The following is a 96,371-nucleotide window of genomic DNA, read 5'->3' on the forward strand; positions in this document are numbered from 1 at the left end:
GTTGACAAATACGGCCAGCAAAACCCCAGCCAGGCCAATGCCTGCCACAATCAGCCACTGAGATAGCTCTAGGTTGAGCCGTCGAGGCAGCACCGCCTTAAACATGCCAGTGGCTAGAAAGACATAGCTCAAAATGTAGAAAAAATCACCCAGCGACACCGATGGGTCTAGCCCCCAAATGGTGCCCCAGATAAAGAACAAAACATTGCCAAAGGTATAGCTCAACAGCCCCAGGCCAATCCAAAACCAGACATTGCGACCACTGACAATCTGGCTACTTCGCCAGTTGCGAAAGCACAACACCGACGCCAGGAAAAAAGCGCCGATCTCTAGCAGGTTAATGCCCACCAAAAACCAGCTCGGCTGGTTGCCCTCTGCATCAGGGGCGCTAAACAGGAGAAAGAACAGCAGCGTCACTACCCCCCAGGCGATGCAAGCCCCGATCAAAATCGGCGTAGATGTAGCCCCGGCAGAGGTCGAGTTTGATGATTTAGTCAAGGGTTTACTCCAAAAAAACTCCACGTCACCAAGGCTAGCTTCAGGGTTACGTTCACCCGCGAGGCGGGGTTTTGACCATCGCCCCACGGGCCGATCTGACCATGGGCCAGGCCAAGCCACAAGCCAAGCACAACGCCTGAATTGTACCGATTCCCTGGGAAGTTGTATCGACAGGGCAGCAGAATCGATTTAAATTGTGTCAATCAAGGCGATCGCCATGGTGTCCGCCTAGACCCAGACCTTTCCGGCTGGTGACTGTTGTAGCCAGCGCTGAAACTGACCCTGCTCAGCGGGGCTCAGATCTTCGATCGCCTCCAGCGCGCGCGCGGCAAAGTTGGCATTGCCAAAGTAGTCTTTGCCAATGCGGTAGATCTCTTCGAGCAGACGGTGCAGGTGGTGGTCTTGCCAAGGCGGTAGCTGGGGCATGGCTAGGGGGTCAACCGTCAACAGCGCCCTGACCGCATCGGGCTGGTGGGTCTGCGGAAACTTCCACGCGGCAAACACCTTGGCAACGTCGTCTTCAAACTGACGGGCCTGCTTGGCCCCGAGTAAATCTTCCACATCCATATAGAGCACCTGCACCATCAGCAGGCAGGCTTTGATCATAGTCGCGGCGGCTGATGGCAGGCTGGCGTCAGCATCGTTTGCCGGTATAAGTTGATCCAGCCGCACCTTGCCCCAGATGCTAAAGCGGTCGGGCTCTTCGAGGAGCACACAGGCTTTGCCTCGGTTGTCGGTGAGGTCGCGCCACAGCGACCGGGCATCTTCTTCTTGAGCAGCGGTAAACACACTCAGCAGACGAAAGGTTTGCCCCTGGTACGACAAAATTGGAATTTGCTGATCTTTTTGCGGATGATGCATCGTCTTGATGTCAACATCCTGCCGTTTGAGGATAAACATGTTATGGCCTGCTGACTCCTAGCTGAGGTATAGACCTGCAGTAGGCGGCTGCAACGGTAAACCGCACCCTTAGTACTGCCCTGTAGTCGTAAGAAAAAAGACTGACAACCTCTAGCAACATCAACCAATCTAGGCTGATAAGTGACTTATTCTAACGGCCCTGGGTGTAATCACAACACTGGGCTAAGGTTTCTCACTATTCTATTCGCCTTAGTCTGCCCCCAGTGCTACCCTCACCATCTAAAATAGGGTTAATTTGCAAGGGCCATTAGCTCAGCGGATAGAGCAACCGCCTTCTAAGCGGTCGGTCGCTGGTTCGATCCCAGCATGGCCCGTCACCTTAAAACCCTTGCAGCGCAAAGACCATAGCCTGCGAGGGTTTTCACTGGGGATTGCGATCGCCCCCCTCAGTCCCCGGATTATCCCCACTGAGCCATGGTGAATCATACTAAAGCCGAGAACGGTACGGGGAACAGCGGGGGCGATCGCCCCCCCGATCGCGTCTGGCCTCAGCCCTGGGCAGTAAGGGGGCGAAAAAGCTACGCTGGTGGAGGGTTAAACCCCATGCAAGCAACCCATTCAAGCAACTATCTTGGACGACGCAGATCTACAGGCTAGACTCAAACAGTTAGAGGCGGAGCTAAACACCGCCCAGCCGCCGGCCTCCCCCCGCTCACCATCTGGAAGGCCCGATTCTTCAACCCAGAGCCCAGCCCAGAGCTGGAGCGATCGCCTCAAGGGCAATGCTTTGCTGCCGATCTATCTGGTGGCGATTCCCTGGGCGCAGGAAATCATCGACCAGGTGGTATTTGGCGGTCGCTGGAACTTGCCCCTGCACCCCCGCAGCCTGGAGGGCATACCGGGCATTTTTCTCTCGGCCTTTTCCCACGCCAACTTTGCCCACTTGATCGGCAACACCATTGGCTTCTTGATCTTTAGCTGGCTGATTTTGGCCAAAAGCCGCCGCGACTACTGGGTCACCCTGCTGGTGGGCTGGCTGGGGGGCGGGGTAGTGGCCTGGCTGCTTGGCCCCAACAGCGTCCACGGGCTGAGCGGGGTGGTCTATACCCTGTTTGGCTACCTGCTGTGCATTGGCTGGCTAGAGCGGCGGGTAGTGCCCCTGCTGATCTCGGTGTTTGTCTTGGTCAACTACAGCACGTTTATTTTTGGCATCTTTCCTACCCAGCCAATGGTGGCCTGGTGGGGGCACCTGTTTGGCTTTGTGCTGGGCATTACTGCGGCTTACGGAGTGTATCGGGAGCCAGGGCAGGCGTAGGGGACGGGTGATGCCGCGATGCGCAGGGGCAGACCCACGTGTCTGCCCTCAAGAGTTTTGGGACACTAACCAGGATCGTGGCGAAATAGAGCCTGGCACATAGAGAGGATGGCGGGGCTGTCCGGTGAGGTTTTGACCCAGGCAGCGGCACTTGGGGTAGTGAGGTCTGAGAAGTTCTAGAACCGTGCGATCGCGCCCTCCCAGACTCCCCCCGTTGCCCCAGGCCAGCAAGATTTGATCGGCCTGGTGGGCCGCTTTGAGCAGCGCAGTATCATTCTCTGGGCCAATCGGGTCATTCACCTGGCGTAGCACCCGAGGGTGGGGGCTGCGGTAGGCAAACAGGTTGACCACAGCGATCGCCCCAAAGCCCCAGCCCTGGGCCAGCCCCATACAGCGACGAATGGTCGGGTCGTCTACGCTACCGTCAGCCCGGCTCGGATTCAGCATGATGATGGCCAGGGTAGAGCCGTCGCTCCACCGTCGCCCCAGACTGTAGCGATAGTGGCCCGTGGAGTCGAAGCTAGCCCAGCGATCCATGGCCGACGACTGCAACATTTGTTTACATTATGGGTAAGGCGTTTTCTTGGGCGGCGACACCGCCTGGGAAGGCACACAACCTACAGGATTATGACTTCATCTATTTTCTCAACCTTTAGTCCGCCGGTGCGTAACAATCTGGCGGTGCTGTTTGCTGCCGGGCTGTGTTTTTGGGCGGGGTTAGCCGGGCTGTTGCCAACCCTGCCGCTGTTTATTGAAAGCCTGGGGGGCAGTGGGCAGCAGATCGGCATTGTGATGGCGTCGTTTGCCATTGGCCTGCTGGTGGCGCGACCCTATCTGTCGCGGCTGTCTGACGAGCGGGGCCGCAAGCTGGTGCTGGTGGTGGGGCTGAGTGCGATCGCGATCGCCCCCTTTGGCTACCTGCTGGTGCAGTTTATTCCTCGCGCCATGCTCTCTCTGGCCTTCGCCGGTTACACCCTGACGCTCGATACCTCGATTCTGGCCATGATTGGCATTCGTGCCTTTCACGGGTTGAGCATAGCGGCTTTTGTGGTGGCCTACAGTGCCCTGGTGCTCGACCTGGCCCCCCCTGCTAACCGGGGTGAGCTGATTGGCTACATGACCCTGGTAAACCCCATTGGTCTGGCCCTCGGCCCAGCCCTGGGGGGCTTTCTCTACGAGGCCACGGGGTTTACCACCGCATTTTTGGTGATGGGGCTGCTGGGCATTGTCGGGCTGCTGCTGGTGGCGCGACTGCACGAGCCCTATCAACCCCGCAATGCCGCTGACCAAGGCTCTAAGGCATTTTGGGGCCAGCTGTGGAGTGGGCGGGTGCGCACCCCGGCGATCATTCTGCTGCTGGTGGGGTTGGCCTTTGGCACCCTCAGCACCTTTGTGCCGCTCTACGTGCGCGAGGCCGGTCTGGCGCTGAATGTGGGGCTGATCTACACCGCCTCCGCCATGGCTAGCTTTATGTCGCGGCTGGTGGCGGGGCGTGCCTCCGATCGCCACGGTCGGGGCCGGTTTATCACCGCCAGTCTGCTGATCTATAGCCTGGGTATGGGGCTGTTTTGGGTGGCCCGCAGCACGCCGATGTTTTTGCTGGCGGGTTTTTTGCAGGGGTTTGCTGGCGGCACTCTAATTCCCATGATTGCGGCACTGATGGGCGATCGCTCTAGCCCCAGCGATCGCGGCCGCACCTTTGGCCTGGCCATGGTCGGGTTTGATGTAGGCATTGCCCTGGCAGGGCCAGTGTTTGGCACCATCGCCGACCAGATCGGCTACCGGGGCATCTTTGGCCTCTCTGGGGTAATGACCCTGGTGGGCATGGTGATTTTTGCCACCGCTAACAGCAAAGATCTATCCCACTCTCTGCGGTTTGCCCTGGGGCAAGGCCAAGATGTCTACGCCATTGACCTGCCCCAACCGATAAAATCTCGCTAAATACAACAATCCCGCTAGACGAAGGCTCGTCTAGCGGGATTGTTGATAACGGGCGAGGAGGGATTCGAACCCCCGACACCGTGGTCCGTAGCCACGTGCTCTAGTCCACTGAGCTACACGCCCCTGTGCAGGCTTTTGATACTAGCACATTCTCCTGGACAATTTAAACCACCCCATCGCTAAAAATTGGCCAATTCTATGACCGATAGTTTTTCACCATCGCCCCTCACCCATCTCAACGACCAGGGCCAAGCTCATATGGTCGATGTAGCAGCTAAAGCTCAGACCGTTCGCGAAGCCGTAGCCATGGCCACCGTGGTCATGCAGCCCCAGACCCTGGCCGCCATTGAGGCAGGCAACGCCCCTAAGGGCGATGTCGTTGGCACCGCCCGCATCGCTGGCATTATGGCCGCCAAGCAGACCGCCAACCTGATTCCCCTCTGCCACCCTTTGCCGATTCAAAAGGTGGAGGTACAGATTACCCCCGATGCCTCGCTGCCGGGCTACACCATTCAGGCCACGGTCAAGATCAAGGCTGAAACCGGGGTCGAAATGGAAGCCCTCACCGCTGCCAGCGTCGCTGCCCTCACCCTCTACGATATGGCCAAGGGCTTGGAGAAATCTATCGAAATTCGCGGCATTCGCCTGCTGAAGAAGACTGGGGGAAAGTCGGGGGATTATGTGGCTGAGGCAAGGTAGATGGGAGACCCTGGAGCGTGGGTCAGCGCCAATACCCCGGCTCTAGCCACCGCCCGATCTCCAGACCCACGTTCTCTAAAAGAGAGAACTCTCGCCAGGTAAGAGTGAAGAGAAAAGGGAAATGCTGAATGTATCAATGCCTGTTGCGCTGATCACCGATTTTGGCACCCAGGATAGCTATGTGGGGGTGATGAAAGGCGTAATGATCTCCCTTTACCCAGGGATTCAATTCATCGATCTCACCCACGACTTGCCCCCGCAGGATCGCTACGCGGCTCGGTTTACTCTGCTCAGCGCCTATCCCTACTTGCCAACGGGGACGGTGTATCTGGTGGTGGTTGATCCGGGGGTGGGCACCAGCCGTCGGGCGATCGCCCTCCAGACCGCCCGAGGGTACCTAGTCGGGCCAGACAATGGCGTCTTCAGCGGCGTTCTCGACTACGACTCGGCTCTCAGCGCCGTAGAACTGACCAATCCTGACTACTGGCTGTCGCCCCAGCCCAGCGCCACCTTCCACGGGCGCGACATTTTTGCCCCGGTGGCGGCCCACCTGGCCAATGGCGTGGCGATAGAAAAGTTGGGGCGATCGCTCGATTCCCAATCTCTAGTGCGGCTGCCGGTGCCCCCTCCCGTGCAGACCACCGCTGGCTGGGAGGGAGTAGTGCAGTACATCGATCGCTTTGGCAACGCCGCTACCACCATCGCCGCCAGGGCCCTAGGCTCCGGCCCGTGGACTCTCAGTCTGGGAGAGATCATCCTGCCCAGTGCAACAACCTATGGCTCTGTTGCCCGCGAGGAGGGGCTAGCCTTGGTGGGCAGCCACGGATTTGTGGAAATTGCTGTGAATCACGGCAGTGCCCAGCAGCGCTATGGGCTGGGGGTGGGCGATCGCGTTGTAGTCAGCGGGTCTATGTAGCAGGGCCCCGGTGCCACTATCTATCACCGAGGAGATAAACCACTCACGATAGTAATAAACCGGCCCCAAGTACCGCAACTTAAGGCTGAAAATAGACTACGGCAAGACTTTAAGCCGATCATTCAAATAGTATTTATAATCATCAATGCTGAAAAAATTTCGGTTAAGAAGGTAATTTTTCCATGAATTTGTCTCGTTTTTGGGCTTCATCTGCCGTTGCTGCGGCTTATCTACTGGGTGCCGTAGCCTGCACCACCCCCGTCGAAGTGCTCGACCCCGAAGCGCCTGACGCTGAAGCCCCAGCCACCGATGAACCCGTTGCCAATATCGGTGTCTTTTGGGGCGATGTAGAAAGCCCCGTGGGTGGCACCGTCAAAGAGCTGCGCCTGCCCGGCCCCGAAACCGCCGCCATGGTGGCCTGCGACCAAGAAGGTTTTGTGCCCTTCGCCTACAGCGACATGGGTATGGATTGGGTCGGTTGCCAAGTGCCGAATGCGGGCGACGCCGTTGGCCCTGAGTCGGCCCTGACCGAGCCCGAACTGTCGGACGAGCCCAGCCCCGTCGGCGGCACCGTGTCGATGGTCACCATCCCCGGCCCCCAGAGCGCCATCTCGGTGGTGTGCAATACCGGCACCCCCTTCGTCTACGAAGACCAGGGCACCTGGATCGGCTGCCAGGGCAGCTAGGGGTAGCCATATAAGGCGAGACACTGTTGTGTCACCGAATTGAGCCAGGAGCCAGTTATGGCGGCACTCCTGGCTCTTTAGGCATTGGCGGCTAGCTCAACTGTCGATGCCGGATCAGGTAGCTAAACGCTTCCCCCTGCTCTGGGGTAATCAAAATCCCCGACTCTGGTATCGCAATCAACTGGCTCCAGGTCATCTGTTCTGCATAGTTGAGCACATGCAGGGTGTGGATGGTGGAGCGCACCCCGTCGGGCGAGCCAATCACCAGATGGCGCAACCGTTCGCGCTCCGGCTGGGCTTCTGGGTTCGCCAGCAGCAGGGGTTTTGTCGCCTCGCCCCGACGGGCCGACGACACTAAATAGGGCAAACACAACATGAGGAATTCCTCCAAAACAACGGTGGGTAGGAAATTCCCCAAAAACTTGGCCGCCCCAGACATGTGCAGTTCAGGGCGGCCAGGTAAAATCAACCTTAGCCTCCGAGACTGTGTACGCAGTCGACGGGGTTAGCCGCTGGTTGGTGTTGACAGCACCTTCCAGTGGCGTTAGACCAAATTTTTGGGAAGCTTAGACTGCACGCAGACAGCCATAGCTCAGTAAAGTACTCCTTTCGGCTACCGGAATCAAGTCAAAATCGCTACAGAGCCTAGCTGATGGCCTGTGTAGGTTGGGTGGAGCGCCAGCGTAACCCAACTCTCCTGATAGTTTGCCTGCCCAAAAACCTACCCTAAGCGCACGAATTCTCTCAACTACATCCATGCGCTACCGGCGCGCCCAAACCTCAGGGGCCACCTACTTCTTCACCGTCGTTACCTACAATCGGCAACCCCTATTTCATCACGACGAAACCATAGCCCTACTCCGCAAAGCCTTTCACATCGTCAAAACAGAGTCTCCCTTCACCATTGATGCCATCGTCATCCTGCCCGACCACATCCACAGCATTTGGACTTTGCCCGAGGGTGATGCCGATTTTTCCTCTCGATGGAAGCGCATCAAAGCCTGGTTTAGCCTGCGGTGCCCTAAAGCCTACAAGCAACAACAATCTATCTCCCGCCTTCGCAAAGGGGAGCAAGCCATTTGGCAGCGACGGTTTTGGGAACATCAGATTCGTAATGAAGCCGACTTTAGGCAGCATGTGGATTACATTCACTACAACCCGGTAAAGCATAATCTGGTGAATAGGCCGCTAGATTGGCCCTATTCGAGCTTTCATCGCTATGTTGCAGATAGGGCCTATCCGGCAGATTGGGGCGCGACAAGAGCGGTTGAGTTTGATGAAAAAATTGGTCGTGAGTAAGGGATTAGAGCTTGGTTTGAGGGTGTTGGGTTCCACTGCGTTTCACCCAACCTACGTCGTCTAGAGTTCACATTGCACAATTCGATAGAAAATGTCTTGAACAGAGATTCCTTGGCTTGCTCTTGGCAAAAAACTATTCGCCCTTACCCACAACTCATACTTGCTTATCACTTGATTTTCTTTCTCAAATGTCAACTCATTGGCCACTGCCGCTGGGAGTTGACCTGCTAAAGCCTTCAAAGAGAATGTTAAGCGCAAATAATCCCAATCCACCTGTTGCCAGCCAACCCGTTCAGCAAAAAGAATAAAAGTGTCATTGTTGTCTCCCTTGAGGCTAACACCGCACCGCAGTAGAAAACGCCTCACCGAAACAGGTATTCTCTCAATTACTGCACCGGCCCCATAAAAATGTTCACCTTCCAATTGCCCACCTACATCTAGCCAAATCTGCTTCTGAACACTAAAGCCAAATTGTCCTTGACTAAGCTTCACCCAGAGGTTGTCAATGGTCAATAAGTCATCACAGGGAAAGTTGCGAATATCATCAACGTTGAGATAGCCCTGTTCTTCCCGACCGGCCACCTGCAGCATCACTTGCAAGGTTTCTTGATCTGCTTTGCGCCATTGTTGAGCGGCCAGGTAAGTGGCCAGTCGAGCATACCGAGTCGGCACCCAAAACCGCACCAGTCGAATGCCGCTCTCCGCCAAGTGCCGGTCAGCTTCAATAGAGTGCTGTCTCAGTTCATGGTCTGTGGGCAAGCGATAGCAAGCGGTCGCTCCGCCAAGCGTAGTCAGGTTTAGATACGTGCCTAGCCAGGCACAAAAGCGATACGCCTCTTCTCGACTAATGCCGTTAACTGGTTGACTGGCTTGACCCGGTGGAGCCCTCCTGAAAGTCACGGGCAGAGATACTTTTGTTGATAAAAGTGCTTTTACCTCAGAATGCTCTAAAAAGCGCTGATACTCTGCCCAGGTCACGTAGCTATTGTCAATTTGAAGGGCATCGTCAACCCGAACAAACCGCCGCAAACGGCGAGTCAGCCTCACATCAACGGCTAGATTAAACTGTCCTGGGTCAGTCGATGTTAGTCCTGCCTCCAAAGCATTCAGCAGGGCCTGCCGCACATCGGGATCGACTTCAGCACCTTCCTCGACACAATCGTAGGCTAGGGCCAGAGCCGAGATCGATTCACGAGTTAGGGCCGCTTCAATCAGTTCTGTGGCATTACTCTGGGCGGCGTACAGCCGAATGGTTTCATCCCACCAGGCGTCTTCAAAATTAGCGACGAGCAAATGGCTACGGTGGGTGTCTTTAATTTCGGCTGCGGCCAGGTATTCTTGCAAACTCTTGTGGGCAAATTCATACTGTCCACGCTCGCGCTCGACCAGCAGACCACTCAGATCTTCCGCCTGTTTGATGAACGTAGCTCCGTCAGCGCCTTGCCCGGCTACAGCGGCTAGCTTTGCTTGAATAAGTTGGCTTCCAAATGGCAGCTTAAACTCACGGGTTTTTTGTTCCATGAGTCCCAGTGCTAGGGTTTGCAGTACCGACTTCTGCTGGTTCACGGTTAAGGTGGCGGTCAGCCCTTTGGCATCGGCCCTGCGCCCCAGCAGCACATCACAAATCTCGGCATATAGCTCTAGCCGACTGCCGGGCAAGGCTCCCCGAAACCGATGCACGGTGGCAATCATAGTCAACAGCAGCGGGTTCACGGCCATCGCCGACAGTGGGGCATTGTGGCTGATGCGACCAATCAAATCATTCGCTTTTTGGTTGGCCTCGGCCTGCACAGCGGGGGTATTGCGGCCCAGACGGCTCTTGATCTCATGCTGCCGATACCAGCTCTGCACAAACTTTTTGACATCAGCAAAGGTAAAGGGCTGTACCTCCACCATGGCCCTGATTCGCTCCACTGGAGCGCTACGGTAGCCAAAGGGGCGAGAGGTGACGATGAAGGGCGTCGGATAGATCTGCATCTGGCGATCGACCCAGTGGCTAACCTGCTGACGCTGGGCCTCATCTGCTACTTCATCTAGCCCATCGAGCATGACCAGACATCGCCCCTGTTTAAGCTTGCTGTCAAACCAGGACGATCTGGGCTGAAGCTCTTTAACCAGGGGCTGCTGGTGAATGAGTTCGGCCAGCGTAGGGGGCTGATCACTGGTAATTTTGTCTCGCACATCCCTGAGATAAATCAGCACAGGAATCAGTGCTGGTACCTGTCGGTGCTTCTGACGCTGGCGATTGTGAGCATAGGTGAGAGTCAGATATTCCAGTAAGGTAGTTTTGCCTGATCCCGGTGGGCCGAGAATTGCCAGCCGACAATCAGTACGGTCTTTACCTGCTTGAGCTAAGAAATCCCAGATGTCTAGACGGTTGACATTACTTCTTGGTAGCAGCATCCCGGCTGAAATTTGATTAAGGCTTTCAGGTGCCACCTGCAACGAGACAAAAACCTTATCGAGATCTAAAACAAAGTCACCCTGAGTCTTCAGCCCTTTGGTGCGATAGTCGCGGTAATGGTCAATCAAGCTGGTGTAGTAGTGCCCTTTGAATTGATCGGTCACACCCCACCAGAGGCGAGGCACCCAGCTAGCCAAGACCCAGTCCAAAAATTGGTCAAAGTAAGGCAGCACCTTACTACCGATTTTGACCAATAGCCAAACCCCAAAGGCAATGCCAAGGAAGATTCTAAATTCGGGCCAGCGCGAGTTTTTGGCGTGGTCGGCAGCGATGGCCACAAATATACCGGGCAGTCCCCAGCCCACCAGCTTGTTGTCTAAAAACTTTTGTACCGGTTCCCACCAGGCGGGCTGATTACTGGGAGCTTGTATAGTCATGGCAAGGAACTTAAAAGGGCTTGTGCCCAATTTTAGTTCTCGTAGGTTGGGTGAAACGCAGTGGAACCCAACGCCAGAGCTAGTGTCGTTGGGTTCTGCTATCGCGCCACCCAACCTACAGATTCAGGCGTGACAGAGCACTAGTGTGAGGCCGCAACGCTTTAGTGCGGCTGCGCAACATTCGACTGTCAGGCCGCAATGCTTTGGTGCGACAGCCCAACTTTCGATTGCGAGACCGCAACATCTTAAGTTGCGCCGCGACAATGCGGCTGTAACAGCACAACCCGTCAAGTAGTCAATACACAATGCTGCTGTCATAGAGCAACTTCGAGCAGTCGCCCGCTACAACCTTGCCGGGTCAATACATAGTGCCGCTGTCATTGCTGCAAATCAATCATTCCCGCCCTGCATCACGATTGTTGCGCCACACCTCGCTTCGACCCGCTGCAACATTCATCCAGGCTTCATCAAAACCGCTGGTGTCGGGTCACAATCTTTCAAATTGAGGCTGCAATATGCTTCCTGCACCGGGCAATCTTGACCATAGACAAGACAACGCCTCGCCCCAAGCGTCGTCTCCGATCGCCTGACCTGAAAGCCTTCGTCGCTGCCCCACCTATCCGTTATCACGCCTGAAATGTCTTCAGGCAAACTGATTCAACCTATCTGCTACAAACCCATCACTAAAGGTGTATCCATCGTGCCCATTGTTAACATCACCCGTCGCCTGCCCAGCAAAACGATCAGCAACGATATCGACTCCCTCAATGCCCTCGGCACCGTCGAAGGCTATACCCCTGTTCGCACCGATGCGTCGCCCGCAGCCCTCAAGGCCAATTTTGACGCCATGCTGGCCATGCAGCAAAAAGAAACCGAGCTGCAAGCCATGGTCAAAGCCGCTGCCGATGCCGCCCGCCAGGCCGAATGGGAGTTTCACAACTCAATTTTGAGCATGAAAGAAGCCGTGCGGGCTCAGTTTGGCCCCGACAGCAACGCCGCCCAGGCGATCGGTTACAAGAAAAAGTCAGAGCGCAAGCGCCCCCGCCGCCGCAGCGCCTAGCGACTCCTGATCCAGCAACTATAGCCAAAAGACCCGTCGGCTGAGCCGACGGATCTTTTTTTGGGCTTTTGCGAGACTGTAGGGGCGCACAGTGTGCGCCCTGATTTGGGCAAAGACCCCGTAGGGCGCACGCCGTGCGCCCCTACAATCCTGTTTTTTTATGCCCCCACTGCTTCCTTGGCGGCGTAGAGCACCTCAGCGGTGATGCTGGCCACGCCCTGCTCGCGGGCAAACGTTTCGGTGTTGCGCTTCACCTTGCCGCGCACAAAGCCGGGAATCTTTTGCAGCTCGGCTAGGCCGTCGGCGCTCCAGCCCAGACCCGCCTCAGCGGCGGCATCGGCGCTCATGGTTTTGGTGAGAATTTCTTTGGTGTCGTGGCCGCCAAAGAACTCCAGTAGGTGGTCTTCCATGCCCAGGGTGAAGGAGTTGTAGACCAGGTCAACGATCTGGTTGGCCCCTTCGTAGCCCATGAACGGGCGATAACCCACCGGGAAATTCTGGATGTGAATCGGGGCGGCAATCACACCGCAGGGGATGTCGAGCCGCTTGCCCACGTGGCGCTCCATCTGGGTGCCAAAGATGGCGGCGGGTTCGAGCTGGGCAATGCGATCGCCGATCGCCCCATTATCCTCACTCACCAAAATCTCGTCGCAGTATTCGCCCACCTCAGCGGCAAACCACTCGGCGTCGTACTTGCAGTAGGTGCCCGCCAGCACCACGTGAATGCCCATTTCCCGCGCCAAAATCTTGACCATAGCGGCGGCGTGGGTGCTGTCGCCAAATACCACAGCCTTCTTGCCGGTCAGGTTCTGACAGTCGATCGATCGCGAGAACCAGGCCGCCTGACTCACAAACCGAGTCTGCTCGTCGATAAAGGCGTCGTAGTTAACATCGGCCCCCTGCTCATTCAGCACCGTTTGAATGGCGCGAATGCAGCGGGCGGTTTCGACAATGCCCATGGGGGTAATGTCGACGTAGGGCATCCCCAGCTCGGTCTGGAGGTACTCTGCCGTCAGCGGGCCAACCTCGCGGTAGGGCACCAGGTTAAACCAGGCCCGGCCCATGTCTTTAATTTGGGTCACCAGTGCGCCCTCGGGCATCACCAGGTTGACCTCAATGCCGAGCTGGGCCATCAGGGTGCGCAGCTCGCGGCAGTCGTGGTTGTTGTGAAAGCCCAGGGTGGTCATGCCAATGATATTCACCGAGGGCTTTTCGGTTTTACCTTCGGGCAGGGTGCCCTGCTTGCGGGCCTTGTCGGTGTAGAACTGCACGATCTGCTGGAGGGTGCGATCGGCGGCTTGCAGCTCGTTAACCCGGTAGTGGTTGACATCGGCCAGCAGCACATCACCCTGAGAGTCGAGACTGGCCCGCTGCACAAAGTTGGCCAGATCCTCTTGCAAAATGCTGGAGGTGCAGGTGGGGGTGAGCACGATTAAATCGGGGTGCTCTTCTTGATCTTTGCGGACGATATTATCGACCACCTTTTCTTGGGAGCCGCGCGCGAGGACGTTGCGATCGACAATGCTGGCGGTGACGGGGGTAAAGTCACGCTCCCGCTCTAGCATCGATCGCATCACATTAAAATAGTCATCCCCTAGAGGCGCGTGCATGATTGCGTGCACGTTCTTAAACGAGCTCGCAATGCGCAGGGTGCCAATGTGCGCCGGGCCGGCATACATCCAGTAGGCCAGTTTCATCGGGTGAGTCTCCTTGGTGGCGGTGGTCAGCGTGAGTTTGCCGAAACACCCTGAGCCGCGCAGCCCTGGTAGACCCAACGGTTTTGATTGTCGCGAAGATAGGTCGCAGGCGGGGGCCTCTGAGAGAATTCTTTACCTGAGCGTTTGCCCCGTAGCTTACAGCCCTCGCCATCGGCAGGTTTGCTAAGCTGACAGCTAAAGGCCATTCAGCCGCAAAGCGCTATGGTGACGAACTCAGCTATCGACACACTACCCACTGCCCTCGGCGAAAACCGAGTGGCGCTGCGCGGGCTTGACTGGGTTGCCTATTGCCAAATGCGATCGCTGCTCAACGAGCGCACGCGGGCCAGGCTCACCTACGATCGCGGCACCCTTGAAATCACCACGCCTTCTGAAGCCCACGAGTTCTACGCCCGCTTGATCGAGCGTTTTATCATCATTCTGGTGGTTGAACTGGGTATGCGGGTGAAAACGTTGGGATCTACGACCCTCGATCGCGAAGATCTCGACCGAGGCGCTGAGCCAGACAACGGCTACTACATTCAAAACCAGCCCCAGGTTATGGGTAGGCCGATCGACCTGGCTACAGATCCACCCCCAGACCTGATCGTTGAGGTCGATATCAACCATACTGATATCGACAAAAATGCCCTGTATGCGGCGATGGGTGTGCCCGAGTTTTGGCGGTTCAACGGCAGAGTTTGGCGCATCTACCAACTGCAAGATAGCGAGTATGGGGAGTGCGAGCGATCGCCAACCTTTCCCGTAATCTCAAAAGCCGACCTCTACCAGTTTTTAACCGCCTGCCAAAGTGATGAAGTCGCAGCAGAGATTAACTTCCGCACCTGGCTTAGAACCCAGATTAATGAATCCTAGGCATGGGAGTTCTGCTGCAAGATGACTTTGGATTCAGGCGATCGCCATTCTCCTTAATCCCTAAAGCTCAGCTCCTGCCAGAGTACCTCTGCTTGCAGCAGAGCGGCCACTTGCACCGCAGGGCTAGGCTCCAAATCTGGATAATCTGTTTGCAGGTAGTCGATCACTGCATCGGCAGGCCAAGGCCCCAGGGAAGTTTTATAGTCGGCAAACTCTGCCTGAATCTCTCGCCACGACCCATAGGGCTTCTTCGACAGCAGCATTTGGGTTTCGGTATAAATAATGTGCAGATCCATCTACAGAACCGTTTCTAGGGCTTGGGCAAAAGCCTCGGGAGCATCGAGCATCAGCCAGTGGCTAGTGTTGGGGATCGCTGTCGTTGGCAGCGATGGCCGCAGCACGTGCAAGCTCAGGGGCATCGCATTGGATGCAGCCAAAATGGCGTGGGCCTGAGCACCGGGTGAGGCCAGGTAGGTGTCGAGGGCAGCGGCGGCGGCAAAGGTAAACAACTCACGCCCAGTACCAACTAAAGCTGCCTTGGGCGTGCGATGCAGGCGAGCCAGAATGTTGGCCTGGGTTTCAGGGGTGCCGCCAGTCAAGGCATTACGGAAGGATTGCTCAAGCACCGATCGCCAATTTTCCCCGGCCATGGTCTGCTGCATCGGTGCCATCTCTGCCTCATACACCTCCGGTGGGCACTGGGTGCAGTCAATGGGCGGATCCACCAAAATGAGCTTGGCAATGCGGCGCGGTTGAGCGGCGGCGGCAGCGAGGGCAACGCAGCTACCGTAGCTGTGGCCAACCAAAAGGATGCTGTCTAGCTGCAACGCATCCATCACTGCAAACAGGGCATCGGCACAGGCGGCAGGGGAATAGTCATCGTTGGCTGGCGGCGTGGATGCACCGTGACCTGGTAGAGAAAGTGCGATCGCGCTTCTCTGCTGGGCCGTTTGCTCTAGCTGTGGTCGCCACAGATCGGCAGCGCAGGCCATACCGTGGATAAACACCGCTGGCAGCGCTGACGTTTCAGTAGCGGCATCAGCCACCAACACCTCAATACTGCCGGTAGCACTGGCAATAGTGATGGAACGCATGTTTCATTCCTCGTCTAGAACAGGTGAAGGCTTGGGGCAAGACAACCCCAAATGCCACGATTCTAGGCGATCGAGCTTTTTTCCATGTTTTGCTCTTCCGTTTTCGTTATTTAGCGCGCACGCTCTAGCGCTATTCGGCGAACATTTCGGCCAGAATTTTTAGCAGCATTCTTTGCTCACTGGGGCTGATTTGACCTAGGTGTTTGACCAGCCGGGCCTGATCGACCGTGCGAATTGGGTCTCAAACAATTTGGCTATTCTTACCCTCAAAACGGTCGGCAATGCGGGTGGGGTAGATACTACTCACCAGCGCCATCAAGAGAAGAAACAGCTGCCATGGATAGCTCTGCCGATCACTGCGCTTTGGGGCATTTGAAAAACTGTCTCTACTGACGATGCTGTGACGACAGACTCGCCTAAGTTTGACGTAGTTATTCACACCGTTAAGGAGTCAGCCGATGAGTTCTGTACAGCCGCCCTCTAGTCATAGTCAAGCCTGGGTCGTACAAACCTGGCTCGCCTTTGTGCTGTCGGTGAGCAGCCTGTCGCTGGGCATTTTTTGCCTGCCGGTAGATGCTTGGGTCAAGGGCTACATGGGCATGGGCACCCTGTTTGCCCTGGGGTCTACCGCCAGCCTCTCTAAAACGGTGCGCGACCTGCACGAAGCCAAGCAGGTCACCGCCCGCATCGACGAAGCCAAGGTTGAGAAATTGCTGGCCGAACACCACCCGCTGCGCTAGGGCTGTCATCAATTAGTCGCGTATGGCCCAAGAATCGAAGGTTACAGCCCCTAGCCTGTTGTCTGGGGCGGGCGTGGCAGGGCTTATCCTTCAAGGGTTTTGGTCGTAATTGATAACACGCCCTAGGGCGATCGCTCGTCGCAGGCAGCAAAGTAAAACCCCAGCAAAACCTCTCTAGAGTGCCACCGCTTAAACGATACGGCGCGAATAAACGCAATGTAGGACAGCGCCAGAGTCCCGAAAAATAGCGTCACCTGCTCAAAAGATGCCGCTCCCGTGCGCAGAATGTTGACCAAAAACACTCCGCTGAGGATCAGCAATCCAAACGAGAGGTTGCGGTACATGATGTGGGTGGCCTGGTACAGATCGGCGGTGATTAATGAGGGCCGGTTATTCTCTTTTAGGTAGGAGCAGACCCTCGAATAGAGATGATTCATCTTGGTGGGCAGGCCGACTTTGTCGTACAGCAGCAGCACTAGGCGGCTCTCAAAATCGAGGGTTTTGGGGTCAACATCGTTGGCCAGCCCTTGCAGCCACTCGCCCCTATCTAACAGAACTTCGACCGGGAAATAATGCAGATCGCGATCGCCTAAGTTGCAGAGCGCCAGAAAAAACTTCCAGGTTATGCCCTGTGCTAAACCACCTAAAAGATAGCTGGTAAACGCTAGGGCAATCACCACCTGAAGCGAGAAACCGGTTTGAATTAAACCGGCAAAGTCTTGCACGCTAATGGCCGGGTTGTAGAGCAAAAAGATCGCCAGTACAAGGGGCACACCCCCAAGGATGGCAGCGAAAAACTCGTACGGCCCCAGCGCAAACTTGAATAGATCCATAACCCCAGGGTGGCCAAATCAATGGCAGGCAGGCTTAGAAAAATCCCTCAAACGCCTCCAGCGCCTCGTCTTCGAGTACAGGGCCAACCACTTCAACCGGGCGCTTGCCATGCTTGAGCACCTCGCGGCTGGCCAGCGGTAGCTGAAAGGGAGACTCGCCCTGGAGACTGTAGAGGCGATCGCTGCCCAAGGCATACACCAGCCGCCCAATCCCGCTCCAAAAGATCGCCCCGGCGCACATGGGGCAGGGTTCGGTGCTGGCGTAGAGGGTGCAGTCTTTGAGGGTGTCTGGGCTGAGGCTTTTATCCATTTGGCGCAGCAGCACGGTTTCGGCATGGCCGGTGCAGTCTTGCTCGGTGATCTGATTGTTCTCGGCCTCGGCCAGCACTTGGCCTGAGGCATCGGCCAGCACGGCACCAAAGGGACGGTTACCGGCCTCGCGGGCGCTGCGGGAGAGGACGATCGCCCGCCGCACATGGCCCAAATCTTGCTCACTCACATTGCTCATTTGCCACGCTCCGATTGATTGCTCACCCATCATGCCACTAGACCGGGGGCTGCTTTAGAAAGCCGTTGGAATCTCAAAGCGATTGAGCGGCCGCCACTGGGCCTACGGCCTCCTCTGGCCCCAGCAAGGAAATGTAGGGGGTTTGGAAAAACTCTTGGGCCACAGCCTCGGCGTCGAGCACTGTCACTGCGGCCACCATGTCTTGAAACTCCTGGTCATACTCGACCCCGAGGCCAAGGATTTCGTACCAGCCTAGCAGTTGGGCAATCTGGGCGTTGGTCTGCTTACCCAGGGCGTACTGGCCCAGCAGCTTGTTTTTGGCAGATTGTAGTTCGTCATCGGTAAGTACCGTGTCTCTCAGGCGCTCGACCTCAAAGCGCAGCCCCTCAAGAGCCGTGGCGGTGTTTTCTGGGGCGGTGCCAATGTAGGCAACAAACTGTGACAGCCCCAGACGGGTAGGGTAAAAAGCCGACACGTCGTAGGCCAGTCCCCGCTTTTCGCGCAGCTCAACAAATAGGCGGCTAGAGAGGCCGTTGCCTAAATAGGTGTTGATCAGCTTGAGGGCGGCGTAGGCGGGGTGCTTAACCGGGGCCGCAGGATAGCCCACCATGACGATCGCCTGGTTGGTGTCTTGGGCCACCATAGAACAGGTAGCGGCGGCGGTTACAGCGGGCAGGGTGAGCGCCAGAGGAGAATCAGCGGGAGCCTGCCAGTCGCCCAGGGCCTGCTCTACCTGAGCCTGGGCAACCTCGGGGGTGATGCGCCCCACAATGGTGACCACCACGTTATCGGGGCGCATGTGCTGGCGGTGAAAGGTTAGCAGGTCTTGCTGGGTGATAGCCGCTACGGTCACCTCGTTGCCCACGCCGGGGCGACCGTAGGGGTGGTCGGCGTACATATCTTCCCGCAGCTGGTTGAAGGCGAGGGTAAAGGGCTGCTCCTGCATAGAGCGAATTTGTTGCAGGGTGAGCTTGCGCTCTAGCTCAATTTCATCGGCGGGGAAGCTGGGCTGGCGCAGGAGAGTGGCCGCCAGAGCAAAGATTTCGGGAAAGTCGGCGGAGACGGTTTTGAGGGTGATGACGCTGTAGTCGGCGGCGGCATCGGTACCCAGGCTGGCCCCGACTGACTCGACGGTTTCTGCGATCGCCATCGACGACAGGCTCTCAGTGCCCTTAGTCAGCAGCCCCATCAAAAAGCTCATCAGCCCCGCCTGGGAGGGGGCTTCAAAGGCACTCCCGGCGCGGATAAACATGCGCGCTGAAACAATGTCAGCCACCGGGTTTTCTAAGACTAAGACCGTGAGACCGTTGGCTAGGGTGGTGCGATGCAGGCGGGGTGCTTGAAGCAGGGAGACAGTCACAGGCAAAGGATGGAAAGAATAGAGGGTGCTGCAAAAAACTCAGTGAGCCAGTTTAACTATAGACCGCTGGGGCCTTAGTCTGCCCAGGGGGCCGCGATCGCCACCTAGGCAGGGCGCAGACTGGTAGACACGTAGCGAAGAGGAGTGAGGTATTGGGCGGCGAGCTGCTGGAGGTGATCGGTGGTGTAGCCCTGGAGGGTGGGCACGTAGGCCAAGCAGCGATCGGCGGCGGTCAGGGTGCCGTAGTAGCCGTAGAGCCCCGCCAGCTGACCCGGTGCCTCGGTAGAAAAAGCATAGTCGTTGCACAGCAGGCGCTGGGCCCGGGCTAGCTCGGCCTCGGTGACGGGCTGGGCCGCCAGCTCATCGAGGCGATCGCACACGATCGCCTCCACCCGATCGACATTCTCACCGTCTAGCCAGGCTTGCACCGTAAACAGGCTGCAATCGCGCTGAAGCGAGAACCCCGCGCCAATGTCTTGCACGAGCTGGCGGTCTTCACGCAGCTCGCGCACCAGGCGAGAACTGCGCCCCTCAGCCAAAATCGCGGCCAGTAGATCGAGCCCGTAGGCTGTTTCGAGCTGGTCAATGCCGGGGCCAAGCCAGGCCAAGGTCAGACGCGACTGCTCTAGGCGGGGCAGTCGCAGGGTTTCGCGACGCACCCCGCTCATGGTGGGCACTGGGGCGATCGCCGCAGGGGGGCAGGGGGGCGGGGCGGCAAAGCCCCGAAAGGCATGCTTTACCATCTCTACCGTCGGCTCTAGGGCAATGCCGCCGGCAATCACCACGGTCATTTTGTCGGGCTGGTAGTGGGCCTGGTGAAAGCAGCGCATCTCTTCGGGCGATCGCTGCCGCAAAATCTCTGCGGTGCCCAGCACCGGGCGACCGTAGGGATGATCTTGGTACACCAGCTCAGCCATGGCCTGGTAGCCCAGCCAGTCGGGGTCATCCTGGGCCTGGAGAATTTCTTCGAGCACTACCTGGCGCTCGCGGCCAAACTCATCGGCGGGGATCGCCGCGTGCAGCAGCAGGTCTGCCAGGTAGGGCAGCGTCTGGGGCAGCATGTCGGCGGCAATGGTGACGTAGTAGTGGGCGTAGTCGTGGCTGGTGGCCGCGTTGGTCATACCGCCCTGGGTCTCGATGGCGTAGTCAAACACCCCTGGCGGCAGCTGGTCGGTGCCCTTAAAAATCATGTGCTCTAAAAAGTGAGCCATGCCCGACCATGCTGCCGGTTCGGTAATTGCCCCGGCCCTCACCCACACATCGGCCACTACCACGGGCGTAGCCGCAATCTCCTGGTGAATCAGGGTCAGCCCATTTTCTAAACGAATCACACTGGCGGGGAAATTAACCGAATTCAACCGCTCTAGCCCTTACACAGACAGCAATAAACCTTGAGTCAACAATCTCCCATCTCGCTGGAAGCGAGCCCTTACCTGAGGTTGTGTCAAGCCAAGCTCAGGATCTAGGGTTTTCCCGCAGGCAGAACTCCACGTTCTGACTTAAGTGAGGGTTAACTCTTTCGTCAATACTAGCGCCCCAGTAGGCTAAATCACATTTTCTCAATTTTGAGAGTCCCAGAGTCAAAGGGAGCGGTTGGAGCATAGATAAGTGCAAAAGAACGGCTCCCCCACCCTATTGGGATGGAGGAGCCGCTAGAAATGCTAAGGGTTCCACCGCAGCGCCGTCTTACCTCAGTTTCCGACCTGGGAAAACCAGGTGGGTGCCTTGGCATTTGGCTTAAAGTTTCCGAGTGCAAGCTCGGTATACTGCCGCCGATGCAGCTTGGCTCCCGTTCGGAACAAACATAGATCGACAAACATTATTGGCAGTCACCAACGCCGTAGTGGAACTGTACCCATCATAACCAACAGCCTGGGGCAAACCGCAAGGGGAAAACCGACCTTGATTGACCCGTTATCCCTCATCGCTGTGATTTACTATGGCAGCACTGGGCTTGGCCAATGCCCTCAGTTCGTGATTCCTTCCCGATTGCTCCTATGGTTCCTGACGACTCTGACCTCGCTGCGATGACAGACTCTACCGCTGACTTAGGTATGGTTGTGCCGCCTGTTTCCCCAGTGGATGCCTCTGCTGAGGGTGCGTCTACAGGGGAGGGCAATGCAACGGATAGTAATGCAGCGGATAGTTCAGAGGACTTGCCCGCCCCCGCCTTGCCTGCGCCGCCCATTGACCCCCGCACCCAGCTGCGACTGCGCAGTGAGGGCATTTACCTGACGCTGCTCATGCCCAACCCTGGGCAGGGCGAAGGCGAAGGCGGTGCCCTGGCCTGGGGTGAGCTATTGCAGCAGTTTAAGCAGCGGCTGACCGGGGGCGAACCCTTTTGGCAACCCAATACGGTGGTGCACCTGGCCGCAGGCGATCGCCTGCTCGATGCCCGCCAGCTCCAGGAGTTAGAAGACCTGCTCACCGCCGCCCAGCTCAAGCTCAAGCGGGTGGCCACCAGCCGCCGCCAGACGGCGATCGCCGCCGTCACCGTGGGTTTCTCTGTCGATCAGCTAGAGGCCAAAGATACCCTGGTGCAGTCGCCTCCGGCCCCCGGCCAACCCCTAGCAGAACCCCTATACCTGCAAACCACGGTGCGATCGGGCACCGAGATTCGCCATCCCGGCACAATTGTGGTGCTGGGGGATGCCAACCCCGGTAGCTCCCTGGTGGCCGAGGGTGACATTTTGGTTTGGGGTCGGCTGCGGGGGACGGCCCACGCTGGCTCGGGGGGCGATCGCGATCGCTACATCATGGCCCTGCAAATGCAGCCCACCCAGCTCCGTCTGGCCGACCTGGTAGCCCGTGCCCCCGACGGCCCCACCAGCCAGTACCTACCTGAGGTAGCCTACGTGAGCGACAACGCCATTCGCATTGCCCAGGCCCAAGCCTTTGCGCGGCAAAACTTCGACGCTACCCTGGGCCAGGGGGCGCAGCTGACCGCCGCGTTTAAGAGTTAGCCAGGTCGCCAATCTAGACTTCTAAGGCTGCCCTACCTCTGCGGAGGGCGCGATCGCTGGTACAGCCTTTGCCGAGGGGCAGAGATCGGCCAGGCCACAAATACCACACTGGGGGTTGCGGGCGTTACACACCGCCCGCCCGTGGTACACCAGGCGAATCGACCAGTTCTCCCAGTCGGGCTGGGGCAGGAGCTTCATCAGGTCGCGCTCGATCTTGACCGGGTCGGCGTGTTTGGTCAGCCCTAAAAGGTTGGTGATGCGCTTGACGTGGGTGTCGACGGTCACCCCGCCATTGATGCCAAAGCCGTGGGCCAGCACGACGTTGGCGGTTTTGCGGGCCACACCGGGCAGGGTCACCAGATCCTCCATGCGGGAGGGGACTTCACCGCTGTACTCGGTGATGATCCGCTGGCAGGCGGCGCGAATATTCTTAGCCTTGTTGCGGTAAAAGCCGGTAGATTTTACCAGCCGCTCTAGGTCGGTGATGTCGGCCTCGGCGAAGGCGTAGACATCGGGGTAGGCCGCAAACAGCGCAGGCGTCACCAGGTTGACCCGTTCATCGGTACATTGGGCCGCCAGCATCGTGGCGATCATCAGCTGCAGGGGGTTCTCAAAGTCGAGGGAGCAGGGAGCCTCAGGGTAGAGACGTTTGAGACGAGTCAGAACCTCAAGCGCCCGCTGTTTTTTAGAGGCTCGCCGCTGGTTGGGCATAGGGGAAATTAACGTAGGTTTTGGAAAATTTCGAGCTGGGTGGTGTCGCGCACGATTAGAAACACGCCCAACCCCAACAGCAGCACTAGGCCTGTTTGCATGACGTTTTCTTGAATGCGCTCGGGCAGGGGCTTGCCACCGCGCAGAGCCTCAATCATTAAAAACGCCAGCTGACCACCATCTAGCGCTGGCAACGGCAGAATATTGATGATCGCCAAATTAATGCTGATGATGGCGGTGAAAGGAAACAGCATGGCCGCGCTATTTTTAGCAAGACCAGCTCCCTGCTCGACAATTTTGACCGGCCCGGCCACCTGGCTGGCCATTTCACCAAAGTTAGTGATTAGCTGCGCAAAGCCCTTCACTGTGCGCACCAGCGTGTCTTGAAACTGCTGCGCTGCCAGGGAAAACACTTCGAAGGGGTTGTTGGGGCGGCGATAGCCAAAGTCGCCGTTGGGCTGGAGCTGCACGCCAATCACCGCCGAACCGTCGGGGCCAATCTCAGGGGTGACGACCACATCGAGCTGGCGATCGCCCCGCTGCACCGTCAGATCTACCGCTTGGTTAGGGCTGTCTTTGATCAGCTGAATGAACCCTGGAATGGTTTCTTCGCCAGCGCCCAGGGGTTCGCCATTGGCCGCCACCAGCACATCGCCAGAGCGAATGCCCGCCTGGCCCGCCGGGGAGCTTTCAGAGATCACCTGGGGCACCAAAATGCCGGGCTGGGGGTCAAAGGTTTCGGGAATGCCCACAGCGCTAAACTGGGCCACAAACACCAGGTAGGCAAACACCAGGTTGGCAATCACCCCGGCGCTGATGACGATCGCGCGATCGAGAATCGGGCGATTTTTTAGCAGGTCAGGATCGTTTTGGGGAATGTCGCTGTCGGGGTCGTCGTCGGGAAAGCCCACAAACCCACCCAGGGGAATGGCGCGAAGAGAATACTCGGTCTCAGCCCCCTGGTACTTGAGCAGGATGGGGCCAAAGCCAATGGCAAAGCGATTGACGTGAATGCCCTGGAGCCGAGCGGCCATAAAGTGCCCCGCTTCGTGGACGGCAACTAATAGGGCAATGACCGCGATCGCAGCTAAAACCGACATAGACAAACCCGTTAGGTTAAGAACAGTTTCCCTATTCTAGCGTTGCTTCTTGTCTCCCACGGTTGGGATCATCAGCGCAGGCCTATTCTCAGCCTTTTGATTAGCTGGCGAGCTGCACACCGCTGGGGGCAAACTGAGCCGTCCACACCCCGAGATCGGAGTCGGGCAGCGCCGATCGCAGCTGGGCCGCCAATTCCTCCGCCTGGGCTTCAGACTCCGCCAGGGTAAACACTGAGGGGCCAGAGCCCGACATCAGGGTGCCCAGGCCGCCCAGGTCAGCCATAGCGGCTTTGAGGGCAGCGGTTTTGGGGTGGGCGGGCAGCACAACTTTCTCAAAATCGTTGTAGAGATGCTGGGCCAAATCGTTGGCATCCCGCCGGGCTACGGCCCTCACTATGCCACCCGATCGCACCTCTGCCTGCCGCGTCTGCCAGCCTTGGGCATCGGCCAGGTAGGTATCACCGTACTCAGCTCGATAGGTCTTGTAGGCCCAAGGGGTCGAGACAAATTCAGACTCGTACTTGGCGATCACCAGGTACAGGCTGTCGATACCGGGTAATGGATCCAGCTGTTCGCCGCGTCCGGTGGCGATCGCCGTACCGCCAGACACGCAGAAGGGCACATCTGACCCCAGCTCGGCCCCCAGGGCTTGCAGCTCGCCCTGGGCCAGGCCCAAGTTCCACAGCAGGTCTAGCCCCACCAGCACGGCGGCGGCGTTAGATGACCCCCCCGCCAGCCCCGCCCCCACCGGAATCTGCTTTTCGATGGTGATTTCTACCCCCCCCAGTTTGGCCATGACGCCGGGAAATCGCTCTACCATCAGGGCCGCTGCCCGGTAGGCCAGATTAGTCTCATCGGCAGGCACCAGAGGATGGTTGCAGCGCAGGCGAATCTCGTCAACGCCAATGCTGCGAACCGTGATGCGATCGCACAAACTCACGCTCTGCATCACCATGATCAACTCGTGAAAACCGTCGGGGCGGCTGCCCACAATTTCGAGATAGAGATTGATCTTGGCGGCGGCCAGCAGCGAGTAAAGGCGCATAGAACATCAGGGTGATTGCTTCAGGATTGTATTACTCAGCGCCACCCACTGCTCAACGCTGAGGTCTTCACCCCGGGCGGTGGGCTCGATGCCCAGGGTTGTCATCATCGCCTCCAGGTCGTCGCGTTCTACCACACCCTTGAGGTTGTTGCGCAGCATTTTGCGCTTGCTGCCAAAGCCCAGCTTGACCAATCGCTCAAAGCCCACCAGGTCATTGGCGGCAAGAGCGGGCGGGCGAGGGGTGAGTTTCACCACCGCCGAGTCAACCTGGGGCGGCGGCTGAAAGGCGCGGGCGGGCACTGGGCAAACCAGCTCACAATCGGCTAAATACTGCACCCGTACCGATAGGGCACCAAAGGCTTTGCGGCCTGGACGCGCGTAGAGCCGTTCGGCCACTTCTTTCTGCACCAGCAGCACAATGCTGTCGTAGGGTTTGGGGTTTGGAGCCGAAAGTGTGCCCAGCAGCTTTTCTAAAATCGGCCCGGTGATGTAGTAAGGAATGTTGGCCACCACCTTGTTGGGCAGGCCAAAGTCAAAGTGTTTGTCCCGCGAGACGGCAGCAATATCTAGCTCAAGAATATCGCTCGGCACCAGGCGAAAATTATCGTGCTTGGCAAACTGCTGGTTGAGCTTGCGCACCAGGTCGCGATCGATTTCTACCGCGATTACAGCGTTGGCCAGGGGCAGCAGCCAGCGGGTTAACGCTCCGGTGCCAGGGCCAATTTCTAAGATGGTGTCTTGGCGAGTGACAGCGGCAGCCTCCAGCATGCGGTGGAGCACCTTCTCATCGGTGAGCCAGTGCTGACCAAAGCGCTTGCGGGTGGGTTGAGAAAACATTTTTGTCTGATGAACAACTGGTCTAACAGGTTAGGTTTAATCTTCACCATTTAACTCAAACAGGGACGGTAGGTCGCGATACCCGCTGATAATTCTAACAATCTCTAACTCGATCAATTACAGCGTTACCGCCGAGCCCTTCACCGCGATCTAACTGATTTGATCCAATAGCAATCTAATCTGATCCAATAGCTTTTTTTGCCGTGCATCTTGTAGCCATTGCTGATAATGCTGCTCTCGTTTTTCTAGCAAGTGAAGTGCGGCTTCTAAAGCTTTACTGGCATTTTGAAATCGGCCTGTATCCACCAGCCGTTGTAGGAGAGCCTGTTAGGAGGACGTGAGGAACGCAGGCATAAGTGCTTAGCTCTATCTATAGCAGTGATCATAGTAGGCTAATCTTGCCGAGGGGCAGAAATCAGCACATTATTGTTTAAGTCAATAACCAGGACAAAAGCTTCAGTTCCTTCAAAGATCTACTCTTCACTTTCTAGTTACCTTTGACAGCGCTAAGAGCGTTGAGAGTTGTGAAGAATAACTGTATGTCAAAGCTCTCTATCTTCCTGACTTGCGGAGTGCTTCACAACCTAATAATCCCAAAAGACCACAACAGCACTGACTAATTAGCTCTCCTTCCCCCCCCGGCCCAATAACTTCACTTGAATATGAGCGAGATGCGATACTACAGTCCCTAAACCTTCCTCTAGCAAGAAGAATAGATTCAAACATACTTTTGTCGGAAAGAGTATTCTTCACATACTCCGAGCAAGAAGCTCCGCCGTGCAAAATTCGATGCGCACATGAGTATCCCTTCATTGGTGAAATATATCGCTGATAACCACCAATAATGGCTATAGAAGCTGAGCGCAACACCCTATCCAAAAACGAGAGAAAGCTATTTCTTCCCTTGCTTCTTCTTGGAAATCTTTTTACTTCACGGCTTTCGCCTATCATTAAATACGATTTTTCTGAAATTTTTCTAGAATAATTCATTATTCAAATCCACAAATCTCTATAGCAAATGACAAGTGAATCAAGCAATCCTCTACTGCCTATTACATGCACGTCTTAATCAAGCACTAACCTTGCGTCATGAAAACATCTGCCCATAGCAAAGTGCAGACATCATCAGTTTTTTTGTCCTTGGTAGGCTGCATTTTTCCTATAATCGCACCAGTGCTAGCAACATATTCTCCAGTGAATCCCATGGCTGCACCATGACAGCATTCACCCAAATATTCAACTTCCCAACTAACATCTTGACCTTGTATTGAGCCATATATCAATGTTTCATCTTCACCAACACAAGCTCTAGAGCTTCCATCCGATAAATATCCTGTAAGTTCGTTACCTTCTTGCTTTATGTAAGCAACGAAACTGTAGCTCTCTCTCCTTAAGGAGTCACCACCCCAAGTATCTCTCTTAACATCTATGTCTAAATTCCAAAAACCACTTATATCTTTTTGTGTAAGCTCAGGAGGATTTTGAGGCGTAGAAGAAGGTGCCAAAGCTTCTTCTACCTCCTCCAAGTAAATTGGAAACGTCCTCTTTTCATCAGCCCGTAAATTCAGAATTTCTCTGCGGGCTTTGAATCCATCTTTGTTAAGAGTTACTTCGATATCGTTTCTCCTAGGAACTGTGATGACTACATAACCATTGTCATCAGTTTTTCTGGAAGTAGGTGCGCCATCAAACACAAATGTGACTTGAACATCTTTGATGCCTTCATCGTCTGCATTACGAACAATAAACTCAACATCGATTTCTTCTGGCTGTTGAACTGGTTGCTCAACGACTGGATCAGAACTATTATTAAAAACTAGCCTTTGCCATAGGTCTGGGAAAATTACATTAGCCCCAAAAGCAGTTGCCAAAGTTGCTACAGTAGTAATAATAATTGCAGTGCGATTTTGAGCCATTTTCAATACTCTTCACGGAGTCTTTAATTTAGACAAATTGATTTTGACTAAAACGTTCCTATCGATGTGGCATTTTTATCAGTTTGGAAGCAAATTGATTTCGGCTGATCAGCCTATGCTCACTCTCTAGCGACTTTCCATGTGCTAACAACTCCTATACAGGAAAAAGCAGAGCCTAGGCTCTGCTTTCTTAGAGTAATAATTTCTAACCATACACCAGTGTAATGAAACTATCAACTCTTGAGAGCCGTCTTAATACCCTCAGCTGCGCTTTGCATAATCTTTCCAGCCTTTTCTCTTTGAGAAGGGTTCTTGCTGGTGCTTGCAACAGCAGCAAGAACCCACTGCGCTGAAAAGCTTGCTAGAGCAACACCCTTAAGCACTTTGCTTGTGTTCACAACTTTACTTCCCTTGCATCACGCCGAAACTACCCAGACATCTATGATTATTAAAACAAAATCACGCCAGTGCGTGAATAGAAACCGTTCGCCCCCAAAGCACAACCTCTTAAAAACCAATTCCTCTGCCCAAAACCAAGAAGTGCATCACTCAAGGATCTATACCTGCCGGGCTATTCACTAGCAATGCTTATGGTTGGCAGAGTAATAATCTAACTCGATCGCCGGAAACTGGTAGATACATTTGCTACTATCACCCTGCTCCGTAGCATGCTGAACAGACCAGAATTATATTTACTTTCGATCGATATACAGATTACCCTGAATTCTCATCATCATGGTACTTCATCTAGGCTTTGAGGTCAACAAAGCCTAGGTGAGCCACAGGGGTAGACACACACCATATAGGAAATCTCAATTTCTTGTAGGAAAAAGCTTAAGGATTTTCAAAGGAGTATGTATTTGCCCTGGGACGGAAATCAGTTTTTCTTTAGCCAAAGCACAGAGTTTTGGCCTACTGCATAGAAACACGGTTTTCTGGGTTAACCTTCTACCCCTCGCTGATTAATCGCAGCAGTTGCTCGGTGGAGATCTTGCCGCTCATGTCGGTGCCCTCTAGCAGGCTGTCGGCCAGATCGCGCTTTTGCTTGTGCAGATCGACAATCTTTTCTTCGATGGTGTTTTTGGCCACCAGGCGATAGATGGTGACCGGGCGCAGCTGGCCGATGCGGTGGGCGCGATCGCTGGCCTGATCCTCCACCGCCGGGTTCCACCACGGGTCCATGTGGATCACGTAATCCGCCGCCGTTAGATTCAACCCGGTGCCCCCGGCTTTGAGGCTGATGAGAAACACGTCGCCTTCGCCCGCCTGAAAGGCATCGACCCGCTTTTTGCGATCCTTGGCGGGGGTGCTACCGTCGAGGTACTGGTAGCTGATGTTCTGACCGTCGAGGAACTCGCGCAGAATGCTCAGGTGATCGACGAATTGGCTGAAGACCAGGGCCTTGTGGTTGTTCTCCAGCAGTTCTTCCAGCACTTCGCCAAAGGCTTCGAGCTTGGCGCTGGGCAGGGCGGTGGTGCCTTTGACCAGGCGGGTGTTGCAGCAGGCGCGGCGCAGCTTCATGATTTCGGCCAGCACTTGCAGGTGTTTGGTGCCCGACTCGATGGTGGGGTCGGCCAGTTTTTCCACGGCTTCTCGTCGCAGGGCTTCGTAGAAGGCCATCTCCTGGGCACTGAGTTCGACCTGAAGGGTAACTTCGGTGCGGGCGGGCAGTTCGTCGAGCACCTGGGTTTTGGTGCGCCGCAGAATGAAGGGCTGGATCAGTTTTTTCAGGCGGTTGCGGGCCGCTTTGTCCTGGTTGCGCTCGATCGCATTGGCAAACCGGGTGCTGAACTGATCCTGCGACCCCAGCAGGCCGGGATTGATGAAGCGAAACAGGTTCCACAGCTCGCCCAGGTGGTTTTCGATCGGGGTGCCAGTGGTGAGAATTTTGAAGCCGCCCTGGAGCTTCATCGCCGCTTTCGATCGCTTGGTGGCGGAGTTTTTAATCGCCTGGGCTTCGTCGAGCACAATGGTCTGCCACTCGACCTTGGCCAGCATATCGGCCACGTCGTCCTGTTGCAGCAGGCCGTAGCTGCACACCAGTAGGTCAAAGGGTTGGAGGTTGTCCAGGACTTTTTGGCGATCGCCGCTGCCAAACTGCATCGGGTTCAGCGTCGGGGCAAACTTCTCAGCCTCGCTGAGCCAGTTCATGCACACCGAGGTGGGAGCAATAATTAGCGTTGGCCCCTCGGGGGCGCGGGTGAGAATCAGCGCCAGGGCTTGCAGGGTTTTGCCCAGGCCCATGTCGTCCGCCAGGCAGGCCCCTACGCCCCAGTGGGCCAGCCGCGCCAGCCAGCTAAAGCCCTCAACCTGGTAGTCGCGCAGCTCGGCCTGCAAGGTGGAGGGCAGCTCGGGCTTGAGATCTTTAGCTTCTTTCAGCCGCTTGAGATGATCTTTCCAGTGCTTGTCGGTCTTGAGCTGGCCCACTTCATCCATCCAGTCCTCCATCGCCAGCGAGGCCAGGGGATGGAAGCGCACACCGTCGCCGCTAGTTTCGGAGTAGGCGCGCAGATCGTCGAGGCGCTTGCGAAACTCCTGGGTGAGGGCGAGAAACTGGCCGTCGGCCAGCTTCACAAACCGACCGGGGGAGGCGTCGAGCAGCTCCATCAGCTGCTTCATGCCCATCACTTCGTCGTCGCTAATTTGCAGCTCGCCGCTGGCGGCAAACCAGTCGCGCTGCCGCTGAATCTGGATCTTGAAATTGCTGAGGCTGACCCGGTTGGCGATGCGTATTTTTTCGCCCTCGGGCCATTCCACCACCGCCTGGTCGCCCACGTCTTGAATCTCTAGAATCAGCTCCAGGCAGTCTTCGGGGTCGTCGATCAGCCATTCCCCGGCGGTATCTTCTAAACGTTGCAGGGTGGGGCAGGCTTTTTCGAGAGCGCGGGCGAGTTTCTTTTCTTCTTTGAGGTTGCGGTGGGTTTGCAGGCGCTTACCGTCAATTTCGGCGATCACCATTTCGCCACCCGTGCCGGGGCGGTAGTAGGGACCGTCGTCGCCAAAGGGCCGGGTGAGTAGAGAAACCTTGAGCCCTTCGCCTGCGGGCAGCAGGTGCAGGTGGGGCTGGGGCACGGCTGCCACCGTTTCGGCATCGGCCACGCCGCCGCCAATGTCAGAATGCACGGTGACTAGCCCAGCCACAGCGTTGATGGCGGCGAGCACCTGATCTTTAGCGTTTTCGGGCACTTCGAGGGCATTTTTTGGCCCCAGCACCTCGGCAATGCGGTGGTGCTGGGGGGTAAACTCGATCACCTTGAGGCGGGTGGGGGTTTCTTTGATGAGGGCGATCGCCTGTTTGCCCTCCACCGCTGGGGTCAGCGAGATCGCCAGCTTGCCTGCTTTAGTCTGGCGCACCATGAGGGCGGGTTCCCCTTTCACCACCTCGACCGTAGTTGTGGAAGCATCTTCCCAAAACACCAGGGGGTGGCCCACCAGCGCCAGCAGCGCCGGGGCCGGAAAGCGGTAATTGTCGTAGCCGTAGCCGTAGGGGTCGTGGGTCAGGTGGGAGCAGACCTCGCGATCCTGGGTCGTCAGGTAGTTGAAGCTAGCAATCTCGGTTTTGAGGCGGCGCAGGGCGATCGCGCGGCCTTTGCTCCAGCCGCCCTTGACGCTGATCTTTTGCTCCTTGGGCTGGAGCTGCCAGTTTTGCTCAGAGTAGTAGGTGATAAACCAGGCCAGGCGATAGTCGCTGGCGGCGGGGGCCTTAGCCTGCTGGGAAGGCGTTGTGGGGCTGAGGCCGATCAGCGCCGTGAGCGACAGTTCCCAGGGCTGTTTGGGTTTGAGAATATCCACCAGGGGCGCAATGCCGGTTTTTTCGCGCAGGGCTTTGGCTTTAGGGCTGTAGGTGTTGTCGCCCAGGCGCAGCAGCAGGGTGGCGGCTTCGAGGGCCAGCCAGTCGTAACCAGAGTCGGCGGCGGCCTGGTAAAATGCCTGGGTCATTCTGGGCAGACGCTCCTGGGCGTTTTCCACATCCACCCAGTAGAGGCAGATCATGTCGATCAGCACCTCAATGCTGGTGTTGTTGTCGAGGTCGCTGACGGGGGTGTTGGTGAGGTAGCGCTTGGCGGTAGTGTTGCCCTGGAGCGTCTGGGCCACCTTCTCCAGGCAGTTGTAGATCACGCTCAGCCCGTGGCGGTGGGCCTGCTCGGCGATGATGTGGGCATAGCCCTCGGCCTCTTTTAGGCTGGCGGGGGAGCCCTCTTGCAGCAGCCCCAGGGGCAAAAAGATGCCGGGCAGATTGTCGAAGTAGATCTTGCGCTTGCCGGTGTCTTTTTTCAGCAGTTTGAGGGCGACGCGGCCATCTTCGACGGTTTGGGGGTAGTTGCCTCGCAGACCATCAAGCCAGCTCTGGTACAGCAATTGCTCAATCGGGTCGTCTTTGGCGTAGCGCTCTAGGGCGGTGTCGGCCTCTGCCAGTCGGCCCCGAACCATGAGTTGCTCGATCCAGATACTTTTGAGGCGATCGCTGGCGGTAGAGTTGGACTGGCTGCACTCGTCGTGGAGCAGCTCAAAAAAGTGATCGTTGGGAACGAGGTCGGTAAAGGAACTGCGGCAGAGATTGCCCAGGACGGCTTCGTACAGCTCGGGAACCCGTTTGAGGGTGAGAAACCAGTCGCGATCGAAGGGGTTGTCGCAAATCAGCGCATAGACTTCTGAAATGGCGATGCGGCCAGCATTGTAGGGGTTGCTGTAGAAGCTCTCGAACTGCTTTTTGACAAATTTCCAGTCGTAGCGGTAGACACCGATGCGCACCTCGCGCAGGAACTCGTCAGCGTTAGAAAAGAGCAGTAGGTCTTTATTCCAACCGTGGGTGCGAATGGGCATGGCTGCTTCGATCGCAGTTACCATCGGCTCAAAGCGGCCCTGGGCCACGGCATCGCGGGTCAGCAACTCGGTGATTAGGGGGTGGCTATGGTTGCCCTGGCTGCCCGCCGACGCGATCAACCCCTTGCGCGACAGCCGCGTGAGCAAGGGGTTCACCTGATTGATGCTGGTCAAGTTTTTCTGAACGATTTTCAGGTAGCGATTGCAGATGTCTACCAGCCTGGCTTTGGCCACAGGGGCGTAGATCAGCGAAAGCAGCTGCAACAGTTCCTTCTCCTCGGGAGAGAGCTGCTGATAGGCCTTCATTAATAGATCGCGCTGGGCGGCGGTTTTGTTGAGGGCGGGCATGGGGCGATCGCAGTAGCTGCTCATCAAGTGGAATTGTATCGGGCATTGCCTATCCACGATGTTATTGCGGCACTCAATCGGCTCTGACCGCCATCGCAATAGGCGATCTTTATTGACAACTTGTTGCATTAGCAGCAGAGGTTGGGTATCTTAGTAATAACGAAAGTCAATAACGATAGAAGTCGATGTCCCTAGGGCTCGCGTTTAGAAATTCTTGATATATCACTGCAATGCCTGTCGGCTATGGGTTGTAGGTACTTCTCAAGCTCATAGAATTGCGATCGCAGTGGTTTAGTTCAGAGCAAGTTTCAATAAGCCTAGGCCGATCGCGGTCACTACTATGGAGAGTCAGTCGAGTTAATATGCACGCTTTAACACCCAACGCCCTAGGGGCAGCCCAGGAGCCCGATCAGAGCCCCCTTGTCATTGCCATGGCTGAGCTAGACCCCATTGGCCGATGGGTCGTCTACCGTCGGCTACAAGACCTGGGCCTGACCTGCCGCTACGGGCGTAGCCATCCTCTCACCGTTGCTATCTCTACCCCCACTGATGCGCTGCTGGTGTGGAGCGTGGTGCAAACGGCCACCCGGTCTAAGCCAGCCCTGACTGACCATCTAGATCGCTGCTGGCAGCAGAGGAGCCCACGATGAAGACCATCTCCGCCCCCGCTCTAGCAGAGCTTGGCCCCACCAAACCCACGGGGCAAGTGCTCAAGGGCCAGTACGCCGGGGTCTACCGCTCTGACAAGGGCAAAATTAAAGGCCTAGTGCTACAGGTCGGCCCTGACGAATACATCATTAAACTGCCGAAATATCTGCGGCCTATGCTGGTGCGCGAGCTGGCACCGGGTGAATTTATTCAGGTCTGGGCGTATCTAGAGGGCGATCGCTGGCGGGCCGTGAACATCTTGCCCCTACCCGACTGCGAGGCCAAAGCGCTGCGGCAGCAGTGGGGTGACCTTGCCCCCGTTGCAGACCTGGCTCAACCCAAGCAAAAACGGGTGTGCATTGAAGTGTGCAGCAAAGGCACCTGCTTTAAGCAGGGCGGTCGCCAAATTTACCACGCTCTGCAAGCGGCCGTAGACAGCAACCCCGATCTAGCCCATGTCTCAGTCAAGGCTACGGGCTGCATGAAAGACTGCAAACACGGGCCAAACCTGCGCCTGCCCAATGGCCAAATGCTGCACCGAGCCAGCCCCACCGAGGCTTTGGCACGGCTAGATGCCAAGCGATGAGTGCCGAGGCGTTTGACCCCCAGCGGTGGGATCACTGGCTGGTGATTGTGGTCTTTGTGGCGCTGTCAAGCTGGATTATCTGGACGGTGTATCTCGATTCGTAGGGGCCGTAGGGGTGAGAGTGAGCGATTTTTTGAGAAAGAACTCTCTAGGTGATAGAAAAGCCTTGGCACGACCGATTCCAGGGTTCTTGCTGTGGATAGACCAAGACGCTTGTCTACCCCCAAAAGAACCCTGGAATCTAGCCCTGCACCAGAGCTACCAGCCCAGTTTGAGGCTGTCGGGAGTGAGGAAGTGATCCAGATGGTAGGCTCGCTCTTCGGTTTTCAGCAGAATCTGCTCGTAGAGGTAGCGGGTGGCGCGATCGCCCAAACTCTCGGCCTGAGCCGCCAGCCGACGAATCAACTCGATCAGCGACTGCTCGGCCTTGAGGTCGTGGTCGATCATGATGCGGCAGCGGTAGGTGTCGTCGCCCTCCATATCGAAGCAGCACAGCTCAGCCAATTTGCCAAAGCTCAGAGGCGGCACACCCCCCAGCCCGTGCAGGCGTTCGCCCACCTCGTGGGCATGGCCTTTGGCGGCATCGTAGCTTTCCTCAAAATAGTCGTGGAGCATGTGGTACTCCGAACCCTCGACCACAAAGTGGTGCTTTTGGTACTGCAACGACAGAGCCACAAAGCTGGCGTAGACCGTCGCCAGCCCATCAACGATGGGCTCTGTAACCGACTTCTCCAGCAAAATTGGGTTGTCTGCCACCTCCCCGTAGGTTTGCAGCAGTGTTTCGGTAATAGGCATAAGCATCCCCCGTTGTCGTAATAAAAACAGCCCTAGGCCGCCCCCTGAGCCTACCGTATTTTTTTGAATCTAGCGAATAACTTTAGTTGTCTAAAACCTATAGAAAACTACAAAAAATGATCCTCAATGTGAATATCGAAAATGGTTTTCAATAGCGTCATTTTTCTATATCGAAAATGGTTTTCGATAGGTCAAGACTCTATATCGAAAGCGACTTTCAACAAAAGCTGCTAGAGGTAAAAAGCTTGATGCGATTTCCATAGCAATCGTTTCGCGAATTGCCCCCAAGTCCTTCTCCAGTATGCCCTTCGCCAGATGACAACGCTGTGATTGATATGACCAACATCACTGCCTTTTTTAACCGCCCCCAAAAGACAATGGATCAAGACCCAGCGCTACCCGGCTTCAATCCAGAGCCTGAACGGCTCAAAACTGCTCTCAATAAAGAGGGGTTTCGGTTTACCAGCCAGCGGCAAAAAATTCTCGATCTACTTCAGTCTTCTGCCGTGGGGCATCATCTCAGTGCTGAAGAAATTCATCAGCAGTTAGTCGAGCAGGGCGAAAAAATTAGCTTCTCCACCATTTACCGAGCGCTGCACGTGATGGTGCAGTTGGGGCTGTTGCAAGAGCTAGAGCTAGCCGAAGGCAGAAAGTATTATGAACTCAACACCCCCTTTATGAATCAGCACCACCACCTGGTGTGCGTCGACTGCGGCAATGTGGAAGAGTTTGAAGACGCCATCATGGGTCAGGTGGGCCGCAGCGAGAGCCAGTCACGAGGATTTTCGTTGCTGAACTGTCAGTTTACGGTCTACGGCATCTGCCCTAGCTGCCAGGCTCTGCTGGGCTAAGTGCCACTAGTAGCACAGCCGGTGTGCCGACATCGGCTACTATCGCGAATGCCCAATGGTCTGATCTAGGAGTACAGCCAAACCTAACGTTACCCATCCAAAATTGGCTAGGCTAACTGCGCCCTGACCTCAAAGTCTAGTTGAGGTCTTCATGGATGCAGAGAAAGTTGCCCTCTGTATCTTTAAACCAGGCGGCTTTTTCAGAACCCAGCACACAAACATGGTTGACGGTCTGCAACTCTGGAAAGTCGTACTCTTCAAAAACAACGCCGCGTTGTTCAAGCTCTTGAATTTCTGACTCGATATGGTCAACCTGAAAACTAATCGCGGTATGGTCAGCTTTAGTGCCTGATGCTTGCGGGAAAAGCGCAATCAAGGCTCCGGTACCACACCCATACACAAATTTGCCGTCTGGTCTCAATCCTTGGGGTTTTAGGCCTAGCTTATCTTCATAAAAGCGTCTGGCACGATCTAAATCGACAACGGGCAACATCGTGGTAATAGGAGAGTTTGTTAGCATGGCTGCCTCCTTTAAAGGTGCGATGGTCAAAGACCGGCCCAGAGGGCGATCGCGGTTACTCTAACTGAACTCCTCAACCCTATAAAAAATGCTATGGCCCAATGCGCCGTAACTCCCAATTCCACGATATCGAATCAGCCCAAGCAAGCGCCCTACACACCAGAAGGAAGCACCAATTCTTAACGATTCCCGCAGGGCAAGCGGTCTCGTCGAGCATCTGATCTCAGCTATAGCCACAGACGGCAGGGAAATGCTTGAACGGCAGGTCGGTTTCAATTGCAGCCTCTTGGCAGGCTGGCTGATATAGCTCCTCCAACCAGTCCTGGATCAAGCCTCTCCGCCGCTATTCCTCTGCCCTTGCCTCTACCCAGGGCGCAATATCGTACTCAGCGGGTGCACCGCTACAGATAACGCCACTATTGCAGCAAAACTCGGCCATCGGCTTCGATGATGACGCTGCGGTTGCTGGGTTCGCTAGGGGCGCTAAACACCTCCACCCGCAGGGTATTGGGGGCGGGGCGATGGAGTCGGGCGCGCACGGGCAGCCGCTCCTGAGACCAGAAAAAGAATGATGGGTTGGGCTGGGCTGTCCAGCCGATCTGCATTTCTACGGTGTTGCCGGTGTAGAGCAACCGGGGGCCGAGCATTGGGGGCTGCTCTAGGCTGAGGGGGCGGCTGCCGACATTGACTACCTGCACGGTGATGCGATCGCCCGGCGTAAACTGAATTTGACCTGACCCGCAGTTAGCGGTGCAGGGGGCCGCCAGGGCAGTAGGGATGGCCCATAGCCAGGCCGCCAGAGCCAGCAAACATCCGACCGGCAGTAGTTTTGCCACAGAGACTTTCCTCTCACAACAGATCTTTTGTAGCCGCTGGGGGAGTGCCTGAGGCGATGTCTACACATCTTGTAGGAAATATTTTTGGGGAATGCCGGGGGTCTAGAGAACTTAGCCCTACCGGGGCGAGACATACCCCATGTCGTCGATCTCTAGAGCTGTCTCAGGAAAGTCTTGCCGGGTCAACCGGCGCACCAGCACTACCCCACCAAAGTGGTCATCGCGGTAGGGCACGCCGTTTTTGTCTAGGGCCACCGGAATGATGCGCCCGCCCACAAAGTTGCCCTGGGCGTCGAGGTCGGTCTGTAAAATCAGCGAGGTGCCCAGGGGACCAACCGTAGAAAGGCTGCGATAGCCGACGAAGTTGCCCAGCGAATAGGCAATCAGCTTGTTGTTGTAAAGCTCTAGGGCGCGGGGCACGTGGGGGCCGTGGCCCAGCACCAGGTCGGCCCCGTGGTCGATAACGCTGCGCGAAAACTGCACCACGTTGCCGCGATTTTCTGAGAAGAAATACTCGGTCTGGTCGCGGGTGGCGGTGGCGTCGGTGCCCTCTTTGCCCGCGTGGAACGAGACGACAACGATGTCGGCCTGAGACTGGGCGGTCTGCACCAGGGCGATCGCATGGTCGATATCCTGCACCCGGTTGTGCTCGGCGTAGGTGCTAAAGCCAATAAAGGCCACCGTCAGCCCCCGCGACTCTACATACAAAATCTCGTCGCGACGGCCCACCGCCCGCATGCCCGCCTCTTCGATATGGCGAATGGTGTCGTCAAAGCCCTGCTGAAAGAAATCCATGGAGTGGTTGTTAGCCACGCTCAAGACGTCAAAGCCTGCTTCCTTGAGCACGCTGGCGTACCAGGGCGGGGTGCGAAAGGCAAAGGTATTGCCCCGGCGGGTGTCTTTGGCGCTGCGGGGCACCTCGGTGAGGGTGCTCTCAAAATTGCCAAAGGTGAGGTCGGCATCGCCCAGGTGATACTGAATGCTGCCAAACAAGTACTGCCAGTCGTCGGGCAGACGGTAGCGCTGATAGTCGCTGCCGGGAATGATATCCCCCACCGCCTTGATGGTGAGGGCAATGGGGGCGATCGCAGCAGTATCCGCCCTCTCCGCCGCCGCCGCCAAAGGTGGTGAGGCGACGGCAGCTGACTGGGCCGGAAGGGGCAGAGAGGCTGGGGCAGAGGGTTCTACAAGCGTACTGGGCCGCTGGCTGTAGTGCCACTGGGCCATCCCCGCCGCCAGCCCAAACCCCAGCGTAGCGATCGCCGGTAGTGCCAGCCAGCGCAGCAAAGCAGTTCGCCTAGAGACATTCCGGCGAGGATGCTCTAGGCCCGCGACCTCTGCCCTCATCCCCTTCTCCCTTCTTCCCCAGGGAGAAGGGGAGCCAGACTCAGACCCCCTCTCGGAGAGGCGCAGGGGTGAGGGCTGTCGCGAAGATGGCCAATGGCGGGAGGAATCCCCTGAATCAGCACTTGCCTCCCCCTGGGATCGATCCCACCCCATGGTCGGGGAAATAGGTTCTACCCCTGGGTGAGGGGCAATCATAAGACTCACCGATCGCTGCCAGCGGTCGATCAGCCGCTGCTCGGTGCCGTCGAGTAGAGTCAGATGCTCGATATCTGACAACTTCAGCGTCTGAATAACTCGAACGATCGCCTGCAAGTCTTGCTCTGGCAGGGGCAGCTGAGGGGCGGTGAGAAAAACATAGAGGGTGCGATCGCGGCGAGATACCTCCACTTTCACTGGCGGCTGGCGCTGGTCGGCCCTGAGCTGGGCGGCAATCACCTGGGCGATTGCCGCCATCTGCCCGGCCTGAGCCTGTTTCCAAATCTCCTGGGTGGGCAGGTCAGTCAACGTCAACTACCGCCAAACGACTTACTGGGTGACTTAGGACAAATCTGACAGAGAAAATACCCAAAGATTTTGCGTCTTCCCGAGGGCGCAGGCCCTGCGCCCCTACAGGGGGTATCTTCTTGCCTAGAAATCTCCTTACTAGGCGCTGCCATGCCAAATCATACCGCCAGGTCAGCCAAAGCGTTGCAGCGCCAGGCGGGCAGCCCCGACCATACCCGCCTGGTTGCCTAGCTCGGCTACCAACAGCTGCATGCCTTCGCGGGAGCTGGGCAGCACCCGGGTCTCTAGCTCCGCCAGGGTGGTGGGCAAAAATAGATCCGCGGCGGCGCTGATGCCGCCGCCCACAATCACCGCCTCGGGGGTGAGCACATAGACCAGACTAGCTATGCCTGCGCCCAGCCATTGGCCGTAGGTCTGCCAAAAGGCGATCGCCCCTTCGTCCCCCGCCTTTGCCTTGGCGTAGAGGTCTGCCGGGGTCAGCCCCGTCTCCCGCGCGATCGCCTGCACCGAGCAGTACTGCTCTAGAGAACCCCGGTTGCCGCTGTTGCAGGGTGGCCCCTCAGGGTTGAGGGTGATCAACCCCAGCTCTCCAGCGGTGCCGGTGCGGCCTACAAACAACCTGCCGTCGAGAATAATCGCTCCCCCCACGCCAGTACCCAGCGTCAGGGTCAGCACGTCTTGAAAAGGGCGACCGGCCCCCAGCCAGGCCTCGCCCAAACCGGCGCAGTTGGCGTCGTTGGCCACGGTGACGGGGCGACCGGTTTGGGCTTCGAGCCAGTCGGCGATGGGCACGTCGTGCCAGCCAGCCAGGTTGATCGCCACCCTGGCTACCCGCCCCGCCGCATCGGCAGGGCCAGGGGTGCCCACGCCAATGGCCATGGCTTCGCGATCGGGGTCGAGGGTGGCGATCGCGGCGGAGATCGCCGCTATCACGGCCTCGGGGGTCGAGGGCTGAGGGGTCGGCACGGTTAGATCCGCCAGACATTCACCCGCCTGGGTAAAGCGCCCCAGCTTGATCGCAGACCCGCCCAAATCGACGCCGATGACCTGTTGATCTGCTGCTTTCATTGCTCTCCTGGCCGTCTAGGGGGTATGCCGGGGTTATTGTCTCAGATTACTGAGGGTTTAAGGCAGTGGCGATGGCGGCTTCACACATCTCCAATTAACGTTAATGCCACGTCTGCCTCAGCGGCATCAAGGCGCTACTATGATTAAGCTATTCAGCAACCCGTTGGTAAGAGGCTAGAGGCCTCAAGGTAAGGAGCGATCGCAGTGGCGCAGATACAACAGATCACCGGCACCGGCATTCCCCTTCAGGGAAACGACATTGACACCGATCGCATCATTCCGGCTCGGTTTCTCAAATGCGTCACCTTTGATGGGCTGGGCGACCAGGTGTTTGCCGACGATCGCGGTGCCCTCAATGGCGATCACCCCTTTGACCAGCCCCAGTACGAAAGCGCCAGCATTTTGGCCGTCAACCGCAACTTTGGCTGTGGCTCATCGCGGGAGCACGCCCCCCAGGCGATCGCCCGCTGGGGGGTTAAAGCGGTGCTGGGCGAAAGCTTCGCCGAAATTTTCTTTGGCAACTGTGTGGCGATCGGCATCCCCTGCCTGACGGCCAGTGCCGATGTGGTTACCCGGGTGCAAGCCTTTCTAGAGGCCAACCCCACGACCCCTATCACCCTCGACCTTGCCGCCCAGACGGTGACCTTTGGCAGCGCCTCTGAGCCAGTCTCTATGCCCGAGGGGGTGCGCCAGGCCTTTCTCGCTGGCACCTGGGATGCCAGCGGCCAGCTGGTCGCCAATGCCGACACCATTCGCGCTACGGCGGCCAAACTCCCCTACGTCGCCTGGTAAGCCAAAGTTGTCCTCCTTCCCATACTTTTGCAACACCCTGTGGCTTTCGCCTAAAAAATAGGCACTCTCTAGGGAGATCTCTCAATTTCCCCGTCGCTGCTATGGTTTCATCCGCTGTGCGATCGCTGACCCCCTGGTTGCAGGCAGAGGCCATTGGCCTACCGGGCGCAACAGCTTCTACCCTGAGCAATGCCGTCTGTCGCATGGTGCCCTTGGCCATTGAGCGCGATCCGCTGGGGCAGGTGCCGGCGATCGCATCTGCCCTAGAGCAACTGGTGGTGCAGACCATGGTGCTGCGATCGCCCACTGGCGGCTGGCCCACCGACCTACCCCAGACCGCCGAAAACCTGGCCCTCTACCTCAGCGAAGAGACCACCGAGCTGCTAGAAACCCTAGACACCGCAGCAGCTACCCCAACCCTCGCCAGCACCATTTTCCCTGTCCCAGCCCTGGTGCCCCACCTGCTGTGGATGCTGGCCAGCAGCAGCTACGAAATCATGCGCCTGATCGAAGGAGTCCAGGCCCGCGTCTACAGCCCCGATACCCAGGGAGTCATGCACATTATGCGGCTGGTGCCAGTGCTGGTGCTCGCCGTCGACGAAACCAGCTACGCCCTCGACTTGGTCACCCAAACCGACCCGGTGCCACCTCTCTACCTGGCCGAGACCACCGAAATTAGCCTGTTAGAAAACGATCTCGATAGCCAACCCATGCTCTGCGGCGACTTGCTCCGGCAGATCATTAGTCTGGTTGGCCACACTCAGCCAGGCCTAGTCGCGCTGCTGGCAGACGGCTATGCGGTAGAGACCCTACGCCCCTTTCAGCCCTGGCAACCCGCCACTCTGCACCTGCATTTGCACCTGGCCAAAATGGCAACTCCAGGGCCGGTTCAGCCCTACGCAAGCGACTCTGACCGCGATCCTGAGGCGATGCCCAGCGCTCTCTATCTACCACCCGGCTCTGGGCAGCAGGCCGCCCCCGCCACGGGCTTCACCCTAGATGACTTTGCCAGCACCGTCGAAGGCACCGATGATGCTACCGCTGGGGTCTTGGGTGACTGGCTTACCTTCACCGACGAAAGCTGGATTCAAGCCTTTCTCACCGCCTGTGCTCAGCGCATGGTGACCCAGCACCTGCCCCAGCTGCTGCCCGATACCCCCTGGGAGCAGCGGGAAGCGCTCTGTAACCTCGTTACCTACGCCGCCACTGACCTGGTACAGGGGGCCAATGGTCTGTTTAAGCACACCTTTGTCCACGAGCCGGTGCTGGTGGCCGATGTGTGGCCCCGGCTGCGCTGGTACCTGGCCCAAAGCTCAGAACGAGTCATGCAGCTGATGGGCGGCGTCTTGGCCCAGGTGCTACCCCCCGGCCTCAGCTGGCAGCAGGGCAGCCTGCATCTCCGACCGCTCCTACATCTCGTCACCTCCAGCCACAGCTGGATCGTTGATCTTAGCCGGGGGCGACTATTGCCCACCAGCCCTCAGGCTCTCGCCGCCACCGCCGCCGTAGATATCGCCGATGACCCCTGGCGATCGCCCCTGACGGTGGCTGAGCTGACGACTCTGATCGATGGCGATTTAGAAACCTACGCTCCGGCGATCGCTGCCCTGCGCCAGGGCACCACCATTAATCTACATCGGCTCGACAGTGGAGCCGGTTGCCAATCTGGACAGCTCACCCTCAGCTGGTGCTATACCCTCCAGACTAGCCTGTAAGGGCTAGCCCCCCCACTCAATGATGGCAGCCCCCCAGGTGAGGCCAGCCCCAAAGCCAGCGGTTGCAACTCTGTCTCCCGGCTGCACCCGCCCCGATCGCACCGCTTCATCGAGGGCAAGGGGGATCGAGGCCGCCGAGGTATTGCCGTGGCGGGCCATGTTGCTGACCACCCGCTCGGAGGACACCCCCAGGCGATCGGCCACGGCGTCGAGAATGCGCTGGTTGGCCTGGTGCAGCACCAGCCAGTCGATGTCGCTGGTTCCCAAATGGGCGCGAAACAGGGCTTTTTCGATCACCTCAGGTACGCGGCTGACGGCAAACTTATAGACCTCGCGTCCGTTCATGGTGATGGGGGCAAAACTGCCTTTTTGGACAGTAATATCGTCCACCAAGGGCGCTGATTCGGCTTGGTAGGCCAGATTTAGGCAGTGGTTGAGAGAGCCATCGCTGCACAGCTCAAAGCCGAGCAGGCGATCGCGCTCAGTAGCCCGCAGCACCACCGCCCCAGCGCCGTCGCCAAAGAGCACACAGGTGGTGCGATCGTCCCAGTCGGTCCAGCGCGAGAGCACGTCACCGCCAACCACCACCACGGTCTTAAACACTCCAGTGCGAATGTATTGCGCCGCCGTCACCAGGGCAAAGACAAACCCTGAGCAGGCCGCCGTCAGGTCAAAGGCCACAGCCCGAGTTGCCCCCAGGGCCGCCTGCACCCGACAGGCGCTGCCAAACAGGTCATCGGGGGTAGAAGTAGCCAGCAGAATTAGATCTACCTCATCGACACCTACCTGGGCCATATCCAAAGCGTTACGAGCGGCTTCGGTAGCCAGGGAAGTCAGGGAATCAGAGGGAGCGGCGACGCTCCGCTGGCGGATGCCAGTGCGAGTGGCGATCCATTCGTCGGAAGTATCGACGCGCTGGCTGAGGATGTCATTGCTGAGCTGTACGGTCAGGCAAGCTGAGCCACTGCCCACCACGGACACACCGGGCATAAACTGTTCCACGGGCTATTCTCCGTCTGCTGCGGGCATGGCAACCCGCTGGTACTGCGCCTGAATACGGTCTTGAACACGGTTGTCGACCGCCTCTTTGGCCAGGCGAATGGCGTTAAACACCGAGGGTGCCTGGGAGCTGCCGTGGCTGATCACCGTCACCCCGGCGACCCCCAGCAGCAGGCCACCGCCGTGCTCGGCATGGTCAACCCGCTGCTTAATGCGGCGCAGGTTGGGCTTGAGAATCGACGCGCCAATTTTGCCGCGCACGCCCTGGGGCAGCTCTTCGCGCAAAATTTGCAGCACCGACTCACCCACCGCCTCAGCAAATTTGAGCAGCACGTTGCCCACAAAACCGTCGCACACCACCACGTCAAACTGACCTGAGAGAATATCTCGCCCCTCGGCATTGCCCGCGAAAGGAATGTTGGGATTTTCTTCTAGAAGCTGGTGGGCTCTCAGCGCTGCGTCATTGCCCTTGCTGGGCTCTTCACCAATGTTGATCAACCCAACCCTGGGGTGCTCGACCCCCAGCACGTAGCGGGAGTAGATCGTGCCCATCATGGCAAACTGCTCTAGATACTTGGGGCGGCAATCTACGTTGGCCCCTACATCTAAAATCAGCACCGACTTATTGGCGACCACCGTGGGAAATACGGCCCCAATCGCCGGTCGGTCAATGCCCTTAAGCCGCCCCAGGCGGAGCAGTGCGGCCGCCATAGCCGCCCCTGAGTGGCCCGCCGACACCACTGCGTCGGCCTGATTGCGTTTGACCAAATCCATCGCCACGTTGATCGAGGCATGAGGCTTTCTGCGCAGAGCGCTCAGCGGTTCTTCGTGCATCTCGATGCTGCCCTCGGCGGGCACTAGCTCGATACCTGCCAGCTGGTCAGGGCTAGCCGTTGACGCCTTAATTTGATCAATATCGCCCACCAGGGCGACATCGACCTCTAGCTCGGCCTTGGCGCGAATGGCACCTGCAACAATCTCGCCGGGGGCAAAGTCTCCCCCCATAGCGTCAATGGCAATGCGTGCCCGGTTAAAGCCCATCGGTTACATCTGTTAAAAACCTGAGCAAATTCTAGCAGACTACCCCACCGACTATTCTTCGCCGGGTTCTACTATGCGCTGAAACAGGTAGCCAGTACCTCGGGCAGTGAGAATCAGCTCGGGGTTGCTGGGGTCGTCTTCGAGCTTGGCCCGCAGTCGGGAAATGTGGACATCGACCACGCGGGTATCGACGTGGCGCTCGGGGGTGTAGCCCCACACCTCTTGCAAAATTTCGGAGCGGGAGAAGGGCTCGCCCGAGCGGCTGACCAACAGCTCTAGCAGGCTAAACTCCATACCGGTGAGGCGAATGCGCTCGTCGCCCTTGTAGACCTGGCGCTTGTTGGTGTCGATACGAATGGTGTTGACCGAGATCACGCCGGAGCTGGGAATGCCGGTCATGCCGGTTTTGTCGACCCGGCGCAGCACCGAGCGAATGCGGGCTTCGAGCTCTTTGGGGGAGAAGGGCTTGACCACGTAGTCGTCGGCCCCTAGCTCTAGACCGGTGATGCGATCGGCCACGTCGCCCAGGGCGGTGAGCATGATGATGGGAATGTCAGACTCTTTGCGCAGCTCTTGGCAGACGCCGTAGCCGTCGAGCTTGGGCATCATCACATCCAGCACCACCAGGTCTGGATCGGTGTTGCGAAAGGTCTCTAGGGCTTCTTCGCCATCGGCAGCAGTGACGACGTCGTAGCCAATCATCGATAGGCGGGTTTCGAGAATGCGGCGAATGCTGGCCTCGTCGTCGACCACCAGAATTCTTTCTTTGTTGTTTTCCAAGGCTCTCAAGGCTCCCTACGTAACGTCATATTCTATAAACAATCGCAACGTTTAATAATTAACTTTTGAAAGCTAATTAGTCGATGTGGACTGCGACAGGGTGGGTGTAGCTGGGTCAGCCTCCTGAAACGTTGGGAAGACTAGGACTTACGACGCTTGCTTATCCTGTGTTTATTGATTCATGCGGCAAGCCTGGAACAGCTCTGCTTCAGGCTTTTTTAAGGTTTATTGCGGGCTAGCGCTGGAGTTTTAGAGTCACTAGTGGCTCAAGTATGGGGCTTGCCCCTGGCCAATCTCTATAGATCGGAGGAGTCAACCGATGGCGGCAGAGGAAAGTATTCATGCACCATAGAGTCTATTTTACTAGATCAGACATACTATAAACCCGGTTGCTTGGTTGGCTTGCAGCCAGTGCTGTAAACCAGAAACCGAAAAGCTGGGTTGATTGAGTTTCCCACACTGCCAGCCCCCCCCTGAGTAATAACCATGGCTAAATCGCGGTCAATTTTTGTCTGTAATGAGTGCGGGGCTGAGTCGCCCCAGTACTTTGGCCGCTGCCCCACCTGCAACAGCTGGAACTCGATGGTGGAGCAGGCTCAGCCGGTCAAAGACACCCATGCCAGAGCCGCCACGCTGGGGCGCAGCCGGGCCACCGCAACTAAGGCCAGTCAGCCCCGACTGGCCTTGACCCTAGAGCAGATTCAAGATCATCCCCAGGCGCGGCTGCCCTCGGGCTATGGCGAGCTAGACCGGGTGCTAGGGGGCGGCATTGTGCCGGGGTCGCTGGTGCTGCTGGGGGGCGATCCGGGGATTGGTAAGTCTACATTGCTGTTGCAGGTGGCGAATCAGCTAGCGGGGCGGCTACGGGTGTTGTATGTGTGTGCCGAGGAGTCGGGGCAGCAGGTGAAGCTGCGGTGGCAGCGGCTGGGGCCGGTGGGGGGTGAGGGAGTTGGGGGGGATGGCGTAGAGGGTCGGGAGAAGAAGGCTAAGGGGAAAAAGGGACGAGGGACGAGGGACGAGGGAAAAGCAGCGGCGGAGCTGGAAGAGTCTGAGGCCGCTGGGGTGGAGGCGGTGGATTCGCAGCTGTTTTTGCTGCCGGAGATTGATTTAGAGACCATTTTGATGGAGCTGGAGTCGCTAAAGCCGACGGTGGCGATTATCGATAGCATTCAGGCGTTGTACTATGCGGCGCTGACCTCGGCACCGGGGTCGGTGTCGCAGGTACGGGAATGTACGTCGGCGCTGATGCAGCTGGCGAAGCGGGCGAATATTTCGCTGTTTATCGTCGGGCACGTAACTAAGGAAGGGGCGATCGCAGGCCCAAAAGTTCTAGAGCACTTAGTCGATACGGTGCTGTACTTTGAGGGCGATCGCTTTGCCAGCCACCGCCTGCTGCGATCGGTCAAAAACCGCTTTGGAGCTACCCACGAGCTGGGGGTGTTTGAAATGGTCGATCGCGGCCTGGCAGAGATCAGCAACCCCTCGGCGCTGTTTTTGGGCAATCGCGATGAGCAGGTGCCGGGTATTGCCACCATCGTCGCCTGCGAGGGCACTCGGCCTCTGGTGGTGGAGCTGCAATCGCTGGTCAGCCCCACCAGCTACAGCTCGCCCCGGCGCTCGACCACGGGGGTAGAGTACAACCGGCTGCTACAAATTTTGGCGGTGCTGGAGAAGCGGGTGGGCATTCCCCTCTCAAAGCTGGATGCCTACGTCGCCTCGTCAGGGGGGCTGGCGGTGGGGGAACCGGCGGCGGATTTGGGGATTGCGATCTCGGTGGTGGCCAGCTTTCGCGATCGCCTGGTAGACCCCGAACTCGTCCTCATTGGCGAAGTGGGTTTAGGTGGCCAGGTGCGGCCTATTTCGCAGCTAGAGCTGCGGCTGAAGGAGGCGGCGAAGCTGGGCTTTAAGCGAGCGATCGTGCCCAAGGGGCAATCGGTCAAGGTAGACGGGCTAGAGATTGTGGAGGTGTCGCGGGTGGTGGATGCGATCGCCCATGCATTGAAGGGGAGTTAAAATCTGTAAAGAACCTTAAACGCATCGGAGACGTACCATGACCCCCACCGTCGAAATTTACACCTGGAGAAGCTGCCCCTTCTGCATTCGCGCCAAACGACTGCTCGATCAAAAGGGCATTGAGTACACCGAATACGCTATTGACGGCGATGAGGTAGCCCGCAGCGAGATGTCTAAGCGGGCCGATGGGCGGCGATCGCTGCCTCAGATCTTCATCAACGACCACCACGTCGGCGGCTGTGACGATCTGTTTGCCCTCGATGCCAAGGGCGGCGTCGAGCCTTTACTGGCTGCGGCTTCTGCAAATTAGACTGTTTCGCAAAAGCAACCCGGTGCCTACTTCAGGATTCACAGATAGTCTGTGCTTCCCAGAGCAGGCACTGGGTTTTTAATCGCTAGGTTTTGGCTCTCTATCCGCCGACCCGCAGCCAGCCAAAGATCTGCCCCACGGTCAGCGATAGCCCCTGGGCGAAATCGGGGACTGCCAGCAAATCGTCCGGTTCCTCTAGCGAAGCCAACGGTTGATCGGGATAGTAGACTTGCACCAGTTGCTCGTTAGGGTCGATCAGCCAGCCGAGCTGCGCCCCGTGGCGGAGGCTGTGCAAAATGTTGCTGGTCACCCGGGTAGACGACTGCTCGGGGCTGAGAATCTCAATCGCCCAGTCAGGAGAGGCACTAAAAGTATTGGCAATAGTGCCGTCGCTGTTGGTGGGCAGACGATCCCAGCGAAAGACTGCCACGTCTGGAATAATCGATCGCCCACCAAAGGTGCAGCGCAGTTCAGGAAAAGCCCATGCTAGATTTGCCGACTTAGTTACCGCATTGACCGCTGTGACAAGTTCGCCTTGGATAGTGCTGTGCTGGCCTTGGGGCATCGGTTTTTGCAGAATTTGGCCGTCGATGTATTCACAGGCGGGCTTGGTCTCTGGCTGTTGCAGAAACTCGTCTAGAGTCAAGGGTTTGGCCGGGGTCCGAACCATGGTGGGGAAAAATTGCTTGCTGCTATTGTAGGTCGTCGGTGGATTAATCTCATGGTGGACAGTGACCACCCTACAAGGCTCGGGGCGAGTCGTATAGAGCAAAGAAACCCGGTTTCTTTTAGGCCAAGCACAGTAGAACTAAGCTGGGCTAAAGAAACCGGGTTTTTGCGGTTACAGGATTCCTAACCTGGTAGGAGACAGGTTAGCTGTTGGCGCTAACTTCAGCGGGGTGGTGGGCTTTGTGGCCACTGCCGTTGAGCTGGCCGTTTTGATTGGGCTTGCGGGGTTGAATCAACCCATAGCCGCCGTGGTTGCGCTCGTAGGCCACGTTGATTTCGTCGGTTTCTACGTTGAGAAACACATAGAAGTCGTGGTCGACCAACTCTAGCTGCTCTAGGGCCTCGGCCACGGTCATGGGGGCCATGGCAAAGTATTTGCTACGCACCACTTCTTCTGGAAGCTGTGGCTCACTGTTGGTGAGTACGTGGGTGACGTCTGTGGCGGGGGCTTCGTTGAGGTAAGCCTCAGTGGTTTTGCCCAGGGTGCCCTGCATGCGAGTGTTGCGCTTTTCTTTGAATTTGCGCAGTTGGCGACTGATTTTGTCAGCCACTAAGTCGATACTGGCGTAGAGATTTTCGCTGCTCTCTTGAGCCCTAACAACGGCTCCATCTACAAATAGGGTGACCTCTGCGGACTGGCTGGCCTCGATTCTGGGGTTTTTGGCGACCGATAAGTGGACGTCAACCTCATTGGTCAGGTGTTTGAAGTGGCTCACCGCCTTGAGGATTTTTAGTTCTACATGCTCCCGAATCGCGTCTGTGATTTCGATATTTCTGCCGTGGATTACCAGCTTCATAAAGCGGACTCCTTGATACGTCGCCTCATGAGTTCACCCTAACACCTTGTATTCTGCGCAACAGCCTCCGTTAGAATCCTTTGCATGGGTTGATAATTCTTGATTGCAAAATTCTCGAAAGCCAGCTATTTGCGCTGATTTACGGTTGACAAAAATGGAGCTAAACCACCGGGGGGCAATGCTTTCCTGCGAAGTCTACAACCTCGGGCTGCGGCCCTTTGCCGAGGTTTGGGCTTGGCAAAAAGCGTTGGTACAGCGCCACGGCGATCGCCCCCAGCCCGATCGCCTGCTGCTGGTCGAGCACCCCGGTGTGTACACCCTGGGCCAGGGCTCAACATTAGATTTTCTTAAGCTACCGCCAGAAGACTTGCCCTACCCGCTGTTTCGCATTGAGCGGGGCGGCGAGGTCACCCACCACTGCCCCGGTCAGCTGGTGGGCTACCCGATTCTCAACCTCAGACAACACCAGTGCGACCTGCACTGGTATCTGCGCCAGCTCGAAGCGGTGCTGATGTTGACCCTGGGAAAGTTTGGGGTCAATGCCGATCGACAGGCGGGGTTGACGGGGGTGTGGGTGGGCGATCGCAAGCTAGCGGCGATCGGCATCAAGGTCAGTCGCTGGGTGACCATGCACGGCTTTGCGCTGAACGTGTGCCCCGATCTGGCGGGCTTTGAGGCGATCGTGCCCTGCGGTATTGCCGACAAGGCCGTCGGTAGCCTGGCTCACTATTGCCCTGAGGTGACGGTAGACGCCGTGCTTCCGGTGCTAGTGGAGAGTTTTGCTCAGGTATTTGGCGTTGAGCCGGTCATGCAGAATGCCGCCCCACCGGGCCTTTGAAGCCTTTCACCGCACAGATGCTGCACAGGCCCCAGCGCTGGAGCTCACCCCTGGGGCAGTGGCAGCGGCACTGGGGGCAGAGAGGCTGGTGAGCGGCGAGCTGCTGGGTCATGCCCGCCCAGCGTTCAAAACTCTCTGCGGCGGTTTCGGGTCGCTGCCGAATCTGAGGAATAGCCCGAGGCTCAAAGCAGGGGTGCTGCCGTAGCCATTCGGGGAGTGCTTCCAGGGATGGAGCAGATAAAGCTGCGTTCTGGCCGGGCTGAGCTGATTTTTTTTGCCGATACCAGTCGCCGCTAGAAAATCGAATGTCGCTGAGGTGCAGCGAGAGGCGATCGTTGAGCTTGGCGAGAATGCGCAGCCGCTCTAGCGTGAGGGTCTGCGCCCACATGGGGTTGACCACGGCGACATGGAGCACGTCTTGATCGAGGCGCACGGGGGCGGCCTGGCGGGCTACCCCTTCTCCGACGACTGCCGCCCACTGGTTGAGCACAAGGCGAAACTGACCCCGGCTGCGCCACCGGGGCTGCTGCTCTAGCTGGTGAATGACGTTGTGGATCGAGTCTAGGGGCATCGGTGGGGCATTGCACTAAATCGGCTAAGTCTACGGACCCACGATTGTGAGGTGACTGTGGGCAAATAATTGGCCAGGGTGGGCAGTGCCCACCCTACAGCGACCATAGTCGCTGGGTTAACGCTGGTATCGTCTTGCCTGGCCATCTCCCAGTGACCGTGTTTTTTGCAAGATTAGGGGATGCTCTCTGTAGCTTAGCCCGGCCCCGCTAGATTGACCGGGCGGCGGCTCGGCATTTTGGGGAAACTCAGATTACCCTGAACTAGAGTGTTTTCGCCTCCCCACCATGGCTTCTATTCTTGACCCGCCCATTTTGACCAAAGTCGCCAAGATGAAGGAGCGTGTCCGCTGGCAGCACCCAGCCCTTCAGAAGCGCCAGATCGATCAGACTCGCCTGATTTTAGAAGATGGCCGCAGCGATGACCGGGCGTTTTCATTTTTGGTGATTGGCGACAGTGGGTCGGGGCCGCACCCCGATCATCATCCCCAGCGGCGCATTGCTGAGCAGATGCTGCCCCACCTGCAAGACTGCCGGTTTTTGCTGCATACGGGCGATGTGGTGTATCAGGTGGGCTCTAGCGAGCAGTACCCAGAGAATTTTATTCAGCCCTATCGGGAGTGGCTGGTGGGGGGCGATCGCCCCGATCGCATCCCCTTTGACGAAATGCTATTTCGGTTTCCGTTTTTGGCGGTGCCGGGCAACCACGACTACTACAACCTGCCCTGGCTTTACAGCATTTTGGTGCAGCTGACCCGTCCCCTGCGCCAGCTGCTGGGGCTCAACCTCAACCCCAATGTGGGCTGGCGGGGGTCGGGGGTGGGCGATGCCTATGCCCGCGCATTTTTAGACTATCTAAAAGCCTTGCCCGAAGATCAGGTGGCGACCCACCTCGATCGCCACTATGGCCCCGACCCGTCGACCGGGCATAGCCTGGGCCTGCGCTACCAGCCGGGGCAATTTACGCGGTTGCCCAACCGCTACTACACCTTTCGCTACGGCGGCATCGACTTTTTTGGCCTCGACAGCAGCACCTTTAACGACCCGGCTCTGTCGCCCCAGCGGGCCACCGGGCAGCACCAGCGGTTGATGGCTCAGCGGGAGGCCATTGTGCGCCAGCAGCAGCAGATCCGCGATGAGGCTCTGCACCTGCAACGCACTGACCCCCACGCTAAAGAGCGGCTAGACGATCTGCAAGCCAAGGTCGAGCAGCTTGAGGAGATGCTGCTGGATATTGAAAAGCAGGCCCATCCTGGCCCGACCACACTGGTCGATGCTGAGCAACTGCTGTGGCTCCGGGATGGGCTAATCGCCTCTTGGCAAGACCCGTCAGTGCGGGGGCGGATTCTCTTTTTTCACCACCCGCCCTACGTGACCGAGGCGACCAAGTGGGAGCAGGGGCAAACCCTGGCCATTCGCCAAAACCTGCGCTGGGTGCTCGATCAGGTGGCGGCGGCGGTACCCAAAATTGGGGGCGATTCTCGTTCCGAGAGGCCTCACCAACGCCCGCCGGTCAACCTGGTGCTCAACGGCCATGCCCACTGCTTTGAATACCTCAAAACCGAGGACACTGGCCATGCCGACAGCCACATGAACTGCGTGGTCTGCGGCGGTAGCGGCCTCAGCCTGCGGCGGCAGCGGCCCGAGGGCACCATGCTCTACGAGCCCCTGGGGGCCAATGCCGATGGCCAGACGGAGTTTAAGCTGGTGGCCAAGTCGCAGATGTTTGTCGGTCTAACGGGGCACAAGGTCGATCGCAAGCGGCCCTATTCTTTTGTGCGTATAGATGTCACGGGAGATGAGGCACCCGAGTTTATCTTGACCCCCTACGTTTCAGAGCGATCGCACCTGGACTGGCACGACTATGCGATGGCCCCCCTGGTGTTGAGATAGATGGCGGGCAGGCACCTAGGGACGGCAGGGCAGCTTAGGATTCATTGGTGGGATATGCCGATGGGATATGCCGATGGCGATACCCAGCAGTGTTGAAGTTGCAGTGAGTGGGGAATCTCTCTATGGATAGGGCCGAGGAGATTTTACGGTTTTGGTTTGATGACCCCGCCGACCCCCAAGGCGAGTATGGCCAACAGCGACAGGTTTGGTTTAAAAAAGACCCGGCCTTTGACGCTACGATTCGGCGGCGGTTCTTAGCTGACTACGAACGGGCGGTCAGCGGCGAGCTAGATGACTGGCGCCATGCTCCGCGATCGTGCCTGGCGCTGGTGCTACTGCTAGATCAGTTTCCACGCAATGTGTTTCGCGGCGATGTCCAGAGTTTTGCCAGCGATCGCGCGGCCCTCGCTACCGCCTACCACGCCCTCGATCAAAGCTATGACCAGCAGGTGCTGCCGGTGGAGCGGGTCTTCTTTTACCTGCCGCTAGAGCACAGCGAAAACCTAGCCGATCAAGATCGTTCGGTGGCCTTGGCGCGATCGCTCCAGGCAGCCCATCCTGGTTTTGAGTCGACCCTCGACTACGCCCTGCGCCACCGCGAGGTGATTCAGCAGTTTGGCCGCTTTCCCCACCGCAATGAGGTGCTGGGTCGGGCCACCACGGCGGCAGAAGCCGATTTTCTCCAGCAGCCCGGCTCTCGTTTTTGACCCCACCTCGAGTTCTAGAACCTTTAACCAACCACCTTTCCTCTGGCCTAGGGCTTGAGCAATCGATAGCGCAGCCCATAGCCTCCCAGCACCAGGGCGGCAATGCCCAGGGTGCCTAGGGCGATCGCATTGGGCAGCCAAAAGACCACGTCAATGCCCGTTGTTTTGCCAGGGGGCAGCATCCAGGTAGTGCCGCTGGCATCTTCGGCCACAGGGGGCGGCGTGTCGGCAGACATATCGGCTAGCCCCCAGGGCACTTGCAGGCGCAGGTGCAGATCGGCCCAGGGGGCGGCCTCGTCATTGGTAGGCAGATCGTGCAGATCGATGGTGTAGATCAGGTGAGTGCGGCTGGCTAGGCCCCAGTTGGTCTGGTCTACGACTAACTTAACCGGCACTGGCCCCCAACCGGGAATCTGGAGTCGGGATGGTTCATTCTCTGAATCGAGGGGGGCGACTGGGCTGCCCTCGACTGCCGGGGTGGTAAACACTTGCTGAAAGCGATCGACCAAATCTGCCGGGGTACTGAAAGGGATACTCAGGGTGGCCGTTTGGGAGCCTTGGCGGAGCTGGCCTCCCAGGGGGCGCGATCGCTCCTGGAGAGTTTCTAGCCAGGGTGCCAGGGTGGGCTGGGCCAGGGCTGCCCCCCGCTCACTGAGAGCCAGGGTCTGCCGAATCTCGCCGTGGGTGTGGTGGTCAAAGTGCAGGGTGAGGTCGTAGCGTACACAGCCACTCAGCAGCAGCGGCAGCACCACCAGGGGTAGCCAACTCGCCAGCCCTCGAAAGAACGCTCGTACAATGTCCATTAGTCGCGGCTCCCCAACAGCAGGTGGCAAAAACTCTACCCTGATCCAGTTCCGTAGCCCTGGCCAAAGCTATACCATTAAGGCGATAGTTTTAGACCCCATCCCCAACGGTAGCCGGTAGCGTTGCATGCATGATCTTTCTCCCGCTTCCCCCACAGCCTGGCATACGGTTGGCATAGACGAGGCGCTCAGCCAATTGGAGAGCAATGGTGAGACCGGTCTCACGGCCCAGGTCGCTCGGGAACGCCGTCAGCAGTATGGCCCTAACGAGCTAGAAGAAACCGGCGGTCGCCCAGCCTGGCGTATTTTGCTTGACCAGTTCAGCAACATTATGCTGCTGATGCTGATCGCCGTGGCGGTGGTGTCAGCGGTGATCGCCCTGCGCCAAGACGAATTTCCCAAGGATGCGATCGCGATTTTTGCCATTGTCATTCTCAACGGCGTGCTGGGCTATCTGCAAGAGAGCCGGGCCGAAAAAGCTCTGGCCGCCCTGAAGAAAATGGCGTCGCCTAGCGTGCGGGTGCAGCGCGATGATCGGCTGCAAGAAGTGCCCTCCCCAGACCTGGTACCTGGCGACATTATGCTGCTCGAAGCGGGCGACCAAGTAGCCGCCGATGGTCGCCTGCTAGAGGCCAGCAACCTACAGCTGCGCGAGTCGGCCCTGACCGGCGAGGCCCAGGGGGTCAACAAGCAGGCCACCCGCACCCTGGCCGCCGACACCACCCTGGCCGAACGCAAAAACCTGGTGTTTGCAGGCACCGAGGTGATCCAGGGTCGGGGCCGGGTGCTGGTGACCCACACCGGCATGAAAACCGAGCTGGGCCGCATTGCCGAGATGATTCAGGGGGTGGAGACCGAGGCCACCCCCCTGCAGCAGCGCATGAATCAGCTGGGCAATGTGCTGGTGGCCGGCTCGCTGACTCTAGTGGCGATCGTGGTGGTGAGCGGCGTCATCTTTGTCGGATGGGAAGCCTTTGAAGACCTGCTCCAGGTAGCTCTGAGCATGGCGGTGGCCGTGGTACCCGAGGGGTTGCCCGCCGTCATTACCGTCACCCTGGCCATTGGCACCCAGCGCATGGTGCGCCGCCACGCCCTAATTCGCCGCCTGCCTGCGGTAGAGACCCTGGGCTCAGTCACCACCATTTGTTCTGACAAAACCGGTACCCTGACCCAAAACAAAATGGTGGTGCAGCAGCTGCGCACCCTCTCGCAAACGCTGCAAATTACTGGCGAAGGCTACGCCCCTGAGGGCGATTTTTTGCACCAGGAGCAGGCCGTAGACCCTCGCCAGGTAGCCGATGTGGGGCTGCTGCTGCTGAATGGTCTGCTGTGTAATGACGCCGCCCTCCAAAAGGAAGCCGGTGACTGGGCGATCATGGGCGACCCCACCGAGGGTTCGCTGGTGGTGATGGCTGCCAAGAGTGGCCTCGATCGCCACCGGCTGAGCTACGACCTGAAGCGGGCAGTAGAGTTTCCCTTTTCTTCAGAGCGCAAGCGCATGAGCGTGGTGGTGGACGGGGTCGAGACCCTAGCCTCTGACCTGGCCCTGCCAGAAGCAGTCGCCCAAGCCCCCTACCTGCTGCTGGCCAAGGGGTCGCCAGAAATGCTGCTGGAGGGCTGCACCAGTGGTTTAACCGGGGCCGATCGGGTTTCTCTGACGGCTGAGCTGCGATCGCACATTCTGGCTGACAATGCTGAAATGGCCGCCCAGGGCCTGCGGGTGCTGGGCTTTGCCTACCGCCCCCTAGCCACCGTGCCCGCCGAGGGCGACCCCGACGCCGCCGAGCAAGACCTGGTGTGGCTGGGCCTAGTCGGCATGATCGATGCCCTGCGGCCCGAGGTGCGGGTGGCGGTGCAGCGCTGCCGCGCCGCTGGCATTCGCCCAATGATGATTACCGGCGACCACCAGCTCACCGCCATGGCGATCGCCCAGTCGCTCGGCATTGCCGCAGCCGATGCCAGATCCCTCAGCGGGGCCGACCTAGAGGCCATGAACCAGGCTGAGCTTGAGGCGGCGGTAAAAGAAGTTAGCATCTACGCTCGGGTCTCGCCCGAGCACAAGCTGCGCATTGTCAAAGCCCTACAAAAAGACCACCAGATCGTCGCCATGACCGGCGACGGCGTCAACGATGCCCCCGCCCTCAAGCAGGCCGATATTGGCATTGCCATGGGCATTACCGGCACCGACGTCAGCAAAGAAGCCAGCGATATGGTGCTGCTCGACGACAACTTCGCCACCATCGTCGCCGCCACCGAAGAGGGGCGGGTGGTCTACACCAACATTCGCCGGTTTGTGAAGTACATTCTCGGCTCTAACATTGGCGAACTGCTGACCATCGCCCTATCACCGCTGTTGCTGCCAATTCTCGATGTGCCCCTGACGCCGCTGCAAATTTTGTGGATGAACCTGGTCACCGATGGGTTCCCTGCCCTGGCCCTGGCGGTAGAGCCCGCCGAACCCGACGTCATGGATCGCCCGCCCCACGACCCCCAGGAGAGTATTTTTGCCCGAGGGTTGGGAGCCTACATGCTGCGTATCGGGGTAGTGTTTGCGATTATCTCAGTGACGCTGATGGTGTGGGCCTACCGCTATAGCCAGCAGTCAGGCGACCCCGACCGCTGGAAAACTATGGTGTTTACTACCCTCTGTCTGGCCCAGATGGGCCATGCGATCGCCGTGCGATCTAGCACCCGCCTGACCGTCGAGATGTCGCCCTGGTCAAACCCCTTTGTGCTGGCCTCGGTGACTCTTACCCTTGTACTTCAGCTGATGCTGATCTACGTCACCCCTCTGCGCGATTTCTTTGGTACCCATGTGCTCAGCTCCTTTGAGCTGCTGATCTGCTTTGGCTTTAGCACCCTGCTATTTGTCTGGGTCGAGGGCGAAAAAATCTACCGCCGCCTGCGGGGCAAGGTAGTTCGAGACTGATCGCCCTTGAGGTGAACACGACAGGCCCAGCTAAAGGTCGGCTGGTTCACCGTCGAGGCGGCGGGGCATGCGATCGCACCCCTCCAGCGTTTCAATGGCCTCGCCGCCAGCGGCCCCCAATTCTTTAAACTTGCGGGTGGTGACCAGCACTCGGCTCTCTAAGCAGCCCGCCGTCTGGTTAAAGGCCTTGACCGACGCATCGAGCCCCTTGCGCAGCTTGACCATATGGTTGGTGAGAATGGCCATGCGATCGTACAGCTCGCGGCCCAGGGCGCTGACCATCTGGGCATTTTCGGCCATTTTTTCGTGACGCCAGCCGTAGGCGATCGCCTTTAGCAGGGCAATCAGCGTCGTCGGCGTAGCGAGAATGACGCTCTGGCTGACGCCGTACTCGATCAGCTGGGGATCGTGCTCCAGCGCTGCACTGAAAAAGGTCTCGCCGGGCAAAAACAGCACCGCAAACTCTGGCGAATTGTCGAACTGATCCCAATAGGCTTTGGCCCCCAGCTGGGTGAGGTGGGTGCGCACCTGGCGGGCGTGGGCTTGCAGGCGATCGCGGCGGGTGGCCTCATCCAGGGCGTCTAACGACTCTAAATACCCTTGCAGCGGTGCTTTAGAATCGACGATGATCTGCCGCCCGTTGGGCAGCTTGATCACCATGTCGGGGCGCAGCCGCCCATTTTCACCCTCCACCGTGGGCTGCTCGACAAAGTCACAGTACTCCACCATTCCCGCCATCTCTACCACCCGGCGCAGCTGCATCTCGCCCCAGCGACCCCGCACCTGGGGGGCGCGCAGGGCTTTGACCAGGTTGGCGGTCTCGCCCTGGAGCTGGTTTTGGCTGAGAGCTAGCGATCGCACCTGCTCGGTAAGGCTGGCGTAGGCCGAAACGCGATCGCGCTCCAGGGCTTGCAGCTTGCCGTCCACCTTCTCCAGGGCATCTTTCAACGGGCTCACCAGCGAATCGATCGCCTGCTGCCGCAGATGTAGGCTGCCCTCTGCCTGGCTCTGAAAGTTAGAAAGAGTGGCCTGGGCCAGCTCTAAAAACGACTGGTTATTGCGCTGGAGGGCATCGGCAGACAGCGCCTGAAAGGTATGGGCCAGCCGCTGCTGAGCCTGGTCGAGCAGGGCGACTTTTTCTTGGGTAGCGGTGTGGGCGTGGGTGAGCTGAGTTTGCAGCTCGGCTAGCTTGGCCCGCAGTAGAGAATTTTCCTGCTGGGTGTGGGTGAGCATGGTGGTGCGATCGCCCACCATGCCCTCCAGCTCGCGCAGCCGACCAATCTGGGCCTCGGCAGTGGCGCGACGAGAGGCTTCTTCGCGCAGTTCGTGGCGGCTGTAGTCGAGCTGGCCCTGCATATCCCGCAGCGCCCCCCGCAATTCTTCAATCTGCTGGTCTTTGTGGTGCAATCGCTCGATCAGGCTGGCGCGATCGCCCACCATGTCTGCTTTGATCCGCTCCCGCACCGTTTGTAGGCGACTGACAAACAGCAGCGCTGTAATGCCTGCTCCTAGCAGCACACCCAACATCCCGATCAACCCAACAGCCATCGCCAACTCCTCACCTGGGTACAAGAATACTACTGGGTTTTGGCACAGGTGGCAGCGGCTCTGGCGTCAGCGGAAGAGCATTTGTTCCCCAAAACGCTTTGAATTAAGAATGTCTTTGCCTTTTCTCCAGATATCTGACGGTAAGGTTGGATTGTGATTTTTCACTTATTAAACAAAGAATTAAAAAACCAGGTAAAAAATGACACACTATCTGGCTTTGGCAAGGTTTTCGCTTTGGGGCAGCAGCCTACTGCCGCTGGCAATCATTAGCTCAGCAGTACAAGCGACACCGCTGCCTGCTCCTTTCAACTCTGCCGCTGACGCCAAAAACGAGGTGAGCAGCGAGGTAAGTGTTGACAACGCCTCGGCGGCTATTGCTCCGCTGCCGTCGAGTAGCATCGTAGACTCACTGCCCACGGCCATCGACCCAGCGATCGCCTCCGGTGGAGAAACACCTGATCTTTCTCCCTTCGCTGATCAGGTTGCCGAGGCGCTTGAAGCTCATTCAGGGAATAGTGCTGACATCCTCCAGAGGTCTACCGCCGCTGCGCTGGAGCCTGTGTTTGCCGCCACTACCCAGCCCAGTCCTGCGGCCCTAGAGATCGACAGTCAGCCCCTGGCCCAGGTGCGCACCGCTCCCAACGACAACGGGTGGGAATATGTGATCGAACCTTACTTGTTTTTGCCGTTCAGCATTCAGTCCACGGTGAATGTGGCTGGGGTAGAGCGATCTGCCTCGGTGGGGCTGGGGGATCTGTTTGACCTCGATCGCGTGCTGACGGCGGCCCTACGCTTTGAGGCCCGCAACCCCCAGTACGGCTTCTTTGGTGATCTCTCCTACGTCTATGCCCGCGAGGGTCGCGGCCTGACCAACTTTCCACTGCCCCAGGTGATCACCGACCCGCTGAGTCTGGTGTCTGGCGTGCCCTTGCCACCCGGCACCCCTGCCAGCGTCACCGCCACCGCCACCAGCCGCATGACTACCCTCGACCTGGGTGGTTTTTATCGGGTGGTCGATCAAACCCTGGGTGACAACGCTACCTATCCTCGGCTGCTGGTAGATCCTCTGGCGGGTCTGCGGCTAATTTTTCTCAGCGGCTCGATCGATTTTGCTGACATTGCGGTGGGGCCGGTGCCCCTGGGGGGGCGATCGCTGAGTCAGTCGGCCACCCTAGTGCAGCCCCTGCTGGGTGCCCAGGCCAGTCTAGAACTGTCGGAACGCTGGGCCGTGGGCCTGCGGGGCGACATAGGAGGCTTTGGCATCGGGGCAGACGAAAACCTGAGTTGGAATATTTTGCTGGGCACCCGCTACAGCTTCAATGAGACCCTGGCGCTACAGTTGGCCTATCGGTTGACTGAGTTTCGCTACCGCCAGGGCCAGGGCACCGACAGTTTTGGCTTAGCCCAGTCGCAGAATGGGCTCTGGGTGGGCCTCGACATCGGGCTGTGAGCGCGGGGAGGCAAGCACATCTGCCGCACCCTAAGGTGACCACAGATAGCCCACCTTAAGGGCATGACGGCAGCAGCCATACCCCCTCACATCGCTAGGGAGCCATAGACAGCAGTGTCGCCAGTGCGCGCTGGCAAATCGCGCTCGGGCTAGCTCTGCAAGCTGCACCGCATCTCGATAGGGCCTGGGCAAAAGAGCAGGTATCAACCAGAGGTAATGAGGATGATTTAACCTTTGGAAAGGGTAAAAGGCCGCAGCACCATGACCAAGCTCACCCTGGAACGCTATCAACTCTGGATCTACCTGGTTGCTTTGCTGACCAGGGGGCTTTGGGGTTGGCGCTATAGCGAGACGGCCAGTGGCCTAGAGGTGGGAGTGGCGATCGCCCTCGGGTTGCTGCTCTACAGCACCTTTTGCCAAGTGCCCCTCACTCACCTGCGCCGCGCCTTTGGCCACCGCCGGTTTATGGTGGCCCTCATCATCGGCAATTTTGTCATGGTGCCGCTGGTGGTGTGGGTCTTGGCAACCCTACTGCTCAGCGACCCCAAGCTGCAATTTGGCGTGTTTTTGGTGCTGCTGGTGCCCTGCACCGACTGGTTTTTGACCTTTACCTACCTGGGCGGCGGAAATTTGCCTCTAGCGATCGCCGCTACCCCCATCCTTCTTCTGCTCCAAAGCCTGCTGCTGCCGGTTTACCTGTGGCTCTTCACCGCTGGTTCTCTAGCTGCCGACATCGACCCCACCGCTTTTGCTGATGCCCTGGTAAAACTGATTTTGCTGCCCTTGGGGGCGGCACTGATCACAGAAAAATGGGCAGAATTGCACCCCATTGGAGAATGCTGGCTAAAATTTACAGCCTGGCTGCCTATCCCCATGCTGAGCTTGGTGTTACTCCTAATCGCTGCATCTCAGGTGAATGTGCTGCTGAGTCAGGCGATCGCCCCCTTGGTCAACGTCATCCTGATTTTTGGGGCATTTCTGATCATCAGTGGCTATCTGTCCCGCTGGCTGGGGCAACTGTTGGGTCTAGACACCGCCACTAACCGCACCCTGGCCTTTAGTCTGGGTACCCGCAACTCTTTTGTGGTGTTGCCCTTTGCCCTGGCTCTGCCCGACACTTGGTCGGTGGTGGTCACCATTGTGGTGATACAGCCCCTGGTGGAGTTGACAGGAATGATTGTCTACCTGTGGTGGGTGCCCCAGCGATTGCTGACCTCCTCACCACCCGCCTGACCTTGTACTCGCGTAAATCTATGGTTCATGCTCACTCCCACCCCCACCATCCCAAGACCTACACCCGCGCCTTTCAGCTCGGCATTGGCTTAAATATTGGCTTTGTGCTGATTGAGGCGGGGTTTGGCTGGGTAACCCAATCCCTAGCGCTGCTGGCCGATGCAGGCCACAACCTCAGCGATGTGTTGGGGCTATTGCTAGCCTGGGGAGCCAGTTATTTAGCCCAGCGCCCGCCCAGCCCCGCCTATACCTACGGCCTCCGGCGCTCTACGATTTTGGCGGCCTTGTTTAACGCCATGCTGCTGCTGCTGGCGGTGGGCGGCATTGCCTGGGAAGCCCTGCGGCGGCTGCAAGACCCCACACCAGTGCCCGGTCTAACGCTGATTTGGGTCGCGGGGGTAGGGGTGGTGATCAATACCCTAACGGCGCTGCTGTTTTTTTCGGGGGGCAAGGGCGATCTCAACATTCGGGGGGCGTTTTTGCACATGGCCGCCGATGCCCTGGTTTCGGTGGGGGTGGTGCTGGCGGGGGTGGCCATTTTGCTGACCGGGTGGCTGTGGTTTGACCCAGCGATCAGTTTGGTGATTGCCGTCGTCATTGTGGCCGGCACCTGGAATCTACTGCGCGAGGCGCTGGGGTTAATTTTGGATCGCGTGCCCAAACACATCGAGCCACTGGCGGTGCGAACATTTCTACGGGAACTGCCAGGGGTGGCGCAAGTCCACGACCTGCATATTTGGGCGATGAGCACGACTGAAACGGCTCTCACCGCCCACCTAGTCATGCCAGAGGGCTGCCCCGAGGACGACTTTCTAGCCCATGCTGCTAATGAACTGCATCATCATTTCGACATCGATCACGCCACTCTGCAAGTAGAACGAGGGAATGGCCAGTTTCTCTGCCGCCTAGAGTCCGACGATCACGTTTAAGTAGATGTGCTTATGACAAAACATTTCAATAATTATTGAACTGTTGAATAGAGCAGTATGGTTGAACCATGGCAAGAGATGCAGCCACCACCATTTTTGCATTCCTCTCCTCAGACGTGCGGCTCGATGCCTTCCGGCTGCTGGTCAGAAAGGGGGCGCGGGGTATGGTCGCGGGGGATACTGCCACGGCTCTAGCGTCAGAGCAGCCATGAACCGCCGCTGAGATAGACGATCGCTCAATTGGCCAGGGTTTGCCGTCGGCGTTTTTTCAAGTCAAAACTCAAGAATTAGGTGCGATGCATGGGTAGTCCACATTCGGATCGTCATCCCTCCCTTGATCAACCCGCTGAAAAATTGAGTGTCTTTCAGCGCTATCTCACCCTGTGGGTGCTGGTCTGCATTGTGGTGGGGATAGCGATCGGGCGGTTGCTGCCAGGGGTGGCCGTAGCGCTAGATGCCATGAGCATCTACCAGGTGTCGATCCCGATCGCCATCTGCTTGTTTTTCATGATGTACCCGATCATGGTGAAAATCGACTTCACCCAGATCGATCGAGCCTTTCGTGCTCCCAAACCCGTGGCCCTCACCCTGGTGGTCAACTGGTTGATCAAGCCCTTCACCATGCTGCTGTTTGCCCAATTTTTTCTGGGCCAGTTGTTTCGGCCTTTGATCACTGGCACTGAACTGATTCGGGGGCAGGAGATTGCGATCGCAGATTCCTACATTGCGGGCACCATTTTGCTGGGCATTGCCCCCTGTACGGCGATGGTGCTGATGTGGGGCTACCTCTCCTTTGGCAACCAGGGGTTGACGCTGGTGATGGTGGCAGTGAACTCGTTGACCATGCTGTTTGTCTACGCGCCCCTGGGCCGCTGGTTGCTCTCGGCCAGCGATCTATCGGTGCCCTGGGCCACGATTGTGCTGTCGGTGCTGATCTATGTGGGGCTGCCGCTGTTGTGTGGGGTCTACAGCCGCCACTGGATTTTGAAACATAAAGGGCAAGAGTGGTTTGACACCAAGTTTTTGAAATACCTCGACCCGGTGGCGATTTCGGCGCTGCTGATTACCCTGGTGCTGCTATTTGCCTTTAAGGGCGAGCTAATCGTCAACAACCCGCTGCACATTGTGCTGATTGCGGTGCCGCTGTTTATCCAAACCAACTTCATTTTCTTAATTGGCTACGCGGCAGCGCTGAAGCTAAATTTGTCCTACGAAGATGCGGCCCCGGCAGCGATGATTGGAGCCAGTAACCACTTCGAGGTGGCGATCGCCACGGCAGTCACCCTATTTGGTCTTAATTCTGGTGCGGCCCTGGCTACGGTGGTGGGGGTGTTAATCGAAGTGCCGGTAATGCTGATGCTGGTGGAAATCTGCAAGCGCACGGCCTTTTGGTTTCCCCGCGAGCCTGAGAAAGCCAGTCTGCGCGACCCCCGCTGTCAAATTTTGAGCTAATCCCAAACCTGAGTCCCATAATCCCGATTCCCAAAAGGCCAAACCGTAGGGGCAAACGGTTGTTTGCCCTGCTGAATCGGGGGTAGCCAAGGAGGATTTAGAATTATTTACTCGTGAATAGTCATTGGGAACGGCTGCTGATCGCCCTGGCCGGTTTTTTGCTAGCCCGCATACTGTTGATGGCCCGCTGGCGACCCCAAGCCGCCCTAGGAGATGGGATCGAGGAAAATTGAGGTAAGACGTGGCCAATCACCCGCCGTAGATAGCCTTGGGTTGCCATCGAGAACCCGCAGCCCATGTGCATAGACGTTGTGATTGCGTGTCTTTGCTAAAGCCCTAGCGGCTTTATACTTACAGTATGCAAAAGCTTACAATCACCCGACCTGATGACTGGCATCTCCATCTACGCGATGGTGCGGCATTGAAAGCGGTTCTGCCCCATACGGTGCGTCAGTTTGCCCGCGCGATTATCATGCCAAACTTGAAGCCCCCAGTGCGTTTGGTCGCTGATGCCGCAGCCTACCGCGATCGCATTCTTGCCGCCGTGCCAGAGGGTCAACAGTTTGAGCCACTGATGACCCTCTATCTCACCGACAACACTAGCCCCGAAGAAATCATCGCGGCGAAAGCTTCTCAGTTTGTCAAAGCGGTCAAGTATTATCCAGCTGGGGCCACAACCAACTCAGACCTGGGGGTGACAGACATTCGCAAGTGCGATCGCGTCTTTGAGGCGATGCAGCAGGTAGACCTGCCGTTACTCCTGCACGGCGAAGTGACCGATCACAGTATTGATATCTTCGATCGAGAGCAGGTATTTATCGAGCGACACCTAATCCCGCTTAAACAACGATTTCCCGGCCTGCGCGTAGTTCTTGAGCACATTACTACCGCCGATGCGGTGCAGTATGTCCTATCTGCAAACAATGTCGCGGCGACCATCACGCCACAACATTTGTTATACAACCGCAATAGCCTGTTCCAGGGGGGCATTTCTCCTCATTTCTATTGCCTGCCAATTTTGAAACGAGAAGAACATCGATCTGCTCTTTTGCGAGCGGCAACCTCTGGTAATCCTAAGTTTTTTCTAGGCACCGATAGCGCCCCCCATCCCCGAAATAGCAAAGAAAGTGCTTGTGGTTGTGCAGGTTGCTATTCGGCTCTCCATGCGATGGAGTTGTATACAGAAGCGTTTGAGAGTGTCGATGCCCTTGATAAACTTGAGGCCTTCGCCAGCTTCTACGGGCCAGACTTTTATCAACTTCCCCGCAATATCGAACACATGACGCTGACCAAAACGACCTGGCGGGTACCCGATGAGATTCCATTTACCGAATCTGCCCTTGTGCCCCTGCGAGCCGGTCAAGAAATGACTTGGCAAATAGCCTGACCCCAGCAACAGCGCAAAAAGAACTGCTTTAGAGCAGGCTAACGGTGCCCATTACCCGATGCAGATATGCTTTGCATCATACCGATGCATCTCGATGGTCGTCGTGCATGGGCATTGTTATACGACTGCAAGCTCACCTTTCATCAATCGAAACGCTTCCAAATCATGATGTTTCCCTTTCCAAAAACCACGCTCCCTAAGTATCCCTTGGCTCTGAAACCCTAATTTCTCTAATAGCCTTCTAGAATAAGAATTTGTGTTCATCAGATTGAATCGTCTATTTCTACTTCTTAAGTTTTCCTCATAGGTTGGGTTACGCTATCCCTAACCTACAGCAGAATAAGGGTTTCAGAGTTTTGTCAGTCAATCAGGGTCTTGGGTCAGAGTTCGGCTTGGCCCTGGCGCAAAGTGGGTTCTGGGTGAGCTGCAACATCGGGCTGTAGATGGCCTATCGCCCTAGACCTATCGGCAAACGGTAGCACTTCCTGTAGGTTACAGAAGGTGTTTTTTGCTGTAGCTGTACCCGATATGATTGCTTCCCCTACCTCCCCCGCCTGGGACATTCGCCCTGCCACTGCCGCCGATGTACCCGCCCTGGTGGCGCTGATCAAGGCCCTGGCGGAGTACGAAAAGCTGACCCACGAGGTCACCGGCAAACCGGAGAATTTGGAGCGGGCCCTGTTTGGCGATCGCCCCTACGCCGAGGCCGTGCTCGCCTGGGTCGATGGCACCCCGGTGGGTATGGCCCTATTCTTTCCTAACTTTTCGACCTTTTTGATGCAGCCGGGTATCTATCTGGAAGATATTTTTGTGCAGCCCGACTACCGAGGACAGGGTATCGGCAAAGCCCTGCTGGTGCACGTGGGCAAACTCGCTCTAGAGCGCGGCTGCGGTCGCTTTGAATGGAGTGTGCTCGACTGGAACACCCCGGCGATCGAGTTTTATCAGCGCATGGGGGCCGAGATCAAACCCGAGTGGCAGACCTGCCGGGTGACAGGGGCAGCCCTGGCGGCCTTTAGTGAAATGTAGGGCGGATGGCCGCAGAAATTGCATCTATGGCACCCAACCGCTTCAGGCTGGCTTTTTGGGCTTCAGAAATGCCTGTGGCCCCAGCAATATTCATGCCTTCGTAGGGGCGATCGCTCTGCAAGGTTTTCACAATTTCCTGGGTCTGCCCATCCCACAGTTGAATGGGTTGTTCAAAATAGGCCATAGCCAGCAGGTTATGATTTGGGTTCCAGTCTACGGCCATTCCCCAGTTTTTGCCTTGAATAACCTGCTGGCATTTGCCAATGTTGACATCCCAAATTCGTATGGTTGAGTCAGTACAGGCGCTGGCCAATCGCTGACCGTCAGCACTCCAGGCCACCGAGTAAATATGCCCAGGCACATGACCCTGCAAAGTGTCTAAACATTTGCCAGTATCTAAATCCCAAAGATGAATATTACCGGCATAGTCTCCACTCGCTAGAACTTGGCCATCGGGGCTAAAGGCCAAAGAATGGACAGGATGATCGACGACAATGAGGCGATCGCACTCCCCCCGAGTCATATTCCAAAATCGAATTGTGCCATCTAGACTGGCCGTTGCCACCCGATCGTCCGATGGAAACCAAACCACAGAATTGACCTGATTATTGTGCTCCGACAGGGTCAATAGACATTGACCTGAATGGATATCCCAAAGCTTGACCGTCTGATCGTTGCTGCCACTGATCACACAATTACCGTCGGGGCTCCAGGCCACCGATCGCACCCAACTGTAATGCCCCCGTAGAACGGTCAAGCATTGAGCCGTTTGCACATCCCAGATGCGAACTTCCCCATTGGCACTAGAACTGGCGATTAGGCGCTCGTCGGGGCTCCAGGCCACCCCCAGCACACCACTGTCATGCCCTTGAAAGACGTTGAGGCATTCGCCCGTTTGACTGTGCCACAGCTGTACGGTGTGATTCGTGCTGCCCACCAGCAGGCGAATCCCATCCTTGCTCCACCGCACACACCAGGAGGCATTGCTGTAGCCTCGCAGGGTTTGAGTGCACTCCCCCGTTTCGGCATTCCAACGTTTGATCACCTGGTCATGGGATACGCTGGCGATCGCCTTGCCATCTCTGCTCCAGGCCGCTGCCCACACCCAGTTTTGATGCCCCTGCAAGACCTGCCGGGGCTGAAGCTTCTGATCCCACACCGTGATGGTGTGATCGATACTGCCCCCCACCAACCGCTCCCCATTGGGGCTCCACTCCAGACGAACGATGCAATCTCGGCTAGAGGTCGCGGCTAAACAGTCCCCCGTCTGCCAATCCCAAAGCTTGACGGCGCGATCGTGGCCACTGCTGGCCAGCAGGGTGCCATTGGGGTGCAGGGCTAGCGAAAACACCCAGTAGTCATGGGCTGGAATCACTCGCAGGCATCTGCCCGTCACCACATCCCACAACTTGATAGTGTGATCGCTGTAGGCTCCGGCCAGCACCGCTCCATTGGCCAGCCAGGCCACAGAAAAAACCCAGTTGTGGGCTTCATCATCAGCGCCTAAACGGGTTAGGTACTCTCCTGTTGCCCCATCCCACACCATAATGAAAGGTGTCTGTCCCCCACAGGCCAGTTGGGTGCCGTCGGGGCTCCAGGATAGGGTATAGACCCAATGGGGGTAATCTGAAAAGTCTTGCAGCCATCGGCCCGTGCGGCTATCCCAAAGTTGAACCCTCTGGTCGATACTGGCAGCAATGGTGACACCATCGGGATGCCAGCTAACCCCCATCACCCACCCTTGATTGCCCTGAATGGTGATCAGCGGCAGCATTTCTTCAAACTGCCAAATGTGTAAACCACCATTGGTATCGCCAAAGGCAAAGCGCTGACCATCGGGGCTGAGTTTTAGCCAGACTCCGCCCGCAAAAATTTGGGTAAATGCCGTTTGAGCAAAGTGGGCCGATTGAAAATTCACCTGCGGCAGATTGGCCGCCTGGAGGTCGGCATGGCGAATGGTGAGGCGGGAAAGGTCATAGCCGGTCAGGTCTATCTTTAAATGCAGACAAAGGTTGATCAGGTTTCCAGGGCCGTAGGCATTAACCTGGGTTGGAGAACTTTTTAAGGCCAGCAAAACAGATCGTAGATGTTGCGCTAGCTCTTCAGTGTTGTGATGAAATACTTTCTGGAGTTGCTTTGCCAGTGAATCTAAGATCACTCGAATCTGGCTTTCTCGGATATAGTCTAGAACGGTTGTCTTGATCAGAGCGTAATGATTGAGGCTGCTGGATTCTCCTTGCTCCAGTTCAGTCGTCAGCTGCCGAATCAAACGGTCGGTGACATACTCCATAATCACGGGCTGTTGAGTGTATTCTCCCATGGTTTTGCCGTTGCCCTTCACCACTCGCTTCTCAACTAAACTGCGCCCGGTGAGAGATTCTAATGCCTCTAGCAAACTGGCCTGAGATATAGACGGGACTATGTCGGCTTGCAGGGTGACAATCGCCGTCCACTCCCGGTTGATCGCCAGCCAATACATGATGGTTTGCTCTAGAGGCGACAACCGCTCAAACTGCTGCTCTAGCAGCCGACGAATGCCGTTAAACATAGGTGTCTCTGTGGCAAAGAAGGCAGCAATATCGCCCTCAAATAGACTGTGAATCGAGGTCGCTACCATTTTTAACGCCAGGGGGTTGCAGCGGTACAGCCCACACAGCCGATGTTTTTCGTCATCGCTGCCCATTAATTGCTTAGCCTCAATCAATGCTAGCGAGGCGGCCAAAGAGCCTTGCAGCGATAGCAAACGCACGGCCCCCTGGTTTTCTTCTAATAGAGCCACCTTGGTTGATTTCTCTCGACTGGTCAACACAATGCAGCTCTGGTGAACTGCTTCTCCCAGCATCAAAAACAGGTCGCCGTAGTTGGCAAACTGGCTTTGGTATTGCCCCCCCTGCGCTCTGGCCTGCAAAAGGGTCTCCTGGTTATCGAGAATTACCAGGCAGCGGTGGATTTGCAGCCAGTGGAGCAACCGCTCGGGCTTGGCCTGACGGTCTTGCTGGCCAGACACAAAGGGCACCAGTTCAGCCAGCAGAGTCTCTAAGGGTGGGGCGTTGCGAAGCGATCGCCAGATCACAAAATCAAACTCTCCAGCCACCTGCCGTGCCACTTTGGCCGCCAGAAAACTCTTGCCAATGCCGCCCTGCCCCGCGATCGCCACCAACCGACAGCGCTGCTCAGCAATGCACTGAGTCAATTGCTCAATCTCATCCCGCCGTCCCTGGAAGGCACGCACATCCGGCACTTCGCCCCAGTCTACCGCCCGCTTTACCGCAGGCAAACGATGGGGCAGCGGATTTTCCAGGTTGGTCAGGATGGCGCGGAGGGTGGTTTTGCTAACCTTGCGATCAAGGGCTTCGCTCAACAACTTCCAGAACTTGGGGCCAATGTCGCGTTGCAAATAATTGACGGTGTAGCCAGAGCGTTCGGCAATGCGATCGTAGGTGAGATTTTCCCAGGCTCCGTACACCAGAGCAATTTCAACTTGGGTTAGCGGCCTCTCAAATTTGTTATTAAAAGCACAGTTCAAGAACTCCAACGCCTGATCAAAATCCATGAGTTGTCTTTAGGGAGATGCGTGATCTGAATTACACCATACTTTCCCTACCTAACTCCATACTTTCCAGAAAAGACAGCTCTCTAGAGTTTTGGTATATTGTCGGACAGTTCTACAGCAGTTCTTACTGACATAGGTCAGTTGCAATATCTACGGCACTCATGCTGCCAACCTGCTGTTGTAATGCAACCCATCAGAGGCTGCTATAAGTTAGCCGATTTGCATGAAATAATTTGGTAGAAACTCAACTGTGGAGCAGACCTTATTAGTGGGTTTTGTTCTGCCTGTCACTACCTCCACTTCTCAAAAATTGTAAGCCTCCAGATTTTTGGCTACCTGAAAGATGCGTTTTAGCTCCCGCGCATGGCTTGATTATGAAGCCCCACATTAAGCTCAAAATTAAGCCAGGGATTGTCATCGACCCTTTGCCTGACTGGCAAGATCTGCTGTGCGATCGCAAGCTGGCCAATGCCCATTTGCACCCCAGCATTGACAGTCTTTTAGATGCCTATGGGGTGGCCGTTTGGGTCACCCATGAGTATCGACCCGCTGGTCAAGATTGGGATGCCGCAGAGCGGGCTAGCGGTCTTGATCGCGTGTATCGGTTGATTGTGCAGCGGCAGCAGACGATTCCGGGGCGCTTGATAGATGAGCTAGCAGCGTTACCCATGGTGGAAGAGGTGCAAGTGGGGGCGATCGCCCAAGCCGACTTGCCACACCTCATGCCCCAGCAAATGAGTGCCACAACCGATCTGCGATCGCGCCGCGCCATTTATTTAGAGGAAGCCCATCGCTATACCCAGGGCGATCCCAGAATTACGGTGGCCGTGTTAGATACGGGCGTCAACTTAAGCCATCCTGAGCTGCGAGAGGCACTAGTGCCAGGCTATGACTTTGTTGACATTATCGATGGGGCAGGCAAGTTTGCCGGTGACTACCTAGGCTACGACGAGGTTCCTGAAGATGAGGTGGGGCACGGCACCCACGTAGCAGGAATTATTGCCGGAAAGGGCATCAACATGCCGGTGGGAGTGGTGCCCAAGTGCAAGATCATGCCGGTGCGCGTACTGGGTGCGATGGAGCGGGGGGGCAAGCGAGTCGGGGCAGGCCTGGTCGATAACATCAATGCCGGGATCAAGTGGGCGATCGACCACGGGGCAGATGTGATCAACATGAGCCTGGGCATTCAGCATACGGGGGGTGGGCTGCCCCATCAGGAGGTGGTGGACTATGCCAAGCAAAAGGGAGTCACCATTGTGGCGGCCTCTGGTAATGATGGGCAAGAAAACCTTTACTATCCAGGAGCACTGCCCTATGTGATTACGGTGGGGGCTTTGGATGAGTTGGGAGAGGTTGCGCCGTTTTCGACCTATGGCAAACAGGTAAGCTTGGTTGCCCCAGGCACGAATATTTACAGTACCTATTTGGAGAATGACTATGCTTTTTCAACGGGGACTTCTCATGCATCGCCCTTTGTGGCAGGGGCAGTGGCATTGTTGAAAGCTTATGGATTGGCGGAAGGAATGCAGCTGCTGGATAATCAGCTAAAGCATATATTAAAGCATTCTTCTAACAAGCTCACGACCACATTTAAGCATCAAAAATCCGGCTTTGGATGTGTGAACTTGCTAGATGCTTTACGATTACTAGAGTCAAAAATTTCGACTGACAAAAAATAAATTTTTACTATCTAAAAGACAAATTTTAGCCACCTCAAACCAGTTCTATCTCTGATCAAAAAGGAACGATGATGAGCCGTAGCAACAACACTCTGGAATTATACCTAAAGCTTGATCGCATCTTAGATGACAGAATACTAGAAGACTCTTCTGGCAAAAAGCGAAACGCGACGCTCAATGACAAATTTTTCAAAATAGTTGCCGACGATTTCTTCGGCAAATGTCTAGAAGTTAGCTCTGATCCAACACAATCTGACAGCCAAACGGGAATAGAAATCACTCCAGATGTAATCAAAGCCGGGAAAGAAATCAGCATTAGTTTTTGGGCCTATGGCGGAACTAATCTATTCGAGAGAACAAGCATTTTCCAAGCTGATATCGCCCAGTCTCGTGGGCTTATAATCGTTCAAATTCCTTGGGATAATCTCATAATATTTGATTGTGGCAATAACAAGCAAGGTGCTAGCCAGGTAGACAGGATACAAACGAATATCTCTGACTCAGAGCTGAAAGGTAAATGGCATTGCTGGACATTTACAAAAAATATAGAAACAGGAGAAATGAAAATTTTTCTCAATGGACAACTTCGGCATTTAGATGCTAAGAAGATGACAAAGATGCTTCATGCGCCAGCAAAGGTGCAGTTGTGTCCTAATTATGGCTATCAGGGCAAATTAGCGCATTTTCGGATTTATAGCCATGCACTGTCTGATCTGGAAATCAGGCGTAACATGGTGTTAGATCTAATGACTGGACTAGAAACCGATTCAGCATCTTTGAGCGATATTCTTTCAAGCAGTTTAGATAAGTTGAAGGATTCAAACAGATCCCTATATGAGGACATCATTTTGGGTATCGCAGGTCAATTAGATGAAGATATGAGGGAACAAGTCAAAAAGAAATTTAGGGAATTTCAACAAGATCGGAATTGGGAGTCAATTAAAAATCTGTTTGAGCTAGAAAATGTGAAGCTTTCTAGCTAGCTATAGCTTTGAGACAAATGTCGTGATTCTAAGTAAGGAGTAATCGTGTTACAGGTCAATTCTTCCGCTAAATATGCTATTGATCCATATCGGCAGATTCATCCACCTCGACAGGTGCTCGACCAATTTGCGATCGAGGCTTTGGAAAAAACTAAAGCTGACTTGATCGGCACAAAAGATCTTGAATCACTTAAAAAAGATGTTCGAGAGAAAGATGTTTTAGAAAGTGAAATTCATGATTTATCGCAGAAGCTTGATCAAGCTGCATTAGAAGATGTTGATCGGCTCCTACTGTCAACTCCTGAGATTTATGCAGTAATTCTTAAAGAATCCTTAGATGAGGCAATCTTTTCAAGCTCCAATGCAAAGGATTCCACAGCACTCTATAATGCCGTTCAACGAAAGACTCACAATGGTTATCGAAGATGGTTTTTAGCTAGGCTTGTTGAAGGTGTTTTTAGTTCGAGAAGAATCACAGTTGACACTTCTCCAGAATGGAAGCAGTTAGATGATCTAACTTTAAATAAGTCAATTTCTATAAGAAAAGGGCAGGTAGAGCCTGCTGTCATGGATTTGCTTTCAAATATTTATCGGGATGGTGGGCTTGCCTATCATCTCAATGAATATATAGAAAGGCAAAAAGTCATTCCTAAAACGGCATTTACTCCATCGGTCAAGCAAGGCATGATCGATTATCTTGTTAGTTCTAAGATATCAATTCAGCCAGCGGAAGATCAATCAAAAAACGGTTTCAAAATTGAAGAAGCTGACAAATATTTTGCTCTTTCTTATAGTGAGGCACTGAAGCTTAGCACAGTTAAAGATGACCCTATTGATCAGTTTCGTGTCAAAGGCGGGAAAGTAGACTGGGATTTTACGATTGATACATTTGATCATCCAGATATCGTTCAAGGGGTAATTCCTGAAAATATCAGAGCTGCCGGGGCAGTGGACTATGTCTACACTATGGGCGAGGCATTACGTGTGTTTGATGTAGCCAATGCTCTTGTTTTACGTTGGGCAGGTGGCATTCTAGATATACCAGCAGGAAAAACTGCCTCTGATCTGTACCGATTTCACAAATTACGGAATGAGCGTTCTACCTTTGAGGAGCGCGCCATGCTCTATAAGCGAATACTAAATAAGGGAGATGGAAAATTACTTTCTAACATGGTAGCCAATACAGCATTTCCCCAGTTATGGCACAAGCTTATGGTGGAAATAACTGAGTATATTCGCAAAACTGAAGGTAGCCAAAATGGGCAGGCTTATGTATCGCGAGCCCAAGTATATCAAGCGACTAAGAACTTGCAGCATAACTTGTCAGAAACCATGACAGGCATGGCGCACATTCAAGTTACCGAGGATTATGCCCATCTGCAAGAGGCAGTAGAAATCCTCAAGGCCGAGGAAATTCTCAACGTGTTTGGTGGCCGTCGAAAGACCATTTGGAGTGTCATTTCTCAGATCGCGAAAGAGGACTTAGGAACAATAGTGCCGACTGCTCCTTTGAGAACTTTAGCGATTGAAGGCAACAAGATTTTTCAGTGGGTTGCTGGATTTAATGAAGGAGTTGTTCGAGAAGGTGAATTTCGAGAGTTCTTGAGTGCTGCAGAAGCCTGGATCATTGCCCAGGCTTCTCTAGATTCGACGAATGATGGTGCTCAATTCCCTCAACAATCAGCGCAGCCGCAGATGCCTGATTTCTTTAATAACATGAATATGCCTAGCATGAATATGCCCAGCCTTAGCAACAACAATACGCCTGGCTTTGCTCAGCAGGACGATGAGTTTGCTAACTGGTAATTCGGTGCTAATTGGAAGCATATAAAGAACAGTTTTGCCTCAAACCGTCAAGTTGTTAATTTGGTCTATCAAATCAAAAGGAATTGATTGCTGTGCTAACTCCTGAAGAACTAAAAAACCAGGCTCGAACCAAAGTCCGTGCGATTCTTGCTGAATCTGAATCCTTTCGGAATATGAGCAAGGAGCAACAATTTGCTTTTTACAAGGATTTAGTCGATAAAACCTACCAAAAGCTACTTCAACAGAGTGAATCCGCTCAGGCAATGAGCGTATCAACACTCAATCGGGATAATCAAACGCATCACACTACACTCGCTCGCCAATCTGGGTTAGCAACAGCTCTATCTAACTCCAATCCTGAAAACATTCAGAAAGCAGGAGATAATTTTAAGAATTTAGTAGATAAAGTCGATTTCCCAGGCTTTGTTCGCGATTTGTTGAACGGCGTCTTTAACGCGAATTTAGAAGCCAATGAGCGGCAAATGGAAGCATATCAACGCTTATTGGCACAGGCGACAAAAGGAGTTAATGAGTTCGCCAAAGATGTGACTGATATGGATGCGTTGATGAAAATGGTGGAAACAAGTGGCGGCTATAGCTTGGGTCCTCCTAGCCCTCTAGGATCTATGGCGGGAGATGCTGAGGGGCTTCCAACTTTGATCGATAGTGAAACGAAGCAACCCGTGGATATGAATAATAGTGCCATTCAGGGAAAAATTATTGAAGCTAAATTAGCTTTAGCCAAGGAAAAACGTACTATGCTTCGAGAAACTATTTTGATGGGTGTTTCTCGACTAGTGGTAGAAAAAGGAATTATTCGGGCTGAGGTAGAGTTTCAGATTGATGCTAATGCCTCAACAGAGGACACTAGCAATAATACCAATGATACGAAAAGCGATGCTAAATTTAATGCCAGTGGAGGTGGTGGATGGGGGCCTTGGAAAGCACAGGCTTCTACCAATCTATCGCGAACAACCTCACAAGTCAGTATCGCAACATCTAAAGACACAACCAACACAAATGCCAGTGCAAAGTTAAAGGGGTTTGTTGAGATACAGTTCAAGTCTGATTACTTTAAGCTTGACAATTTCGCATCGACGTTTGATTTAGGAAAGGGCCGAGTCGATCCTGGCACTGTCGCGCAATCAGATAAGGCGTTGCCTGCTGGTGGATCTTAGTCATGGATGGGTGATGGATAATGGCGCTTGCGATGCTTAAGTTTCTAGATCAGAGTGACATCCATTATCGCTTCAATGTCGATCTGGGCGTGAATCACTATTACACCTACAGTATTGGTTCTGGTCAGACTAAAGCCCCAAATGGTCTGCCTCAACTGACCTCAATCAGATTCACCTCGCTGCTCATGGGTCCACTACCGGATGAAAGCCTTGGTCGCACGGTTCTGGAAGTCCCCAATCAACAGGTTGATGCCCACAACCGCTTTATCCAGCTTTTCAGCTTTCGCACTGCCGACAGAGTTGGACCCGCCATCTCTGAAATTATTGAAATCAGCTCTATCTCTTCCCCACTGCCGACCTCAACTCTGCCGTTTAGCCTAGCTACAGCTATGACCAGTCGCCCTGTTGAAACAATCCCGTTTCAGTATCGGGAAACCCAGCCTGTCAGTTCAGCCATGTTTCTGGATGCGGTCCGCAAGGTGGCAAAAGCTGTAGGGATTCATTCAGAGAAAACATCGGTCAGCGCAAATATACCTTCGCCCAATGGGTCAATGGCACCGGGGCGTGAAATGCAGTTCGGAAGAAGCTTCTCTTTACTCCCTCACCCACCTAATTATTTCGCTCAGGCGAAAGGTGTTGCGCTGCTTGAGCGACCGCAAGCGTCCACGGTTTTATCCATTCCCTCTACCGGTGTGGAAGAGAGAGCCGTGCCAGCAACTTTAGCCATTGAGCCAGAGTTATTAGTACTACTGCAAAAGGTATTTACTCCTGAAACCCTGAAAGCGATTCAGTCTATGCCGCTGGGTCAAGCATTAGCAACCATTACCCAGGGGTTAATGGATATCAGCAAGAGTTTACCCGGCGTCACCGAGGCAGCGGCAGCGCGTTCGATTGCCCAGGCTTTGACTCAGTCAGAGCACACGCCCCTTTCTCTCGCGCAGGGGCTTAGCGTTGGACTAACGACTTCGACTACAGCGATGGAGTTTCAACGCATTGATGCGGTGCAGTTGAAGTTTACCGATACGACCACCCTAATGATGAATGGGCGATCGCACCCTATCTACCGCTATGACCAGCAAATCGCATTTCCACTAACTGTGGAAACCCCACGCCCGATCAGCAAGGGCATTATGCAACTGGTAGTGAAGCACCCGAAGACGCTAGAGGTGCTGCTGGAGGAGAAATATCGGCTAGAGAATATTACTCCCGGGGCACTGGCAACGGTGCCCAAGTTATCGCCAGAGCGGTTGCGTGCTCTTGCTCCGAATCAGGATTATCTAGTCTGTGTCAGCTTGATCTGGCAGGCTACCTCCAACAAGACTCAACAGAAAAAACGACTGGGCGCCAGCCTGTCGCAGGTGATCACGCTGGTTGGTGAATATAGTTTTGACCGGATTGAAGGCACCGCCGAGGTGGTACCGCTGAATGATGTCGATCGCTTTCGCGACTACTGGCACAAGGTGTGGGAAAAGGAGTTTTCGGGGATGGCGCGGCGCATATCGCTGGACTGCAAGTATTACTTGACCCTGGAACCAGAGCGCACCAACCATGCCCGCATGGAGACAGTGACGAAGCTAGAAGACGATGGCTCTACAAGGCTAAACGGCAAGCTGAAGACAGGGTTAATTATGAGTCCCTCTCGGCTGAATGAGTTAATTCCCCAGATTTCCAGCCACCCCTCGTTGAGTGCAGCGGAACTGGAAGCTTTGATAGCTCCAGAGTTTCAGCAGCAGTGCAGCTTTGCGGCGCGGAGTGCGGTGGAGTTTAACGGCAAGCCGGGAGATCTGGCGGGGCTATGGACTTATCCAGAGATGAAAGTGCAGCGGGTGTTGTTGAAGCAGGCGGGAGAGACGAATGCCAATGGGCTGGTGTTGGCATTAACGGAACGTGAGGTCTATTTTCCGATAGTGGCGATCGTTCACTTTATTGGAGTCGGGAACTAATCATGAGCCAGCACAATAGCCAATTTCCAGTGAACCGCTCCGGGTTGAACTATGCCCTCTCCAATGAGCCGCTTCTACTCAATGGCATGAAAGTCTTGTTTGACCAATCAACCCCAGCTTACCCGGTGAATCTCCAATCAAAAGAAGCTACCCCTCAGGTGGCTTCTAAACTGGAACGCTTAGCTCAGCAAAAAAGCCAGTACTCTTATCCTTTAGGTAACGGTACGGCTGGAGGCAAGAAAGGAATTCCACTTCTAGGGCTTACCCCTGATACTAGATATGAACCAGGTGACGCAGCAGCACCAAGAGGAAGAACCTTAGTTGTAACGGGTTCGCCCAAAAGTTCCCCATCTTTACCTCCTACCAGAACTTATGCAGCCAGGTATTACGATGGACTCTTGTCAACCGACTTTGAAAAACTAGTCAATACCTACAATGATGAACTAGCCAAGAAAGTGGCTTCAATATGGACACCTAAAGTAAAAACCAAAGTTTTCTTAGAAATAAATGAAGACTATAAAAAATATATTAGTGAGCAGAATTATAGGGAAGCCGACAATACAACAAACCTCTTCTTATTGACGATAAACGGGCTAAGCCTTGATCCACATCCAGAGCGGGCTTCTGGCAAGTTGTATAGCAATTTATTAGATGGGTATACTGAAGCTAAATCAGAAATCGCCAAGTTGGCAGCTGATGACTTTGAAGAAAAGAAAATAGATATTCGAGAAGGAGAAATCCAACTTCTTCCTGCTCCTCGCTTGAATCCTGATGAAATCAAAGCATTCGAGAAAGACAAGGAAATTGAAGCTTTACTGAAAAGTCATAATGACTTCTTAGAAAATAAGCCTGTAATGCGAGGATATCTTCAGGAGTCTTGGAGTTATAAAGAAAGGTATGACGATCATTCTAGTGATGCACTTAGAAACGGATCAAAAGAACTTTTTTCGCTAATTAAAAAACAGATCATAGAAAAAGAGTATTCGCCTGAATCATTACGGATTCTCATAGATCTGTTTGTACTAATAAGAGAAAGCGAAAGCTTAAAAGACAACTATGAAAATAAATTAGAAGATTTAGTTCAAATTGAAGAAAGCACTGCTGAAGAAGTTGCTTACAAAACTAGATTAGGAAAATTAGAAGAGCTTCAAGAGGCTATTTTAGATCAGCCCGAAGGAGTTGGCTATGGTCCTAGAACCCTAAAGGCAGTGGGGTACGGTAAGGTAGCTGCGGGGACAGTCGCTGGGTATCTTGCTGGCTTAGATCCTTCAAGAGTAACACCAACAGTTTTAGCTGCAGGTAAAGCAGCTATAAGTATAGAGTCAACAATTAGGCATATAAGAAACTTAGAATTTTTGAGAAAAAATCTACCCCTAGAAACTAGGGATAAATTGAAAGAAATCATAAGTTTTATTATCACCCAAAAAAGTTATAAAGTTGGGACAAAAACCACGGGGGCAGCAGCAAGTATCATTCCGCTGGGTTCAACCAGTGTTAGTACGCTTACCACAGCATACAACAAAACCACGTCCGACACCAGAAATTTCTATGCAAACTACTTACTTAATGAATATTGCCATGGCGGTGCAGATAAGCAGTTTGCAGGACTAATTATACTGGAATTAGTGGGGGCCAAGAAATTTAGAGTAGTCGTTACACAAACTGATGAGGGTAGAAGTATTCTTGCAGGTAAAATGGCAGCGGGTTAGTTGAATCTATGAATATTGAAAACAATATCCATGTTTCCTTCCTTAAAGTGATACAACAACTCACTAATCTCACCGATCGCCTTGAAGATACGCAATCTGGGATGACGATGGAAATTGAACAGGTCACGGTTAATTTACCGATTGAATTGAATGTTGCCAGCGCGGAGGATGTGCTCTCGCTCTATAGTTCGGCTCCCACCCAAACGGTTGAAACCACCGTCTTTCCAGTTTTACACCGTATGACACTCACAATCGTTCCCACTGATGGTCAATAATGAGAACCATTCCTGGAATTTACAAGCCTTTTTAGACTCACTCATTTTCGAGCTAGACAAGGCCCAGGATCAGCTGTCCGTCAAAGGGTTGAACCGCAAGCTCACCTACATGGTCAAAGACATGAACCTGGAACTTCAACTCTTCCCCGAATTCGACGGCGACACCGTTCGCTTTACCACTGCTAAATCCGGCGATACTGGAGCCTCCAAAATCTCGCTTCAACTTGGCTCCATCCGCGACAGCCAAATCCCAGAAGTTGCTCGTCCGCCTCTTACTCACAACGATACCTCTCTAGATGCGATTGGTTTACCCGAGCCCCAGCAAAAAGAACTTAAAAAACTCGGCATTCAATCCGCCGAAGACTTAAAACGCACCGTCAAAGATCGCAACATCGATCTAGAAAAAGTTACCGATCAGAAGTTTGACTACGGCAATCTGGCTAAAGCCATCAACCAATCTCGCAACGGTTCCCCCAACGTCTCCCAGGCTCAAAGCCAGGTTGACCTCGACCCCCAGACGGCTTTTACCGACAACCTGACCCATTCCATTAACCAATCCCGTCGCCGCCAGTATCCCCCCAAGGTGTCTCACGCCCGGGTTTCCCAAGTTGAAGGCAAAACCGTCCTCATCCTGGACGGCGAAAATCTGGCGATGGCTCAATCTCTCAAAGACTTTCCCTCTGCGGTGCTGAACGATCGCCCCATTCCGGTGCTCTCCGCTACCCCCAAACAGATCCAATTCCAAATTGAGCCCGCCTCTCTCCAGGGCCAATCTCACCAACTCCAGGTCGCCCTCGACCCCTACGCCGTCTTCACCATGAACCTGCAACCCTAGTCCTAATTTGCCATGTCGCCCTCCCTTCCCCCCTGCAATCGCCTCCTCGCCCTGGAGCAAGAACTCCAAGCACGAAGACCAGTCGTTATTCAGCAAAACCCCAACCAGTCACAACGAAGCGCACAAAGGACACAGACAAGAGGCATCCACGCTGAGGCAGCATCAGCAACATTGGCTTCTACCCCTTCTTCCCAACCAACCCTTCAATCTCCCCAGCACCGTCGCGCCCCTGTCCCCAAAACATCTCCTACTCTGTCTCCCTGGCAGCTCCTATCCGCCCAGTTAACCGGGCACTCCCTGCCAGACCACGGGGCTTCCTTCCCAGAGCCAGATTTAACACCACTTCACTTCCCGTCCCACCCCACAAGCTTCGCCCAGGAAAAATCCCTTCCTACCTCTCCTCATCCAACCAGACCCATTGCCAGAGCACCCCGTCCTCTAATCAGCCCACCCCCTGTCATTCCAAGTCACCCCCAAGATAACCAGGAAGATTCCGCCTCAGAAGACGCTGCGCCTTTAACCAGTTGGAAAGACCTGGCTGACCAAATCCAACAGGCGCGACCGCGATCAGTACAGCAAAGCCACATACCCCACCTCTCAGCGATTCCCCCAGAAGCAGTAACGCTATCAGCCTCAGCTAATCAGGCTACGGAAGAACTACCAGAACCCCAGCCTTCCCAACCTGAATATCGGACAGCAGAGAATTCTGCGCCACTAGAGTTGCACCAAGTAGCTATTGGTTCAACCCCTGGTCCGGCAGTACTTTCTGGTATCACAACCAAACAGTCTTCTCCAACCGTGCAGGAAGAGCCTTGCAAGACCTGGAAGCAGAACCTTGAAAGCATCAGCACGATCGATATCGCAGCCACGACAGTAGATCATTCTGAACCCTCCAGTAATGCCCCAGTAGAAGTGGTAACGGAAACGGCGATCGTTCCCATTGTTGCTTCTGACAATGACAGTGCATTATGGCCGCACTCTCCCTCCAATTGGGGAGCCCTGGCACAGTCCCTCTTAATCAGGGCAGGGCCACCCGAACTCCCCCCCCGCTCATGGCCAGACCTGCCACCAGGGTCAACCTCTTAAGTCGATTGATCTTGTACAACATTTGTTTTGCCTTCTGCCTCTCTGCCTACGGTTTACTTATTTCCTGTGTTGGTGAACCCCATGCGTATCCCAAAAAACCGCCTTCAAGAATTAGCCCAAACCCTGCAGGAACGTCAGGCTCAGACATCGTCATTCGGACAGGGACAACCGCAGGGTAAGCCCAAGCCTAGGGTAGAGGAAAAGTCCTTCGATCAAAATCAGCCCATTACCCTGCAAAGTTCTGGACAGCAGCCAGGTCAAGCTCCTCCAAAGGTAACAGTCGAGGCTATGGCTTTTGACCATAATGAGTCCATCGAGTTGCGCTACAACCACGAAACGGGAGGTTATGAACATAGCGCCCCTACCTATGCGGCGGCCCAATCCGTTGAACCTATTCTGGACTTTGGCTCAGAAGCCTTTGAGGTAGAGTCCTTCGATGCTGAACCCGCGACAGTGGCAGATATCCCCGCGCCCGTACAACCAGAAGTGGTGTCTGGACAGAACCAGCCCATGCCCATCAAATCAGCAACCCCACCGACCCAATCCTTCAGTGTGGAAGACCTCCCTGAGCCAAAAACCGCTGCCCCGCAAGACGTCGCCACCGCCGATGACTTTTTGGAAGATTTAAACGCCATTTTAAATGGTGAGAAAACCTACGATGGCAGTAGTAAGCAGGTTGTCGATGCCTCTATCCAGTCAACTCAGCCCTCTGCCCCAGAATCCTCTACCCCGGTTTCTTCTCCTCCTAATCCTGGAGACCCCATCAAACAAACCTCACCCCATGACGTGTTCGATCGCATGGGGCAGGGACTCCCGCCAGAGCCTGCGCCTACAGCTGCGCCCACTCCAACCTATTCCAATGCCCATAGCGTGTTCGATCGCATGGGTAAAAATATGGCGTTTGCCAACTCGTTTGATCTGGGAACGATTTCGTTAGAGCAGCGGTTTGATGAGTTCGATCGGATGTTAGATGCAGAAGCAAGAAACCTGGATTCTCAACAGTCAAGTACGGCCTTAGCAGACGAATCACAAGGTGATGAAAATCAACCAGTTGAAATTCCTTCCAAAAGCTCATCATCTAAACAGGCAGAAGCTTTGGTGTTTGATGGCTTAGAAGAAAAAGCTAGCGAAATACAAGAGACAACAGCCCGCAAAATGGAAATCAGAAATCTTATTGAGGCTTATTCTCTAAAGTACCCAAGTTCGCCTATAAATCAAAACACTCGTGGTAAAGGATGGACTGGACTTAAAGCTGATTATGCTGGAAAATCAGAAATGAATCGGGTTGCTGAATATAGAAAGTATCTTGTCGATCAAGGGCTAAGACAAGCGATCGAAGCAACAGGACAGAAAGGTTTAGTAGAATTTGATGATACAGGAACTCAATCTCCTACCTCTGATTACGATGTACAGCTTTATGATACAGGAACTCTCAGAGGCAATCCAGGTCTAGTTATTAGGGAGTTCTACAGAAACTTTAGAAATGAGTTTGGAATGGAATCTGGCACGCTTTTTGACACCAATATTTACGATCCATCTTATAGAATGCCAAGACCGATGGTGCCAGAGTTAGAAATCATAGCTAAGGTGGAAGCTGAAGTTTCTCAAACTGCTCCATACATGCATATTGAAGATGCAGGGGCATTCGCCAAGATCCGCAAGTTTATGGCTGAAGATGAGTGGCGTGGATACAGGAAGGATATTCTAGAATCTTTGGGAGGCGTTCCTTACCAAGAACCAACCCAAAAAGCCTTAGATGAAGCTGAGCTTTTGTTTGAAGAATATAAAAAACAACTAGCACAGCAGCAGGCAAAATTACCATCCGAAACACAAGATCGAGAGTTACGTGCTAAAAATGAACTCTATGTCAATCGTCTTGAGGCCGTTCAACAAAGGCGGGAAGAGCAACTAAAATATCTAAAAGAATTCGGTGCTGCGACCTCAGATTCAGAAAAAGATGAAGCTTGGAATAAACTTATATTCACAACTCAAGAACTGAAGAAGTCCATGGTCATTGCTACACTCTGGGCGCATGAAGCTTACCATAGCGAAGGATCAATGGCCGACGTAGTTGGCATCAGTCAGGGAGCATTTAAGAAAGCTATTAAAGAAGAAGAAAAACTCATACCCAAAAAAGCCCGAGAGTTTTTCTACGGGAAGGAAGAAACGATGCCTGAAAAAGCTCGAAGGGTTCTTGTGGGCGGAGAAAGAAAAGATCCAAAATACAAAAAGGCTTATGCGCAACGCAAGGATCTTGATGAATTACTAAGACTGTGCTCTGCCAATGAAAATTTCGGGGATGCACTGAAAGACATAATGCACTATGAAGACGATTTTCGTCAGCTAGCCATTCAAGCTTCTAAATATGTAGATCGCTTGCTAACTATAGCAGAAACCTTCTTCTCTGGAAATAATGAAATTAACAGAAATTCAGAACTAAAAAAGCGTTATGACGCAGAATATTCAGACTTCAAAGAACTAAATATAGTTTTTTATAATTGCCGCAAGAAACCTTATGATCAAGCGGTAAATGAATTGGAAGCAAAAGGGATTTGGGATAATCTTAATAAGCTGCTCTCTATTGGAGATGAGAAAAGTGAGCAAAAAGTATTCGTTGAGGCATATAAAAACAAGTTAAGGCAATTAAATTTAGATATTAATATCTATGTTCGAAAGCATCTGACTGACTAGTGGAGGCAACTTTGCTACGGTTTTTCGTTTGTTGCCGTAGATCCTCCTCATGGAAGTATGAAATTTTGGGTCTTTAGTTTTAACAACAGAAGCTCATTTCTGCTCTAATGAAGAAATCTCTAAAACTGGCAGACTTTACCATTGAGTTGAGCCAACCTCTATCTAAATCTTTCCTTTGGCACCTCCAGCGCAACTTCTTCGCTCAACAGGGAATTAATGCCTGGAATCACGGCACTGTTCCTCACTACATTACCAGCAATCCCTTCATTGCCCATGCCTATGCCAAGGTTGCCTTCGGTTTCTTGCGCGACTGGCAGCAAACGATTGATCCGACAGAGCCTGTTTATATTCTGGAACTTGGTGCAGGCTCTGGACGTTTTGCCTATCACTTCCTCAAAAAATTCTGGAGTTTTTTTCCAAAATCTACCCTTAATTATCTCAAAGTCAAGTATATTCTCTCCGACTTTTCGGAGAGTAATTTAGACTATTGGCGAAGCCATCCCTTCTTGCAATCTTATGCTCAGCAGGGCTTTCTCGATATCGCCCATTTCGACGCCCAACACGACCAAACCCTTAACCTTCACTTCGCCAACCAGGCCCACAAAATCCTCAAAAATCCCCCCATCGTTCTGGCCAACTACTTTTTCGACTGCTTACCCCAAGACGTTTTCACCATTAAAGATCACCAACTCCACGCCAGCCTTGTCACGCTTACTCTGCCCGATCGCCTCGCCGCCAAAACCCAAAGTCAGAAGTCAGAAATTCTCCAAGATCCTAATCTCATACATCATCTTACCGTCACCTACAGCGATCGCCCCATCACTCCCAATTACTACGACGACTCCACCTATAACCAAATCTTGCAAGAGTACCAGCAGCACCTCTCAAATACCGCTCTGCTATTCCCCATCGTTGGCCTCAACTGCCTGCGCAACCTGCGCAACCTCAGCGGCGATCGCCTGCTTTTCCTCTCCGGCGACAAAGGCTATAGCAAACTAGAAGACCTCAACAATCGCCCCAAACCCTGTATGGTCTTCCATGGCAGTTGCTTCTCCCTCATGGTCAACTACCACGCCATCGGTCAGTACACAGCTCACCAAGGTGGTCTAGCCCTCCACACGCCTCACCACCATGCCAGCCTCAACATCTCCGCCTTCCTCTTCGGCCAGCCCCCTACTAAGTACGCCGAGACCCGCCATGCTTACCAGGAATCCATCGTTAACACTAGCCCTGATGACTTTTTTAGCCTTAAAAAAGCGATTATTGCTCACTGCGATCGCCTTACCCTGCAACAGTTAATCGCTTATATCCGCCTCAGTGGTTGGGATGCCAATATTTTTATCACTTGCCTACCTACCCTCTCTTCTCAGGCTGAACGGGTCACCCCTTTTCAACGCCAAGATTTAATTCAACTTAGCCATAAGGTATGGGACACCTACTACCCAATCGATGAATCCCAAGATGTTGCTCTCCAGCTCGGCCAACTTTTGATCAAACTGAAAGATTATCGTGCTGCTGCTAAATACTTTCACCAATCTCTTAAGCTTCACGGGTTACAGCCTACAACCTTGAATTGTTTGAGCCAATGTTATTGTCAACTCGGTGAATCTGACGCGGCCACCTATTGCAGAGATAAAATATTAGAACTAGATCCAAAATTCTTCATAAATCAGATGCTTTCATAGGTGTAAGGTATAGAATTTTATGCAGCGCAAACTCTCACGAAGTGTGAAGGCCTAGCATTAAATTAGATTTTATAAAGTTCACTCAAAAGCTATATTTTTCAGGAAAAAACAGCTCTCGTGAACCTGCCGTTCAAAGACTCTAACGCACAGCTTGAGCCTTGGCTCTGGTTCATTTACTCTACTGGAAGCCAGCCAAACACCTGCCCCACAGTGAGCGTTAGGGCCGGAGCCAGACCCACCATTGCTAGCTCATTTTCGGCCTCTCCCAGAGAGGCGGGTAGCTGGTTAGGCCGATCAACCTGCACCAAATTTTCATTGGGATCGATTAGCCAGCCCCCCAGCCCGCCGTGGTTGAGACGTGCAAAATGTTGCTCACCACCTGCGTTGACAACTGCTCGGGGCTGAGAATCTCGATAGTCCAGTCGGGGGCAGCGCTAAACGTATTGGCAATGGTGCCATCGTCATTGGTGGGCAGCCGCTGCCAGCAAAACACAGCAACATCGGGAATGATCGATCTACCGCCATAGCCATCCTGCGGATGGCTATGGCGGTAGGGTATGTACAGCGCAGTTCGGGTAGGGCTAGGGCGATACGAGCATCCTCAGTGACTGCATTGACGGTATTGATCAGCTTTTGTTGGATGCGGCTGTGCTGCCCCTGGGGTATGGGTTTTTGAATGATTTGGCCGTCGATGTATTGGTGCGCGGGCTTGGTCTCTGGCTGTTGCAGAAACTCGGCTAGGGTGAGGGTTTTGGCAGAGGTTTGTACCATGGGCCAGGGAGGGCTTGTTGCGGCTATTGTAGGCTGCCATCAATGACCAGAGGCCACATAAACGGTTTCGGCATGCCTGGGCGCTGCAACTCGCAGGCGATCGCCCCTTTCTGAGCCGCCTTCTGTCTTTAGCCTACCCAGCCCTCTTTTCTCGGTATTCTTAGCCTCCACTTGGCCCATTCACCGCTATCATTCTGGCGATAGATCGTTAGATAGAACCGGTTCAGCATGGCGCAAATTTTTATTTCGGCGGGCCATGGCGGCTACGAAGATGGAATCGTCGACCCAGGCTTTATGCTGCCGGGGGTTACCACTGAGGCGGCGGAGATGATTCAGGTGCGTGACCTGGTGGTGGCCGAACTGCGATCGCGCAACTTGGCAGTGCTCTCGGTGCCCGACGACCTCAGCGCTGCCCAGAGCCTCGCCTGGATCAACGAGCGCTGCCGTCCCCAGGATGTAGCTCTAGAGATCCATGCAGGATCCCACAGTAACCCGGCGACGAGGGGGGCGGCGGTCTTTTATATTTCTCAAAACAACACTCGCCGCACCCATGCCGAGCTGGTGCTGCTGGCTCTGCGGCGACGGGTGCCGCTCTTGCCCAGCCGGGGCGTCAAACCCGACACCGACTCGCCCACCGGGACGCTGCCCTTTACCCGTTCTCTGGGTTGCCCCTCACTGCTGATGGAAATTGGCTTTCTCAGCAACCCCCAAGACCTGGAGATCATCCAGCGCCAGCGGCGGGATGTGGCCCTGGGGATCGCTGACGGGTTGGCCTCCTGGAGCCGCCAGGTGAGTAGTGAGACGATTCCCACTGTCCCCGGCACCAACTTTTCCGAAATTAGAATTAACCTCAACGGCGGTATCTACCCAGAAACGGGCATCATCGTCAACAGCAATTCCTACATTCCCATCGACATTGCCGATCTGCTGGGGATAGATGCGGCCACAGCCCCCAACATCAACCGCATTCGCTACGCCAACGTGGTCTATATCAAGGCCGTCGATCTGCAAAACTACAACGTGTCAGTAACGTGGGATGCGGCGACTCGCACCATTCGTCTGCGATCGCGCACAGGCATGCAGTTTTGCCCCGGCTCTATAGATCGCATCATGGGCATCGGCAGCACCGCAGACACCCAGCTCAAACTATTTTTAGGCAGTCTAAATGCCGCCGCCGTCAACACCTACGGCGATCTGCCCGGTCTCTACCGCGAAGAGGCGGCGATCGAAGGGGTCAACCACGACATTGCCTTTTGTCAGATGCTGGTCGAGACCAACTCGCTCAATTTTGGCGGCAGTCTCAACCCGGCTTACAACAATTTTGGCGGTATTGGTTCTCCTACCGGCGGCCCCGAGGGGGCGTCGTTTCCCAACGCGCGAGTGGGGGTGCGGGCTCAGATTCAGCACCTCAAGGCCTATGCCAGCCTCGACCCCTTGGTGCAGCGCCAGGTCGACCCCCGCTTTGGGTTTGTGGTGCGTGGCGTAGCACCCCTGGTTGACCAACTCAGCGGTCGGTGGAGCGCTGACCCAGACTATGGCCGCAAAATTATGGCTTTTTTGCGCCGCCTCTACGACTCGGTACTGCCGCCTGCCTAGGGTCAATTTGTGAGCTGGTCTGAAGCAGGAAACTTTCTGTCGGCACCAAGGTCTAGGGTAGAGAATGGATCCGGTTGTGCCAGGCTAAACCATCAGTGATACCGTAAAGAGCAATTCCTTCGTCATCACCGCCTGGGGCAAAGCAACAGAAACCCTAAAAACGGTTGAACGGTTTTAGGGGCAATGCTCAGCTACACCTGGCTCCCACTGCCCGCTCTCGTCCTCCTACCGGCTGTATTGATCGATGACTCAACATTACCAACCCACTGTCTTTGGGCTGCTTCTCAGCCGCGTCTTGGTGCTGATGAAGTATGGTTTTAGCGTTTCGCTGCTGTGGTGGCTGGTGGCCTTGCCAGTCCAGGCCGCTGTAGAAATGCGGGTGGCGGTGGGCGATCGCCTCAGCCAGGTCACCGTCGGCAGCTCGACTCCGGCCATCGTCAAAAATCAGGCGGGCCAGGGGGTAGGCCAGATACCCCAGGGGCGATCGGTGGTAGTGACCCCCGCCGGGGGCAATGTGCGTCTAGCCGACTGGCAGGGGCAGGCCTTTTGGGTCGAGCCCACCGGGGGCGGCTATGTCTTTATCAACGACAGCTGGTATCGGGGCAAGGTGCTGGTAGTGCCCGTAGAGGGCAAGGTCACCGCTATCAACTGGGTTGACCTAGAGGCTTACCTCTACGGCGTGGTGGGCAGCGAGATGCCCGCCAGCTGGCCCCTAGAGGCGCTCAAGTCTCAGGCGGTGGCGGCCAGATCTTACGCGCTGTATCGGCGCGATCGCACCCAGGGCCAACTCTTTGACGTTGGCGGCACCACCGCCCACCAGGTCTACAAGGGGCTGTCTGGCGAAGCCCCGTCGGTGCAGGCAGCGGTCAACGCCACCCAGGGCCAGGTGCTCACCCACGGGGGCCGGGTGATTGAGGCGGTCTTCCACTCCTCCTCCGGGGGCCATACCGAAAACTCTGAAGATATCTGGCAGCGACCCACCCCCTACCTGCGCGGCGTGGCCGACTTTGACCAGGAGGCTCCCGTATTTCGCTGGTCTGAAACCTTCTCGGCCCAGCAGTTGGCCCAGCGGGTTACCGGTATTGGTCAACTGCGAGGGGTAGCTACCGAACGTGCCACTCCCTTTGGGCGAGTTGTCTCTATGCGGCTCCAGGGCAGTCAGGGCAGCCGCACCCTCACCGGTAACGAGCTACGCCAGGCTTTGGGGCTGCGCAGCACCTTAGTTTCGTTTAACATCGGGGGCGACACTATTCGCGTCGATGGCCGTGGTTTTGGCCACGGCCTGGGGATGAGCCAGTGGGGTGCCCGCGGACTGGCCACCCGAGGCCAAAATTACCAGCAGATCTTGACCCACTACTACCAGGGCACTGCCCTCTCTAGTCTGCGCCTCGCCGAGGCCCCCGGGCCGCAGATCGCCCTCAATTTCCCTCTGGATGCCCTCAGCCTGCCAACCAGAGACGGTCAACGCCTACTCCAACCGGCGCTGTCTTATTTGCCAGTTCGATAGGGTGTTGCGATCGCACCTTCCAATATGTTAATTTCTACTTCTGCCCGGACGTATAGCTCAGTTGGTTAGAGCACCACGTTGACATCGTGGGGGTCACTGGTTCGAGTCCAGTTACGTCCATCAGAGTTTCGGCCTCTATGACAAGGGCTTCAGCAAAAGCACCACTCACCCCGCTAGCTTGTGGTGATACTTCTTAACGCGTGGTGAGACAGGCTTTTGTGTACAGCTTGTGTGTCCAGTTTTGGGGTAGCTCAAAACTCTGGCAGGCGGGGCTAGTCAATCATGTGGCCGGTAGTCTATGCTCGCCCTATTACAAGTGCGCTATTGGCTCCAATCTGCGATCGCCCCAAGTCAGAGTCTTAATGAATGGGGGCTTTGATGGCCCTACTTTCATGATGGGGGTGATGGATACCTGTCGCTGGATTGTCGAAGTCGTCTTACGACCCCAGCAGACCCAAGGGTTTGTCGTGCTGAAGAAACGCTGGGTAGTCGAGCGCACCTTTGGCAGGCTGTTCGCGTAGCGTCGCCGAAGGCGTTAGGGGTGCCGACGGTTAGTGCGAGACTACGAACGGCCACCGGAAACGTCGGAAACCCTCATCTACCTGACCATGATCCGGATCATGGTCAGGCGGTTGGCATGATTTTTGCCCCCCTCGGCCTTTTCAAATACCCTCTGATACCAAATCCTGCTCACCTACCCCCGATTCAGCAGGGCGAACAGCGGTTCGCCCCTACAGATTGGCCGGTTGGGAATCGGGGGTGTGGAATTCGGATCGGTATAATAGAAAAATCGAAGGGCTCAGTACAGGATATCCCAGGGCCTAGGCGGTAGTGGCAAGACGAGCTATATCCCCATGGATGGAGTAATCTTCTCTCGCGTCTTACCCCTCACTACGTCCCAGCGGTACCGTAAAGAAAAACGTGCTGCCCTGGCCCAAACAACTCTCTACCCAAATGCTGCCGCCGTGCTGCTCTACAATATTTTTGCAAATCGACAATCCTAGGCCGGTGCCGCCCTTTTGGCGCGAGTCAGACGCATCGACCTGCTGAAACTGGTCGAAGATGGTCTCTAGCTTATCGGCAGGAATACCGCGACCGTGATCTCGAACGGTGAACAGCACCGAGGGGTTAGGTGCTGATGCCTCTAATCCCTCGGTGCTAGCGTTTACCCAAACCGTCCCACCCGGCGACGAAAACTTGACCGCATTGCTTAACAGATTGGTAAGCACCTGGATAATACTATCGGGGGCAGCCAACAGGGTGACGGTGAGAGGGGTGAGGGCGATGGTGATACCCGAGTGATCGGCGAGGGGCTGCACGGCGTCGATCGCCTGGTAGAGCAAGTGGGCAACGGCACAGTCTTCTTTTTCGAGTTGTACCTTGCCCGACTCAAGACGCTCAAAGCTGAGAATGTCATCGACCAGTCGCACCAGGCGATCGCTGTTTCTAATCGCCACCCGCAGCATATTCTCGGCTTTTTCGGGCTGGGCGTCGTAGATCCCAGAGCCTAAGAGCATCAGAGAGCCATTAATGGAGGCAATTGGCGTACGCAGTTCGTGGCTGACAATTGAGACAAACTCATCTTTCATGCGATCAACTTTCAGCTGTTCACGAATATCTTGAACATGCTCAATGCAATAGAGCGGAGTACCATCGATATCGTGCACAAAGGAGGTATTTATCAGTACAGGAATCACCACTCTCTGTTTAGAAATATAGCGTTTCTTAATTTCCAAGTTTGACAGTTCACCCTCTAGCATCTGGGCTAACCCCTGCCAGCTTTGGTTTAGATCGCCAGAGTGGGTAATATCTTGAAAACATAATTCCAGCAGCTCTTCCTGGCTATAACCTAGCAGATGGCAGAGGTAGCGGTTGACTTTTAGAAACTCCCCTGTGGGTGAAATGAGAGCGATGCCAATGGGGGCATCGTCAAAGGCGCTGCGAAAAAGCTCCTCATTATTGCGAAGGGCCACTTCAGCCTGCTTAAGGCTGGTGATATCTACCATGACTCCATCCCAAACCGTACTGCCTTCCTCCAGGCGACGGGGCACAGCTACTGTTGTCAGCCACTGCATCTTTTCGGCAACGTTGCGCACTCGGATCTGCGTTTCAAATAACGATAGGTCTTCGAGCGATTGTTGCATCAATTGATCACAAATCAATCGGTCTTCTTCAATTAAGGCATCCCACAGCACGCTAGGATTTTGGATCACGGCCTCTGGCGTGAGGCCAGTAACCTGCTCGATTCCGGCACTGATATAGCTGTAGTAAAAGCCGCGACCGGGGTTGTGTACCAATTGATAGATAAAGCCCCTGGGGAGATTGTCGCCAATGGCTCGCAGTTTAGCTTCTTGATCGCGTAACGTAGTTTCAACCTGTTTGCGATGGGTAGTATCATCGGCTAGCCCCACCACTCGCAACGGATTGCCGTTTTCGTCCTTGACAATTAACGATTCTGACTGAATCCAGCGAACGTCACCGTTGGCGGCAAAGATGCGATATTCCAGACGTTTTGTCTGACCCGTCAGCAGCTGGTTAAACGACTCCAAAACATAGTTTAAATCGTCAGGATAAATTCGTTTTAGCCAAGATTTACTATCTTGATAGAGGCTTTCGCAGGAGTAGCCCCACAGCCTTTCGTAGGCCGGACTGATGTAGAGATACTCTCCACTGGGTAACGAGATGACATAGGACACCTGGTTGAGAGTTTGAGCAATTTCCTGAAATCGAGTTTCACTGGTCTGCAAAGCCAATTCAGCTTGTTTACGATCGGTGATGTCTAGCGCTGTGCCAAATAACTTGATAATGTGCTGAGAGTCATCAGTTTTGGCTTGCCCCCTGCTCAGCAAGTAGCGCGTGGTGCCATCGGGGCGACAGATGCGATGTTCAACTTCGTAGGGAGAGCCGTCTGCGATCGCCTGATTAATCGCAGCAGATAGTCTTTCCCGATCGCCCTCAGGAATAGTGGCCAAGACCTGCTCAAGGGACTGTTGGGGCTGGGCCGAATCAAGCCCAACAATACGAAACAGTTCGTCCGACCAGGTAAGGTTTTGCGTCACCAGGTCTAGTTCCCAGCTGCCGAGCTGAGCGATTTGCTGAGTCTGGAGCAGGTTGGCTTCACTCTGGTGCAGCGCGTCTTCAGTCTTCTGGTAGATCTGCTTGAGGCGGGCGAAGCGTTGGTTAATGAGGGCAGTGGCTACTCTGGCTAGGGCGATCGCACTGCCCAGCAGCACACCCGCTCCTAGCGAATCCAGTGGCGATCGCCAGTATTGAGCCAAAGCAACTATACCGAGAGCCAGAGGCATCACTGGTAAAAGTACTACCCCGCCCAGGGGAAGATTCACTAACGTGCTTCTGAAAGACCCCAGCGGACTAGATGCCATGAAAATGACTCAACTAATAAGGAATACCTGCGATGCAGAAAGAACAGAGAAATTCTCATGCTCCGCAAGTTGTTCTTATTTTGACGTAACTCTGCCTTGTAGAGGGGGAAGTTTTTTCACAGCGATCGCGGCTTTGATTGGTATCTCAGCTTAGAACGCCGACTCTCCGATTCTTCCTCCAATCCCTGAAACTATTGCGCCGCAGTTCATGCAGTAGCTTCCAGGCAGCTTTTGTCAGTCAAGCAGGCGTGTTTGTGATCTACTGAACCCAGATAACTGAGGATGAACCGACAGTTTTTGGCACACCTCGCAGCAAAACTCTGGGCTTTAAAACACCTCAGTCGTCTTCGGGAAACTGGAGCTGTATGCCGCCAGTTTCGCTGATGATGACCTTGCCGCCGAGAGCCTCAATGCGCTGAATCGCGGTTTGGCGGGTGGCGTCGTCAAAGGCGTTGGCCAGCACACTAGCCCAAGCACTCACTTGGGCCTGCTTGCTGTCGGGGTTGTTGGCTAAAAAGTTAGCCATGCCCTGGGAGTTTTCGGCCATAAACTCGGCGTCGGGGTGGGGCGACTGCCGCGCCCAGTCAGCAGCGGTTTGAAGCGATTTCTGCGCTGCAACTCCATCACCTAAGTACAGCAACTCATCTATCCCTCGGTAACGCCAAATGTAAAACCCATCATCCGGGAAGTTAGGAGTCAGTTGTGCTAGTCCCTGATTAATAATGTCGATAGTCTCTTCCGGTTGACCAGCGAAGTTGCTGCCGCTGCCAGATAAAAACAAGTAGAACATTCGGTAGAACGGATCGTACGGTATTATCGTTCGGAAAAACTCGGGGCTGAGGCTATAACCTGTCACCTGGCGTGCTTCGTCGTCCCCAAAGTACTGTAAAAACTGTAAATAAAACCAGCTGGCTACTACGTTATCAAAACCAAAGGTGGGCAATTTCTCTGCGACTGCTAGCGTGGAGGCTTTAGCCTGGATCTGACGCTCTAGGTTCGCGGAGGAAATTGCGGTTTTATCTTGAAGGTTATTCAGCCGCTGTTTTTGCAACAGCAGCGTCCCTGTCAACAGAACGATCGGCAGCAAGTATGGGAATATAGTTTTGAATAATGGATTTTGCTTTTGGTTAATGGTAATCATGAATTACATTCTCCAATTGAGGCGGCAGTTGTGCTTAAGCCTGGAATGAAAAGCCGTTCCTTTGCTCACAAGAACAAGATATAACCTCAGCCAAATGAATTGAGACATTTGCTAAGTAAATATTCAAAAGTTTGAACGTCGTTAGGGCTTCCTGGTGTCCTAAGCGGCGTATTTCACCATTCTGAAGTTATCTAAGTCCACCAAAAAAGGAAGGGCAATCAAGCGAGGTTGACTGCCCTTCTATAAAGAATTGACTAGCTTAACTAGACATCATTAGATGAATGATTACCGAACAGAAATCATACCGGTGCCAGTTTGAGTCTCGTTGCAGATTGGAACATTTGCTCCAGAGCCAGGAATGATAACGCCTGCATCAACGTGGGCAATTGTGTAGGCACCACCTTGGAGAGGACTCAAAGCACCTTCACACATAACCGCTAGCGTGGTTGCCTCGGTATTAGCTGCAGTTCCGCCACCAGTTGTCCCAATCGTCACACCACCACCGTAGGTTTTGAGCGCTGATTGGGCGGCTTCAATAGGAAGAGCATACTGACGAATACCCCCCGTAGGACGGGTCACAGACAAGGAGTACTGGTAGTTAGTAGTAGTGGGGCTTACACCCAGACCTAATTGAGCAAAGTTTGCGTTGATGGCGAAGGTGTTGCGTTCTAGAAAGTAAGCTTGCTGAGCGCGGTTCATAGAACCGACGTAGGTTTTAGCTTCAGATTGCTTAGCTTTGTTAGCCTGGTTAAGGAAAGAAGGCAGAGCAATAGCAGCCAGAATACCGATGATGATAATAACAACCAGCAGTTCAATAAGAGTGAAGCCGCCTTCTTCTTTTTTGGTGATGAAGTGCTTGAGCAGGTTGGCTTTGAGAGAAGTTTTCATGAGTAGGTGTCTCCTTAAGAAGCTGGGTTAGTGGTGTTCGCTTCTGAAGTTAGACTACCCACCGCGATCAACTTTCATATCACCCTTGCCTAAAAAAATTGTCGGGGTAGTGAGGTGGTGGGGTAGTCAGAAGCTAAAAAACCAGTCTCTAGGAGGGGTACAAAGGGCTTTTGGTAAAGGTTGTGAGCACCGTAGGGTGGGTTAGGCGGCTCTAGATCTTGCCCAGCAACCTACTTATCCCGTGCCGCCGCCCCCCATCGCCTGTGCCCCTCACCCCAAGAGACCGGGTTTCTGAACCCATGGCAATGGCCTCTCCACAGTAACCGGTGCATTGGCATGGGCAGGGTTAATCAGGTATGTGCAACAACCTACCCGCTAGCAGCAGCTGCCGCTCTTCGATACGCTCTGCTCGATTGAGCTTGAGTAAAGTAATGGTCACCCGTCCAATTGGCGTCAGCCCAGCCAAAACACCGTCTTGCAGCTCAAAGTGGTCGCCCCACGCATCATGACGGGGGTGGTAAAGGCGAACAATCTGTTGAGAATCGGCATCAACCGAGGCAACATCACTGCCCTTGTGCTTGTTGCACAGGGTACAAGAGAGGGCCAGGTTGTCTTCTGTGGTTGCTCCCCCATATTTTTCAGCGATAATATGATCGATTTCGTGGGGTGCCAATGACATAGCCTCTGGAATCAAGCAATATTCGCAGCAAGCTCTAGCCCTGGCATACACCAACTGCCGCAACGCACTGGGAATGTAGGTCATTGTGGCTGGCTGAGCTGAAGCTTGATATGAGCTTTAGCCTTTGCCATTCGAACAACGTGTTCTAGATACTCATAGCTCTGCCAAAGCCGCTCTTCGTCTGGGCTCAGCCCTGTAGAGCGACTCTTCTCAAGCAGATCGCTAATTTGAGCTTGCAGAGTAGAAGAAGGACGCAGCGCCAAAATTTCTTCTGGGGTAGGTAGCGCAGCTAAAAACTCTAAAATATCGGCAACACCAGAGAAACCCACCTGAGGCATGGCATTGAGCTCTCGCAAGCCCAACTGAAGAATCTGCGGCAGTTGACTTTGCAAAGCATCCAACTGGGTAGCCAGATCATCTGGCAGATCGACAGTAACTTGCATAGGTCTTGCCTTTGCTTAGCGGCCCGTGCTGATTATCATAATAGCTGCTCCCGGTTGACCATCTTGGGGTGACCTTCGGGGTCGACAGGAAGCTAGAACCCACTTCTATCCACTTCTATAAGTATCGCGCAACCGATGGCCGCCCTGGATGACAGGCGCGCCAATTCATCGGGGTGTGAGACGGGATGATCTGGGGGCTAAGACTAGCTTCCCTAAAAATACCCCCTATAATGATAAAGACGGTAAAGAATAGTAAACACTACTCATAATCTGTAGATAGCTGGCTTGACATTTAGTCGGTGAGCTGTCTGAAGGTTAGAGCTAGCGGCATCATCTTCCGTGTATATATCTGTTGTAATTATTACGGAGACTCGCGTATGACCATAGCAATGGGACGCGCGCAAGCCCAGCGAGGATGGTTCGACGTTCTCGACGACTGGCTAAAGCGCGATCGCTTTGTCTTTATCGGCTGGT

At 55.2% G+C, this 96,371-nt stretch carries 79 protein-coding genes, 3 tRNA genes, 1 other RNA gene and 2 pseudogenes (1 of these 85 cut by a window edge); 44 read left to right on the forward strand and 41 right to left on the reverse strand.

From position 1 onward, the window contains the following. Positions 1-498: the 5' portion of a hypothetical protein gene (locus AC0QKW_RS13390; protein ID WP_473151577.1), read on the reverse strand. Its footprint begins 477 nt before the window's first position; only the first 498 of its 975 coding nucleotides appear in the window; the start codon lies at positions 496-498; the stop codon falls past the left edge of the window. Between the two features lie 228 nt (positions 499-726). After that, positions 727-1,398, reverse strand: coding sequence for an Npun_F0813 family protein (locus AC0QKW_RS13395; protein ID WP_473151578.1), 672 nt, complete (start codon positions 1,396-1,398; stop codon positions 727-729). Positions 1,399-1,660: 262 nt separating this feature from the next. Between AC0QKW_RS13395 and AC0QKW_RS13400 the strand changes: the two genes are divergently transcribed. Next, positions 1,661-1,733, forward strand: a tRNA-Arg gene (locus AC0QKW_RS13400). Between the two features lie 257 nt (positions 1,734-1,990). After that, complete coding sequence (locus AC0QKW_RS13405; RefSeq protein ID WP_473151579.1) at positions 1,991-2,674, forward strand: rhomboid family intramembrane serine protease; 684 nt, start codon at positions 1,991-1,993, stop codon at positions 2,672-2,674. Between the two features lie 48 nt (positions 2,675-2,722). Here AC0QKW_RS13405 and AC0QKW_RS13410 read toward each other — a convergent pair whose 3' ends face one another. After that, positions 2,723-3,229, reverse strand: coding sequence for a DUF1643 domain-containing protein (locus AC0QKW_RS13410; protein WP_473151580.1), 507 nt, complete (start codon positions 3,227-3,229; stop codon positions 2,723-2,725). 72 nt (positions 3,230-3,301) lie between these two features. Between AC0QKW_RS13410 and AC0QKW_RS13415 the strand changes: the two genes are divergently transcribed. Further along, positions 3,302-4,615: an MFS transporter gene (locus AC0QKW_RS13415; RefSeq protein ID WP_473151581.1), complete on the forward strand. Its 1,314-nt coding sequence runs from the start codon at positions 3,302-3,304 to the stop codon at positions 4,613-4,615. Between the two features lie 49 nt (positions 4,616-4,664). Here the strand turns inward: AC0QKW_RS13415 and AC0QKW_RS13420 are convergent. Then, positions 4,665-4,738: transfer RNA gene (locus AC0QKW_RS13420), tRNA-Arg, on the reverse strand. Positions 4,739-4,813: 75 nt separating this feature from the next. On the opposite strand from AC0QKW_RS13420, the gene moaC reads away from it, so the two are divergent. The 3 genes from moaC to AC0QKW_RS13435 all read left to right on the forward strand — a co-directional run bounded on the left by moaC (position 4,814) and on the right by AC0QKW_RS13435 (position 6,916). Beyond that, positions 4,814-5,314 carry a cyclic pyranopterin monophosphate synthase MoaC gene (gene moaC / locus AC0QKW_RS13425; RefSeq protein WP_473151582.1) on the forward strand — a complete coding sequence of 167 codons (501 nt, stop codon included), beginning with the start codon at positions 4,814-4,816 and terminating at the stop codon, positions 5,312-5,314. A gap of 121 nt (positions 5,315-5,435) precedes the next feature. Next, the gene (locus tag AC0QKW_RS13430; protein WP_473151583.1) at positions 5,436-6,230 is read left to right on the forward strand and encodes an SAM hydrolase/SAM-dependent halogenase family protein; all 795 of its coding nucleotides are present in this window, start codon (positions 5,436-5,438) and stop codon (positions 6,228-6,230) included. A gap of 182 nt (positions 6,231-6,412) precedes the next feature. Then, the gene (locus AC0QKW_RS13435; RefSeq protein ID WP_473151584.1) at positions 6,413-6,916 is read left to right on the forward strand and encodes a hypothetical protein; all 504 of its coding nucleotides are present in this window, start codon (positions 6,413-6,415) and stop codon (positions 6,914-6,916) included. Positions 6,917-7,007: 91 nt separating this feature from the next. Here the strand turns inward: AC0QKW_RS13435 and AC0QKW_RS13440 are convergent, their stop codons facing one another. After that, positions 7,008-7,292 carry a hypothetical protein gene (locus AC0QKW_RS13440; RefSeq protein WP_473151585.1) on the reverse strand — a complete coding sequence of 95 codons (285 nt, stop codon included), beginning with the start codon at positions 7,290-7,292 and terminating at the stop codon, positions 7,008-7,010. Positions 7,293-7,672: 380 nt separating this feature from the next. Between AC0QKW_RS13440 and AC0QKW_RS13445 the strand changes: the two genes are divergently transcribed. After that, the gene (locus AC0QKW_RS13445; RefSeq protein WP_473151586.1) at positions 7,673-8,215 is read left to right on the forward strand and encodes an REP-associated tyrosine transposase; all 543 of its coding nucleotides are present in this window, start codon (positions 7,673-7,675) and stop codon (positions 8,213-8,215) included. A 60-nt stretch (positions 8,216-8,275) separates the two neighbouring features. Here the strand turns inward: AC0QKW_RS13445 and AC0QKW_RS13450 are convergent, their stop codons facing one another. Then, entirely contained in the window at positions 8,276-11,056 is a 2,781-nt protein-coding gene (locus AC0QKW_RS13450) for an NACHT domain-containing protein (protein WP_473151587.1), read from the reverse strand. Between the two features lie 700 nt (positions 11,057-11,756). On the opposite strand from AC0QKW_RS13450, the gene AC0QKW_RS13455 reads away from it, so the two are divergent. Beyond that, positions 11,757-12,116, forward strand: a complete 360-nt coding sequence (locus AC0QKW_RS13455; protein WP_473151588.1) for a hypothetical protein — start codon at positions 11,757-11,759, stop codon at positions 12,114-12,116. A 158-nt stretch (positions 12,117-12,274) separates the two neighbouring features. On the opposite strand, the gene bchB is transcribed toward AC0QKW_RS13455, so the two are convergent. Next, positions 12,275-13,813, reverse strand: coding sequence for a ferredoxin:protochlorophyllide reductase (ATP-dependent) subunit B (gene bchB, locus AC0QKW_RS13460; RefSeq protein WP_473151589.1), 1,539 nt, complete (start codon positions 13,811-13,813; stop codon positions 12,275-12,277). A 222-nt stretch (positions 13,814-14,035) separates the two neighbouring features. On the opposite strand from bchB, the gene AC0QKW_RS13465 reads away from it, so the two are divergent. Beyond that, positions 14,036-14,689 (forward strand): Uma2 family endonuclease, encoded by a 654-nt coding sequence (locus AC0QKW_RS13465; RefSeq protein ID WP_473151590.1) that lies wholly within the window; start codon positions 14,036-14,038, stop codon positions 14,687-14,689. 53 nt (positions 14,690-14,742) lie between these two features. Here AC0QKW_RS13465 and AC0QKW_RS13470 read toward each other — a convergent pair whose 3' ends face one another. Further along, a complete protein-coding gene (locus AC0QKW_RS13470; RefSeq protein ID WP_473151591.1) occupies positions 14,743-14,985 on the reverse strand; it encodes a hypothetical protein in 243 nt (80 codons plus the stop codon). Next, positions 14,986-15,783: an alpha/beta fold hydrolase gene (locus AC0QKW_RS13475; RefSeq protein WP_473151592.1), complete on the reverse strand. Its 798-nt coding sequence runs from the start codon at positions 15,781-15,783 to the stop codon at positions 14,986-14,988. A gap of 458 nt (positions 15,784-16,241) precedes the next feature. Between AC0QKW_RS13475 and AC0QKW_RS13480 the strand changes: the two genes are divergently transcribed. Continuing rightward, a complete protein-coding gene (locus AC0QKW_RS13480) occupies positions 16,242-16,523 on the forward strand; it encodes a YiaA/YiaB family inner membrane protein (RefSeq protein ID WP_473151593.1) in 282 nt (93 codons plus the stop codon). A 122-nt stretch (positions 16,524-16,645) separates the two neighbouring features. Here AC0QKW_RS13480 and AC0QKW_RS13485 read toward each other — a convergent pair whose 3' ends face one another. The 5 genes from AC0QKW_RS13485 to ssrS all read right to left on the reverse strand — a co-directional run bounded on the left by AC0QKW_RS13485 (position 16,646) and on the right by ssrS (position 21,074). Beyond that, positions 16,646-17,356: a hypothetical protein gene (locus tag AC0QKW_RS13485; RefSeq protein ID WP_473151594.1), complete on the reverse strand. Its 711-nt coding sequence runs from the start codon at positions 17,354-17,356 to the stop codon at positions 16,646-16,648. 34 nt (positions 17,357-17,390) lie between these two features. Continuing rightward, positions 17,391-17,864: a nucleoside deaminase gene (locus AC0QKW_RS13490; RefSeq protein WP_473151595.1), complete on the reverse strand. Its 474-nt coding sequence runs from the start codon at positions 17,862-17,864 to the stop codon at positions 17,391-17,393. A 73-nt stretch (positions 17,865-17,937) separates the two neighbouring features. After that, positions 17,938-19,230 carry a M16 family metallopeptidase gene (locus tag AC0QKW_RS13495; protein WP_473151596.1) on the reverse strand — a complete coding sequence of 431 codons (1,293 nt, stop codon included), beginning with the start codon at positions 19,228-19,230 and terminating at the stop codon, positions 17,938-17,940. Between the two features lie 98 nt (positions 19,231-19,328). Beyond that, positions 19,329-20,582 carry a M16 family metallopeptidase gene (locus AC0QKW_RS13500; protein WP_473151597.1) on the reverse strand — a complete coding sequence of 418 codons (1,254 nt, stop codon included), beginning with the start codon at positions 20,580-20,582 and terminating at the stop codon, positions 19,329-19,331. A gap of 308 nt (positions 20,583-20,890) precedes the next feature. Next, positions 20,891-21,074, reverse strand: a non-coding RNA gene (gene ssrS, locus AC0QKW_RS13505) — 6S RNA. Between the two features lie 147 nt (positions 21,075-21,221). Here ssrS and minC point away from each other — a divergent pair. Continuing rightward, positions 21,222-22,187 carry a septum site-determining protein MinC gene (minC, locus tag AC0QKW_RS13510; protein WP_473151598.1) on the forward strand — a complete coding sequence of 322 codons (966 nt, stop codon included), beginning with the start codon at positions 21,222-21,224 and terminating at the stop codon, positions 22,185-22,187. A gap of 21 nt (positions 22,188-22,208) precedes the next feature. Here minC and nth read toward each other — a convergent pair whose 3' ends face one another. From nth to AC0QKW_RS13545, 7 genes are all read right to left on the reverse strand, one after another. Continuing rightward, positions 22,209-22,898 (reverse strand): endonuclease III, encoded by a 690-nt coding sequence (nth, locus tag AC0QKW_RS13515; RefSeq protein ID WP_473151599.1) that lies wholly within the window; start codon positions 22,896-22,898, stop codon positions 22,209-22,211. 8 nt (positions 22,899-22,906) lie between these two features. Further along, positions 22,907-23,998 (reverse strand): RIP metalloprotease RseP, encoded by a 1,092-nt coding sequence (rseP, locus tag AC0QKW_RS13520; protein WP_473151600.1) that lies wholly within the window; start codon positions 23,996-23,998, stop codon positions 22,907-22,909. A 100-nt stretch (positions 23,999-24,098) separates the two neighbouring features. Next, entirely contained in the window at positions 24,099-25,043 is a 945-nt protein-coding gene (gene ispE, locus AC0QKW_RS13525; protein WP_473151601.1) for a 4-(cytidine 5'-diphospho)-2-C-methyl-D-erythritol kinase, read from the reverse strand. A gap of 6 nt (positions 25,044-25,049) precedes the next feature. Further along, positions 25,050-25,880, reverse strand: a complete 831-nt coding sequence (gene rsmA, locus AC0QKW_RS13530) for a 16S rRNA (adenine(1518)-N(6)/adenine(1519)-N(6))-dimethyltransferase RsmA (protein WP_473151602.1) — start codon at positions 25,878-25,880, stop codon at positions 25,050-25,052. Between the two features lie 552 nt (positions 25,881-26,432). Further along, the gene (gene yidD / locus AC0QKW_RS13535) at positions 26,433-26,870 is read right to left on the reverse strand and encodes a membrane protein insertion efficiency factor YidD (protein WP_473151603.1); all 438 of its coding nucleotides are present in this window, start codon (positions 26,868-26,870) and stop codon (positions 26,433-26,435) included. A gap of 86 nt (positions 26,871-26,956) precedes the next feature. Then, positions 26,957-27,796 carry a hypothetical protein gene (locus tag AC0QKW_RS13540; protein WP_473151604.1) on the reverse strand — a complete coding sequence of 280 codons (840 nt, stop codon included), beginning with the start codon at positions 27,794-27,796 and terminating at the stop codon, positions 26,957-26,959. A 948-nt stretch (positions 27,797-28,744) separates the two neighbouring features. Further along, positions 28,745-32,968 carry a DEAD/DEAH box helicase gene (locus AC0QKW_RS13545; protein ID WP_473151653.1) on the reverse strand — a complete coding sequence of 1,408 codons (4,224 nt, stop codon included), beginning with the start codon at positions 32,966-32,968 and terminating at the stop codon, positions 28,745-28,747. A 362-nt stretch (positions 32,969-33,330) separates the two neighbouring features. Here AC0QKW_RS13545 and AC0QKW_RS13550 point away from each other — a divergent pair, with 362 nt between their 5' ends. Both AC0QKW_RS13550 and AC0QKW_RS13555 read left to right on the forward strand, forming a co-directional pair. Further along, on the forward strand, positions 33,331-33,618 hold the full coding sequence (locus AC0QKW_RS13550; protein ID WP_473151605.1) for an Asr1405/Asl0597 family protein: 288 nt from the start codon (positions 33,331-33,333) through the stop codon (positions 33,616-33,618). Beyond that, entirely contained in the window at positions 33,615-34,202 is a 588-nt protein-coding gene (locus AC0QKW_RS13555; protein WP_473151606.1) for a (2Fe-2S) ferredoxin domain-containing protein, read from the forward strand. Before AC0QKW_RS13550 ends, AC0QKW_RS13555 begins: the two co-directional genes overlap by 4 nt. 258 nt (positions 34,203-34,460) lie before the next feature. On the opposite strand, the gene dpsA is transcribed toward AC0QKW_RS13555, so the two are convergent. Then, complete coding sequence (gene dpsA, locus AC0QKW_RS13560) at positions 34,461-34,997, reverse strand: DNA starvation/stress protection protein DpsA (RefSeq protein WP_473151607.1); 537 nt, start codon at positions 34,995-34,997, stop codon at positions 34,461-34,463. Between the two features lie 335 nt (positions 34,998-35,332). Between dpsA and AC0QKW_RS13565 the strand changes: the two genes are divergently transcribed. Further along, a complete protein-coding gene (locus AC0QKW_RS13565; protein ID WP_473151608.1) occupies positions 35,333-35,848 on the forward strand; it encodes a Fur family transcriptional regulator in 516 nt (171 codons plus the stop codon). Positions 35,849-35,984: 136 nt separating this feature from the next. Here AC0QKW_RS13565 and AC0QKW_RS13570 read toward each other — a convergent pair whose 3' ends face one another. From AC0QKW_RS13570 to AC0QKW_RS13585, 4 genes are all read right to left on the reverse strand, one after another. Next, the gene (locus tag AC0QKW_RS13570; RefSeq protein ID WP_473151609.1) at positions 35,985-36,368 is read right to left on the reverse strand and encodes a VOC family protein; all 384 of its coding nucleotides are present in this window, start codon (positions 36,366-36,368) and stop codon (positions 35,985-35,987) included. A 416-nt stretch (positions 36,369-36,784) separates the two neighbouring features. Further along, entirely contained in the window at positions 36,785-37,204 is a 420-nt protein-coding gene (locus AC0QKW_RS13575) for a hypothetical protein (RefSeq protein ID WP_473151610.1), read from the reverse strand. Between the two features lie 117 nt (positions 37,205-37,321). After that, positions 37,322-39,055: a CapA family protein gene (locus tag AC0QKW_RS13580; protein WP_473151611.1), complete on the reverse strand. Its 1,734-nt coding sequence runs from the start codon at positions 39,053-39,055 to the stop codon at positions 37,322-37,324. 171 nt (positions 39,056-39,226) lie between these two features. Beyond that, positions 39,227-40,123 carry an ROK family protein gene (locus AC0QKW_RS13585; RefSeq protein ID WP_473151612.1) on the reverse strand — a complete coding sequence of 299 codons (897 nt, stop codon included), beginning with the start codon at positions 40,121-40,123 and terminating at the stop codon, positions 39,227-39,229. A gap of 204 nt (positions 40,124-40,327) precedes the next feature. Between AC0QKW_RS13585 and leuD the strand changes: the two genes are divergently transcribed. After that, the gene (leuD, locus tag AC0QKW_RS13590) at positions 40,328-40,915 is read left to right on the forward strand and encodes a 3-isopropylmalate dehydratase small subunit (protein WP_473151613.1); all 588 of its coding nucleotides are present in this window, start codon (positions 40,328-40,330) and stop codon (positions 40,913-40,915) included. A gap of 101 nt (positions 40,916-41,016) precedes the next feature. After that, positions 41,017-42,630, forward strand: coding sequence for a hypothetical protein (locus AC0QKW_RS13595; protein WP_473151614.1), 1,614 nt, complete (start codon positions 41,017-41,019; stop codon positions 42,628-42,630). Positions 42,631-42,633: 3 nt separating this feature from the next. On the opposite strand, the gene AC0QKW_RS13600 is transcribed toward AC0QKW_RS13595, so the two are convergent. The 3 genes from AC0QKW_RS13600 to rpaB are packed head-to-tail and all read right to left on the reverse strand — an operon-like array spanning position 42,634 to position 45,450. Beyond that, entirely contained in the window at positions 42,634-43,620 is a 987-nt protein-coding gene (locus AC0QKW_RS13600) for a beta-ketoacyl-ACP synthase III (RefSeq protein ID WP_473151654.1), read from the reverse strand. A 15-nt stretch (positions 43,621-43,635) separates the two neighbouring features. After that, positions 43,636-44,670, reverse strand: a complete 1,035-nt coding sequence (gene plsX, locus AC0QKW_RS13605; protein WP_473151615.1) for a phosphate acyltransferase PlsX — start codon at positions 44,668-44,670, stop codon at positions 43,636-43,638. A 51-nt stretch (positions 44,671-44,721) separates the two neighbouring features. After that, positions 44,722-45,450, reverse strand: coding sequence for a response regulator transcription factor RpaB (rpaB, locus tag AC0QKW_RS13610; protein WP_323349235.1), 729 nt, complete (start codon positions 45,448-45,450; stop codon positions 44,722-44,724). Between the two features lie 486 nt (positions 45,451-45,936). Here rpaB and radA point away from each other — a divergent pair, with 486 nt between their 5' ends. Next, entirely contained in the window at positions 45,937-47,463 is a 1,527-nt protein-coding gene (gene radA / locus AC0QKW_RS13615) for a DNA repair protein RadA (protein ID WP_473151616.1), read from the forward strand. A gap of 37 nt (positions 47,464-47,500) precedes the next feature. Beyond that, a complete protein-coding gene (gene grxC / locus AC0QKW_RS13620) occupies positions 47,501-47,773 on the forward strand; it encodes a glutaredoxin 3 (RefSeq protein WP_473151617.1) in 273 nt (90 codons plus the stop codon). Positions 47,774-47,873: 100 nt separating this feature from the next. On the opposite strand, the gene AC0QKW_RS13625 is transcribed toward grxC, so the two are convergent. Continuing rightward, a complete protein-coding gene (locus AC0QKW_RS13625; protein WP_473151618.1) occupies positions 47,874-48,443 on the reverse strand; it encodes a Uma2 family endonuclease in 570 nt (189 codons plus the stop codon). A gap of 202 nt (positions 48,444-48,645) precedes the next feature. Next, positions 48,646-49,299 carry a ribosome hibernation-promoting factor, HPF/YfiA family gene (gene hpf / locus AC0QKW_RS13630; RefSeq protein WP_473151619.1) on the reverse strand — a complete coding sequence of 218 codons (654 nt, stop codon included), beginning with the start codon at positions 49,297-49,299 and terminating at the stop codon, positions 48,646-48,648. A 178-nt stretch (positions 49,300-49,477) separates the two neighbouring features. Here hpf and lipB point away from each other — a divergent pair, with 178 nt between their 5' ends. Then, positions 49,478-50,137: a lipoyl(octanoyl) transferase LipB gene (gene lipB / locus AC0QKW_RS13635; RefSeq protein ID WP_473151655.1), complete on the forward strand. Its 660-nt coding sequence runs from the start codon at positions 49,478-49,480 to the stop codon at positions 50,135-50,137. Here lipB and AC0QKW_RS13640 read toward each other — a convergent pair. Further along, a complete protein-coding gene (locus AC0QKW_RS13640; protein ID WP_473151620.1) occupies positions 50,106-50,708 on the reverse strand; it encodes a DciA family protein in 603 nt (200 codons plus the stop codon). The genes lipB and AC0QKW_RS13640 overlap by 32 nt on opposite strands. 286 nt (positions 50,709-50,994) lie before the next feature. Between AC0QKW_RS13640 and AC0QKW_RS13645 the strand changes: the two genes are divergently transcribed. Together AC0QKW_RS13645 and AC0QKW_RS13650 are read left to right on the forward strand one after the other, a co-directional pair. Further along, on the forward strand, positions 50,995-52,599 hold the full coding sequence (locus tag AC0QKW_RS13645; RefSeq protein WP_473151621.1) for a metallophosphoesterase family protein: 1,605 nt from the start codon (positions 50,995-50,997) through the stop codon (positions 52,597-52,599). Positions 52,600-52,721: 122 nt separating this feature from the next. Then, positions 52,722-53,306 (forward strand): DUF924 family protein, encoded by a 585-nt coding sequence (locus tag AC0QKW_RS13650; protein WP_473151622.1) that lies wholly within the window; start codon positions 52,722-52,724, stop codon positions 53,304-53,306. Positions 53,307-53,353: 47 nt separating this feature from the next. Here AC0QKW_RS13650 and AC0QKW_RS13655 read toward each other — a convergent pair whose 3' ends face one another. Beyond that, complete coding sequence (locus tag AC0QKW_RS13655; RefSeq protein ID WP_473151623.1) at positions 53,354-54,109, reverse strand: DUF3153 domain-containing protein; 756 nt, start codon at positions 54,107-54,109, stop codon at positions 53,354-53,356. A 127-nt stretch (positions 54,110-54,236) separates the two neighbouring features. On the opposite strand from AC0QKW_RS13655, the gene AC0QKW_RS13660 reads away from it, so the two are divergent. Next, positions 54,237-57,038, forward strand: coding sequence for a cation-translocating P-type ATPase (locus AC0QKW_RS13660; RefSeq protein ID WP_473151624.1), 2,802 nt, complete (start codon positions 54,237-54,239; stop codon positions 57,036-57,038). Positions 57,039-57,068: 30 nt separating this feature from the next. Here the strand turns inward: AC0QKW_RS13660 and AC0QKW_RS13665 are convergent, their stop codons facing one another. After that, complete coding sequence (locus AC0QKW_RS13665; RefSeq protein ID WP_473151625.1) at positions 57,069-58,586, reverse strand: DNA recombination protein RmuC; 1,518 nt, start codon at positions 58,584-58,586, stop codon at positions 57,069-57,071. A gap of 199 nt (positions 58,587-58,785) precedes the next feature. On the opposite strand from AC0QKW_RS13665, the gene AC0QKW_RS13670 reads away from it, so the two are divergent. The 8 genes from AC0QKW_RS13670 to AC0QKW_RS13705 all read left to right on the forward strand — a co-directional run bounded on the left by AC0QKW_RS13670 (position 58,786) and on the right by AC0QKW_RS13705 (position 66,066). Next, positions 58,786-60,036, forward strand: a complete 1,251-nt coding sequence (locus AC0QKW_RS13670; protein WP_473151626.1) for a hypothetical protein — start codon at positions 58,786-58,788, stop codon at positions 60,034-60,036. Between the two features lie 261 nt (positions 60,037-60,297). Then, positions 60,298-61,269, forward strand: a complete 972-nt coding sequence (locus AC0QKW_RS13675; protein WP_473151627.1) for an arsenic resistance protein — start codon at positions 60,298-60,300, stop codon at positions 61,267-61,269. A gap of 20 nt (positions 61,270-61,289) precedes the next feature. Further along, positions 61,290-62,198 (forward strand): cation diffusion facilitator family transporter, encoded by a 909-nt coding sequence (locus AC0QKW_RS13680; protein WP_473151628.1) that lies wholly within the window; start codon positions 61,290-61,292, stop codon positions 62,196-62,198. A 68-nt stretch (positions 62,199-62,266) separates the two neighbouring features. After that, complete coding sequence (locus AC0QKW_RS13685) at positions 62,267-62,410, forward strand: hypothetical protein (protein ID WP_473151629.1); 144 nt, start codon at positions 62,267-62,269, stop codon at positions 62,408-62,410. A gap of 88 nt (positions 62,411-62,498) precedes the next feature. Beyond that, the gene (gene arsB, locus AC0QKW_RS13690) at positions 62,499-63,650 is read left to right on the forward strand and encodes an ACR3 family arsenite efflux transporter (RefSeq protein ID WP_473151630.1); all 1,152 of its coding nucleotides are present in this window, start codon (positions 62,499-62,501) and stop codon (positions 63,648-63,650) included. Between the two features lie 113 nt (positions 63,651-63,763). After that, entirely contained in the window at positions 63,764-63,883 is a 120-nt protein-coding gene (locus AC0QKW_RS13695; RefSeq protein WP_473151631.1) for a hypothetical protein, read from the forward strand. A 125-nt stretch (positions 63,884-64,008) separates the two neighbouring features. Continuing rightward, the gene (gene pyrC, locus AC0QKW_RS13700) at positions 64,009-65,037 is read left to right on the forward strand and encodes a dihydroorotase (protein ID WP_473151632.1); all 1,029 of its coding nucleotides are present in this window, start codon (positions 64,009-64,011) and stop codon (positions 65,035-65,037) included. A gap of 528 nt (positions 65,038-65,565) precedes the next feature. Continuing rightward, entirely contained in the window at positions 65,566-66,066 is a 501-nt protein-coding gene (locus tag AC0QKW_RS13705; protein WP_473151633.1) for a GNAT family N-acetyltransferase, read from the forward strand. Here the strand turns inward: AC0QKW_RS13705 and AC0QKW_RS13710 are convergent. Next, positions 66,053-69,619, reverse strand: coding sequence for a WD40 domain-containing protein (locus AC0QKW_RS13710; protein WP_473151634.1), 3,567 nt, complete (start codon positions 69,617-69,619; stop codon positions 66,053-66,055). The two genes, AC0QKW_RS13705 and AC0QKW_RS13710, sit on opposite strands and share 14 nt — an antisense overlap. 374 nt (positions 69,620-69,993) lie before the next feature. Here AC0QKW_RS13710 and AC0QKW_RS13715 point away from each other — a divergent pair, with 374 nt between their 5' ends. From AC0QKW_RS13715 to AC0QKW_RS13760, 10 genes are all read left to right on the forward strand, one after another. Continuing rightward, positions 69,994-71,298 (forward strand): S8 family peptidase, encoded by a 1,305-nt coding sequence (locus tag AC0QKW_RS13715; protein ID WP_473151635.1) that lies wholly within the window; start codon positions 69,994-69,996, stop codon positions 71,296-71,298. 68 nt (positions 71,299-71,366) lie between these two features. Next, entirely contained in the window at positions 71,367-72,281 is a 915-nt protein-coding gene (locus AC0QKW_RS13720) for a LamG-like jellyroll fold domain-containing protein (RefSeq protein WP_473151636.1), read from the forward strand. A gap of 45 nt (positions 72,282-72,326) precedes the next feature. After that, a complete protein-coding gene (locus AC0QKW_RS13725) occupies positions 72,327-74,087 on the forward strand; it encodes a hypothetical protein (RefSeq protein WP_473151637.1) in 1,761 nt (586 codons plus the stop codon). A 92-nt stretch (positions 74,088-74,179) separates the two neighbouring features. Beyond that, the gene (locus tag AC0QKW_RS13730; protein ID WP_473151638.1) at positions 74,180-75,265 is read left to right on the forward strand and encodes a hypothetical protein; all 1,086 of its coding nucleotides are present in this window, start codon (positions 74,180-74,182) and stop codon (positions 75,263-75,265) included. Positions 75,266-75,285: 20 nt separating this feature from the next. After that, positions 75,286-77,208, forward strand: a complete 1,923-nt coding sequence (locus tag AC0QKW_RS13735) for a hypothetical protein (protein WP_473151639.1) — start codon at positions 75,286-75,288, stop codon at positions 77,206-77,208. Between the two features lie 2 nt (positions 77,209-77,210). Continuing rightward, the gene (locus tag AC0QKW_RS13740) at positions 77,211-78,917 is read left to right on the forward strand and encodes a hypothetical protein (protein ID WP_473151640.1); all 1,707 of its coding nucleotides are present in this window, start codon (positions 77,211-77,213) and stop codon (positions 78,915-78,917) included. An 8-nt stretch (positions 78,918-78,925) separates the two neighbouring features. Then, the gene (locus tag AC0QKW_RS13745) at positions 78,926-79,192 is read left to right on the forward strand and encodes a hypothetical protein (RefSeq protein ID WP_473151641.1); all 267 of its coding nucleotides are present in this window, start codon (positions 78,926-78,928) and stop codon (positions 79,190-79,192) included. Then, positions 79,182-80,027: a hypothetical protein gene (locus AC0QKW_RS13750; RefSeq protein WP_473151642.1), complete on the forward strand. Its 846-nt coding sequence runs from the start codon at positions 79,182-79,184 to the stop codon at positions 80,025-80,027. The genes AC0QKW_RS13745 and AC0QKW_RS13750 overlap by 11 nt, the downstream gene beginning before the upstream one ends. 1,113 nt (positions 80,028-81,140) lie before the next feature. Continuing rightward, the gene (locus tag AC0QKW_RS13755) at positions 81,141-83,804 is read left to right on the forward strand and encodes a hypothetical protein (RefSeq protein WP_473151643.1); all 2,664 of its coding nucleotides are present in this window, start codon (positions 81,141-81,143) and stop codon (positions 83,802-83,804) included. A gap of 107 nt (positions 83,805-83,911) precedes the next feature. Further along, positions 83,912-85,489, forward strand: coding sequence for an SAM-dependent methyltransferase (locus AC0QKW_RS13760; protein WP_473151644.1), 1,578 nt, complete (start codon positions 83,912-83,914; stop codon positions 85,487-85,489). Between the two features lie 173 nt (positions 85,490-85,662). On the opposite strand, the pseudogene AC0QKW_RS13765 reads toward AC0QKW_RS13760, so the two are convergent. Then, positions 85,663-86,260, reverse strand: a pseudogene (locus AC0QKW_RS13765) (Uma2 family endonuclease). 228 nt (positions 86,261-86,488) lie between these two features. On the opposite strand from AC0QKW_RS13765, the gene tftA reads away from it, so the two are divergent. From tftA to AC0QKW_RS13785, 4 genes and pseudogenes are all read left to right on the forward strand, one after another. After that, positions 86,489-87,856, forward strand: a complete 1,368-nt coding sequence (gene tftA, locus AC0QKW_RS13770) for a hormogonium tapered terminus morphoprotein TftA (RefSeq protein WP_473151645.1) — start codon at positions 86,489-86,491, stop codon at positions 87,854-87,856. Positions 87,857-88,100: 244 nt separating this feature from the next. After that, the gene (locus AC0QKW_RS13775) at positions 88,101-89,363 is read left to right on the forward strand and encodes a SpoIID/LytB domain-containing protein (protein ID WP_473151646.1); all 1,263 of its coding nucleotides are present in this window, start codon (positions 88,101-88,103) and stop codon (positions 89,361-89,363) included. 46 nt (positions 89,364-89,409) lie between these two features. Continuing rightward, positions 89,410-89,483 (forward strand) — tRNA-Val (locus AC0QKW_RS13780). Positions 89,484-89,728: 245 nt separating this feature from the next. Further along, positions 89,729-90,004, forward strand: a pseudogene (locus AC0QKW_RS13785) (transposase); the annotation flags it as partial. Between the two features lie 240 nt (positions 90,005-90,244). On the opposite strand, the gene AC0QKW_RS13790 reads toward AC0QKW_RS13785, so the two are convergent. From AC0QKW_RS13790 to AC0QKW_RS13810, 5 genes are all read right to left on the reverse strand, one after another. Beyond that, positions 90,245-92,707 carry a PAS domain-containing protein gene (locus tag AC0QKW_RS13790; RefSeq protein WP_473151647.1) on the reverse strand — a complete coding sequence of 821 codons (2,463 nt, stop codon included), beginning with the start codon at positions 92,705-92,707 and terminating at the stop codon, positions 90,245-90,247. A 376-nt stretch (positions 92,708-93,083) separates the two neighbouring features. Further along, the gene (locus AC0QKW_RS13795) at positions 93,084-93,887 is read right to left on the reverse strand and encodes a hypothetical protein (RefSeq protein WP_473151648.1); all 804 of its coding nucleotides are present in this window, start codon (positions 93,885-93,887) and stop codon (positions 93,084-93,086) included. A gap of 285 nt (positions 93,888-94,172) precedes the next feature. After that, positions 94,173-94,775, reverse strand: a complete 603-nt coding sequence (locus AC0QKW_RS13800; protein ID WP_473151649.1) for a type IV pilin-like G/H family protein — start codon at positions 94,773-94,775, stop codon at positions 94,173-94,175. A gap of 346 nt (positions 94,776-95,121) precedes the next feature. Next, complete coding sequence (locus tag AC0QKW_RS13805; protein ID WP_473151650.1) at positions 95,122-95,538, reverse strand: HNH endonuclease; 417 nt, start codon at positions 95,536-95,538, stop codon at positions 95,122-95,124. Further along, positions 95,535-95,897 carry a hypothetical protein gene (locus AC0QKW_RS13810; protein WP_473151651.1) on the reverse strand — a complete coding sequence of 121 codons (363 nt, stop codon included), beginning with the start codon at positions 95,895-95,897 and terminating at the stop codon, positions 95,535-95,537. The genes AC0QKW_RS13805 and AC0QKW_RS13810 overlap by 4 nt, the downstream gene beginning before the upstream one ends. Positions 95,898-96,371: the final 474 nt, after the last annotated feature.

The sequence above is a fragment of the Pseudanabaena sp. PCC 9330 genome, from assembly GCF_055795045.1.

What these genes read in the sequence shown, in the direction of transcription:
- AC0QKW_RS13395 (WP_473151578.1), bottom strand. Translation starts at nt 1,398, where the DNA reads ATGTTTATCCTCAAACGGCAGGATGTTGACATCAAGACGATGCATCAT.
- AC0QKW_RS13410 (WP_473151580.1), bottom strand. Translation starts at nt 3,229, where the DNA reads ATGTTGCAGTCGTCGGCCATGGATCGCTGGGCTAGCTTCGACTCCACG.
- AC0QKW_RS13415 (WP_473151581.1), top strand. Translation starts at nt 3,302, where the DNA reads ATGACTTCATCTATTTTCTCAACCTTTAGTCCGCCGGTGCGTAACAAT.
- moaC (WP_473151582.1), top strand. Translation starts at nt 4,814, where the DNA reads ATGACCGATAGTTTTTCACCATCGCCCCTCACCCATCTCAACGACCAG.
- AC0QKW_RS13430 (WP_473151583.1), top strand. Translation starts at nt 5,436, where the DNA reads ATGCTGAATGTATCAATGCCTGTTGCGCTGATCACCGATTTTGGCACC.
- AC0QKW_RS13435 (WP_473151584.1), top strand. Translation starts at nt 6,413, where the DNA reads ATGAATTTGTCTCGTTTTTGGGCTTCATCTGCCGTTGCTGCGGCTTAT.
- AC0QKW_RS13440 (WP_473151585.1), bottom strand. Translation starts at nt 7,292, where the DNA reads ATGTTGTGTTTGCCCTATTTAGTGTCGTCGGCCCGTCGGGGCGAGGCG.
- AC0QKW_RS13445 (WP_473151586.1), top strand. Translation starts at nt 7,673, where the DNA reads ATGCGCTACCGGCGCGCCCAAACCTCAGGGGCCACCTACTTCTTCACC.
- AC0QKW_RS13450 (WP_473151587.1), bottom strand. Translation starts at nt 11,056, where the DNA reads ATGACTATACAAGCTCCCAGTAATCAGCCCGCCTGGTGGGAACCGGTA.
- bchB (WP_473151589.1), bottom strand. Translation starts at nt 13,813, where the DNA reads ATGAAACTGGCCTACTGGATGTATGCCGGCCCGGCGCACATTGGCACC.
- AC0QKW_RS13465 (WP_473151590.1), top strand. Translation starts at nt 14,036, where the DNA reads ATGGTGACGAACTCAGCTATCGACACACTACCCACTGCCCTCGGCGAA.
- AC0QKW_RS13470 (WP_473151591.1), bottom strand. Translation starts at nt 14,985, where the DNA reads ATGGATCTGCACATTATTTATACCGAAACCCAAATGCTGCTGTCGAAG.
- AC0QKW_RS13475 (WP_473151592.1), bottom strand. Translation starts at nt 15,783, where the DNA reads ATGCGTTCCATCACTATTGCCAGTGCTACCGGCAGTATTGAGGTGTTG.
- AC0QKW_RS13480 (WP_473151593.1), top strand. Translation starts at nt 16,242, where the DNA reads ATGAGTTCTGTACAGCCGCCCTCTAGTCATAGTCAAGCCTGGGTCGTA.
- AC0QKW_RS13485 (WP_473151594.1), bottom strand. Translation starts at nt 17,356, where the DNA reads ATGGATCTATTCAAGTTTGCGCTGGGGCCGTACGAGTTTTTCGCTGCC.
- AC0QKW_RS13490 (WP_473151595.1), bottom strand. Translation starts at nt 17,864, where the DNA reads ATGAGCAATGTGAGTGAGCAAGATTTGGGCCATGTGCGGCGGGCGATC.
- minC (WP_473151598.1), top strand. Translation starts at nt 21,222, where the DNA reads ATGGTTCCTGACGACTCTGACCTCGCTGCGATGACAGACTCTACCGCT.
- nth (WP_473151599.1), bottom strand. Translation starts at nt 22,898, where the DNA reads ATGCCCAACCAGCGGCGAGCCTCTAAAAAACAGCGGGCGCTTGAGGTT.
- rseP (WP_473151600.1), bottom strand. Translation starts at nt 23,998, where the DNA reads ATGTCGGTTTTAGCTGCGATCGCGGTCATTGCCCTATTAGTTGCCGTC.
- ispE (WP_473151601.1), bottom strand. Translation starts at nt 25,043, where the DNA reads ATGCGCCTTTACTCGCTGCTGGCCGCCGCCAAGATCAATCTCTATCTC.
- rsmA (WP_473151602.1), bottom strand. Translation starts at nt 25,880, where the DNA reads ATGTTTTCTCAACCCACCCGCAAGCGCTTTGGTCAGCACTGGCTCACC.
- yidD (WP_473151603.1), bottom strand. Translation starts at nt 26,870, where the DNA reads ATGAATTATTCTAGAAAAATTTCAGAAAAATCGTATTTAATGATAGGC.
- AC0QKW_RS13540 (WP_473151604.1), bottom strand. Translation starts at nt 27,796, where the DNA reads ATGGCTCAAAATCGCACTGCAATTATTATTACTACTGTAGCAACTTTG.
- AC0QKW_RS13545 (WP_473151653.1), bottom strand. Translation starts at nt 32,968, where the DNA reads ATGCCCGCCCTCAACAAAACCGCCGCCCAGCGCGATCTATTAATGAAG.
- AC0QKW_RS13550 (WP_473151605.1), top strand. Translation starts at nt 33,331, where the DNA reads ATGCACGCTTTAACACCCAACGCCCTAGGGGCAGCCCAGGAGCCCGAT.
- AC0QKW_RS13555 (WP_473151606.1), top strand. Translation starts at nt 33,615, where the DNA reads ATGAAGACCATCTCCGCCCCCGCTCTAGCAGAGCTTGGCCCCACCAAA.
- dpsA (WP_473151607.1), bottom strand. Translation starts at nt 34,997, where the DNA reads ATGCCTATTACCGAAACACTGCTGCAAACCTACGGGGAGGTGGCAGAC.
- AC0QKW_RS13565 (WP_473151608.1), top strand. Translation starts at nt 35,333, where the DNA reads ATGACCAACATCACTGCCTTTTTTAACCGCCCCCAAAAGACAATGGAT.
- AC0QKW_RS13570 (WP_473151609.1), bottom strand. Translation starts at nt 36,368, where the DNA reads ATGCTAACAAACTCTCCTATTACCACGATGTTGCCCGTTGTCGATTTA.
- AC0QKW_RS13585 (WP_473151612.1), bottom strand. Translation starts at nt 40,123, where the DNA reads ATGAAAGCAGCAGATCAACAGGTCATCGGCGTCGATTTGGGCGGGTCT.
- AC0QKW_RS13595 (WP_473151614.1), top strand. Translation starts at nt 41,017, where the DNA reads ATGGTTTCATCCGCTGTGCGATCGCTGACCCCCTGGTTGCAGGCAGAG.
- AC0QKW_RS13600 (WP_473151654.1), bottom strand. Translation starts at nt 43,620, where the DNA reads ATGCCCGGTGTGTCCGTGGTGGGCAGTGGCTCAGCTTGCCTGACCGTA.
- plsX (WP_473151615.1), bottom strand. Translation starts at nt 44,670, where the DNA reads ATGGGCTTTAACCGGGCACGCATTGCCATTGACGCTATGGGGGGAGAC.
- radA (WP_473151616.1), top strand. Translation starts at nt 45,937, where the DNA reads ATGGCTAAATCGCGGTCAATTTTTGTCTGTAATGAGTGCGGGGCTGAG.
- grxC (WP_473151617.1), top strand. Translation starts at nt 47,501, where the DNA reads ATGACCCCCACCGTCGAAATTTACACCTGGAGAAGCTGCCCCTTCTGC.
- AC0QKW_RS13625 (WP_473151618.1), bottom strand. Translation starts at nt 48,443, where the DNA reads ATGGTTCGGACCCCGGCCAAACCCTTGACTCTAGACGAGTTTCTGCAA.
- hpf (WP_473151619.1), bottom strand. Translation starts at nt 49,299, where the DNA reads ATGAAGCTGGTAATCCACGGCAGAAATATCGAAATCACAGACGCGATT.
- lipB (WP_473151655.1), top strand. Translation starts at nt 49,478, where the DNA reads ATGCTTTCCTGCGAAGTCTACAACCTCGGGCTGCGGCCCTTTGCCGAG.
- AC0QKW_RS13640 (WP_473151620.1), bottom strand. Translation starts at nt 50,708, where the DNA reads ATGCCCCTAGACTCGATCCACAACGTCATTCACCAGCTAGAGCAGCAG.
- AC0QKW_RS13645 (WP_473151621.1), top strand. Translation starts at nt 50,995, where the DNA reads ATGGCTTCTATTCTTGACCCGCCCATTTTGACCAAAGTCGCCAAGATG.
- AC0QKW_RS13650 (WP_473151622.1), top strand. Translation starts at nt 52,722, where the DNA reads ATGGATAGGGCCGAGGAGATTTTACGGTTTTGGTTTGATGACCCCGCC.
- AC0QKW_RS13655 (WP_473151623.1), bottom strand. Translation starts at nt 54,109, where the DNA reads ATGGACATTGTACGAGCGTTCTTTCGAGGGCTGGCGAGTTGGCTACCC.
- AC0QKW_RS13660 (WP_473151624.1), top strand. Translation starts at nt 54,237, where the DNA reads ATGCATGATCTTTCTCCCGCTTCCCCCACAGCCTGGCATACGGTTGGC.
- AC0QKW_RS13665 (WP_473151625.1), bottom strand. Translation starts at nt 58,586, where the DNA reads ATGGCTGTTGGGTTGATCGGGATGTTGGGTGTGCTGCTAGGAGCAGGC.
- AC0QKW_RS13670 (WP_473151626.1), top strand. Translation starts at nt 58,786, where the DNA reads ATGACACACTATCTGGCTTTGGCAAGGTTTTCGCTTTGGGGCAGCAGC.
- AC0QKW_RS13675 (WP_473151627.1), top strand. Translation starts at nt 60,298, where the DNA reads ATGACCAAGCTCACCCTGGAACGCTATCAACTCTGGATCTACCTGGTT.
- AC0QKW_RS13680 (WP_473151628.1), top strand. Translation starts at nt 61,290, where the DNA reads ATGGTTCATGCTCACTCCCACCCCCACCATCCCAAGACCTACACCCGC.
- AC0QKW_RS13685 (WP_473151629.1), top strand. Translation starts at nt 62,267, where the DNA reads ATGGCAAGAGATGCAGCCACCACCATTTTTGCATTCCTCTCCTCAGAC.
- arsB (WP_473151630.1), top strand. Translation starts at nt 62,499, where the DNA reads ATGGGTAGTCCACATTCGGATCGTCATCCCTCCCTTGATCAACCCGCT.
- pyrC (WP_473151632.1), top strand. Translation starts at nt 64,009, where the DNA reads ATGCAAAAGCTTACAATCACCCGACCTGATGACTGGCATCTCCATCTA.
- AC0QKW_RS13705 (WP_473151633.1), top strand. Translation starts at nt 65,566, where the DNA reads ATGATTGCTTCCCCTACCTCCCCCGCCTGGGACATTCGCCCTGCCACT.
- AC0QKW_RS13710 (WP_473151634.1), bottom strand. Translation starts at nt 69,619, where the DNA reads ATGGATTTTGATCAGGCGTTGGAGTTCTTGAACTGTGCTTTTAATAAC.
- AC0QKW_RS13715 (WP_473151635.1), top strand. Translation starts at nt 69,994, where the DNA reads ATGAAGCCCCACATTAAGCTCAAAATTAAGCCAGGGATTGTCATCGAC.
- AC0QKW_RS13720 (WP_473151636.1), top strand. Translation starts at nt 71,367, where the DNA reads ATGATGAGCCGTAGCAACAACACTCTGGAATTATACCTAAAGCTTGAT.
- AC0QKW_RS13735 (WP_473151639.1), top strand. Translation starts at nt 75,286, where the DNA reads ATGGCGCTTGCGATGCTTAAGTTTCTAGATCAGAGTGACATCCATTAT.
- AC0QKW_RS13740 (WP_473151640.1), top strand. Translation starts at nt 77,211, where the DNA reads ATGAGCCAGCACAATAGCCAATTTCCAGTGAACCGCTCCGGGTTGAAC.
- AC0QKW_RS13745 (WP_473151641.1), top strand. Translation starts at nt 78,926, where the DNA reads ATGAATATTGAAAACAATATCCATGTTTCCTTCCTTAAAGTGATACAA.
- AC0QKW_RS13750 (WP_473151642.1), top strand. Translation starts at nt 79,182, where the DNA reads ATGGTCAATAATGAGAACCATTCCTGGAATTTACAAGCCTTTTTAGAC.
- AC0QKW_RS13760 (WP_473151644.1), top strand. Translation starts at nt 83,912, where the DNA reads ATGAAGAAATCTCTAAAACTGGCAGACTTTACCATTGAGTTGAGCCAA.
- tftA (WP_473151645.1), top strand. Translation starts at nt 86,489, where the DNA reads ATGGCGCAAATTTTTATTTCGGCGGGCCATGGCGGCTACGAAGATGGA.
- AC0QKW_RS13775 (WP_473151646.1), top strand. Translation starts at nt 88,101, where the DNA reads ATGACTCAACATTACCAACCCACTGTCTTTGGGCTGCTTCTCAGCCGC.
- AC0QKW_RS13795 (WP_473151648.1), bottom strand. Translation starts at nt 93,887, where the DNA reads ATGATTACCATTAACCAAAAGCAAAATCCATTATTCAAAACTATATTC.
- AC0QKW_RS13800 (WP_473151649.1), bottom strand. Translation starts at nt 94,775, where the DNA reads ATGAAAACTTCTCTCAAAGCCAACCTGCTCAAGCACTTCATCACCAAA.
- AC0QKW_RS13805 (WP_473151650.1), bottom strand. Translation starts at nt 95,538, where the DNA reads ATGACCTACATTCCCAGTGCGTTGCGGCAGTTGGTGTATGCCAGGGCT.
- AC0QKW_RS13810 (WP_473151651.1), bottom strand. Translation starts at nt 95,897, where the DNA reads ATGCAAGTTACTGTCGATCTGCCAGATGATCTGGCTACCCAGTTGGAT.